The sequence below is a fragment of the Paenibacillus sp. FSL L8-0708 genome (assembly GCF_038009325.1).
GTDB classification, from domain to species: Bacteria; Bacillota; Bacilli; order Paenibacillales; family Paenibacillaceae; genus Paenibacillus_AQ; species Paenibacillus_AQ odorifer.
On record NZ_JBBPBC010000001.1, the window covers coordinates 3285284 to 3400626 of the forward strand.

A 115343-nucleotide genomic window follows, 5' to 3' on the forward strand; every position below is an offset into this window, starting at 1 on the left:
GCTGTACGGGCTCCATTGCTGCTGCTCGGCCGATATACGCCTACTGTGCTGGCTCCAGCCCCAAATGCGGCTGTAACCCGTGAGGCGAGGCCGTAGCCTGTGGATGCGCCAATGACAAGCACCTTCCGGGGTCCTTTGATCGCGGGTTGTGCCTTAATATACTCAATTTGCCGCTCGACTTGACGAGCGCAGCCTTGCGGATGTGCGGTTGTACATATAAAGCCACGTGTTCTAGGTTTTATGATCATAATAATAGTTTCCTCTCTTTCATGAAAAGCAGCTAATGATACGTGTTATTTCTAATTTTAACAATTTTCATTCCAATGGAGAAGGATTGTTTATCTTTCTTGGATCAAATACAATGAATCCCGGGCTTTTATGAGGTTGGATTTTTGCATTTTTACTTAACTCTGTATGGTGGTGAAGTCTTGGAAAGTCAGACTAAAACAAAATTGACGGTTGAGCAGCAGGACATCCTGGTGGGTGCTGCTTTTGGAAGCCATGTGAAAATCATTCAAAGTACGGAATTGACGGGAGGTTATTTCAACGCAGCTTATGACCTCCTATTGTCAGATGGCAGAGCTACGATCCTTAAAATATCGCCATCCGATGAGACAGACACGCTAAGTTACGAGCACGATATCATGGCTACAGAGGTTGCGGCAATGCAGCTAATGAAGTCTAAAGGAACGGTACCTGTGCCTGAGGTATACGCTTATGATAACAGCAGAAATTTAATATCTAGTGACTTTTTTTTCATGGAGAAAATAATCGGCCAGCCCTATAATGAAATTAAGGAAGAGCTTAGTCCGCAGCAAAGAAGTTGTATTGAGGAAGAATTAGGTCGTTATAGCCGGATTATCAATGAGATTCAAGGGGATCATTTCGGATTATTTAATGTATCCTCGAAGATAAAGGGGACTTCTTGGCGGGTAACCTTTCAAAATTTGATTGGCAACCTCCTTGATGATGCTCGGCGCTTAGAGGCAAAGATGCCCATTCCTATAGAAAAGATTGAGGCGGAGATCAACAGCCGTATACATGTGATGGATGTGGTCACTGAGCCACGTTTAGTTCACTGGGATCTATGGGATGGGAATGTGTTTGTGAGAGAGGGAAGCATTGTTGCCTTAATCGATTGGGAACGGGCGTTATGGGGCGATCACCTTATGGAATATTATTTTCGCTATATTGAGGATTCTGAGCATTTCTGTAGAGGTTATGGGGACAGCTTTGATAGCCCTAATGAATGTGCACGCAAAAAGCTCTACGACTTATATATCGATTTAATTTATTTCATTGAGTGTTATTCGCGTAAATACGATAGCCAAGGCCATTTCCAGTGGGCACAGGATAATCTGCTGGAAGGTTGGGAACGTTTCATGGGTTAGGACATTTTCAGCAAGATTACAACATAAGAAGGTAAGGAGGCTGAGCAGGAGAAGGGAGAGGATTCTCATGTTTGAGTGGCTAAGTGTACATATAGATATCGTAAGTTTGCTGTGGCTGTTGCCGATCCTATTTATGTTTCATGATTTTGAAGAAATATTAACGATTGAAGCATGGGGGGCAAAGTATAGAACCAGGTTAGAGGACGCAATTCCTTCGTTTATGCGCAAGACGTATCATTCGATGTTACAAATGACTACACGTAATTTTGCAATGGACGTATTATTCGTGTATATTTTTATAGTGACGGTAACTTGTATTGCAGTATTCTTTTCTAATTACTTATTGTACTTGGCAGTGCTTGCGGTATTTTTCTTACATGTATTTACTCATCTAGGACAGACGATATATTTAAAGATATATACACCAGGGGTAGTTACAGCAGTACTAGTAGTTCTTCCCTATTCTCTTTATGCGTATTATCGACTATTGAATGACAACTTGGTATCTCTTGGAGATATCGGATGGTCTCTGCTATTAGTTCTTTTGCTGCTTCCGCCAATATTGTGGTTGTTAGTGAAGAATAGAACTCGCATTAAACAGAACTAGTACATAAGGCTGCTGCTGGCCATATCTTTTTCAGAAAAATCTTGACTAGAACCCTTAGAACTAGATAAAATAATACTTATTGCTTACAACTTGGTGAGAATCATTATCATAATTGACGAGGAAATGAGAGGGTGACAAGATGGAGCGCCTTTTAGAGGTAAAAGATCTAGCGATATCATTCAAAACACACGGTGGAGAAGTACAAGCGATCCGTGGTGTTAGCTTCCATGTAGATAAAGGTGAAACTCTAGCGATAGTTGGGGAATCCGGTTCCGGTAAAAGTGTAACTTCACAAGCGGTAATGAAGTTAGTTCCAACGCCGCCAGGAGAATATAAACGTGGACAAATTTTATTTGATGGACAAGATTTGATCGGTAAGTCTGAGAAGCAAATGCAGAAGATTCGTGGTAAAGAGATCGGTATGATTTTTCAGGATCCGATGACTTCCTTGAACCCGATGATGAAGGTCGGCAGACAAATTACTGAAGTACTGCACAAACATGAGAAAATCTCCAAAGAAGCTGCCAATAAACGTGGGGTTGAACTGCTTACGCTAGTAGGTATTCCTTCACCAGAGCGCCGCTTCAATCAATATCCGCATGAGTTCAGTGGCGGTATGCGTCAACGTGTCGTTATCGCAATGGCACTTGCAGCAAACCCTAAGCTTCTGATTGCGGATGAGCCAACTACAGCGCTCGACGTTACCATTCAGGCACAGATTCTTGACCTGATGAAGGAATTGCAGAAGAAGATTGATACGGCGATTATTTTTATCACCCATGATCTTGGTGTTGTAGCAAGAATGGCGGATCGAGTAGCGGTAATGTATGCCGGACAAATTGTTGAAATGGGAACTGCAGAAGAGATCTTCTACGATCCAAGACATCCTTACACTTGGGGATTGCTTGCATCCATGCCAAGTTTAGAGAGCAAAGGTTCTTTGCTTACCGCTATTCCTGGTACCCCTCCAGATTTGATCAAACCGCCTAAGGGTGATGCCTTCGCACTTCGCAGCACCTATGCTATGCAAATCGATATGGAGAAAGAGCCTCCAATGTATAAGGTTTCGGATACCCATATGGTGAAGTCTTGGTTAATGCATCCGATGGCACCTAAGGTGGAACCGCCAACAGTCGTTAAGAATAGACAACGTATACTTAAGAACGCTTATCCAGAGCCAGTTTTAGTGCAAGAAGGCGCTAAGTAAGCAACTTGTTTTAACTAAATAATAAGAGGAAACGCTAGGCCATTTAGTTGGCTTAGCGTTTTTTTTATTTTCTACAATGTTCACTATTATTTAAATAAATATGAATTAATACGAACTTAATTAAATAAAAGGGTTGACTATTTATCGTTTTCATCTCAAAATGAAAAGGCATACATAGGGGGTATAACGATGAAGAAGATAATTATTACTACTTTACTTAGTGTTTCATTATTAGCTGTAACCGCATGTAACAACGACACGGCTAATTCTGGCAACACAAACAGCGGACCTGAGCCTGTTCAGCCTGTCTTCAAGAATGTTTCTGTACATGATCCTTCCATTATTTTGGCTGATAATAAGTACTATGTGTTTGGCTCGCATTTGGCTTCTGCTAAATCCGACGACCTGATGTCCTGGACTCAATTGTCCTCTGGAGTTGTTGATGGAAACGTACTCATCCCGAATGTCAAAGAGGAATTAAAAGAGGCCTTAACCTGGGGAAAGACGGACACTTTATGGGCACCGGATGTCATTCAATTGGCGGATGGTAAATATTATATGTATTACAACGCGTGTAAAGGTGATTCCCCATTATCAGCACTTGGTATAGCCGTGTCAGACCATATTGAAGGACCTTATAAGAACAAAGGGATCTTCTTAAAGTCAGGTATGGTGGGTGTAGGCGATGACGGAGAAACTTATGATGCCACACAAAAGCCGAATGTTGTAGATCCGGATGTGTTCTTTGATAAAGAAGGCAGATTGTGGATGGTGTATGGTTCTTATTCCGGTGGTATTTTTATTATGGAACTGGATACAAGCACAGGATTCCCACTGCCAGATCAAGGTTATGGCAAAAAGCTTCTAGGCGCAAATCATGCGCGGATAGAAGCTCCCTATATGCTGTACAGTCCTGAGACGGATTACTACTACCTGTTCCTATCCTACGGGGGGCTGGCTGCTGATGGCGGATATAACATCCGTGTAGCTCGCTCGAAGACACCTGATGGACCTTTTGAAGATTCTGAGGGCCAGGATATGATCGATTCACAGGGCACAGCTGGCGTATTGTTTGATGATCCTGCTTATGCTCCTTACGGAGTTAAACTCATGGGGAATTTCGAATTCCTGAATAATGACGATGAGCTCCCAGTAAGTGGGGAAGGATATGTATCACCAGGACATAACTCCGCATTTTACGATGAAGAGACTGGCAAGTATTATTTGATCTTCCATACAAGGTTCCCGAATCGTGGTGAAAAACATGAGGTTAGAGTACACCAGATGTTCATGAACGCTGATGGCTGGCCGGTGGTCGCACCACACCGTTATGGTGGCGAGAGCATTGATAAATATACGAAAGAGCAAATCGCAGGCGAATACAAATATGTGAATCATAATAAAGAAATTACGGCAGATATCGTGCAATCGGAGCTAATTCAATTGACGAAGAGTGGTAAAATCAAAGGCGCAGTAAAGGGCAAGTGGAAGCTTATCGACGATCATACTGCAGAGTTAACGATAGGTGGTTCTACTTATAAGGGTGTGTTCCTGAAAGAGTGGAATGAAGCTACAGCCAGTAATGTTATGACGTTCACCGCGGTTTCTAATGAAGGGATCTCTATCTGGGGAAGTCATGTATCACCTTCGGAATAAGATAGTTTAAAAGGATTAACAGCAGAAGGGGTTTCAACTAGTCATGTGTAATGGCTAAGTTGAAACCCCTTTTATAATGTAGGATTAGTCTACGAACTTTCGGATCACAATAACAGCATTATGGCCGCCGAAGCCAAATGAATTGGAGATGCCTATTTCGAGATTAGCTTTTCGTGCATTGTTAGGTACGTAATCTAAATCACAGATGGAATCAGGCGTGTCCTGATTGATGGTAGGAGGAATGATTCCTTCTTGGATACTCTTAACTAAGGCAATGGCTTCTAAGCCGCCAGCGGCCCCTAAAGCATGTCCAGTCATGGACTTATTAGCGGTTACGGGGATGTGGTAGGCATGCTCGTCAAATAATTTTTTAATCGCTAGGGTTTCAGAATGGTCTCCTACTACTGTACTTGTCGCATGCGCACTGATTACATCTACGTTGTGGGGCTGGAGATTAGCTTCATTTAGCGCTAACTTCATAGCTTGATAGGCACCACTCCCCTCTGGATGAGTGGCAACCATATGATAAGCATCAGAGCTAGCACCATACCCGATCACTTCGCCGTGAATCTTGGCGTTTCTACGTTGAGCGTGGGAGAGTGACTCAAGAATGACTATGCCGCCACCTTCACCGATTACAAAGCCATCCCGTCCTCCATCGAAAGGGCGGCTCGCTTTAGTAGGCTCTTCATTTCGTGTAGATAAAGAGGTGGCATTCCCGAAGCTGGCCAACGAGATTTCAGTAATAGCAGCTTCAGAACCCCCGGCTATAACAATGTCCGCACCGCCATAACGAATTAAACGGAAGGCCTCACCAATCGCAGTATTTCCAATAGAACAAGCTGTTACTGGAGACATGGTCGGGCCGAGAGCTCCAAATTTAATGCTGATCATCGCCGCAGCCATATTGGAGATCATCATGGGAATTAAGGTAGGGCTGACTCGATCAGGTCCACGCTCTTTCAGGACCGTACCTTGATCCATCAAGGTCTGAATTCCTCCAACACCAGATCCTACATAAACGCCAAGTCTCTCCTTGTCAATCTTATCAAGCTGGAGGCCAGAATGTTTCCAAGCCTCTTCAGTAGCTGCGAGGGCAAACTGACTGAATCTGTCCATTCGCCGTGCCTCTTTACGCCCAAATCTGCCTTCTGCATCGAAATCACGTACTTCGCCGGCAATTCTCGTCTTAAAACCTGTTGTATCAAATGAAGTGATCGGGGATATACCCGATTCACCAGAAATTAGCCGATCCCAAAATTGCCCGATTGTATTTCCAAGTGGTGAGATTAAGCCCATGCCTGTAATCACTACGCGTTCCATAATGAACCTCCTCAGCTAGTGTATACTAGTATTTTTCCACTTTATTTATCCTATTACAAGTTATCGTTTATCCTAGTATAATTTGTACTATACTAAAGGAACAGAAATCCCAAAGTGGAGGTAGCTTATGGCTAATCAAACAAGATTACAAGCATTATCTGATTTTTTGAAAGCACGTCGTGCGGCAATTTCACCAAGCTCTGTAGGCTTGCCAGAAGGCACACGCAGAAGAACGCCAGGACTCCGCAGGGAAGAGGTTGCACAGCTTGCAGGGGTAAGCAGTACCTGGTATACGTGGCTTGAACAAGGCAGAGATATAAAAGTCTCGTCCTCTGTTTTGGACTGTATTGCCACTGCACTTAGGCTGACTAAAGATGAGCGGAAGTATCTCTTTGCACTGGCTTTAGAAACTGGAACCGGAACCACACCCTATCCGCAAGATGAATCTTCCGTAATTAGTCCTTCGCTGCAGAAAATTTTACAGGAACTTAAATATTGTCCTACGATAATTTCTGATAGACGTTGCGGAATCGTCGGTTGGAATGAAGCTGCCGCCCATGTTTTTCTTGATTTCTCAAAGCTGCCCATCGAAGAGCGGAATATGATCCGATTGTTATTTGTTCGTAAGGAGTTTAGGCGCTTAGCAGTGAATTGGGAACAATTCGTCAGCGGTTATCTTTCTATCTTCAGAGCGTATTACGGACAGTATGTAGAGGATCATTGGTATGATGAATTTATAGAGGAATTGAAAGAATTGCATCCGGCTTTTAATGAGATGTGGGAGCAAAGTCGGGTTAGTTCGGCCCCGGATGTGTTACTAGAATTCAGACATGCCAAGGCGGGAAAAATGTTATTTCATCTAACCTCTTTGCAGGTTCATGGCAGTGCAGATTTACGCTGCAGCATCTATACTCCTGCGGGAGATTCGAATACTGAAACCAAGCTGAAGCAGCTTATGGAGCAGCACACAATAGAAGGATTAAGCTAGATGCACATAGAGAAGCATCCCTAGCTGAACTTCCAGCTAGAGATGCTTAATGTTACACTATTAGAAATCTGATGTTGAAATTTCAATAGTTCCGAATGTGGTGCCAGCAGGAGTGCTTAAGAGTGCAGCTACCAAAAGGGCATGAACTGCAAGCGTAAGGCTATTGAATGCTGGAATCGTGTATGTGATAACTGGAGCATTTACACGAGTGATTACTAAATCTACTGGGAAGTTGGAGTTATTGTTCACAGTAACAGCAGCGTTAATTCCACCTGCAAGGTTTTCATAATAAGATTTACCAATGACAGGGGCTAAATTGAAATATTGAAGCGGTAATACGATGGCCATAGTAACGACCTCCTTTTCGTTTGATAGAATATTCTATGTTGAAAATCTATTAATGCTAGAGCGAATGCCATGGTGAATTAGCACTTTTTAATAGAAAAAACCGGGGATGTCCAATAGCCACTTAGAAAGCGGCTGGGACATCCCCGGTTTGTTTTCGTACGCTTATTCCGTTTTATTACGATAAATCAGATACAGTATCAATCCGAATAGCATGCCGACAAACGACATTGCGGATATCGTTAAGTAAAGAGCTTTACCCCCAAAGGCATCATATAATGCCCCACCAGCATAAGAAGCCAGGATACCTGATACACCGAAGAACAATAGTGCAAGGACGGTTTGCCCTGTAGCACGCCATTCCTCGGGTACAATGCTGTAGAGGTATTGAATAGCAGCCGAGTAGAACACAGGGAAGGTAAGAATTTGCAGAATCTGCAAATACGCTAACAAGTGTGGATCAATGATCCAAGCTGAAATCAAGAAACGAAGGAAATAGAAGGCTCCGGAAATCGATATGATAATCAGTTCTTTTCCTTTTCGCAACCACCAGAAGCTTAATGCAAAGACAATGATTTCACTTATTGCCGCGAGGAAAAATGATTGGCCTACCAGTTGAGGACTGCCACCAAGCTCACGAATATAAACTCCAATAAATGTATCGTTCATTCGTGCGGGTACAGAGCTAATAAATATGAGCACCAGAAACATCAATGTCTTTTTGTTGCCAAAAAAGTGCTTGAGGCTATCCAGCGTGACCGGCTTACCTGTGACGGGGGCATCTGGCATGTTCCAGCTTACTATAAAGCTTATAAGGCAAATGGCAACAAACAGAAGAGCTATTCCATGAGAGCCGAAAAAACCAAGCACATAGCCAGTAATCAGAGCCATTACACCATAACCTAGCGCACCATATGTACGGATAGAACCATAGCTAATTCCAGCCGCCTCAGAGACTCGGAAATTCAAGCTTTCTGTCAGCGGATCAATGGGCATCAAGAAGAAATACAGCAGCATAGCAAAAAGAATGAGAACAACGTAACTGCTGGAATCGAACAAAAAGTATCCGGTTACCGCTGAGCATAACAGCAGAGCTAACAGCACTTTGCGGATGGTCTTTGTTTTATCACTGATCATCCCCCATAAAGGCTGGGCAACGATGGTAACAAAACCACCAGTTCCAATAATGAAGCCGATTTGCGATGGGCTTAGCCCTTGTTCACTTAGATAGACTGGCAGAAAGGGAATAAACATGGCTAGCAGAGCAAAATACAAAAAGTTAAACCCTCGTAAAAGATTTGGTGCATTCATAAGTTTTTTTACCTCACGTGTTAGAAAATTTGTATAGAGTCAATTTTGCTATTGTATCATGGATAATAAATGATTAGGATATAAATCTATTCGCGGAACTGCTCAAGATGACCCTAACCCTCTATAAATTTCTGGCCGTAATATGATAAACTGGTTACTATCAAAGCAAAATGCAAGGAGAAACGTTAATGATAAAGTTGGTATCATGGAATGTGAATGGTCTTCGGGCCTGTGTTAAAAAAGGGTTTGATGATTATTTTAAGGAAGTAGAAGCAGATATTTTCTGTGTACAGGAGACGAAGCTGCAAGAAGGGCAGATTGTTCTGGAACAGGGTGAAGAATACTATCAATATTGGAATTATGCAGTGAAAAAAGGGTATTCAGGCACAGCTATATTCACCAAAATCAAGCCGATCTCTGTGAGATACGGAATGGAAGAGGATGATGAAGCGGAAGGCCGGATTATTACGCTGGAGTTCGAACATTTTTATCTAGTGAATGTGTATACACCAAATGCCAAACGAGATCTGGCTAGATTGGATTACAGAATGGAATGGGAGGACCGCTTCCGCAATTACCTTCTGGAACTGGACAAGCTAAAACCAGTCGTTGTATGCGGCGATATGAACGTAGCCCATCAGGATATTGATATCAAAAATGCTAAAGCTAACCGCGGAAACTCTGGCTTTACCGATGAAGAAAGAGGAAAAATGAGTACGCTGCTGGAGTCCGGCTTCATAGATACCTTTAGATATTTTCATCCAGAGCTTGAAGGCGTTTATTCATGGTGGTCTTATATGCCGAAGGTGAGAGAACGGAATGTAGGCTGGCGGATTGATTATTTCCTAGCTTCTTCTAGACTTGCACCTAATCTGCTGGATGCCCAAATCGATTGCCACATTATGGGGAGCGATCATTGCCCGGTCATCCTCAAGCTTGCTGATTTCACAGATTAGAATCGAATATTTAAAAGGCCGCTAAGTCTATTTAAAGGACGAAGCGGTCTTTTGTATTCATTAAGAATTATAGTCTGCCAATGATCTCAGGGAATTCAGTCGGTCCCATATTCACATTAAACTTTTGTTTAAGAATTAGCTGATTCTCTAGTAAGATTATTTCAAGAGTTATGCAGAAAGGCATTTCAATAAACAATAAAGTAAGCTGTAGCTGATCATCAGCAACCCAAGTAAAGCTGGACATGATTCGGTTCAAGGAAGCATCAATGACCTGTGCGAAGCTTTCGAGCCATTCCCCTCGACCAAGACAGATCACAGAATCCTCTCCAGTCTTAAATTGTAAAGTAACTGCAGCTTCGTTGTTATTGAAAGAGATAGAGAAGGTGTCCAAGGCAAATTGGTTGTCATCGAGCTTATAGGTTAAGCCGTTTATTCGTTCTTCTTGTGATGAAGAGGGCTGCAGTTGTGGCGGATGGATAGATAAATTCTTTAATTGTTCAACCAAGTGGGCAGAAGCAGCCGGCTCTAATGGCAAGGGAGCTGGCTTCATCGCGGGAAGCAGATGTTCCCACACAGCATTCAACATTCCTTGTATACTGTCTGATGCAGCAGTAGTAATAATTACGGCATCTTGCTCCGGAAGCACAACACAGAGTTGACCGAAGGCGCCATCTGCCCGGTAGCCACCGTGCTGGCATTGCCAGAACTGATACCCATATCCCATTGCCCAGTCATGATCACCTTCGCCATTGGAAATATGTTTGGAAGTAGCCTCATTAATCCACTTTTCAGGCAGTACCCGTTGATTATTCCAGATTCCTTTTTGTAAGTATAGCTGGCCGAATTTAGCGATATCCTCGGTTGCAATGTTTAAGCCAAAACCCCCTGTGTTAATTCCACGTGGACAAGACTCCCACGTAGCACCGTGAATGCCCAGAGGAACGAAGAGGCGCGGTTCTAAATATTCTAGCAGTGTTTGGCCAGTAACCCGTTGAAGGATCGCGGCCAGCATGTAAGTAGCACCGGTATTATATAGGAAATGTGTACCCGGTTGTTTCTCGACGGGGACGGAGAAGAAAGCTTTCACCCAATTCCCGTCGCTACTTTTGCGAAGGGTGTCCATAGTATCCACGACATGCCCGGTACCCATCATCAATAGATGTCTGATTGTCATATTGGATAGATTCTCCGTGATAGTCGAAGGAGCCTCTTCAGGGAAAAAGGAGAGGACAGAATCATCGAGGGTGACAAGTTTCTCAGTAACAGCAAACCCGATTGCGGTTGAGGTGAAGCTTTTGCTAAGGGAAAATAACATATGCGGAAGAACGGACCTGTAAGGAGCCCACCAGCCTTCAGAGACCACATAACCATGTCGTAATAGCATAAAGCTGTGCAGGCCTAAATTTTGTTCTTCTACTGCACTAATAAAGCAGGATATTGCGGTTGATGAAATCCCCTGTTCTTCTGGAAGACTTCTAGATAACTGCAAGCTGCTTGTAGTTTCCATACGCTCATCTCCTAAATTTTGAGAATGCTCACCTCCTAATTCTATAATAATTTCCAATGTAAAAATACCATTTAAATAATAACTAGTTTAGCTTTCTACAGGGCTGTTGCTGGATACATCAGATTGGAGCCGTTTCTCTGGCCAAGAAATAACATGAGAAGTTCGACTTAGTTTCTCATACATTAGCTGAGTTTCTTTTTTGAATATACTAATGACTAAATGAATAAAGAAAGCCAAGTCTAGCAATAGAACAAACAGATGAATAAGCATATTCCATACGGAGGAAAGATGCCCTAGAAGGGCGGAATCAAGCAAAAGAGCGTGAATCCCAAGCAGTACCCAATATAGCAGGCCATATCTGATCATCAGAGCCCAGAAAAAAGCAAGATTCCCGCTGCTCTTCACCCGAATCCGCACCATCCATTTCCCTAAGGTCCGTCCGCCCGTGAGAGCCGGAACAAGCATGAAGTAAATACCAGTTACAATCCAGAAGGCAGCTTTTATATCGAATCCGAAGAGTACCCCAAACCCGATGCTCCACACCATACTATCGATTAGAAAAGCTATTCCTCTGCGGGTATAGGAGACTCTTTTGGCAGCGCGGTCAATGTTTGTATCCAGTTGTTCTATACGTGGCAATAGCCCGGAGATCCAAATGGAAATTCGAAATCCAAAAATCCCTCCGATTGTGTTGGTAATGAGATCATCGACATCAAAAAGACGGTAAGGATGATCGAAGAAACCATAAATTCCTGTAATCTGCGTGATCTCAAAGGACAAGGAAAAGGCAAAGGATAGTAGAATGCACACGACCCAGCGTGTACGAAAATAATAGCCCAAAAACATTCCAAACGGTACGGTCAATGCAACGTTAAAAATGACCTGTAAAAATGCAGGCTCACGCAGTAATGACCAGTAGGTCGAGATTTGTTCAGGGATGATTGACGATCCATCCACAATATCCTGAATAAACTGAAGGGGAATGAATTGGACGATACTCCCAGAAGGTGCAGCATTGTGCCGGGAGGATGGAAAAGGAAGCAAGACAAGAAAATAAGCGTTCATCAGATAGAGCAGCAGCAGATATAGGATTAAAGCTCTAAGCTTATGTATATAGCCATGTCTGCGGTATTGTACGATAAGAAAAGGTAGTGTGAAGACCAGCGCTGCTATTGGAAACATCATGAACGCATACGAAATTGGAAAAAAGTACGAATGAAACATAAGTCACCTGCCGTGGAATTGTTTTTATAAGAAATTTGACTCTACTTGGAAATTAGCTATCCCCGGCTCATTATAAGTTTTTATGATAGGGAACTCAACTAATTTATCCAACGTTTCCGGCATACATATGTCTATGAAGGAGCGTGAAGTGGATGGAGAAAAAGGTTCAGCAGTATTATCGGCTCAAGCAAAAGCAAAAGGATATTGAAAAAGAATTGGCCGAGCTTCGTCAGGATATTTTAAATTATTGTAGTGAGCAGGAAACTAACGAGACTGAAATTGGCCGCTATAAAGTGAAGCTGGTCGTGCAAAACCGCAAAGAATATGATGATGCAAAGTTATATGAGACCTTATCAGACCCCGAAGTGTGGCGTTTGCTCTCCAAATCAGATCCGGCAAAGGTGGCAAGCTTGACCAAGTTGAATGTAATTTCAGAGGATAAAATCATGCATACTTATGCTTTGAAGACAGTGACACTGTTACAGGTGGATAAAAAATAGGGATTGAAGTGAGCGGTTCCTCGCGGGAGCCGCTTAATTTGGCTCATAACTGTCCAAATTAAGGAAATATGTTACAGTATTAGGATGGAAGGGAGGTTGAATAGTGAAAAAAATAATCATCGGAGGCGTCATGGGCTTAACGATTTTACTTTTTTTCTTCTTTATTTTGCGGCATAATAATCAATCACTTGAGGTAAAACCGGATGTTATGTTCCCAACAGCGGAATACAGGGTGACTGATAGTAGTGCTCCAGGATTACCTATGCTTATAACTGCTGAAGGGGCGGATGTTATTAAGATACAGGCTACATCCGGCAATTTATTGTTATGGACTCCCCCTGACTACAAGGTGCATAACAAAGGTCTTGAGCTGAAAATCAAATCTGGAGATCAAATTTATTGGAGTCCAATGGATGGGGGGAATAAGCAAATAGATGAACCTCAGGATACCAAGATCACAGTGATTGCTTACCATAATGATAAGCAGATCGGAACGTCCAATGTAGAGATTCATAAGAATGATCTAGGTGTCTATACAGGTGAAATACCTGAAGTGAAGTAGCTGAGAATCTAAATCGAATCGCAACTATCCTCGTTTTGCGTTAAAATAAGAAGTGAAGCTGACCGAGTCCTTATAGCAACCCTAGAGATGGAGGAAGAGAATTCATGAAAGATTTTGAAGTAATGCTGGAGAAATATGCGAACCTAGTTGTAAAAGTAGGAGTAAATGTACAGCCTGGACAAGTCCTTATGGTACATGCACCGATCGAAACCGCAGAACTTACTCGCTTGATTGTAGCGAAAGCCTATGAAGCGGGAGCTAAATATGTAATTGTTGACTGGGACGATGAAGCAACTACACGGATCCGTTATGAAAAAGCCCCAGAGGATTCTTTCGATTACTATCCACAGTGGCAGGCTGAGATGATGGAGAAATTCGCGGAAGAGAATGGTGCCATCTTACATATTAAAGTACCTGATCCTGAACTGTTTAATGGCATTGATTCTTCTAAGGTATCTAGAGCAGTCAAAGCAGCGGCTGTTGCTCGCAAGAACTACTCCAAATATACTCGGAACAGCAAAATCAGCTGGTCTCTGGTCAAAGCGCCAACACGTGCTTGGGCGAACAAGGTTTTTGCCGATCTTCCTGAAGAAGAGCGGGTAGAGGCGATGTGGGAAGCTGTATTCCAGATGAATCGTGTGGGCAGCAATGATCCGGTAGCTGCTTGGAGAGAGCATATTGGTCAGTTGAAAGAAAGTCAGGACAGAATGAACGCTAAACGTTATAAAAGCTTGCATTACCGTGCTCCGGGAACGGATCTGCATGTAGAGCTTCCGGAAGGCCATTTATGGCGCGGGGGTGGCGGTGAGAATGATAAAGGCGTATATTTTGTAGCTAATATGCCAACGGAAGAGATTTATTCCATGCCCCATCGGACTGGCGTTAATGGCACAGTTAGAAGCACGCTCCCTCTTAATTTGAATGGACGGTTAGTTGAAGGACTTTCATTCACTTTTGAAAAAGGGAAAGTCGTAGCTTATGAAGCTGAATCCGGACGCGAACATTTAACCTCACTGCTGGCAACGGATGAAGGTGCATCTTATCTAGGAGAAGTAGCCTTAGTGCAGCATGATTCTCCAATCTCTCGCTTGAACCGCATTTTTTACAATACAGGGATTGATGAGAATGCCTCCTGCCATTTCGCGCTAGGAAGTGCTTATCCTGTAAATATTGAAGGCGGAACAAAGCTTACGAACGAAGAGCTTGTGGCTAGAGGAGCTAATGTCAGCTTAACTCATGTCGATTTTATGATCGGTTCAGCAGAGCTGGATATTGACGGAGAGCTGGCGGACGGCACGATTGAACCCGTATTCCGTAAGGGAAATTGGGTGTTGTAAGGAGAAGAAAAAAGCCGGATCTCTTCCAATGAGCTTCCGGCTTTTTTTGAGTGCCTATACTGGTCATTTTTAGATTGAAAAATAGTTAAGACTCATAGCCTCACGTACTTCGGCCATTGTTTCTTGAGCAATGCTGCGGGCATGCTGTGTTCCAGAGATTAAGATTTCCTGCACAAGCTTGGGCTTAGTAGCATAATAGGAACGAAGCTCTCGCATCGGTTCTATAAGCTGATCTAGAGCTGTCGAAATCAACTGTTTGCAAGCAGAACAACCCATGGTACCCCGCTCACAGCCTTCACGAATTTCGGTTACCCCCGCTGAGCGAAAAGCACCATGATAAGCAAAAATAGGACAGATATCTGGATGTCCAGGATCATTTTTATGCACACGCGCTGGATCGGTTGTGGCTTTTCGTATCTTAAAGATAATCTCTTCCTTAGTGGAGTCCAGCTCGATGGCATTGCCAAGGCTTTTACTCATTTTAGCGTTGCCATCCGTACCCACAAGCCTCGGCGTCTCACTGATCAGCGCTTTGGGTTCCACCAGTATCGGGCTGTAAAGCTCGTTGAATCTGCGGACGATTTTGCGGGTTAATTCCAGATGAGGGAGTTGGTCTTCCCCTACAGGAATGATCGTTGCTTTACAAAATGTTATGTCAGCAGTCTGACTAACTGGATAACCAAGAAAACCGTAATACAATTCATCTAAGCTCGAATTTTTCGATTCGGCTTTAATCGTGGGATTATGCCGTAAAGAATTCACAGTAACAAACATAGAGAACAAGAGGGTCAGCTCTGCGATTTCAGGGATCATCGATTGAATAAATATAGTTGTTTTCTCCGGATTTATACCCGCAGATAAATAGTCCAGTGTGATCTCATGCAGATGTTGACCCAGCAGCTGTGAACGATCAAAATGGGTCGTTAGGGCTTGAATATCCGCTAAAAACACAAAAGTTTCATATTGCTCCTGAAGGGCTACACGGGTCTGCAAGCTGCCGGCGTAATGGCCAAGGTGAAGCTTTCCAGTCACTCGATCTCCAGTTAAGACACGTTCGTTCATCATATAAATTCCTCCTGTTATTTAGCACTTGGTTACACTCGAGTCGCCACCACCAGCCATCATCCATGGCCATCACCTCCTTTAAATAACAAAAAAACCTCATCCAATAAGGACGAAGTTGTCGTGGTACCACCTTAAATGATCGTGTCACCTTACGATTCTTGGCTTACGATCTTCTCTTACCTGTACGGAGAGGTTGAATTTATTCTCGATACAGGTCCCTTGATAACGGCGGGAACCCCGGTTTTCCCTACTGTATCCATTAAGATAGTTCGGAAAAACAACTATAAAGGCCATTCGAGCATACGCTGGTCACCGGTTCGCACCTACCACCGGCTCTCTGAAGACCATGTTCGTCTGTCTACTTACCCTTTGTCATCGTTGTTCATGATATGTGAATTATTGTAATGCTGAACAGGGGTGTTGTCAATGAGTGGAAATCGTATGGTGATTGACAAGGTATCTAGGTTTATATGATCTAGCAAAGTATACCTTAAATGTATATAATCATCAGGAATTAAGTCCAATCTATCATTGCGGATTCACAATATACTACTCTATAACCTTGAAATGGAGTGATGATAAATGGCGACAATAATAAGTTATGGGTCACAGGCAAAAATCCCGTTAGATCCGTTTACTACTGCTATAACGGTTGCAGGGATTCCTGGAGCTGGAGCGGGTCTAGCCACAGCACAAGTAAATATTAGTCCGGCTAATCCGGCTTCTTTCTCCAGTAGAGTCGAGTTAAATGGTAGTTTTAGTCTTACTGCACTTGCTAATAGCCAATTTCTTGTTATCATCCGACGAGCTGGAGTCGATATTTATAGATCCTTTTATCGTTTTACTACAATTACTGATATTCAATTAAGTGCTCAGTGGGTCGATGGTGCTTATATTGGAGTCCACAACTATGAATTGGTAATTCAGAATGATAGCAACTTGCCTATCAATCTATTTGGACCCATATCATTCACAGCAACTGCTATTGGAGGAGAGGGCGTAATTTAAGTTATGTCTCTGTGCGCCATTTAAGGGACGGGTGAATCAATGCTTTGGACAGTTGAATCGATCTGATTCAGCTGTCCTTTTTTCGTGGGTGTATAATTGAAGTACAACTCTCACAGCATAAATCTCCAACCATTTCCTTCATATAGCGGTTTATTTATTTAAGATGTTATCCTCTAAAACAGCGTATTTATCGCCGTATTGTTTAATGATATGTTGTTCTCCCCAATTACATAATGCAGTCAAAATATCGCTTAAACTATCCCCATATTCACTAAGCTCGTATTCTACTTTTGGTGGAACCTGATTATAAACAATTCGGTTGATGATTCCATCTGCCTCAAGCTCGCGTAGCTGCTGGGTTAACATTTTTTGAGTAATGCCGGGCATCAACTGTTTTAACTCGGAGGTGCGTTTTTTGCCATGAGTTAAATGACATAGAATTACGCATTTCCATTTCCCTCCGATGACCTCTAGTGTGGCTTCAACAGAAATATTGTATTTTTTCTTGACAGTTGTTGTAGATGTTGTTGTCATGATAACCTCCAAGGTATGGGTACTTTTTAGTACCTATGGCACTTTTGAGTGCGTACTATTGATTATGTCCAATATAACTCATCATAACATTTTTCGTTCAATTTTTATAGAATGCTATAATTTAGAGAGCTTTGGGCGAAAAAAAGTTAAGTGAAATAAAAACCGTTTCTATACCTCCCCCGTCTTAATCTATGAAAGGTTGAAGAGAGGAGGCTAAGGAAGGATATGACGATGACTAATGCAGAAATGAAAAAAGTAACGATTATTGATACTCGGAGCGAGACAGATTTTTACGATTCGATATTGGTACATAGAGAACAACTATACAGTATTGCTTATAGTTACTTGCGGAACCGAAACGATGCGCTGGAAGCGATGCAGGAAATGACTTGCCGGGCCTGGATTAAAAGAAAAACTTTAAAGGACCCCAAAGCATTCAAATCATGGATTATTCGCATTCTAATTTATGTCTGCATAGATGAACAAAGACGAAGAAAACGTTCCATGCCGCTGGTAGATGAAAGAATAGGAGAACAGGTCACACACATTGGCCATCATCGGATGGAAATGCTGTGGGCACTCGAGCAGGTTAAGCCCAAGTATCGCCATGTGCTGCTGCTAAAATACTACAATGATATGACCTTGACTGAGATCGCTAACATTATGAATAAACCCGAGGGGACGGTTAAGACTTGGCAGCATAAGGGGCTCAAGCAGTTGCGAACCATCATAAAGAATCGGGGTGAATGGAACAATGAGTAGTCAAGAGGAGCTTGCCATGTTAAGCGATGCCGGACGTATCCCACAAGAACAAAAAATAGAGAATGCAGCCGCTCAGATCTATGCGATCCAAGCAGGTTTGGAATTAGGCAAGAAACGTGGCAGAAGGTTAATATTCACAAAAAGTGCGATGTCTGTGCTGGCGGCTGCAGTGATGATAGCGGGCTTGCTGTTCTTCAATCCAACCCAGCTGTTGCCACAGCAAGGGACTTCGAGTGTTGAAACGTTTGATTGGGGCGTATTGGAGCCTTTTAAAACATTGGCTGCAGCTGATATTGATGCTCTTACACTAGAGTCTGCAATACGGAATGATTATGTACAAATCGTTAATAAGAGTGCTGAATCAAATGGATATAAAATTACTCTAAATGCTGTACTTGCTGATGAAAATAAAATCATGCTGCTGTATACAGGGACAACAAGTGATGGTCAGGAAGTGTACAGTGTAAATAGTGTGAAGCTGACAGATGCTGAAACTGGACGAGACGTAATGGAGGAGAATGGGAATAGAGGCGGAATGGGAGCACACGCAGAGGGAACCATATATACTTGGCTCGGCAAAACTGTATTTTCACTGGACCGAAATAAACCAAGGCCAACAGACGTAGTAGCGGATTTTCAGATTGCCTCTGTAGACCCGGGAATGTTAAGTAAACCGAAAACAGGAACGGTTTTATCCGACATGCGGTATTCTGATCGTTTAAAAGTGAACTTCTCTATTGATCCTAAGTTTTGGGAGCTGAAGACGGAGACATTAGTTGTTGACCACCCTTTCATAATTGATGGACAGGAAGTAAAACTAGCCGAAGTCGAGCTTTCTCCGTTAAGCATAGCCCTCAAATTTACGATAAATGAGGAATTGAAAACGGATTGGATCGTCCGAAATGAACTGTTTCAAAAGCTCCCCTATGAATTAACAGCGCAGGTTGGGAAGCACGACATTAAAATTAATCCGAATTCTGGTAGTGGATCTGATGATGGATTTATAAGTTACTTCAGCAGTAATGTGTTGGATCACCCGAAGTCACTGCGACTGAAACTTAATGCGGGGGCAGATCGAGAGAAAGAAGAGTATATTGATATTCTGAAAAAATGAGCGGTAAGCGATTTTAGTGAATATGTGTTGGGAGTTGTAATATAGAAAAAGGCCGCTGGTTGCGGCCTTTTTGTTATTGTTGGGACATTATACTAACTTTTCGAGTTACCTTTTAACACCAAACACGCCACTTGTTAAATGAGAACAAACTCCTGATGCTCCTATCGGGACTGTATGTGCTTAATGCTCCTCAGGGGGGCTATAGGCGCTTAATGTTCCTCAGGCACCTCATGTTTCTCACGCTTCTCACGCTTCACAGGCTTCTCATGTTTCTCAAGCGCTTAGCACTCCTAACGGACTGTATTGCAGCTATTTTGGCTTTTTTGACCATTTTGCTGAGTTTTCGGACTGTATAGCTCTTATTGGTCTAAATCCACACCAAAATTGAGCATATTGGGTTGAATAGCTGCATCTGAGTCCGATAGCACTGCGAAATGCCCGGATTCTTCGAAATAAGGGCTCCTGAGTCCGAACCATCTGGCCTCGTAAATATTGCACTGTAAACTGTAAAATCGTCGTCTGACCTCGCTAATACTGCACTGTAAACGGTAAAATCACCGCCTAAGCGTCTGAGCAATTTCGAAGGTACAAAAGTGGCGCTAATCTGGCGTAATATGGCGCTAGTAGCACTAATATGTCGCTAATTTGGAGCAAAGGTGGCGCTAATGTGGCAACTAAGTTAATAACGCTCCTCACGTTTCTCATGTTCCTCATGTTCCTCACGCTCTTAGCACTCCTAACGGACTGTATTGCAGCTATTTTGGCTTTTTGGACCATTTTGCTGAGTTTTCGGACTGTATAGCTCTTATTGGTCTAAATCCACACCCAAAATGAGCATATTGGGATGAATAGCTGCATCTGAGTCCGATAGCACTGCGAAATGCCCGGATTCTTCGAAATAAGGGCTGCTGAGTCCGAACCATCTGGCCTCGTAAATACTGCACTATAAACTGTAAAATCGTCGTCTGGCCTCGTAAATACTGCACTATAAACTGTAAAATCGTCGTCTGGCCTCGTAAATACTGCACTGTAAATTAAAATCGTCGTCTGACCTCGTAAATATTACACTCTAAACTGTAAAATCACTGTCTGAGCGTCTGAGCAATTTCGGCGGTACAAAAGTGGTGCTAATGTGGCGTTAATATGGCGCTAGTAGCACTAATATGTCGCTAATTTGGTGCAAAGGTGGCGCTAGTGTGACAACTAAGTTAGTAACTTTTCTCGTTGTTGTAATGGGATATGTGTTCAGTAATTAGTTAGTCGAGTTAGTTGCTATAATTTGTTTTCAACCATTCCTCGTTTGACCAGGACAATTTGCCTGCCCCTGAGCCGTCAACAGCGGTAAGTCTGGATTTTAGACTAGCTGGGTCATCTGAAGTGTAGCTGTAAGGTAGTGTTGTGAATCCGTTCCATGCAAATGCTTTAACGGCAGCGGGTGCAGGGGAGAGAGGGCTGTTCTTTGCTGTACTGTCTCCTCTGAATGTTGCTCCATCAAGTGAATAGATCGTATCTAAAGCTGCGATTGCACCCGTATATTTGCTATTATTTGCATCCGCTTGATTGTTGCGAAGAGGATAGACTACATCAATGATTACAGAACTTTCAAGTAATACAGCTCCTCCTTCTGTCGAGATGGCTCCGTTACTTGTAACCCCGAAATGATACCCCTTGCTTGAGATCGCTTTTTCCATAGCGGAGGTTAGACGTTTTTTAGCCAATCTGGTATCTTCGTTGTCCATTACAATGTTATAGGCATGCGCATTACCACTACGAAGGCGGGGCATGCGGTCTTGTATATCTTTATAGTAGTTGTGATGGAGCGTCACCGAAAGAAGCGCATTATCAGCTGCAAATTCTGTTGCGCCTATTAAATGGCCCTTTTTTTGACTAGCGGCAATCGCAATAATGTCGTCTTTACTTAGGCCAACTGAGCTGCTTCTTAAATAAGCGTACATGGGATAGGCAGCCTTGTCGGCTTCCATTGCATTAATTTGCTGAGTGACCCAGCTGTTTGCGTTTCTATCATCCCCTAAGAAGGATGACCATGAAATGGTGACGCCGTTGCTGCCTTTTTTAACATCGACAACTCCGTCATAAGATTTATTGAAGGTGCAGTGGTCGATCCATACGTTGTTGCTGTTTTCAATGGTGATGTAGTCCCAGTCGTTTTTATCGTAATTTCCTTTGGTTGCTTCATCCCATTCCCACAGCTCATCAAATTCAAGGTTGCGGATGATGACGTTAGAGCTTCTTTTAAAGGTAAAAGCGGCATGTTTAATGGTTGCACCCTTAGCAGAGAAAATGGTCAAACCGTCGAAGTTGTCTATAGTCACTTTGCTGACACCAGTCTCTATTAATACGGGATGTGTTAAAGCATTGTTATGAGCGCTAAATGGGGAGATCTTTGCTGCATCAGAAATTTCAATCCATCCCAGATCCAAGTCGTTCATAATTTCAATAACCTTTATTTTGGATCCTTTTCTCAGTGCAGTGGCAAGATCTTCTGCGGTATATACCTTTTTATAGAGTGGACTGGTTTCTTGGATATTTCCACCACCTGTTGTTCCTGTGGCAAACCCAGCCAAATCATATTCACTAACCTGAACCGGTGTCGACGTTGGTGAAGCAGTCGGTGTCGGTATAGCAGTAGACGTTGGTGAAGCAGTCGGTAATGGCGTAGCAGTAGGCGTTGGTGTAACAGTCGGAGTCGGTGAAGCAGTAGGTGTTGGTGAAGCAGTCGGTATCGGCGTAGCAGTCGGTATCGGCGTAGCAGTAGGTGTCGGTGAAGCAGTAGGCGTTGGTGAAGAAGTCGGTATCGGTGTAACAGTCGGAGTCGGTGAAGCAGTCGGTGTCGGTGTAACCGTCGGTGTCGGCGTAGCAGTTGGCGTTGGTGAAGCAGTCGGAGTCGGTATTGCAGTAGGTGTTGGTGTCGGTGTAGTGCCAATGGTGTCAGAAACGGTCACATTGTCGAACATCGTAATTGTCTTAAAGGTAACGAGCCCTGCTGCACCTTTTTTTAATTTGGAATCGGAAGCTGAGAGCTCCAGCGTATCATTTACATACATGTTGATGGTATTTCCGCTCATTTCGAGTTTTACATTATACCAAACTCCTGTTTGCAGAGCGTAAGGTTTGCTGGTCAAAGTTGTAGTAGATCCAGAAACCTTCTTTCTAATTTCCAGCATGCCATCATTATTATTATTATACAAAGAAGCTGCATAAAAATTATTTCCATCTATGTATCTGCCCGCAACATAAGTTCTGTTTGAGCCATTAAAATCAACTGCTTTTACATCCGCTTCCACAGTGTAATCGCTCCAGGCTGGATCACCTGCAGAAGTACGTCCTTCTTTTGTGGCAGACTGGTAATATACGCTGTTACCTTCGTCCTCAACAATAGTCCAATTCCCACTAGTGGATGTCCATAGATTATCGCCCTCTTCAAAGCGGTCTTGGAAGAAGGTAGAAGCACTTGCCGGATACACAATAAAAAGAGAAAAGAGCAGGGTAATGCACATAATAACACTAGCATTTTTCTTGAATGATTTTAGCAAACTCATTGTAATCCTCCTTATGTATTTATAAATTTATATTAATATAAATACATATATCGGAAATAAATATAAGTAATAATATGATTATAAAGTCCTTTTTTTAATTAGTGCTATAATAGCTTTTTGGGTATTCAACGATGAATTCTGATCTATACGAACTAGGAGTGATAGACTTGAGCGTAATCCGAATGGAGAACGTAACTAAGAAATATGAGAATACATTGATCTTTCGAGATATTTATTTTCGTGTGAGCAAGGGTGAACGTATTGGCTTAATCGGACGAAATGGAGCAGGTAAATCTACTGTTTTTAAGCTAATCATGGGAAAAGAGGAGCCAACGGCAGGAAAAGTAGAGTTAGATCCCAATGTGAATATCAGCTACTTCTCTCAATTTTCGGAGCTTTCCGGGTCTTTGTCTGTACAACAAGAGTTAGAACTTTGCTTCGAAGAGGTAGCACGCATTGAACAGGAGCTTAACCAAATAGGAGAACAGCTTGGGCAGGTGTCGGATGATGTCCAGATGAATGCACTTTTAGAGCGCCAAGCTGAGCTTTTTGAACAAATGGAGCATTTGGATGGCTGGAATGTATCTGTGGAAATCAATACGGTGCTGACTAAATTAGGATTCGATGAGAGATCGCGGCATCAACCTGTAGAGGAGTTATCCGGAGGCTGGAGGAACCGCGCGGCACTGGCTAAGTCTTAATTGAAGCGCCCGATGTTGTATTGCTCGATGAGCCTACTAATTTTTTGGATATGGAAGGGATCGTATGGTTGGAGCAGTGGCTGCACCGTTTCAATGGGGCGATGCTTCTGGTTTCTCATGATCGGCAATTTATTGACAGAGTGGTCACGCGGACGATAGAAATCGAGAACTATCATTTTCAGGAATATGAAGGCAATTATACGGATTACGTTCGTAAAAAGAAGATGCGTAAAAAAGTGCTCGATCGGCAATTTGAGTGGGAAGAAGAACTTCTCATTATGGAGTCCGAGGCCATTGAAAACCGTGGTAGTAAGAAGTCTTCTAAGGACCGTCTATCCCGTAAGCTAACGGATATGAAAAAACGAGTGGAACCTCATCCAGTTAACGTATTAATCACTGATATTTATAGTAATTTACGTTTTCCTGACAAGCTGGGGGAAGTGAGGCGGATTGGACAAATTTATGATGGCCGCTCCATTTTCCAGAACATTAGCTTCGATATTCAAAAGGAAGACCGGATAGCTATCGTGGGTCCGAACGGCAGCGGAAAATCGACACTAATCAAAGTACTGACTGGACAAGAAGCACCGGAATCGGGGGAAGTGACTTGGGAACGCGGGGTCGGTTATGCGCACTTTAATCAGATGTGGGATGAGCTGGATCATAAAGATACCGTCAGCCATGCCGTAAATGTTTATGGACTGGGACTGGACGCACCGCGGAAAAAGGTGAATAAATTTCTAGCGATGCTGCAATTCTCGGAAATGGATCTGAGTAAAACGATTGGCAGCCTTTCAGGCGGACAGCAGGCCAGAGTGGCTTTAGCGAAATGCCTTCTCTCCGGAGCTGCTGTCATTATTTTAGATGAGCCCACTAACCATTTGGATTTAACCAGTATTCAGGTGATGGAGCAGGCGTTGATTCATTTTCCTGGCGCTGTAGTAACAGTTAGTCATGATCGGTTTTTTATTGATAAAATAGCGACGAAAATGCTTACCTTTGATCCTGAATTAGGCATTACTGAGCAAAATGTCTAGGATTACGCGGGAAGTCGGATGATCACTGTCGTTCCTTCACCTACGTGACTGGAAATTTCAATTCCATATTTTTCGCCAAAATGAAATTGAATGCGATCATGAACATTTTTAATGCCAATATGTTCTTCATCTAAGGTATCTGAGGGTTGAGAGAGACGGAAACGCAGCTGCTTAAGTTTCTCTTCCTCGATGCCAATGCCGTTATCTTTAACGATAATCAGCATATCCTCCCCCGATATCACCGAGGATACCTCAAGCAGACCTGGTTCACTGCGGCTTTCTAGGCCGTGTACGATAGCATTCTCTACGATGGGCTGCAAGGAGAAGTGCATGACCTTAACGATTTCGCATTGCGGATCTAGCTGCTCCATGTACTGTAATTTATCCCCAAAACGCAACTGCTGAATCTTCACATATAGCCGGACATGCTCAAGTTCTTCGCGCAGGGTAACGGTGATTTTCCCAGTCTGGATATGAATCCGAAACAATCTGCCCACGATCCCCACCATCTCGCCAATCTCTCTTTGTCCATTGATGATGGCTTTCATTTGAATAGATTCAAGGACATTTGCCAGGAAATGCGGATTGATTTGGCTTTTGAGCGCACCATACTGGGCTACTTTTTGTTGAGCCTTGGCCATCGAAGATCGCTCAATATAGTTTTGCAAATCTTTAACCATCTTACGAATTCCATTATATAGAACCCCAAATTCATCTTGACGATTACTGTACAAATCCACATCGAAATTCCCCATCCCCACCAGCTTCACCTTCCGACTTAACAGAATAATAGGTTTGGTTACGCGTTCCGAGAGGATATACATAAATAAGAGTGCAGTGACAAGCGATAAGAGCGCCAAGGTTAAAATGATTTTGCCAAGAAAAGAAGCCTGCTTAGTCATCTCTTTTTCATCAATATATTGAATGACCTTCCAGTTGGAGTAAGGAGAAGTAACAAAATTAATGTACGAATCCTTGTCATCAAAAGTACCATATAAGCTCCCGGCGTCATTGTTCATAAAAGTGTTAAGCGCCTGTTTGTCGATAGGGACTGGCTCTAAAGGACTCGTCTCCAATGAATCTGAGCTGTAAACGTTGCCCCCCTTATCGTCTAAAATAATAAATTTCCGCTTGCTATTCTCGGACAGCTTTAAGATTTCCCGTAATGAATCCAGCCGGATATCGATTAACATGACACCTAAGGGCTGCTTGCTTCCTTTTTTATTAATGACTCTGGCGATGGAGATGACGGATTGTTTGGAATTGGTGCGATAGAAGGGGAGATGACTTCCAAACAGGATTACGCCCCCCTTTTTTTGCTGCGTCTGTAAATACCAATCCTCTTGGGTGTAGTCCTTCACATCATAATCCGCACGATTGAAATTGGCGGAGTAGAATACACGTGACCCCGCGAAAATCTGCACACTGTCGACATTTTTAATCGTCATTTCAATCCCGCTGATGAACTGTTCAATCGTGTTTCCATACTGAATACTTAGATCATTCCCGATATTATCTTTGTTGATAGTCCAATGCTCGAGAGCGGTTTGTAATTGACTATCTACTTGGGCATTAAGGGTCCCTTTTTCAATACTTTGCAGATACTGGTCGATGTTGAAAGAAAGATTATTAAGGATGAGATTAGAGCTGCTTTGATATTCATTTTTGACGGCTTGATTTGAAAAAATATAGATAATCGCGGATATAATCAGCAAAGGAATGGTAATGGTCAGGATCATCAGCACAAAAATCTGCCGATTAACATGCCGCATCCGATAGCGTTTTTTTGGCTGGTTTATTTGCATCATTTTACTTACCACCCCGATTGTTTTCTATAGTCTGATGGGGTCATGTTGGTGAAGAGCCGGAACGTTTTAACGAAATGCTTATAGCTCTTGTAACCACACATTGTGCAGACATCGGTCACTAGAATTTCCGGTTTTTTTAAGCATTCCTGCGCGTATTCCATACGGATTTCGGTTACAAATCGCATATAGTTCTTATCGAGTTTTCTTTTGAACAGACGGCTTAAATAAGAAGGGTTATAGAAGAAGCGATCCGCTACCATTTGTAGAGTAATATCTTGATCAATATTAGCTCTAATGAAGGATTTAATATGTTCAAAGATAATCACATCCTGCTGATGGTTATCCGTCAGACCTTCGGTATATATGTTCCCCAGATGAACCATCCAATTCCCCAGCCACTCGAACATGACCTCAAGGGAGTGAAAATCCTCAACAAAAGTAAGGTTTAATAGTTTATCGCTGTACACACCATCCCTATGAATGTGGTTTTTATTAGCGAAGCGGATAATGACACTTATGATTTCTTGTACATATGCAAGCCATAGATCAGGTGAAGGGCCATCTGCTTTATGCAAAATATCTTGTGCCAATCGTTGCATTAATTGTAGAATCTCTTGTTTATTGGCATTTTCGATGCAGGAGATTATTCGTTTCTTATCGTTGTCATCTAGTTGAATAAGTGTTGGTTTAGTAGCTGTGGCGCCTGCCTTTATAGAAGAGATATGGAATATATTCCGTTCATTCTGATAGAAACGTTGATATAACAGCTTTTCAGACTCGTGAAGTAATGAAGTGATTTGAGACAGTTCGTTCGTCACTGTACCTATGGCAAGATAAAGGGCAAGATGATGTTCTAACGTAAGCTTGTTCAAATACTGATCGAGTTCAGTAAGTACTTGGGTCTCAAAAGGGACAATGCTCGTTGCAGTCTGTGATCCCATGACTATTAGCCCGTATAGTTTGGATTTAGCAGCATATGTAAAAATAGATCGTGGCAGACTTGCCGGGAGATAGGCCTCCGTTGCAAGATGTATGAACTTAGTCGCCTGTTCTCGCATCCACCTTGTGGATGGTGAAGGTGTATCTCTGATAGGGAAACCTGCCAAAACAAAAGGGAGATACAGATAATGTTTACTTTTGAAACCACATAATTCAGCGATTAAATTAGTGTCAATTGCAGGTTGTTCTTCTTCGAGTAGTAGCTTTATAAGCTGTGAGCCTTCCAGAGTAGAACGTTTCCTTTGTTCTTGTTGTTTAAGTTGCAGCTTGTTCATGCATTCTTGAATCACGGTTAGGCTTTCTTCATATTCCAGGGGTTTGAGTAAAAAAGCATGCACACTCCCAAGTTTGATGGCTCGTTGAGCGTATTCGAAATCATTAAATCCTGTCAAAATAATAAACAAAGTATCAGGAAGGAATTGGCGAAGCTCTTCTATCATCTGAAGACCATCCATTTCGGGCATGCGAATATCAGTGATCACTAAATCTGGCTGCTCACGTAGTGCGGTAGCGACGCCTTCTTTTCCATTCTCCGCTTCAACAATACTCTGAACACCAAGCTCCTGCCACGAAAAGTAATGTTTTAATCCCGTCCGTATTAACGGTTCATCCTCTACAATCATAAGCTTGTACATGAAATCCCTCCGGAAGACTAGATTTATAGTGGATTTTTCAACAACGATATCATCAAATGTAAGTTATAAGCTAAAAATTAAAATAATTATAGGTGAAATATGTAATGTATTATAACATTGAAGAGGGGCTGAAAGAAGGTATAGGTCAGAATACGACCCTAAATGTAAAAGGAGTGGGATTCTCCTGAATTTATAATTGATTTATGATTAGCGCAAGGAATGAGAAAGCATTCTATTCCACAAAAATAATAGGGGGTAGCACATGAGAGCAATGAAAAAAGGGCTAATGAGCATTGTTGGTGTCGCACTTTTAGGTACACAGTTAGTTGCATGCGGAAATACGAATACAGCGAATTCCGCCAATGAACCAAGTAATAATACTGATAAGAGTGAGCCCGCGGCCACTGAGACTGCTGCTAAACCAGTAGAAATAACATGGTGGAATTTTCCGAGCTTTCAAGCTTTAGATGGTGAAGTTGGCAAATATGAGAAGGAAATCATTGCAGCTTTTAATGAGAAGAATCCGGAAATTAAAGTCAACCTTGAGATGATCACCTTTGAAGGCGGCCCTGAAAAACTGAATGTGGCAATTGCTTCGAATACCGCACCTGATGTAATTTATGATGCTCCTGGACGGATTATTGACTGGGGTAAAAAGGACTTATTAGCACCTCTTAATGATATGGTGACCGATGAAGTGAAAAATGATATTTCGGAAGCCTTTTGGAAACAGTCTAGTGTTGGCGAAGAGATCTTTATGTATCCGATCAATACAGCTCCTTTTATGATGGCGGTAAACAAGACCGTTTTTGAGAAGATTGGCGCGCTAGATTTGCTTCCTCTGGATAAGGAAGACCGAACTTGGACGTTTGAAGAATATAAGAAAGCGCTGGAAGCTGTTAAAGAAAAAGCACCTGATGTTATTCCTACCGGATTCTTCGCGAAGAGCCAGGCTGGAGATCAAGGAACTCGTGCATATCTTGCTAACTTAGGTGTATCCAGATTTCTAAATGAAGATAATTCCGCAGTCGCTATCAATACTGATAATGCTGCGAAAGCGTTGGATTGGATCGTTCAAGCTACAAAAGATAAACTTAGCGTTTCTGGTGCGGCTTCCCTTGCGGCTGCTGACGTGAACGACTTATTTTTACAAGGGAAATTAGCCTTTACACTCAACTATTCTGCAGTACTTAAAGCTCAGAACGTATCTAAAAAAATGGTTGAATTCGAAGATGTTCTGCTTCCATTCCCAACTTTAGATGGATCGGAACCTAAGCTTGAACCTTACCTCGGCGGTATGGCTGTATTCAATAATGGTGATGAAGCTAAGATTGCAGCTTCTAAGAAGCTGATTGATTTTATTGCTAATGATCCTGTATGGGGGAAGAAAAACTTGATTCAAACAGGTGGTTTGTCTGTTCGTAATTCGATTACAGGCCTCTATGATGATGCAGAGTACAAATACGCTGAGTATGCTCGTAAATTCACAACAGATGCACCTACCATTGCCGATGGATATGCTGATATTCGTACTTTCTGGTTCCCTGAATTACAACGTGCTTTAACTGGAGGAGCAACCGGTAAAGAAGCTTTGGACAGCTTTGCTGCAAAAGCAAACGAAGCGATTACGAAAGCAAAGGCTGCAATGAAATAAAAAAAGTGAATGGTGTCCAAAAGAATAGAGTGCGGGAAGCACTCTTTTCTTTTTAAATCATCGAAGAAATGGGGAAGGACTGTGGGGACAACGGTTCGCAAAATAAAAGGTTATGTGATTCGCGACTGGATGATGAGTTATCTCTTTTTAGTGCCGGCATTTGGGTTTTTCCTGCTTTTTGTAGCTTATCCGATGGTGAAAGGGGTCTATATTAGTTTCTTTGATTACTCCTTGAGAGATTTCAGCTTTATTGGCCTCGATAATTATATCTCTTTAATAAAAGATGATAACTTCAGGAAGTCGATGGGAAATACATTATTGCTTGTACTCATCACCGTACCCATCGTTATTATTTTCTCGTTATTTATCTCTATGAATATTTATAAGAAAAAAGAGTTTGCCAGATCGTTTTTCCGCGGAGTGTTCTATTTGCCGGCTGTATCCTCGGTCGTAAGCATCACAGTCGTTTGGGGCTGGATCTATCATCCGAACTATGGGATTCTAAATTATTTGACCAGCTTTTTGGGAATGGAGCCTATATCCTGGTTAGGAGATACGAGGACTGCACTGCTTGCTATTATCGTGGTTCTGATAACGACCTCTGTAGGGCAGCCGATCATTTTATATGTGGCATCTATTGGGAACATTCCTACTTCTTACATAGAAGCAGCTGAGATTGATCGAGCGACGCCTTGGCAGATTTTCAGGAAAATATTATGGCCAATGCTAATGCCAACGAACTTATATATTATCGTGATTACCACGATCAACACCTTTCAATGTTTTGCACTAATTCAGTTGCTCACCTCGGGTGGACCTGTGTATAGCACATCGACTGTTATGTATGGCGTTTACGAACAAGCCTTTATGCTCGGTCATTTTGGATATGCCTCGGCGATGGGTGTCATCCTTGCGATTGTGATCGGGATCATTTCTATCATTCAATTCAAATACTTTGGCAGTGATGTTGAGTATTAAGGAGGGGACATCATGAATTCTACGAATCCGTTAGAACTGAGAGCACCTATTGGCCAATCTAAGAAAGTAAGCAAATGGAAAAAAGAATTGACGATTCCAAAAATATTAGCGACCATCCTGTTGATTCTAGCAACGTTGTTTTTTATCTTCCCTTTTTATTGGGTGGTTTCAGGGGCATTTAAGCTTCAGACTGTGGCAACAACGATCCCCCCGGAATGGTTTCCGGCTAAGCCGACTCTGCAAAACTGGACCGAGTTATTTAAGAATCCCGTTGAGCGCTGGATGTTTAACAGTTTCATCATTGCTTTTTGTGAAATGGCAGCGATTTGTATCGTTTCTTCCTGTGCTGGATATGTGCTTGCCAAAAAGTCTTTTCCTGGCCGAGGGATTATCTTTACGTTGTTTGTTGCCGCTATGGCATTGCCTAAGCAAGTTATTCTTGTCCCGCTGTTTACGATGCTTGCAGATTTTGGGTGGGTCAACACGTATAAAGGGCTTATTTTACCGGCGATTGGCTGGCCATTTGGAGTCTTCCTAATGAAGCAGTTCGCGCAGACGATTCCAGGAGAATTAATTGAAGCAGCCAAAATAGATGGCAGCTCTGAGATTCGTTTGTTCGGAACCATCATTTTACCTTTGTTAAAGCCTGCAATAGGGGCACTGGCAATCTTTACTTTCATCACTTCTTGGAATGATTATTTCAGTCAGCTGATCATGACCAGATCGACTTCAATGATGACATTACCACTTGGGGTAGCGACTCTTCGGGGTGAATTCACAACAAACTATGGATTGCTTATGGCGGGTGCTGCGTTAGCCTCTATTCCTATGATTGCAATTTTTCTAATGTTCCAAAAAGCCTTTACCCAAGGGATTACTATGGGGGCTGTAAAAGGATAACTGTTCCTATAACAACGAAAATTAATAGTAATGAATTAAACGATGGAGGCTGTAATTTATGAAATCATATGATCTTGAATCCTTTAAAGGCATTATTATTGCTATGTACTCCAGTTATGATGCTGAGAGGGAAATCGATAAAGAAGCAGCCCGAAAATTAGCTCGTCATTATGCTTCTACGGGAGTAAAAGGTCTTTATGTTGGCGGAAGCTCTGGCGAAGGTATGCTGCAATCTGTAGAAGAACGCAAACAAATGCTCGAGGCAGTTATAGCAGAGGTTGGAAAAGAGCTTACAATCATTGCTCACGTGGGTGCCCCATCTACAAGAGACAGTGTTGAACTAGCTATCCATGCTGAGAAAGTTGGCGCACATGCCGTATCGGCTGTTCCAGCGATCTATTATCGTCTGTCACCGGACAGTGTTGAAAGTCATTGGCAGGCGATTATTGATAGTACGGCGCTTCCATTTATTATCTATCACATCCCGCAAACTACAGGCTTTCAATTATCGAAAAGCTTGCTGATTAAGATGGCAGCTCAGGATAAAGTAATCGGGGTGAAAATTTCGGCGGAGAGCACGTTTGAGCTTCAGCAATTTAAAGCCGCAGGCGGGAAGAACTTTCTAGTCTTAAATGGACCAGATGAGCAGTATTTGGCGGGCCGCAGTATTGGGGCAGATGGCGGGATTGGTGGAACTTATGGGGTGATGCCCGAGTTATTCCTAAAAGTGGAACAATGTTATGTGCAAGGAGAGATGGCTGAGGCGCAGAAATGGCAGTTTATCGTCAATGATCTCATTGTTGAATTGCTATCCTTTCCTTCATTATATGGTGCGTGTAAAGCGATCCTTAGTGTGCGCGGATTTGAAACAGGTCAGCCAAGAATGCCGCTTTTACCGATTAAGGATTCCGATCAGGAGCGGGTGGAAGCTCTGAACAATAGAATATTAGATTATATTCTTGAAGCGAAGGGATAGGGTTAATAATGACTCGAATAAGTGATATCTTTCCGGTGAAAGGTCTGATTGTTTCCTGTCAGGCACTTGAGCATGAGCCGCTTCATGGTGGGGATACAATGGCTAAAATGGCAAGAGCAGCGGTTCAATCAGGAGCTATAGGAATCCGGACAAATGGTGTTCCAGATATTGTAGCTATCAAAAAAGAAGTAAATGTACCGGTCATTGGACTTATTAAACGGGATATTCCCGGATCAGCCATATTTATAACACCAACCTTAGATGAAGTGAAGGCGATTGTTTCTGCAAAAGCAGAGATTGTTGCGCTTGATGTAACGAATCGGGAAGAACGCTTAGAGTCAGTAAAGCCATTAATAGAATATGCACATCTGAGAGGTGTGCTGGTTATGGCGGATATTTCGACATTTGAGGAAGGGCTTGCCGCTGAGAAATTAGGTGTGGATTTCATCGGTACCACGCTTTCAGGCTACACCCCATACAGTACACAGCAGGAAGGACCGGACCTTGTCTTAATTCAACAATTAAGCAAATTAGTGAACATTCCTGTTGTTGCGGAAGGACGGATATGGACACCGGAAGACGCAGCAAAAGCTAAGAATGCGGGGGCATCCTATGTTGTTGTAGGAAGTGCAATTACTAGGCCACAATTGATCACTTCGAGATATGTTAAGGCCGTGAGCAATTTCAATGACTGACGGAGGTGAGTCCGCGATGGAAGGGTATGATCCTCATATAGAATATGCGATCGGAGTAGATATTGGCGGCACGAAAATTAATGCCGGACTCGTCTCTTCACAAGGGGACGTTTTACATACTGTAAGCCTAAGCACATTGACTGGACAGACGAAAACAATGGATCGTATTATACTAGCTATTCAGACATTAATGGATGAAATAACAGCACAACAAGCGGGAATTCAGCTCCAAGGAATTGGCGTAGGATCGGCAGGGCAAATGGATTGGGAGGCGGGGCGTATCCGCTCCGCTTCGGAGCTTATTCCTGGCTATGCTGGCACAGCTTTGAAGGATTTGCTTCAAACACAGTTTCAACTTCCGGTAATCGTTGATAATGACGTGAATGTATTAGCAATAACAGAGAAATATTTAGGTTCAGGCAAAGAGGTAAAAGATTTTATCTGTCTTGCCCTTGGTACGGGCGTGGGTGGAGCGATAGTCGTAGACGGCCATCTTGTCCACGGTTCTTGGGGTGGGGCTGGAGAGTTAGGCCATATGTCCGTAGATTTCAAAGGCCCTGCATGCGTTTGTGGTGGAACAGGCTGCTTGGAGCAGTATGCTTCAGGCACAAGTATCGCACGTCGCATGCGCGACAAGCTTTTATTACATAACCAGTCCCCAGAGAATGTAGACTCACGGGAAGTGATAGCGAGATGGCGGGCAGGTGACTCTCTGGCTACAGAGTTAATGGAAGACACGATTGCTGCGCTCGGATCCGCGATTGCTTCATTAATCCATATTTTTAACCCTAAAGTCATCGTCATTGGCGGTGGAGTTGCTGAAGCAGGCGAACTTTTGTTTGAAGACATTAGAAGGGAAGTAAAGGGCAGAGTAATGCCATCGATGCTGGAAAATGTTCGTATTGAAGCAGCCTATTATGGTAATTTATGTGGAATGATCGGTGCGGGGCTGCAGATGTGGGAGTATAGTCCCGATAAAGTAAAGAGAGCAGAGCTATAAGGGGCTATTCACCATCTATCTGTATAGAAAGCCATGGAGCAATACGTAGAAGCGAGTTTAATTGTACATCGTACAACTATATTTCTCGAATCCCTCCAGCCGATGGGTATAAGTGTATTTTGTACAGCTATATTCTTGATTTACAGCCTTAGTGGTGGCTTCTCGTGTTTTTAGTTGTATAAAATGCAGCTAAAGTCAAAATGATTGCATTTGCCTACGAAATAACTGTATAGAATACATTTATTCCATTCCTCAGATTCTCCTGAGATCCGGTGTAATTGAGCTATTGAAGATTGATTAGTGTGATTTTGGGATTGATTAATTTTTAAAATAATTTAGTTAGAACCACATGTGAATAATACTCATGTGGTTTCTTTTATTAGTTATAGCCCACCCCAGTACCCAATGCCGAATGAACCCTTCGTTCAACCATCAACACATCTAACCGATGTTATGGGAAGCAGTTTTTCGCTTTTTACGTTGAATTTTTGATGATGATTCATTAATGTGAGCATATCACACGATATCGCTACGACGAATTCAATGTGTCCAAAGACTCGGGGAAATTCGACCTTAACTGGTCCGGCTCGGATAACTTGTTTGACCAAACCAGCCTAGCTAAGATTTTAATTAGGCTTAAGGGATACAAATTTTCTAGTTTGTATCCCTTAACTTATATAACAAAGGATGGGAAAAATATGGTCGATTATAAAAACAACGAAGGAATAGGCAGTTTTCAACAAGGCAGCTATCGTCCATTAGCCATTCATCCCATTGAGGCTAATTGGACCAGACAATCCCGATTCAGAGCTCCAACATCGCTTTCAGTTTTGAAGCGAGTTGTTGACTCGGGGCGGCCGGATTTTTCATATGGATTAAGCTCGTTTACAGTGGATGAACAAGGGAGAGCCATTTTAGCTGTGGGGCAGGGTGATTTCGAGCTTAATCATCAATACGGCAAACTGTTTCGGGTTTGCTTTGAATCTGACACTGTGGAGCTGCTATTGGAGACTAAGGCATCCCTTATGTCTCCCCTGCTGATCAGCCCAGCCTCCATTTTGGTTGCGACCAATAGCATTCGAGATAATCAGCTCATTTCGGTTGACGAAAACGGCCGGATAAATTGGAAGACCGCAGTGGATGGTGTGCCGTATGGCAGGCCGGTGGTAAACAGCAAAGGGCATATTTACCTGTGTACATATGAAGATGAGTCACAAATTATTGGGAGACTCTATGCTTTTGATGCGGATGGAACCATAAGATGGGTTTACAAGTGCTCGTCCATATTTTGGTGCGATCCGGTTATTTCCCGTGAAGGAATCATATATATTGGTCAAAATGTGAATTCCAAACTTTATGCTTTTAGTCCTGATGGAGAGTTGTTGTGGGAGAAACGGATGGGTCAAGGAGAAGGGCACCGTCCCCCTGTCATAGATCAGGATGGGGTTATGTATGGGTGTCTTTCTAGCCAGTTATATGCCATTGCTCCGGATGGCGAAGTGAAATGGATATACCAACCGGAGGAAAGTTACGTTGACACCAGCCCTTCCCTGGGCGCAGACGGTAATTTATACGTAAATTTGACCGGTGGGGAATTCATTTGTTTAACGCGAGACGGTGAACAGCTATGGAAAGCGGAAACTAAAGGTTTTGCAATAACTCAGCCAATTCTCGGCCGATGCGGCAACGTTATTCAAAGTCGCTTAATGGATAACTCGATTGAAAGCTACTCCGTTGTTGATATTTTTTCCCGAAAAGGAGTGCATTTAGCGGAGACCGCAATCAAAGGTTCCATTCATTCGGTGATTTTGGCAAATGATGAAGTGATTTACGTCCTGTCCTCCTATTGGACGGCTAAGATGGAGCCTAAATGGGAACTTCATTTGCAAAGCTCCATCGGGCAGTCCCAAGGTTGGACAACAGTACTGGGGGAGAAATTCAACTGGGAAACGATTGGTGAAAGCGCCAGATCTTTGTTTAACTTGAAGGAGCTGAAGCAAAGCGGACTCAATCCGATATTATTGAGCAAAAGAAATATTCTTACTGAAAGATCAGATGAGGAATTGTTGACTTCACTTCAGCACGCAGATACTAGTGAAGTGGATATAAGGTGGTACTTGACGGAGAATACGCTGGGGATAAGTGTGCAGATTTCTCATGCTATCGGAGATCATGCTGAGTTTGAAATCAAGTATGACAAACTGAAGTTTAAGCTGAACACTTTTCTTTTTTCAGAAATAATAGAGCCTATCAAATTTCCTTGATTTAATAGAATAATTTACCGATAATGTTAATGGGGGAACCCAAAATCAAATCCGTCATGAAGCAGGAGGCACTATCGGACAATGATGACTTTAATGAACATGGTGCGGGGAACGGAGAACGATCTTCCTGCTAAAGAGATGATTAAGTATTGGAATCATGAGCCTGGAACCTTAAAGATGGTAAGGGCCAGCAGCAATTTTATTTATACCTTTCAGTGGAATGGTAAACGCTTTTATTTAAGGTTTACTCATGAAGAGGATAATTCTGCAGACAATATCCAGGCAGAGCTGGATTTTATGATGTATTTATTAGAACAAGGTTATGAGACCGTCGCTCCTGTGCGTTCTAAGTCTGGTAATTGGATTGAGACGTTGTTAACGGATCACGGGCGATATCACGGGGTAGTTTTTGAACAGGCCCAGGGTGAATATGTTTCACTTGATGAGATGAAGGAACCTCATTTTTATCAATGGGGCCAATCGCTTGCACGTCTGCATAATTTTTCGGAAACCTATGCACCGAGCACACCTTATCGCAAAAGCTGGGTCGATTCATTGAATTTTATTTATTCCGTATTGAGCAGGCATCCTGAGGAGCATAAGGCGCTTAAGGAATATGAGCGGATTGAAGCTTGGCTATCAGAGCTTCCTTTTGGAGTGGGGCATACTGGGCTCGTACATTATGATTTTGAGATGGATAATATCTTTTATATGCAAGAAGAATCCCGCTACAGTGCCATCGATTTTGATGACTCTATGTATCACTGGTTTGCGATGGATATTACATCGGCGTTAAGAGACCTGACGGAATCGGATGATAATGAGAGTAGAAGAAACATTGACCATTTTATTAATGGATATAGATCGGTTAAGCAGCTAGATGATGAGTATATGAAGTTGATACCTGAATTTCAAAGATTTGCAGACTTATACAGTTTTGCTAGATTACTTCGGTGTATGGAGAATACGGATGATTCTATTTTCCCGGATTGGGCGAAACAACTTAAACTGAAATTAGAAAGAGTTTGTGACCGATTACGAACCGGCTTTCAACCACATATAGTGCTGAAGGATATTACTGAAAAAAACTGGTACGCTTGTACTCAATTAGAAGTATCGGATGAGCAAAAGTCTATTTTTCCTGTACCGGTGGTCTATTGGTTAGCAGAAGCAGCTTATTGTGGTATGACCCCGCTCGCTTTATACGCAGATGAAGAATTGGTAGGTTTCTCTGTGTATAGCGTAGATCCTGAGGATGGAAGTTATTGGATTATGGCTTTTATGATTGACCAGAAATATCAGAACAGGGGTTTAGGCAGAACGGGTATGGATACCTTAATTCGTTATATTAAAGCAGAACATCCTTGCGACAAAATCGTTATTGGCCATCGGATCGAGAACGAACGTGCTACGAATTTATATACATCACTCGGGTTCGTTGAAGTCAGTAGGGACGAGTTTGAAGTTATACGAGGGTTGGTAGTGTGAAAAGGGAAAAGCCGCCAAGGGTTTGGCGGCTCTTTTTTATATAAGGAAATAAATTAATCTACAGAACCGGTAGCCAGCAGCTGATCAAAAGAGACAGGGAATAGTGGCTCAATCAGCGATAAAATTGCTTTTGCATACTCCTGAATTTCTTTCTGAGCGTCATGCTCCAGTCTTTGATTTAAAAAATGAGCTACAGATTGAACTGAAGCTGTCCAGTACCAACGAACGAATAATCCATAAGCGGGTAGAAACAGTCTTGCTTGTTCAGCACATATGCCATCTGCTAAAGCTGCTTCATACTTAGATAATCCTAACTCGGTGTATTCTTGAAGCTCACGGGTGTATTTTTCACCAAGCTCCCATGCAATGATGTCACCACTGCCTTGTTTGGAATTCTCTGGTTTGGATCTCCATTCTCCCGCAGCAGGTTGATAAAAAACGGGTTCTTCTGTTATGTATCTTCGGCTGGATTCGTTCCAGGCTTCCAAGCTATCTCCAGTACCTTCGTAATGAGCAGAACCGACTACGTATTTCCACCACTGTCTCGCAACCATTAATGGGGCATAAACCTCAAATTGAGTGATGGCATGGCGGAAAGGAGAGGTATGTCCTTCACGGGCAAGGAATTTTATTAGTTTAATATCCCGATCACTAAGCTCAAAAGATTGTTTTGCATAAGAAACACGCGCAGCGTTAGCAACCGTTAAATCTGAGCCCATATGATCTACTAATCTTACATAACCTTCATTTAAAACTTTGATTGTTGTCAATTTAATGTAGCCTCCTTTTCCAAAGCAGAGTAAATGAGTTCGTCACACCATTGTTGATTGCAAAATCTAGTCTCTCTGAGGATTCCATCCCTAATCATTCCTGCTCTAATCATAACTTTTTCAGATTGAAGATTCTCTGCATTGGCATAGGCAACGACTCTATGGGCATTAAGAGAGCTAAAGGCGTAGCCTATCAGTGTTTTGACGGCTTCTGTCGCATAGCCCATTTTCCAGTATTCCGGCAGTAAGACCCAGCCAATCTCCCACTCTCTGATCTCTTCCCAATTTAACTTTATACTTACGTTGCCTATGGGGGTTCTATTTTGCTTTGTACATACTGCTAGATCATAATGCTCACGCGGATCGCTGGTAGTCTGAGTCAGAATCGAAAGGAAGTTCTCTTTAATTTGTTTTGCATCTGGTGCGGTGTTTTCATATTTGTGAGACAAAGGATTAAGTTCCAGTTCTTCATAAAAAGAAAAATCATTGCTTGTATAATCTCTTAATATCAATCTGTCGGCTATTATTTCCATGAGTTAATACCTCCTAATCCATGATTATAATGGAAGACTCTATAATTATCACGGAGTAAATTCACTAGAAATACAAAAAAATATTTCTGTAAATTTTTCTCTAGTAAAATTGTGGAATTGTGATACAGTAATTAAGGTTTATATATTTAGAGGGGGATGTAAGGAAAATGAAAGCTATTAAATGGAGCATCACTGCAGCATTAGCAGTATCTATGTTGGGTCCAATACATACAGTGAAGGCGGCAGATTCGCGTAACGTCGATTACGATCAAGGTAGTATTTTACGGAGTGCCAGTTCAGTTTCGTCATCATACAATGAAGGCAATCCGCAGGTTGAAGATTTGATTTTTCAGATGGATGCTACCGAAATCACTGTTGGGGACAATGTTCCGGTACAAATCTATGCTAAAGATGCCGATGGCATATCCGAACGCGTTCCATTAGCTCAAGCAAATGTCGTAATTGAAAAACCTTATTTGCTGCAAAAGCAAGCCGATGGCACAATGAAAGCCTTAGCGGTAGGAGAAACGAACGTAACGGTCATTTCAGGATCAGATACCAAAACAATAAAAGTTTCGATCAGTGCGGACCATGATATTGATCAAGGTGCATTTGTTAATGGAACAATGTATTTGCCGGTTCAATCGGTTTTTCAAACGTTGGGAGCAACAGTCCAAGTTAATACAGCAACTAAAATCTTTAGCATTCGCCTAGGAGATTTGCCAATACAGCTTCAACTCGGAAGCGATATTGCAATGGTGAATGGTGCGAAGGTCAAAATGAGTGGTAAAGTGCAAAAGATCGACGGATCTACAGTTTTTCCTGCCACGCTTTTAAAGACTGCACTGTCAGCAGAGTTAATTTGGGATGGAAATTATCAGACGATGGAGATCTACTTCGGCAAAGCAGAGTTGTTCGCCTATACGAAACAAACTGCGCAGATTTTTAAGAAGGAAGAACAAGGAAACCTCGTTAAGTTCATTGGAAAAACATATTGGCTCAATCAATTCGACTCCGATCATAAGTTCCAAAAAGTCACTATTGTAGATATTCTACCTGATTATGAAGGTGAATTCGCCATTTCATTTAAGGTTTTATCAACGGGGCAAATTCTTAACTCTTATACAATGTCGGGGGATGAGTTGATCCGTACATTAGGAAATAAAGAATATTTCTTAACAACGGATCCATTTAAGACCTATAAGTGGTCGGATGCGATTTGGAGTAAGATTAAAAAGAGCATAGTTGCTACTGGGATGACCAAGCAACAAGTGGAGTTTAGTTGGGGTAAGCCTATAAGTAAATCCACATTATCAGGTAGTGGCATTCAAGTGGAGACCTGGCAGTATGGTAATTATAACTATGTTACCTTTACGAACGGTGTTGTCTCCATGATTTATACGAATTAATTCTTCCTAACTTCTGCGTTACTTTAGTCATAGAGCCTGTCTTTGCGACATATCATTTTGGAGAAGCACTTTCAGAATTAAAGTGTTGACTATTGTTGGCCGAAATGAGGGGTTTATTCATGGCAAAGTCAAAACGTGGACATGCACTTTGGAATTTACCATCAAGGGGCAGGGGGACTTGTCCAATCTGTCAGAACACCCGTATTAAGCTGCTTTATCCCAAGAAAAAAACGGATGGAGCAGTCGTTAAGGTCTGTAAACGCTGTGATAAGGCTCCACAGACGAAAGTGGATGCCGTGTTGATTTAAAAAGAGTACACAAAAAGAGGCTGTCTCAAAAGTGGAATTTTCTACGTATGAGGCAGCCCTTCTCATGAATAAAACAAAGAAGCACTTCTCTAATAAGAGAGGCGCTTCTTTTAAATTTTACAGAGATTTAGTACGTATATGATTATTTCGTTATCCGATTAATGACCTGTTCGCGTCTAGGACCCACGGAAATCGTAGTAATACGCGTGCCAATAGAGGTTTCAATAAAATCAATGTAAAGCTTAGCTTGTTCTGGCAGATCTTCGAAGTCGGTGATCTGAGAGATATCGCAGTTCCAGCCAGATAAATGCGTGAATATCGGTTTTGCAGAGTTCAGTTTATTCGTAGCCGGGAACTTGTCGGTGATCTCTCCATTTTCAAGCTCATAAGCCACACAAACTGGAATCTCATCCAAATAACCAAGCACGTCAAGATTAGTCAACACGACTTCAGTGGCACCCTGCATTTGGCAACCGTAACGAGTAGCTACAGCATCAAACCAGCCCATACGTCTAGGACGGCCAGTCGTAGCCCCGAATTCCCCGGCATCGCCACCTCTTGTACGAAGTTCATCCGCAACGGGCCCTTCTAATTCCGTAACAAAAGGTCCAGCGCCGACACAACTGGAATAGGCCTTGGTCACAGCGATGACATTCGTGATAGCTGCTGCAGGAAGACCGGCACCGACAGGTGCAAACCCGGCAAGTGTTGAAGAGGAGGTGGAGTAAGGATAAATACCGTGATCAGGATCACGCAGAGCCCCAAGCTGACCTTCAAGTAAGATAGTCTCCCCCTTAGCATAAGCCTCTTGCAGCAAGTCTGTTGTATTGGCTACATAAGGCGCTAGCTGTGCAGCTTCTTCTTGCAGCTGAATCATTAATTCCGAGATTTGGATCGGCGCTTTCTTATATAAATGCTCAAGTAAAATATTTTTGGAAGCGAGTAATTGTTCAAGACGTTTCTCAAGTCGGGCGGTATCAAATAAATCCGCTGCCTGTATGCCTAGCTTTGCATATTTATCTGCGTAAAATGGTGCGATTCCCCGTTTTGTTGAACCGAATCCTTGAGATCCCAGACGTTCCTCTTCTAGTTCATCAAACAAACGATGGATTGGAAGCACGATTTGCGCCCGTTCGGATACGAATAATCTAGGCTTTGGCACACCTCTATCCGTTAAAGCTTTCAATTCTTTTATTAATACTTCTGTATCAAGTGCTGTTCCGGGTCCAATAATGTTTGTAACGGAAGGATAAAATACCCCAGATGGCAGCATATGCAATGAAAATTTTCCATATTGGTTTATGATGGTATGCCCAGCATTACTACCACCTTGAAAACGAACGACAAAGGAAGATTGTGCAGCTAGCACATCCGTCATTTTTCCTTTTCCTTCGTCGCCCCAGTTTGCTCCTACAATTGCAATTACGGTCACGCGTTTTCGCCTCCCAAGCTTGTTTTTGGCTACAGGACTAAGTATAATGCTAGTTAAATCATTAGAAAAATTGATATAAGTTATATCTATTATAAGGTGGAGTAATGACGTGGGGATGGACATTAATTTGGAGTGGTATCGCTCTTTTTATTGGGTAGCGAATACTGGGAGTTTAACTGCTGCGGCAGAACGACTCAATATTACACAACCGGCAGTAAGTCACACGATTAAACAATTGGAAGAAAAAATGGGCGGCCCGTTATTTTTTCGCACTTCTCGCGGGGTCGATCTAACAACAGAAGGAAAAGTACTGCTAAGCTTTATTGAGCAAGCCTTTCATCATGTAGACATGGGCGAAAGAGCGATCGCAGATATGAACAATCTGAACAGCGGCGAGATTCATATCGGAGCAAGTGACACCTTATGCAAATATTATCTGTTACCTTTTTTGGAGCAATTTCATGAACAATTTCCCAATATCCGCATTCATATTACGAATCGTACGACACCAGAAACACTTACGCTTTTAAAAGAAGGGAAAATTGATTTTGGTATCGTCAGCTTGCCGACATCTGATAAACAGATTGATTTTCGCAAAAGTACTCAGCTTCAAGATTGCCTGGTAGGGGGCAAAGGTTTTCGTCATTTGGCGGACAAGACCATGCCGCTTGCAGACATTCAGCAGTATCCGTTGTTATGCTTAGAAGCGGGTGGCAGCACCAGAAAGTATATGGATCAGTTTTTAGCTTCTAATCATCTGACGATTACACCTGAATTTGAACTGGGAAGTGTGGATTTGCTTGTTCAGTTTGCGAAACGTGGTTTTGGCCTTGCTTTTGTTATTCGTGATTACGTAACCGAAGAATTGAAGAAAGGTGAGCTTGTCGAGATTCCTCTGGACCCACCTTTGCCAGAACGTAACATAGGAATTGCTACCCTGCGTGGAGTTCCTCTTACAGCTGCTTCAAAGTCTTTTCTAACATTATTAGAGTAGAATCAGGAAAGAGCTACTAGAGCATAAATAGTGAAGAGGAGGAAAGGTAATGAATCCTTTACTGGCTCGGCTGCGAAAGGGATACGGGAAAAAGCTTCGGGCGCTTCATACCTGGAATGGCTGGCTGGTTGTGTTGCTCACACTCACAGGACTTGTGCTTGTAGGTGGCTTCTGGCGTGGCTTCTTAGGGGAAGGCAGAGTATGGATCAAAGGGCTTCATATCGTGGTCGGTGTCGCTTCGATTATTCCGGTTATTTATTATTTGCTGCTGGCAGGGAAACATTGGAAACAACTGAAGGAGCGGCCTTGGCAACGTTTTAATGTAATCGTTGTACTTTCATTGCTGCTCGGCTGGTTCGTTTCAGGAGTGCTACTCTGGCAATTCCGCGTGGTGGGTCCACATGTATCGAACGTTGCTCTGATCGTCCATGACTTATTGACCTGGATAGGCCTTCCTTATATTATTTATCATTCTTTGACTCGGGTAAAATGGCTTAAAGAACCGAGCCGGCGGATAGTGAAAAGCGGCATTGAGACAGGCAGCCCTTCGAATCATCGGGAACCCCCGCAGCCGGTTTATACACGTAGAGCTTTCATACGCGGATCGATTGGTGTTGGGCTTGCGGTCACTATAGGTCCATCGTTTATAAAATGGCTCGGCAGTTCAATTGGAAATATTGGGGGCAGCGAAACAATTGATAAGCTGATCGAAAGTGATCGTAATCAGTTGTTGCCTGCACCCCAGCCACTGGCGGCATCCTCACCCCCTCTCGGAGGAGGGGCGCAAGGACAATTCCGTGTTTACACAGTCACTCCGATTCCAGAGTTTACGAACAACAATTGGTCTTTTACGATAGATGGGCTTGTGGAGCAGAATTTCAAGTGGAACTGGGAACAGTTCGTAAAACTTAAGCGGACCGTTCAGGTGAGTGATTTTCACTGCGTGACGGGCTGGTCAGTCTATAAGAATACCTGGGAAGGAATCAAGCTAAAAGATCTTTTGAGTCAGGCCGGTGTGAAGCCCACAGCTAAGACTGTGAAATTCTATTCGGGTGATGGTGTATACACGGATACGCTCACATTGGAACAAGCCGACATGGATGATGTGCTGGTCGCGGTAATGCATGATGGAAAGCCGATTCCTAGCGATCTCGGCGGTCCTGTACGGTTAATCGTTCCGAAGATGTTCGCATACAAGTCTGTGAAGTGGCTGAACCGGATTGAGCTGATCGAAGGCGATCATACGGGATATTGGGAGCAACGCGGGTATTCAAATGATGCGTGGGTATAAAATAGGGATCGTTAACCTTAATGGGCTTATTGCCTGTTAAGGTTTTTTTGTTGATTAATTCCTTATTTTTTTAGCATATAGCAAATGAAGAGACGTAATAACAGAAATTGCTCCATACAATAGAAGTGACTGGATGCAGGAGGTGGTTGTGATGAACGGGGTTAGAGCCATAAAGCTGTTGGGACTTATTCTCGGTGTGGTACTACTGAACATTATCGTGTTGTCACCAGGTTTATTAGGGGTGGAAATCGGAGGAACCAGTGTATTTGAAATAGCTTTAGGTGTGACATTGTTGTTTGTTAGTCTACTTGTTGTTCTTTATGGAAGTTATATTTTATTGTTTAAACCTTCATCTATCCCTGCTGTGAAAACACTGAAATCTTATGAGGATTATATAGCCGCGCTTACTCAATACAAAAATGTCAAAGTGCTGAAAAAAGACATTGCGCTTGCTCTAGATCAGATATCCCGGATGGAAAAGAAGAGAAGTACCTTGTTAGATGTTTTAGGTCAGAGATTCGAATCCACTGAACTTAGCTTCAAAAAATTTAATGCTGTCAGTTATGAAGTAGCAAAGCTTTTTTACCTGAACATTCGAGGGATTCTGAATAAACTCAGTGTATTTGATGCCTCAGAGTTCACCCTTTTCTCCAGCCAGCATAGACCCTCGCAGTTCTCAGATAAACTGGTGCAAAAAAAGACAGCTTTGTACAATGAATATTTAGCCTACGTAACAGGGTATCTTGGGGCAAATGAAGAGATTCTGCTGAAGCTGGATAAGCTGCTGCTGGAAATATCGCTACTTGACAGTACAGATTATACAGATGTTGAAGAGATGCCTTGTATGAAGGAAATCGATGAGCTGATCAAGCAGACGAAATTCTATAAGCAATGAAGGGGAGATGTGTATGGCTAATAAAGGAAAAACAGTAGCAGTTTTAGGGACCATTACGGTGGTAGTTTTTGCTCTCGTGTATTTTGGAATCACCTTGACTTCTAATATAGGAAAAACCAAAACCCAGATTTCTTCCGAAGATGCGGGGAAGCAGCTTGAGAAGCTATATAAGAACATAAACGTGACCACTGCTGAGCAAATCAAAGGCCAGATTGATCTGGACCCTGTCGCGATTGGGGATTCACTACCAGATATCTCAAAGTTTCCTGTATCCGTAGACAATACAACAGATAGCTTTGTAGAGATATTTTCTTCTACAGAGAAATCAGGAACGGGTAATGATGGTTGGCTAAATGAAGTTGCTACAGATTTTAACAACTCTAATATTGAGGTGAACGGGAGTCATGTTTCTGTGAAAATCCGTAATATTGCTTCAGGTACAGCGACAGATTACATAAGATCTGGGAAGTATGTGCCAGATGCCTTTACCCCTTCAAATGAGCTGTGGGGCGAAATGGTAAAAGCAAACGGGATGAACACTCAGCTAATCACTAAACGTCTTGTAGGTAATGTAGCTGGTATTGTTACCAGTAAGGCGAAATATGATGAACTAATAGAGAAATACGGTTCTTTAAACGTCAAGACGGTTACAGATGCCATAGCAAATAATGAATTATCAATGGGCTATACCGACCCTTTTGCCAGTTCTACGGGTTTAAACTTTCTGGTAACAGCGCTTGGGACGTTTGGCGGTTCAGACTTACTTGGAGAGCAAGCGGTGCAGGGCTTTGAGAAATTCCAAGCAAATGTTCCCTTTATTGCCTCAACCACTTTACAGATGCGAGAGGCTGCAAAAACCGGTAAGCTTGATGCTTTTGTCTTAGAATACCAGATCTTTATGAATGCAACAGATTTGAAAGGGGGGTATGTATTCACTCCTTTTGGTGTAAGACATGACAGCCCGCTTTATGCTTTGGGTGATCTTCCTCAGGAAAAACTCGATATTATTAAGAAGTTTGCTGAGTTTGTTGAACAGGATAAATACCAGGAGCTGGGTGAGAAAAAAGGCTTCAATGGTCTTAATGATTACCAATCAGAGCTTAGTACAGTGGATGGCAGTCTCATATCCTCAGCTCAGAAGCTGTGGAAAGAGAAGAAAAATGGCAATAAACCTATCGCCGCAGTATTTGTGGCAGATGTCTCAGGAAGTATGAACGGGGAACCCTTGAACCGCTTAAAGCAATCTTTATTAACAGGCCAGAAGTACTTGGGCAAGGATAACAGCATTGGTTTTGTCTCTTACTCTGATAACGTTACAATCAATCTTCCAATTGGAAAATATGACACGAACCAGCAGTCCATGTTTGTTGGTGCGATTGATAGTCTTCAAGCAAATGGGGGGACGGCTACTTTTGACGGGATCGCGGTAGCCATCCATATGCTTCAAACGGAATTACAGCTAAATCCGGATTTGAAGCCGTTGATCTTTGTATTAAGTGATGGAGAGACCAATGAAGGGCATTCCTTGAATGATATCAGAGGTCTTATTGAGACCTACAAAATCCCGATTTACACGATTGGCTACAATGCGAATATCAAGGCGCTTGAGAGTATTTCGAGTATAAATGAAGCGGCCAACATCAATGCAGATACAGATGATGTAGTCTATAAAATCGGCAACCTGCTCAATGTTCAAATGTAAGCTATTTTTTATAGGAGGGGTTCTATGTCGTTTACTATGGAAGTCGTAAGTCAGGAAAAGCTGAAATCAGTAATTGAAGAGCAGGTCAAACCTGAGCCTGAGGAAGTATCACAACTGAAAGCACTGGCAGTAAACAATGTCTCCGCCATTCTGGATCTGAATTTAGAGTCACTGGATAAGCGGAAAGCGGTGCTGCAATCCATTGATAGCTTCGGTATGGAAACGATGAGATCCTCTTCGGACAAAAACTCCCTGTTGCAGGTTTCAGTGGGGAATTTATCAAAGACAGGGGATGAAGGCGGCCAAGTAGCAAAAGGTTTGACGGAGCTTAATCTCCAGCTGAAGGATTTGGATCCCAGTGCAGTAGATTTTGCCAAGACGGGTTTTCTTGGGAAGTTCTTTAATCCATTACGTAGTTATTTTGCTAAATATCAAAAGGCGGATGCTGTCATTTCAGATATTATAATTTCTTTAGACAAGGGTAAGACCGTTTTGAAGAACGATAATACTACGCTGGAATTTGAGCAACAGGCACTTCGGGAACTTACAAAAAAGCTGCAAAAAGAAATTCAGCTCGGCATGCTGATGGATCAGGAAATAGAGACGCAACTGGAAGCGGCTAAGCTGCGTGATGAGGATGAGGAGAAAGTTCGGTTCATTACAGAAGAAGTGCTTTTTCCGTTGCGGCAGCGTGTCATGGATTTGCAACAGATGCTTGTAGTGAATCAACAAGGAATTATGGCCATAGAGGTGGTTATTCGAAATAATAAAGAGCTGATCAGAGGGGTGGACAGAGCTAGAAATGTTACCGTGTCTGCCTTGAAAATATCGGTTACGGTAGCTAGTGCGCTGTATAATCAACGAATTGTTTTGAAAAAGATCGAACTTTTAAATCAAACCACCGATAGCCTGATCAGCGGTACCTCAAAAATGTTGAAAAACCAAGGGGCGGAAATCCATAAACAGTCGTTAGAATCAAGTATTTCAGTGGATACATTAAAGCAAGCTTTTACAGATGTGCTATCCGCTCTCGATTCCATCAGTACTTATAAGCAGGAAGCTCTCCCCAAAATGCGTGAAACCATTAATCAGTTCAGAGAGCTGGCAGATAATGGAGAACAGCAGATTGTGCGGCTGGAAAAGGGAAATAAGTTGGGGTTGTAGCCTAGCAAAATCATAAATCTGGTTAATTATGCGCTTTGAAGCAACAAATCCTAGCCTTTAGTCTGGTATGACTCCAGCCCCAAGACTGTTTTGAGCCTTCTTTTTCCCACGTATAATGAGATTAATTGAATAACGTGAGAGAAAGGACAATAGAAATGAATGATAAGTTATACACTATGCCGATGGGAGCTCTTGATTCCATGCATATTCCAGCAGAATCACAACCCCAATCCAAAACGCGCAAACGTGGAGCAAGTCCAAAGACATATCGGAGTATTTTATACTTCTTAATCTCTTTGCCGCTTACGATTGTATATTTCGTGTTTATGGTGACAGGGCTGACGTTATCCATTGCGTTAACCCCAATATTTATCGGAATTCCTTTGTTTTTTGCAGTAGCTAAGGGATTGGATTACATCGTACAATTTGAGCAAGAGCTGGTCAGATCATTGTTAGATATTCCTAGACCTAGTGAAGAGGCCAGATCGGATATGCAGCTAGAGGGAGCGGGCTTCCTGCAACGAATGAAGTTAGGTTTTCATGGAGCGAAGTTTGCCCGTAACGTCATGCTGATTATGGGTCGATTCGTATCCAGCATTATTTTCTTTTCAATAACAGTAACTGTAGTAGCGGCTGCACTGGGCCTGATTACACTACCTGTGCTGCACCAGATTTTCTTGCAAACCATGGATTTGAACATTTTAGAGAATAGTGTGTTTGCTTTGTTCCAGATCGACTGGACATTATCCCAACAATATATCTCCTATGTAGTAGCTGGATTTGTTGTTGCCTTGTTAGCAAGTTGGGTAATTCGTATGCTTATGGATGTGCAACGTAGAATGCTGTTCGTATCCTACGAGGAAAGACAACAGTACTAATTGGAAAGAAGAGATTGTCTCCAAACAACCCTTACTGAATCTGAATAAAACACCAGACAATGATCCTTCAGTTCGTGGAGAATCACTGTCTGGTGTTTTTGGTCTGCGGGGAGGTTTGCTTTTGCAAATGATGAGCTAGTGGAGGCTGCCTGATTGCTTCATTGATTTTTTTTAGTGTCGGTTACTGGTGATGGATGTTGATGGAATGTGCGAAATAGCTGTACTTTGTGCAGTTATTTCGAGTGCCAAAAGAATAATCATGACTTTAACTGCACTTTATACAACTAAAAACTAGAGAATCCACTTATAAGGGAGTAATTTCAGAAAATAGCTGCATGAAATACACTTATATCCAGTGATCGAGCGATCTATTGGATTATAGTTGTATGAAATACAATTAAACTTGAGCGCTTTATAACGCTCCCCCAACTTGTGAAAAAATGTTCATAATCCCATATAAATCCTGTATAATGAGAGTTGTGAAAACGTTTGAACAAAAAATCAGGAGGGGTTCTATGCATTCAAATGGATTATTTAGATGGAGCTTTTTGGGGTTTGCAGTATTAGTTTTGTTAGCGCTTTCGGGATGTTCCAGTAACGAAAATGTAAATGAAAAAGTTGCTACATCACCAACCCCCAATCCAACGATAAGCAATACTTCTAATGCATCGGAGAACCCAACCAATGTGGGGGCGGCAAAAGGTACTGTGCACATAGAAAATATAGGTGAGCGGAGAATATTTGTTTATTTACCTGCAGGGTATGAAGCTGACAGTGAGCGTTATCCTGTTGTGTATATGCACGATGGGCAGAATATTTTCAATACAAATACCAGCTCTTTAGGCAAAGAATGGAGAGTTGAGGAGATTATTGATCAGCTCGTTGCTGATGGAACCATGGAGAAGGTTATCGTGATAGGAGTCGCTTCAAGTGATGGATCAGAACGGGGAATGGAGTATGTTCCATTTCCGGACGAGTCTATTCCTTCGGATGGAGCGAGTGCAGCCGAATTTACCCAATATTTTATCAATACAGTTATTCCCTATGTGGATGGCGCTTACCGGACCATTCCCGATCGGGATCACCGGATGATAATGGGATCGTCATTCGGTGCTATTCAGGCTTTATGGATGGGGTATCAGCACCCGGAGACCTTCTCAGCGATAGGGGCTTTATCCCCTGCCACTTGGGTAAGCAATGGGAGTATATTGGATGAGTTGGCGAAAGAGTCCGGGAAGCCTGCATTGAAGATTTGGCTCGACATGGGTGTAACCGAAGGAATGCCAATTGATCCGCTTGTGAATGTGTTAAAGTCGAAGGGATTTGTATCAGGTAAGGACCTATTCTTTCAGATGGACCCTTTGGGTACACATGAAGAGAAGTCATGGAATAGACGTGTACATAGTCCATTGATAATGTTTGCCGGGAAAGAGGCTGGACAAACGATCAAGCATGAAGTAAGTGACTATCTGACATTAATCGGACCAGAAGCTATCGATATACGTCTTAATTTACTAGTCACTATGGATAATGAGATGGATTTTACAATCCTTGACGGAGTTGAATATCAAGTGTTGAATCCTGAAGTAGGGCAGGTAGACAAGGCAGGTAAGGTGAGCTTCCTGAAGCCGGAATCCTTGAAAGTAAATGTTTCATTTCAAGGTGTTACTGAAGAACATTTGGTTAACTATGAGCATTATGTAAAGGTATTTAAAGTTTATGTGAAATCTCTTGATGTTGACGAGAACGGTGATGAGTTCTCCATTAATCTGAAGGCCTCTGCTCGAAAAATAAATTCAACTCCTGAGTATATCTCAGCGTTAGTGAGCGCTGCTGAAAAAATCGGTATATATAAAATTAAGGAGACTCAGGAGGATGTAATTCGTATAATCTTTACTACGAAGTAGTCATGGAAATTCATATTCCCTGGCTGATAATCAGGGAATTCCACCCTGATTCTTTCAACTAAAAGAAGCTGAGTCAATAAGTAGCGGTTCCAACTTATTGACTCAGCTGTTTTTTATCGCAAAATATATCCCCCATCCGGAAATAAAGTACTTCCTGTTGTATAGCTATTGGTCATCAAATAAATGGTTGTATGTGCTGCTTCGCCGGCATGACCCACCCTGCCAAGGATATTGATATTCGTATATTCGTCGTAAGCCTTGTCTCTAGTTTCCTGTTCTGCGCCTTCCCAATTAAAGTTGGTATGAATGGTTCCAGGGGAGATGACATTTACCCGAATCGGAGCCAATTCTACTGCTAATGCTTTTCCCAGACTTTCAATCGCGCCGTTACAAGCTGCATAGGAGGCACCGTCTGCAAGTGGACGTTGGCTGAATGCGCCGGACATAAGAACAATGGAGCCTGTAGGGTTGATAAAAGGGATGGCATGCTTTACAGCATGATATTGCGGCCAGAACTTTGCATTAAAGCAACTGTGTGCAATCTCCAAGCTAGAAGTAATCGGTCCTCTAACATAGGAGGCTCCCGGAGTGAACAAATGGTCAAAAACGCCGATTTTTTCAAAGAAATCCTTCAAGTCCTGTTCATTTTGATTATCTAGTGAATGAATTTCAACAGAATCGAATCCCAGAAGGTGTTGAGCTTTCTCTAATTTATCTTGTGAACGCCCAGCGATTATGACAGCTGCACCTTGTTCAACCGCTTGTTTGGCAGTTGCAAGCCCTATTCCGGAGCTTCCTCCGATAATGACGATGCGCTGGTTTTTTAATGAAATAGTGGACATATTTATCTTCTCCGTTCATAGTTAATTGGACTTATTAAGTTCTGTTTTTTATTATTAGCTATAAAATATAACCTGCACAGTACGCACTTTTTTCGTACTAGGTACGATTTTTCGTACTAGCTGGTTCGAACATATAGTTATATAACTATCGAAAGAGGGGATCGCATGGATTTGCTGGAGCCGAGATTAACCGGGGTTCTTACAACACTTGAAAAGATCGGTGGAAAGTGGAAGCCGCTCATTTTATTTATTTTATTGATAGATGGCACAAAACGATTTGGTGAACTTAGACGGATTATCCCAGATGTCTCCCAAGGTACGTTAGCTAAACAATTACGGGAGCTTGAAGAGGATCAGCTTATCGACCGGGTGAGTTATCATGAGCTTCCACTCAGGGTGGAATATAGTATTTCAGAACATGGCAAATCCCTAATTACAGTTTTGGATAGCATGTGTGGCTGGGGTAGGATGCATAAAGAATATTTGAATAATACAAGTAAGTAGAGGGGGTACATTATTATTCATACTATTTTGCAGGAACCAACGGGTCAGACCTACAAGACGCTGGTACAGGTAGCTATGGAAGTATGTGATGAATTTATTCTAGTAAAACGTGATCAGATGGAGTTGGAGCCAGAAGGATATGAACTGCTTGAACAGCTGCAACCTTTTCTCAAAAAGGTCATAAAAGATGACTATTGGCCGGGGACTCGGCTTATGGGGCATTATGCAGATGTTTATTTTTTTGATTGTTCGCCTGAAGCCGTCAATATTCTTTTATCCTATTCCACCAGCTTGTACTCGTGGGTACAGACCAGGCTGCCTGATGATCTTTGTTTTCTAAAACAGGGACAACCGTGGCTAATCAATACAGCCCATGAGAGAGAAAGCAATTTGATCACTGATGTGGATGAGGAACTTAATAGACTAGAGGCGTGCGGATTGTTGTTCCGTGACTTATCTGAGTTTTATAACGCTGATTAAAAAAATGGACTCATATTTATAGTGCAGAAGAACCCGCAGTTGGTGCGGGTTCTTCTGCATGTTCACTAATCATTCAACGCATCTGTTAAATTACAAGATTTCATATAATCAAAGAAAAGTATTGATAATTATTCTCATATGATTTAATATGATAACGATTCTCATTATCATTACTTTAGTTTGAAGAATGATAAATAAAATATAGATGGGGAGATTGATTATGAATCAGAAAAAATATTTATTAGCTGGGGTATCAGCAGTTTTAGCTTTGAGTTTGGCAGCTTGCGGTAACAATGAAAAGGATAAGACAGCTTCAGAAAAAAGCACAAATAATGCTGCAGTAGCAGCAGAAGGAACTGCAAATAACAAAGGAAATGCGGCTCAGGAGGCTGTTGCCACTGAACAAACCGTTACATATTTGGGCAAGGATTATGTCGTGCCTGCAAAGATTAATAATATTGTAGCAGCAAGTCTCGAATCTATGGAAGATGCTGCCATACTGGGAGTGAAACCTGTAGGTGTACTTGCAATAGCTGATGCTATTCCAGGTTATCTGTCAACTGACCTAGCGGGTGCATCCTTAGTGGGGGATAAATTTGCTCCAAGTAATGAAGCGATTCTGCAACTGGATCCAGATGTTATCTTAGGGTCTTCCAAGTTTGGGGAAGATGTGGCCGGCGCACTTAATAAAATTCAAACGATGATTCCTTATTCACATATTTCAACAAACTGGAAAGATAACTTGCTCTTATTAGGCCAATTATCCGGTAAGACCACAGATGCAGAAAAAATTATTAGTGATTATGAATCTAAAGCTGCGGGTGCAAAGGCTGAAATTGGAGAAAAGCTGAAAGATCAATCCATTCTAGTCATTCGTATTCGTCAGGGCAGTATGTGTGTGTATCCTGCTGGCGTTTATTTGAATCCGGTTATTTATGAAGATCTGGGTGCTGCCATTCCTGAGGTGATTTCCTCTACAGAAGCACAAGCAGAGCTTTCATTAGAAGCTTTGGCGGATATTAATCCGGACTATATTTTCTTGCAGTTTGAGACTAGTGAGAATACTGATAATGCAACAGCTCTTGATGATTTGCTCAAGAATCCGATCTTCAAAAGCGTAACTGCTGTCAAAAATAATCATGTGTTTGTAAATGCAATTGATCCGTTGGCACAAGGTGGAACGGCTTGGTCTAAAGTAAGATTCCTGGATGCGGCAATTGAAAACCTGTTGAAGTAAAACCGAAGGTGCGATGAATAAGATGAATACAAAAAATTGGAAAGTTATATTGATCCTATCAACTTCTCCATTATTCATCGTATTAGCAATGGTTGTATCCGTCTTATATGGTGTTAAAGATATTGGAATATTGACAATATGGCAGGCGATTACACACTTCGATGCTAATAATGTGGACCACAACATTATTATGACATCTAGATTTCCGCGTGTAATCGCCGCTTTATTAGTTGGAGCGGCTCTGGCTGTTTCAGGGGCGTTAATGCAGGGGGTTACACGTAACTATCTTGCATCACCATCGATTATGGGAGTAAATGACGGATCGGCATTTGTTATTACGTTGGCTATGGTGTTTTATCCGGGATTATCGAATGTTCAGATGATTATTTTATCCATGGTGGGTTCAGCCATCGGAGCGGGTTTGGTTTTCGGATTTGGTTCATTGGTCAAAAACGGCTTATCTCCAGTCAGGTTAGCCATTATTGGAACTGTAATTGGTACTTTTTTAAGTAGTATCGCCTCAGCAGTAGCGATGTTTTTTCAAGTTTCACAAAATGTTAGCGTCTGGTATAGCTCGAAAATACATACCGTTAATCCAGATATGCTAATATTATCAGTTCCTTTTATAATCGTTGGACTGCTCTTGGCGGTTAGTATTTCTAAGTCAGTAATGGTTGCTTCCCTGGGGGATGAAACCGCGATTAGCTTGGGTCAACGAACAAAATGGGTGAAAATTGTCAGTATTATATCTGTTATATGTCTGACCGGGACAGCAGTAGCTTTAGTCGGCAAGATAGCCTTTGTGGGTCTAATCATTCCTCATATTACACGTTTTATCGTAGGTATAGACTATCGCTTTATCATTCCTTGCTCAGCGGTGATTGGAGCTGTTTTTTTAGCGTTTTGCGATGTCTTAAGCCGTTATATTAACTTTCCGTTTGAGACGCCAATTGGTGTTGTAACAGCCTTTATTGGCATCCCTTTCTTCCTTTATTTAATTCGGGTTAAAGGGGGAGAGCAGCGTGGATAGAAGTAAAGTACAGTTTAGCCGCTATATGCTTACACTATTAGTTTTTATCCTGTTAACCCTTGTGGCCGGATATTTTCATCTTACGAATGGCGTGTTTGATATGTCTGTAATGGATGTGATAAAAACACTGCTGCGAATAGATCCTAATGCTAAATTTGACCTGGTTATTTTTCAGTTTCGGTTACCACGGATCATTATTGCCTCATTAGTAGGAATAGGTCTGGGGATAGCGGGAACTGTCATTCAAGGGATTACCCGTAACGGGCTGGCTGATCCAGGTATCCTTGGGATTAATGCAGGCGCAGGAGCTGCCATCGTTGCGTTTATGTTTTTCTTTCAGATGTCGGGAGTTACTTTTTTCAAAGAAAGCTGGTTCTCGATACTAGCCATGCCGCTGTTTGGTTTTGTAGGTGGGCTTGCCGCAGTTGTCATTATCTTTATTTTTTCATGGCGGAATGGTGCACTCGATATGCAACGCTTGATTTTGACAGGGATCGCGATTAGCAGTGGTTTTGGTGCGTTGTCGTTGTATATCTCTCTGAAAATGAATGCAAGTGATTATGAGATGGCTGCGGTTTGGAGTGTCGGAAGTATTTACAGCGCGAACTGGACTTATATCATTATGATCGCACCTTGGGTGCTTATTTTAGGATTTATAATGTATCGAAAAAGCTATTTACTCAATTATTTTCAATTGGAGGATTCCAGTACAAAGAGCTTAGGGATCTCTGTAGAAAAAGAAAAGCTGATCTTTCTGTTATGCAGTGTGGGGATCGTAAGTGTTTGTGTATCTGTATCCGGTTCTATAAGTTTTATAGGCTTGATGGCTCCTCATATCGCCAGAAGATTAGTAGGGATTAATCACCGCTATATTATGTTATCCAGTGCAGTGGTAGGGATGTTTTTGCTGGTGATCTCGGATTATTTTGCCAAAACAATATTTCAGCCGGCAGAGTTACCCGTGGGTATAGTCGTTTCGATTATTGGAATTCCTTATTTCTTATATTTATTAGCAAAGTCAAGAGTGTAGGGGAGAGTGTACAGAAAAAATGACAACACAAGTAGAGCTCGAACACACAGAATCATGGAAACTTGAATCTCAGTATACGGGTTACACGTACGATATAAAGGTTTCTCTTCCCAGAGAAGCAGCACCAGAAAAGGGCTTCCCCGTGTATTACATGCTCGATGGTAATTCATATTTTCAATTGGGTCGGGATGTTGTGAAATTGCAGTCAAGAAATGCCCCGAAAACTTTTATTGCACCAGCAATTGTGATTGGCATTGGACATTATGGTTCAGATGAAGAGGTCTCCAAAAGAAGATTTTATGATTTCACACCTCCGGCGAAGCAGTATGTATATCCGGACCGATTGAAAAATGCTGACATAGGACCACATGGTGGAGCTGAGAAGTTTTTGGCTTTTTTAGAATTAGAGTTAATGCCAGCAATCATCAAGAAATATAATGTGGATCAGTATAAACAAGCCTTGTTTGGTCACTCTCTCAGCGGTCTATTTATCCTCTGGACGTTATTCACTCGTACGAAGCTATTCCAGTATTATTTGGCCTCTAGTCCATCCATTTGGTGGAATGATCATGAAATCCTGACGTATGCGGAGCAGTTCTATCACAAGGGTCAAGAGTTGACGGCCGATAAACAAAAGTTATTGATTACCGTAGGGAGTGAAGAGTCGTTTATGGTCGATGACGCAGCAATATTATTTTCAAAATTGAATGAGTATGCTTTGCCTAATTTAGAGGTTAAGCACTATGTCGCACCCAATGAAAATCACGCTTCTGTAGTACCAACGATTATGAGTAGAGCGTTTCGAGTGCTGAACTGTTAAGGAGTGGGGATATGACGCAAATGAGGGCAGGCGAGCTTGTGCTTTTTGAACATATGGATCGTCAGATTACCGTGTATTTACCGAAAGAATATCATCTATTTCCGGAGCGGATGTTTCCAGCGGTTTTCTTACAGGATGGAGATTTTTTGTTCAAAGAGGGGATTACAGCAATAGAGAAAGATGTAGAAGAGGGAGTAACAGAGCCGGTTATTTTTATCGGGATTGATTCTCAGTTGCGGAATGATGAATATACACCTTGGGAAATGCCTGCTCTTTTTAAGGATTGGTCCTTTGGGGGCAAGGGCGATGATTATTTGAATTATGTCTATCAGGATCTTGTACCCTATATCAAAAGCTCCTATCGCATCTCCAACGAGCCGGAGAAATTGGCTTTGGGTGGTGTTTCACTAGGTGGATTAATAAGTCTGTACGCGATGTACAAGACTGAAGCTTCTGTTGGGAATTTTATATTGATATCTGCGTCTGTATGGTTTAAAGATTTCATTCATTTCATGGAGACATCAAGACTAGATAGGGAATGCAGAATTTATATGTATGTTGGTGAGCAGGAAGGGATCCACAAGACAAATGCCCAGAAGGACATGGTGCCTAACAGCAAACGTGCTTATGATATTTTAAAAGAGAAGATTGTTGGAGCGGATCAGCGAGTGAAGTTTGAGACGGATCCGCTGGGCACGCATAATGACACGTTTTTCCTGCAATATTTTCCGAATAGTATCAGGTTCTTATTTCCTGCAAAATAAACATAATAGGACGAGCAGGAGAGAGAGTATCCTTGCATCGTCCTACTTATCGTGTGATAGCTGCTCTAGTTATTCTTCTGTAAATTCTCAAGATGGGCGTCCAAATTATCGAAGGTTTGGGAAATCCCCTCTAACATCCCCATATCAATCACTTGTTGCAAGGCTTCCGGAGAAGTGTATTTACCGGTATTCACCAGCTTCGTTTGACCCTCCAGGTCGATAAAATCTAGCTGGACAAGCGTTTCAGGCAAATCTTTTGAAATATTACCCTCTGCATCTGAGAATCCATCTGTATAAATGACTTGTTCTGGGACTGTAATTTCCTTATACAACGCCTTGCCCCAAGACTCCATACCGTAGAAATCCCCTTGATTCTTATCCACGCACTTCATGCAATAATGCCAAGTACCCCCTGGACGGAAATCGACATTACATACGGGAAGCGTCCACCCTTTTGGACCCCACCAATGCTTCAAATGCTCAGCCTCAGAAAAAGCCTTGAATACTAGCTCACGTGGAGCTTGGAATACGCGCTCTAATACTAATGTGTTGCCATCAACAACTTTGGATACCACTTGGTTGGACGGGTTAGAATTTGTCATGGGATAGATCCTCCTCAAATTTGTTTGCTTCCTGCCAATTTCGACCTGAGGCTATGATTTATTATTGTTTTCATTTCTCTGTAGCTTTTGTAAATAATCATCCAGTCGATCGTATCGTTCTTCCCATATATGGCGGTAGGAGTCTAACCAATCGTCTATTTCCTTAAATGGATCAGGACGGAGCTTGCAAATGCGCTTGTTAGCAACAGCTTGAACTTCAATTAAGCCCGCTTCACTAAGGACGCGCAAATGCTTGGACGCTTGAGGTTGCCGTAGCTGAAGACTTTCTGCAATCTCCCCAACGGTTAGAGGATTCTCGCGTAATAGTTCAACGATCTGCATGCGGTGGGGCTCAGCTAAGGCACTCATAACGTTAGTATTCATAAACAAGGATCACTTCGATTCATTAAATTCATTCGTATCTCTATTATGACATACTGTGGTTAAGCGGCTCTATAGCGCCTCCTTTTTGGTATTTCCTGTTTGTGATGATAATATACCACGGAGGGAATATTCCTGTAAAGGAATATATAATAACCATTGTATGACAACTGCTAGAGAAGGGCATGATACAAGCATTAAAAAGAAATATGTTCCATGATAACCAACAAACTTTACAAAAAACATAGGAATAGATATAATTAAGTATAACTTATCGGGTTTTAGAATTACGCAAGGGGCCTAACGCCAGTGGGCTCCTTTTGTATTTCTTGGCCATGTTACAGGAGGGTGAAGGTCATACACAATGAAAAGATTATGGTTTGTGTTCATTATGGTCCGCATGGGGAGCGTTTAATCCGGCGTGGTGTCCAACTATCTGAAATTATAGGGGCGCCATTGTTTGTATTAAATGTCGATAGTTCGGATATTGATGAATATAATCAGAGCAAAGAAATGTATATGACGGTCTGGAAACGTCTTGCCGATGAAGCTGGCGCAGAGTTTATCATTCGGAAACGTGAAGGCCGAAAAACAACAGATATTATTGTAGAAGTTGCTGAAGAGAATGAGGTCACACAGATCGTCATTGGACAATCTGCTCAAACTCGGTGGCAGGAGCTTACCAAACGTAATTTCATCAATGAACTCATTGGTAAAATGAAAATGATGGATCTGCATGTCGTGGCTGTGCAGCGGATGCGTGCAGGGCTGGAAGAAACCCATGAGGAAGGCGTTATCGCTTACCTGGTCAAAAACGGGGCTGAGTACCAGCTCAGTGATGAACCTCAGGGAGAGTATTCGCTTAAGGGAAAGTTCTTTCACGAACTACACACAGAATTTGAGAACGGTTTATTCAGAATTGAGCAAGAAGATGGAAAGGCTAGATATCTGCATATTTGTGATGGCACATTGACCGATTCTTTATAATCGGGCTTGCCCTTATCAACATTGGGGCCTTGTATAAAAGGCCCTACCAATCATATGATCTTTGGCTTTTGGTAAAAAAGTAAGTACTAAAGTTCACAACTTGATAAGCTCAAGTGGAAAAGGAGGACTGCCTTTGCTGCATGTAATCATACTTGTTCCGTTTCTAATGGCCTTAGTAATCGCACTTTTGTCCAAGAGAGCACCCAACCTTCATAGAGGATGGCTTGTTTTCCCTGGTTCACTCGTTTTGTTTGTTTATTTCTTAACCCGGATTCCCGTTATTAAAGGTGGGGATTTGGGATATGAAACCATTTCATGGATTCCTTCACTAGGAATTGATTTGGTTTTCCATCTGGATGGATTAAGTTTGTTGTTTGCTTTGCTAATCACTGGGATGGGTAGTCTTGTAATTATCTATTCAATTTATTATCTGGACCGGCGAAAAGAAGCGTTAACCCCTTTTTATATTTATCTAATGTTGTTTATGGGGGCGATGCTTGGCGTTGTGCTCTCGGATAACTTGATGGTGTTATACGGCTTTTGGGAATTAACAAGTGTTTCGTCATTTCTGTTAATTGCCTTTTGGCATCGGCGGCAAAAATCGCGGTATGGTGCTCTCAAATCTATGTTGATTACCGTATTTGGTGGTTTAGCGATGTTTGCCGGCTTTTTAATGCTTTATGTAATGACAGGCACCTTTAGTATCCGGGAAATTTGGAGTGAGGTTGGCGATATTAGCGGGCATGCTTTATTTATTCCGGCGATGCTACTAATTCTCTTAGGCGCCTTCACCAAATCAGCTCAGTTCCCGTTTCATATCTGGCTGCCGGATGCCATGGAGGCACCGACACCCGTCAGCGCCTATCTGCACTCGGCAACGATGGTTAAAGCTGGATTGTATCTTGTCGCCCGTTTCAGCCCTGTTTTTGCGGGGCAATATGAGTGGTTCTGGGTTGTGTCAGGCGTCGGTTTGATCACCTTGATTTATGGCTCCATCCAGGCGATGAAGCAGACGGACCTGAAGGCTCTATTAGCCTATTCAACGATTAGTCAACTTGGACTGATTATGGGATTGCTGGGAATGGGATCGGCAGCGGCATTTTATGTAGGGGAAGATTCAGTCTTTTACACTGCTGCAACAACAGCGGCTATCTTTCACCTTATTAACCATGCCATCTTTAAAGGCTCTTTGTTTATGATGGTCGGTATAGTTGACCATGAGACGGGTACCCGCGACCTGCGAAAGCTGGGCGGACTGATTTCCATTATGCCGGTTACCTTTACGGTAGCGATGATCGGCAGTTTCTCGATGGCTGGTTTGCCGCCATTTTCCGGGTTTTTAAGTAAAGAGATGTTTTTTACGGCTGTTCTGAATATCCGAAACCTGGATATATTGTCTATTCCCTCGTTGTTTACGCTCTTCCCGGTTTTGGCCTGGATTGCCAGCGTGTTTACTTTTGCATACAGTATGATTTTGGTTTTCCACACCTTTTTCGGAAAATATCAGCCTGAGAAGCTGGACAAAAAACCGCATGAAGCCCCATTTGGACTTCTGCTTGCCCCGTGCCTGCTAGCAGTGCTGTCTATATTTATCGGTTTTTTCCCGAATATATTATCCAAAACACTTATTATCCCTGCAATGAATGCTATTCACCCTATCTTGCAGACCGGAGAACCCTTTGTTGTGAATATTCATTTCTGGCACGGCTTTACACCAGAAATATGGATGACACTTGGTGTTGTGATTCTTGGTATTATTGTATACCGAATCTACGGCCGCTGGAGTCTGGTCGATAAAGAATGGGGCAGTGGCTACACTTTAAATCAAGTCTATGACGGAGTAATCCGGCTGGTCGAGAAATCGTCTAGGGCGTTGACTGGCACCTATATGACAGGTTCCATGCGCCATTACTTGATGTATATCTTCGCTTTCCTGATCGTAGCCATTGGTGGAGCCGTGTGGTATACCGATGGAATAACGCTTGGGACAACTGAATATGCTCCGTTTTCTTTGTTTGAAGTTATTGTTGTTATGGTTATGCTTGTGGGCGCTTTGGCTATCCCCTTTGTTCGTTCCAGAATCACAGCCATTTTGTTAACAGGAATGGTTGGTTATATGGTTACTTTACTCTTTGTTCTGTTCCGGGCACCTGATCTGGCGCTTACCCAGATGATTGTCGAAGTAGTATCCGTTACATTGTTCCTGCTATGTTTTCGGCATTTGCCTAAGCTGGAGAAAGAGCCGCTCAAACTTCGGTCCCGCTTGCCTAAGCTAATTATTTCCATCGGGATGGGAATAACTATGACATTGGTTGCACTTGCTGCTTTAGGCAGTAGTCCGTTCGAATCCATCTCGAAATATTATGTGGAGAATAGCTATACCTTGGGTGGCGGTAAAAATATTGTTAATGTTCTGCTCGTTGATTTCCGCGGCTTTGATACCATGTTTGAAATTACAGTGCTTGGCCTTGCCTCACTTGCTATTTATTCCATGATCAAACTGCAGTTGGATACGGATGGAACTATTGCCCCACTGAAGCGGGCTGTGAAGGATAATAAACCACGTTCTTCTGTAAGTGATGATGTGTTACTACAAGCGGTAGCTAAAGTAGCCTTCGTTATGATACTAATATTTTCGCTTTATCTGTTTTTCGCCGGACATAATAATCCGGGAGGCGGATTTATTGGAGCATTGATGGCATCAGCCGCATTGGTACTGCTCGCCATTACTTTTGGGATTGATATGGTTGAGAAGGTATTGCCTATCGACTATCGTAAGTTAATCGCGGTTGGGGTATCTGTAGCTTTTCTTACAGGAATAGGTTCGTTTTTATTCGATGTACCTTTTCTGAGCCAAGCGTTTGGCTATTTCCAACTGCCACTTATGGGCAAAACAGAACTGACCACAGCAATGTTCTTTGATCTCGGTGTTTTCTTAGCTGTTATTGGTGTCACTATGAATATCATATTTACGATCGGGAGGGATAGCTAATGGAGCTTATTATTGCCCTGGCGATCGGTGTACTGTTTTCCGTAGGTGTTTATCTAGTTCTTTCCAAAAGCTTGCTGCGCATCCTTCTGGGAACCACTTTAATAACGCACGGCGTTCATTTGTTGTTACTGACAATGTCTGGCCTCAAGACAGGTGCTGCACCATTGCTGGGTGAGGAAGCGGAAGCTTATGTCGATCCTTTGCCGCAGGCGCTCATTTTGACCTCTATTGTAATTAGCTTTGGAGTAACAGCATTTTTTATTGTTTTGGCATACCGGACTTACCGCTCGACGGGTACCGATGATGTGGAAGGAACCAAGGAGGAGAGACGATGAACAACTTGTTAGTGCTGCCTCTGCTGATTCCGGCCATTACGGCAGTTATACTCATTTTTTTGAAAGAACGAGTACGTCTGCAACGAATCATAAGTGCCGTCAGTGTGTTTGTAAATATCTTTGTTGCAGGATTCATTGTGTATCAGGTAAATACAAACGGTATCCAGACCTTATATATGGGGGGATGGCGTCCACCTTATGGCATTGTGTTTGTTGCCGATATGTTTTCGGCATTGCTCGTTTTGACTGCGGCCATTGTTGGCGCGGCTTGTCTGTTTTTTTCCTTCGCTAGCATTGGGGAAGACAGGGAACGGTTTTATTACTATCCGTTTTTCCATTTTTTATTAACCGGGGTATTTGGCTCTTTCCTCACCGGGGACCTGTTTAACTTGTTTGTCTGCTTTGAGGTGCTGTTAGTTGCCTCTTACGCTTTGATCGTACTTGGTGGGTCCAAGGGTCAACTGCGAGAGACATTAAAGTATGTATTAATTAATGTGATTTCCTCTTCCTTGTTTGTGGCGACGATTGCTTATTTATATGCCGCGACAGGAACACTGAATATGGCGCATCTATCTATGCGTGTAGCAGAGGCGGGACAAGGCGGTGTAATGAACGTCATTGCGGTCCTGCTGCTAATTGTATTTTCGATTAAGGCAGGTTTACTGCTCTTTTTCTGGCTTCCCGATTCTTATAGTGCACCACCATTGGCTGTTAGAGCCCTGTTTGGGGCTTTGCTAACCAAGGTCGGATTGTATGCAATTACTCGTACCTTTACTTTGATTTTTATTCAAGAACCGGGACTCACCCATACATTGATTGCCTGGATGGCGGGGGCGACGATGATACTTGGGGCAATCGGGGCATTGGCATACAACGATTTGGGCCGAATATTTAATTATAATATCATCATCAGTGTAGGATTTATTGCTTTTGGGATCTCTGTCGCGACTCAGGATTCGTTAAATGGTGTAGTGTTTTATTTAATGCATGACATGGTTGCCAAAGCATTATTATTCTTTCTGGGTGGGATGATTATCTCAGCTTCAGGCACTGACCGCTTAAAAGAAATGGGTGGTTTAATCCGACGTTATCCGTGGACCGGCTGGATGTTTTTTGTACTGACTTTGGCATTGGTTGGTGTTCCGCCCCTTAGTGGTTTCGCTGGAAAAGTGATGATGGTGCGGAGTGGATTTGGCGAGAATCACGTGGCTCTGGCGCTGATTGCACTTGCATCCAGCTTCGTAGTGTTATATTCCTTGATCAAGGTATTCCAGCAAGTGTTCTGGGGTGGGGAGAAAAGGGAAGAACAGGTCAAACCGCTTCATTATAAAGCTATGATGGCACCGGCAGCTGTTCTGTTCGCGATTGTAATTCTGATGGGTGTGGGTGCGGAGACGGTAAACGGACTTGTCAGCCAAGCCGGAGCTGTACTGGCTGATCCAGCACTATACATTAACGCTGTCATGAAGGAGTGATACTATGGCTTTTCAACTATTATTGAATTTCATGATAGCATTCCTGTGGATGTTCCTGCACAATGACTGGACTGGGCCACGTTTCGTCATTGGTTTCTTGATCGGTATCCTCATTCTGCTCGGAATGCGACGTTTTTGGCCCAGATTATATCTAGGAAAAGTGTGGGCAATTATTAAGCTAATCCTGTTGCTGCTGCGGGAGCTGGTCGTTTCAAGTTATGTAGTTGTAAAAGCTGTTCTGAGACCGGAACTTAATATACGTCCAGCAATCTTGAAATATACTACAGAGCTGAAATCGGATTGGGAAGTGGCTACTTTGATCACACTGCTCTGCCTTACTCCTGGATCTGTGGTACTTGAAGTATCAGATGATAACCGGACTTTGTATATTCATGCCATGGATGTTGAGGATCCCGCACAGTTCAGAGCGAATATCCGTGACACCTTTGAGCGTGCGATATTGGAGGTGACCCGTTAATGATCCATTTTATTCTTATGCTCTCGCTTACGATTATGGCGCTGGCGATTGGTGTATGTGCCTGGCGGTTGTTGAAGGGACCTTCTTTGCCCGACCGGGTAGCGGCACTGGATACGATTGGAATTAATCTGTTAGCCATGGTAGCCGTTCTTTCTGTTTTACTCCGAACGCAGGCTTTTATCGAAATTATTTTGTTAATAGGCATTCTTTCCTTTATCGGCACGACGGCATTTGCCAGATACATCGAAAGGGGAGTGGTGCTTGAACATGGAAACGATCAAGACAGTCGGTGAATTGCTGTTTGCCTTATTAATACTGATGGGGGCATTGCTTAGTGCTGTAAGTGCTTATGGTCTGATTCGGCTGCCTGATGTTTATCTAAGATCACATGCCGCTGCCAAAAGTGCCACCCTTGGTGTTTTATGTGTTCTGAGCGGGGCCTTTCTATATTTTGCATTTTTTCTAGATCATATAAGTGCTAAGCTGCTACTGGGGATTGTCTTTGTATTTATGACCTCACCTTTATCTGCGCATTTGACGGGCAGAGCTGCTTATCGCTCAGGGGTTCCCTTATGGAATCGCAGAATTCAAGATGATTTAAGAGAGGTACTGGAGAAAGAAAAAGCTGTAGCAGCATCCCCTGAACGGGATGTGCCTCAAGAATAAAATCCATGAAATGGTGATCTGCGATTTCGGATTACAACAATAAGTTTGGATCGCAATAGCTAAAAAGCAACAACCCTGCATGAAAACGCGGGGTTGTTGCTTTTTTAGATTAAAACTACTCTTTTTTGTTATCTTAACGAACTAATATTTTGCCTTCTCCAGCAAGGATGCGAAGTACCCTTGGGAGTCGATCACCATCATTCTCAGGGATGTCCAATTGAATGCCGTAGTGGAAACTGCCTTGTTGTTCTTTGTTCCATTTCAATATTCCTTCTATGTACATAGATTCATCCGTAAGATTCATTTCCATGCCAATGCGTACTAGGTTATTTTCTGGGTTGATATTGAGGGGTAACGATAAGTGGCAACCCGATCGACTGATGTCGAACAATACAGCCCTTACAGGCTTGGAAGGAACCTGGATTCCGTTAATAGTAAGAATATGAAGATCAAATGTTACAGGTTCTTTAAGGGTATATCGAAAAGGTTCGGTTCTGCGATTAGTATTCATATGCTCCTCCATACTTTTCCATGTAATATAAATTATCGACATAAAAGTAGGATTAGTGAAGAGCTGATTCTATTTTTGATTATTTCACTACTTGAGTAGTCTCATAGGTAAGGCAGCGCAGACTTTGATCAGGATAACGCATTTCTGCCGTGTAGCTGCTGCCATCTTCCAGCATCATCTGAACAGCGACCATGCCGCGTTTATCATTGGTTTCAGTGTTACTCAGTGTTGCTGTAGCAATTTTCCGGCTTTCTTTTTGTTTATCTGTAAGGATAGTTATAGCCGCATTGATCCAACGGGCATCTTTATAGATAGTGCTGGCAGCAGAAGCGCTAATTGGTGTTCTTTTCAGAGCATTATTAATCGCGGTCGTATTCACTACCATACCGTTTATGGGATCAATTAGTACATCATATTCCCAGAATTCCTTACCTTGCCCTTCTAGGGTCTTGGCGTTATATGGACTGAAATGTACAGCCCATGTCCACGGCAGCGAGGTTCGGGTATCACTCAGAATAACCCGCATCTGCAGCTTGGCAATATCCACATCGAATAATTTGCGTACGCTTGAAGCAGCCAGAATTACGGCATCAGTCTGACTCAAATTCCCTGCAGCAGGTGGTGTGACAGTGGTCCGTTTGGATTCAGAATTCTCATGACCTTCCATGTCTATGAAATTGTTAATGGGTTGTATTTCTTTAGGACTCATCTGCGGTTGCAGATCGTCATTCACTGTGAACACCGGCGTTGGTGCTTCCAACTTCACCCCTGGGGTTTTGGTGCTGGTTAAAGCTAAATGGGTGGTGTTTTGAATGACTGCACTGACGATTAGCAGACTCCCCGAGAACAGGAGTATAGCTAAAGTAGTGGGGAATTTTTTGTTATTCACTTGAATAACCTCCATTTGCTTCGGATGATGCTGAATCTTCCTAACCTTAAACTATAGATGTTATAGAGTAGGTGAACAGATGTTATGGAGTTGTAAAAAGATGCGGATACTTGTTCCTTGACCTAAAGTGGAATTCAGTGAAATTCTAGTTTGATGCGCATCTGCGATTTGCTTGCATAAAGATAAACCAAGACCCGCACCCCCGTATTCGCGTGTGCGCGATTTTTCACCTCGATAAAAGGGTTCAAAAACACGCGCGCTCTGTTCCGGTGTCATCCCAAATCCCGAATCACATACTTCCAATATGGCTTCATTTTGCAATACATAGGCAAGCAAGCGGATGGTGCTCCCTTGCGGAGAGGCATGAATGGAATTTTCGACAAGGTTAACCAAGAAGGAAGTTAGCAGATCATGATCACCCCAAACCGCAGGGATGGAATAATCCATTTCTAGTTTGATGCCTGCTTCGTCCAACTTAAGCTGCTCAATCTGTTTAACCGATTTGAACAAATCTGATATGTCTACTTGTTTCAGAGTCAGAGGATGATGCCGTAGGACGGACAAATCCAGCAGTTTGAAGGCTAAATTCTTCAGGCGTAAGGTTTCACTAAGGATATATTGACCAGCCATCTGCTGTTCTTCCTGGCCTATATTTGCGGAAGTCAGAAATTCAGCAAATCCCTGCATACTGGTTAAAGGTGTGCGTAGTTCGTGGGCGAGGTTATCGACCATTCTCTGCTTTTCATCGGCCATATTAGACAGTTCGATCACGTGCTGCTCCACTGCGTTTGCCATTCGGTTAAAGTTCAGGGCTAACTCACCAAATTCATCTTTACTGCGCAACTGCACGCGCTCGGTATATTTGCCTTCAGCGATCGTTTTTGTAGTCTTTGAAAGCTGTTTAAGTGGTTTGGTCAACTGCCGGATCAGCAAGTAGAGTAATAGGAGCAGAATTGGACCGATAATCCAGTTAATCATTACAAAAAAACGGTTCAGCTCATGCTGCTTAGCATACAGGTCACTGATATCACGTTGATAAACGATCGACAAAGTTTGATAGGGAGCAGGGAGCTCAGTAGAGAGTTGAATAGAATGTGACTCCGGTGTTGAGACTGATGGGACTCCGGCATTCGGATAAACCAGCTGGTCATTCTCCCAGAGCTGTAGTCCGATTCCCTGCTTATGATAAAATTCACCATAGGATTGAGCCACACTTGAGATTAAAGTAGAGGTAAGTGTGGCCCCACGGGTCTGAATCGATTCAAGATTTTCATAAATGTTGTTTGCAATTAATAGCTGTTCGCTTGAAGCACGCTGCATTTCGCTGTCCATGTTCAGCTGCCAGCTTTTTTTCATAATCATGATTACACTCACATCTAGGGCGACGATGAAGAAAGCGAGGACTGACAGCAGAATTTTATGCCAGAATCTCATACTAGACCTGAACTTCCAAGCGGTAACCAAGCTTAAATACGGTTTTAATTCGTTCTTCCCAGCCTAGTTTTTTGCGCAGCTGTCTGATGTGAACATCTACGGTACGGGTATCTCCTTCAAAATCATAGCCCCAGGCTAATTCCAGCAACTTTTCCCTTGATAAAGCAATATTTCTGTTGCGGATAAGGACCTCAAGCAGCTCAAATTCCCTAGCGGTTAAATCTACGGGTATCTGATCCACCATCACAAGCCTCTCAAGATAACGTACCTCAACGTTTTCACAGAGAAAATTGGAAATGCCTTTTTCGCTCCTACGTAACACCACATTGATTCTTGCCAACAATTCAAGGATTTCAAAAGGTTTAATAATATAATCATCGGCGCCCAGCTCAAAGCCTTTGATGCGATCAGCCAGTGAATCTTTTGCGGTGATCAGAATCACCGGAATTTGTAAGTGAGCAATCCGCTGCATGATCTCAAAACCGTCCAGTTCGGGCAGCATTATATCGAGCAGAATTAAATCGGCCTTTTCACGTTCCAGCAGTTCAATAACCTCCAGCCCGCGATAAGCCTTGCTATAGGTATGTCCGACTAATTTTAGATTCATAGTAATTAAGTCACTGATTGCACGTTCATCTTCTACGACTATGATATGGCCCATAGTTCATTGTTCCCTCCTAAGCTAGCAAATCACTTCCTAATGCTAATAAACTATAAACAACTTATTACAGAATTGTCCAGTGCAGGTATGAAAAAGCATCTAGTTCTTCCTAATTTGGTTTGTTGATAAAGCTCAAAAAGGACTGAAAAAGAGAGCGGAAGCAGTCTCTTAATCAATCCTGAAAAACATCATTATAAACCTTCGGAACTCTTGATTAATTGGAAATTCCATCTGTTGTTGACTTAGACAAGTGGGCATCAGGGGCAATAAATTCGTGAACGATTTGACGAAAATACTCGTGATTATCATAGCTGTTGTACATACGCCAGGCCACTGTTTGGGAGTTGCCGAAAAATAACCGCTCAAACTGGGTTTGACGACCTCCGAATGCACCCGCTCCTAGTTCCCAAGCCAGCCGGAATAAGGCATTTCGATACCACGCATCCGAGATATTTCCCTTCAAATACTCATAAAGATACGAACCAGCGCTTGATGTAAAGTCGGCTTCAGAGGGGATCATGATGAGCCCGCTTGAACTGAGGTTTTGAACCATTTCAACCATCTCTGGATAAAACTCTGAAAAGTGAATGGTTGAAGCCAACAGTGGACCTTTATCTGGAACGAGATATCCAAATTTGTCGAGCGAAGCCCCTATTTCCGCTGCAAGTCTTAAGGCTTTGAAAGTTTCTAAATATGCTAATATTCTGGAAATAGGCAAAATCGTGTAGGACTCAAGGACAGCGTTTTGTTCTTCAGCCAAAGACTCTAGCAAACCAAGAAAAAACTCGGTTTTTGCAATATAGCGGGTGACAATTTGGTGGGCCATATGCGTATGAAAGTTACTCTCGCCGAATAATCGGGAACAGTACATCTCATCGCCATAATAAAATATACGAACATGAGGGATAAGTACACGGTCAAAGATAACAAGGGTATCCATTTCTTCATATCTTGAACTTAACGGATGGTCGTAAGTAGATGAGGCAGCGTAGCTTTCACGGCAAAAAAAAGTCATTCCAGGCAGATCATTAGGCACCGCAAAGGCAAACGCAAAGGGATTATCATCATCCACAAGTGTGGGTGAGGGAGTCGGGAATACAAGCATTTCATCGCAGGTAGCTCCCTGTGTTGCCATCATAAAAGCACCGGTAACAATCATCCCCTCATCATTGATTTCTACGACTTTAGCAGCGATAGAATCCTCTGTAGCATCAATCTGGCCGGATATTTTGCTGGCTTGAGGCTGGATGAAAGCATGGGATAAGGTAATATCATGATCTCGACAGTAGGCATAGTATTTTCTGAGGTTCTCAGCATATTTCGGATTATGATCCTCAAGGATATCAGCAGCTGTGAACAGAGACATGATGGCCGTATTCATATAATCGGGGGAACGTCCTAAAAATCCGTGATGTCTGTTGGACCAGAGTTCAATCATTTTTCTCCGGCGTTCTAAATCTTCAGCATTTTTGGGTGGAAGAAAAGATAAACCAACCGGATCTCCAGTATCAGGTGAAGGATAGGTCATCTGCGCCAAATAACGTTCATCACACTGCATGTTATACATTTCGGCTTGTGTTTGTATGAGACCTTGAAAGGCAGGGTGTTTGGATAAAGGACCTTCAACACGTGTTCCTTTGTACCAGATATTGATCTTTTGCCGGTCGATTCGTTCGATGTATTGATTACCTGTTTTTATAGGCATAGGTTCCACCTCTTTGAAGTCATCTTTGACTAATAAAGCCGTATTATTGCTATTAATGTACGTAATCATGAATCTCCGTGTACATTGTCCATAAACCGTGGTGAGCTGGGAGTTTAGGGTTGACATAAACGATGCTGACTTGTATATTTTGGATATTGGATTACAAGTGTAGTCATACAGAGGAAAGAAAGGCGGATAGAATGATGTCTACGGAAACTCCAAAGATCTCGGATGCCGAGTGGGAAGTGATGAAGGTGCTGTGGGCAAGTGCCCCACGCACTGCAGGTGAGATTGTTGAAGCACTAGAAGGCAGCAGGGACTGGAACCCAAAGACGGTACGGACGTTGATTAAGCGTCTGACAGAGAAACGGGCTATTGGTTATAACCAGACAGGTAGGGTGTATTCCTATTATCCGCTGGTGCGGGAAGAGGAATGTGTCCAATCGGAGACAAGATCCTTTCTGAAGCGGATCTACGGTGGAACTCTGCGCCCGATGTTGGTCAATTTTTTGCAGGATGAAAAGTTGTCCCGGGAAGATATTGAAGAACTGAAGAGAATTTTGGATGAACGAAAGGACTGAGCCGCTTGCTGGAAGCTGCATACAATCTGTTCGTCAAGGTATTGTCGCTGTCTGCCATGGCGAGCGTGCTGGCTCTGCTGATCTTATTGACCCGCTTCCTGTTCAAGGATCGTCTGAATCCTACTTGGACGTATCTTCTGTGGATACCATTGATCGTGAGGCTGGCTATACCTTGGGCACCTGAAAGCACATTTAGTATTTTTAATCTGTTGCCGCTGGAGAAAGAAACGGCGCAGAGTTCCTTTATTTCGTCAGCGCAATCGGAAGTTGGCTTTACTTATGTCCCAGAGTTGACCGGAGGGGAAAAGGAACCGCCGTCAGTTACTGGAATTGCAAAAAGTGGACCTTTGCCGGGAGAATCGACATCGGATGTTATGGTACAAGTCAATCCGCAAACCGATTCAGGATGGCAGCCGATACATGTACTGGTTTTGGTGTGGTTTGGCGGAGCGGCGGTGGTGCTGGGCATGTCGGTTCGAGCGCAACTGCGATTTACCGCACGGGTTCGACAGGAAACGGAGATTCATTCCTCAGAAGTCCAACGGTTGTTCGAATCCTGTAAGCAGGAAATGCAGGTGCGTCGCCCAGTCAAGCTGATCGGGACGAAGCAGATTGCCGTACCGACACTACTTGGCGTTATGCGGCCCAAGTTGCTGCTGCCCACCTCTACTTTACACACTCTGGAGACGAACGGACTCCGTCATATATTCCTTCATGAGCTGGCACATGTGAAGCGCCATGACATTTTGCTAAATCTGCTGACAGGTCTGCTGCTGGCCATGCATTGGTTTAATCCGCTGTTGTGGTATGCCGTACGCCAAATGAAAGAGGATCAAGAGGTTGCCTGTGATGCTCTGGCCTTGAAGCATCTTGAACCAGCTTGCCACAGAAGTTATGCCTTGACACTTCTCAAATTGTTAGAAACCTTACCCGATCCGATCCGGTTGGCAGGTACAGCTGGCATTTCAAGCAGTAAAAAGGAAATGGAAAGAAGGATTATTATGATCACCAGGCACAAAAAATTTACGGCAAAAAGCTCAATGCTGGGCCTCGCTGTAATTATGATCTTAAGTGGCTGTACCCTTACAGGAGCAAAGCTAAATTCTGCATCAGCTCCGGCAATGAGCGCTCCTGCTACTTTTCAGGCAGAAGTGCAGGATAAAAATACAACGGCTTCCGGGGTTAAAGGCACTCTTTTGGCGGAAAAAAACGGAATCACGTTATCTGCTAATCCCACTGGTGAGAATACACTTTTGCATAAAGTCACGGTAGATGTGCGTGGTGAAGTAAGCCGTACATTCTTGTGGAATGCAGGAGAAGATAAAACTCGGCCTCCATTGATTGAAGAAGCAGATGTGAACGGAGATGGAACTAAAGAAATTTTCATACGCATTACGACCGGCACGGGTACTGGACTTTCTATGAGTGAGATTCATGTGCTCCAGCCTGCTAGCTTGGAAGAGCTTGTGGTCGAAGATCCGATCGAAACGTTGAATCAGAAGCTGAAATCATCCATTACACATCGAAATAACCACACTTATGTATCTGCTGAACTGGACGGAAAGCATTTGACCAAAGTGTATGATTACACGGAGGGAGCTTGGGGAGAGAAGGTCGGATTTGGATCTATAGTTTCATACGAACTGATAGATGACCAAATTGTAGCCCATATGTCCGGTGCGGCGTCTATGTCTGAGTTTCCGCTCGAAGTTATTGCCGTTTACGGGAAGAATCTGACCATTGAGAGCGCACAGATGTACTATGGATCGTTTATATCTCCACCACTCAGTGAACAGGATATCAAGTCCATGATGGAAAAACAGCTTCCGGCAAGTGGTTGGACCTTTAGCAAAGACGGAGATCAGTATAGGGTGGATATAGATCCACTGAATGGCGTAGGGGAAGGCAATAGCTATAAAATAAATCCGCTTACCGGAACGGTTCATGACGTAACTTCTGGCAGTCCACTGAGAAGTCTTGTAAACCGAGAAGCGATAGATCTGTGGAACATCTCTAACGGTACAGAATACCAGAAGGAACTGTATAAGTTACTCCAACCTATCTTTGATACAGAGGGTTTCAAGCCAACAGATACGGACTGGATTTCAGGCTTTATCGGGGATGGTTATTTGTTCAGTGATGTTAGGCAAGGAAGCAGGGAATTCACGATTAAAGTAGATGTCTTTACTGGTCAGTGGGAGGAAATTCCTGACCCGTATCAATAGTTAAGTTTCAAGGTCTGTACCGTATTATTGAAGAGACCATTACTAGCGAATTGAAACTAAAAGCAGCCAGTACGCGCCGATAGATTATCGGCATGCACTGGCTGCTTAATTTTTCTAGAAGGGAGGACAGTCTTACGACTGTGTAAATTACGGATGACTAAAGGACTATTCAACCTGGAACTGGTTTAATTCGTCCTGAAGCTTTTTAGACAACTGATTGAGCTGCAGGGATAGCTCGGCAACCTGTTCAATGCTGTCCAATTGTTCCTGCGTACTTGCGCTAACTTCTTCCGTTGAAGTGGAATTCTCTTCTGTAGTTGAAGAAATGATTTCGAGTGCCTGTAGGATTTCATCTTTGTGTTTATGGACTTTGGAGGTGTTGCTGCTGATTTGAATCATACGTAATCTCAAAGCCTCCAAATCGCTGTTGATGCTAAAGAATACCTGTTTCGTAGCCTGCACGGATTTTGCATTTTCTTCGGCAATTTCAAGTCCTTGGGCTGTGTATTCCACAGATGCTCTAGTTTTCTCTTCGATTTCATGAACCTTTCTGCCAATCTCCTGTGTAGCCTGTGCAGTCTGCTCCGCCAACTTGCGAACCTCTCCGGCAACAACGGCAAATCCGCGTCCCTGTTCTCCCGCACGTGCTGCTTCTATGGAAGCATTTAGTGCCAGCAGATTGGTTTGCGTAGCGATTTGATGTACCGTGTCCACGATGCTCGAAATTTCATGACGGCTTTGATCAATATCATGGATGGCAGACGATATCGAATGAGTGGAGTTATGATTTTCTTCTGCCCATTTTGATAACTGATCTAATACACCCAACCCCAGTTCGCTCTGGTCGGCAGAAGCCTGCACCATCGTCTCTATGGCTATGGCATCATTAGCGATTTCGTCAATTTGACCAGATAATGATCCGGTTTTTTGCAAAATCGTATCCGTTTCGATCGACTGATAGTTGGTTGCATTCGCAATCTCATTAATGGCTGTAGCTGTATCGTTCATCGTTATAGCTGTACGGGAAGAAATAGATTGCAGATCCTTTGAGGACTGGTTTAATACCTGAGCGGAGGTACCCACTATTTGGAGCATCCCTTGAATTTTCTGGACCATGTTGAATATTCCGTTGGAGATTTGTCCAATTTCGTTGTTGGAATAGGCATCAAATTGAACCGTCAAATCCCCATTTTCCACCCGTTTGATTTTGGTAAGCAGCTTCGGTATGGATCTGAGCAGATAACGGAGTGTGATATACGAAAATAAAACGAGCAGAATCGCCGCTGCAACAAACCCGCCAATCGTAATCCAGGTGAACTTTTTTAATTCGGAAAGCACTTCCCGCTCTGAAATAGTTAAACCTACGGACCAGCCGGTATCTTTACTTGTAGCATAGCCGATGTAACGGCGTTCTCCGTTGTCATTAATCAGATGTACGCCGGATTCACCAGCGATCATTTTCTTGCCGATTTCCCCAAGATCACCTGGCAGCTCATTAATCTTTTCCTTTGTGACCTTAGACTGGTCTGGGTGATACAGAATATCACCTGTTTTGGAGGCGAGAATGGAATAACCTGTGCTGCCTAGCTTATAGCTTTCCATTAACTCCGGGATATTTTTAGACGCTATATCAACCGCGACAAAACCGATTAATGTATTGTTGTCATTTTTTATCGGATAGAAAATACCCATCAGCATATCGCCTGTAGTGATGTCAATATAAGGATCGGAGTAGTACAGGCCGTCTGCTTCGACTGCTGGCTTATAATACGGCCGTTCTTTAATGTTAAAAGCAGCATCTGATGTCGTACCATTGTTGAGGATATAAAAACCTTTGCCGGCAGTACTAGCAATCCATGCATCTGCAAAAGTGGGTTCCACCTTTACAATGGCAGCTAGTGTCTTTGCTACCTCAGCGGCATGCGGAGAAGTTGTGGCCATTTCAGGAGCTTCGGTGGTTTCGATGTATTGTTTGAATAAGTTATTCGTTGACATTTGCTTGACCAGTGAACCCTTTTCCTTAAATAGTGCATCAAATTGACTGACAAGTGCCTGTGTTTTGGTCTGAAGCATAGATTCTTGTTGTTTCACAAGTATGCTGCGAGTGCTGGAAAACATAAAGGTTCCCAAGATTGAGAAGACGACAACAATAATAACTAAAAGTACAATGGACAAAGTATTTGCTATGCTTGATGAACCAAACCGCCTTTTTTTTAGTTGTTGTAACATGCTACCATCTCCCCCAAGTTGTCTCTGAGCAAATAGCTCATAAGAACATATCGGAAGATAGTGAGATTTTCGAAATAGTAATTTTGAGAATGAAAAAATTAAATTAAAATGGATGATGCACAGGATAAATCCTTGACTGGTGCGGGATTTCAAGATGGTGGGGGGAGAGGGAGATCTTAACAATTAGCCTGTAGCTTGGCACATTGCAGCTACTGATTAGAGGCGAATTGTTGTTTTTTTAGGTGATGCTTAACTGCCTTTATCAGACTTCTTGTTTGTAGATTGCTTCCAGCTCTTGCGGTTGATAATGATTATCAATTATACTTCCGATAGGAAGGAGGCGAGTAAAGATTTTAAATGCTGATGATAATTTGATGCTCTGGGATTATGCACATATCCGGCTGATTGATATTCGCCATATGTTGTTCAAGGCAGGAGACAAGCTGACCTCCTATAGGTTCCCGGCTGCAGGTTTTTTATATATGGTTCGCGGCAACGCGGTTTTTCGGCTCAATGGAAATAAACATGCTGCAGAACGTTTTCATATCCTACACAGCGGAAAGGGAGGGCAACTGGATATTGATTGGGTCAGGGAGGAAATGGAGTTTTATTTTATTTTCTATAAAGCCTCGCTTTCGCTAACGTCCGGATCAGGTGTACGCAGACTTTTTGAAAGAAACAGTCCTTTTCAAAAACAATATGAATTTGCTCCGAATGCTCCAGTGGCTTTGCTGTCTCAAGTAAAGGAGATGCACCGGAAATGGCTGGACTCAAGTTCACTTGAACGGATTCAGATCAAAGCAATGCTTTATCAATTTGTCTACGAAGTTGAGCGGCAGAGACAGGCATATGGAGTCTATCCCGTCAAGCCGGATCTGGTGGAGCAAGCAGTTCGATACATACGAGAATATTACAGTCAGCCTATTACCTTATCCTCTATTGCAGAGCAGCTTAATTATAGTGTGGCCTATGTGGCGAAGCAGTTCAAAAGCAAGACGGGTACCAGTCTGATTGATTTTCTTATTCGGACGCGAATAGATAAGGCGCAGGAACTGCTGCTAAATACCGATGCATCATTGCAGGAGGTTGCCGCCGGAGTGGGGTACACGGACCTGTCCTATTTCATCCGTATTTTCAAGAAAACAACCGGTGTGACTCCGGGTAATTTTAAGTCATTGGCCCTAGGCTCTGCCAAAGGATCAGATCGTCCTAAAATCAGGCTAAGATTGTCTAATGCAGGATGGGCTGAGCCAAGTTATATTGTTAATGATCATGATAATCATTATCAATATAGAAGAAAAGGGGATTTACCGATGGTTAGAAATACAAAAATGTCAATGGGAGCAGCGATGCTGTTATGTCTGGTTTTAATGCTTAGTGCTTGTTCTTCAGGGAACAGTCCTGTTAATTCTGTGAATGCTGGCCCTAGTCCGGTATCCTCTGTGCAAACAGAGACAAGTCCACCGGACTCAGCCGCCAATTCAAAATCTACAAGAGTATATAAAGACAGTCAGGGGCATGAGGTTGATATTCCAGAGCGTCCACAGCGGATTGTGCTGCAAGGTAATTCGATCGGAGACCTGCTGGCACTCGGGATTCAGCCGGTCGGTGTCGACCGCCGGTTTATTGAAGAATCAGTCTATTTGGATAAGGAGACAACCCCGGCACAGGATATTGGATTTCCTACAAATCTGGAACTTGTTTTGGATCTGGAACCGGATTTGACAATGCTGGGTTATGTGATGGACAAACAATATGAAGAAGTGTCCAAAATATCACCTACTGTTGTATTTGACCAGAGTAAACCCTTGTCTGAGCGTCTGCCTGTCATTGGTGAGATAGTGGGTAAAAAGGCTGAAGCAGAGCAACTGTTGTCCGAATATAATCGCAAGGCCGAGAATATGTGGAGCGGATTGCGTCAGGAAGGCAAACTTGCCGAAGGAGAAACAGCGGTAGTGCTGATTTATTATTGGAACAAGACAATGTATTTGATGAAAACTGGTGGTATTCCTGCACTGCTGTATCAGCCGCAGGGCTACAAAATGTCCGAGGCAGTGAAGGAAATCGAGCCGGCAGAAGGTGCACCCTATATTGAGGTCTCCCCTGAGCTAATGCATAAGATGCTTATTGGTGACCATTTGTTTGTCATCTATCCGGCCAATGCTGATGCGGAAAATTCCTTTAATGAGTTAATGAAAACTGCGTTGTGGAGCTCGCTCCCTGCTGTAAAGAGCGGAAAAGTTACTTTTGTGGAGACTAAATGGAATTATGACGATATGTTGACCAGCAGCATGCTGCTGGATGAGTTCCCTAAACTGCTGGCTAAATAAATGAGATCTCAGGTTAATCCGCAACAAAGAAGCAGAGGAGGAACTCGCTGCTTCTTTATTTTGTTTATAAAGTAAAGAGGGTTGAATATAGAATAGTAATCGGTCATTGTTTTTTGTTGATTAGCTAGACTCCAAGAGTAGCATCGATTAATCTGAAGAAGTGGAATGCGTGTTATGATTGAATCGTCGACATAGATAAACGGAGGCTGACTATGACTTACTCACAGATCTGGAACAACTCAGGAAATGAAGCCGATATTCTTTATTTGGAGCAGCAGATTAAGGCAGTTAAAAAAGAAATAAAACGAGCAGAAGCTGCAGAGCTTCAAGAAATATTGGATCAAGCGAATCGTAAGCTGGCTGAATTGGAAGCGAAGCTGGACGAGCTTGAGGATTAGGAGCTCACCGCCCTTTTGTACCGTTTGAACTTTATGTTTCTGAATTTGCACCGGTGTCTATATAGTTTTATAATTGTAGTTTACTTAATCGTATTACTGGGAGGAATGGGCAAATGGATAAAAATAGAAAATATATGCTTGTCGGTGCGCTTCTGACAGGGGTAGGTGTCTCTTTGATGGCCTATACAGCAAGCCGCTATACTTCGTTTAAACGAATCGTAGCCAATACCATCCGTTTGGAAGAAATCGCCTCTCTAGAAATCTCGCGATTGTCTTCAGTTCCCGGTGAAAAGAAAGACATCATTATTACTGATCCTGCTGTTATTGAGCGGATTTTTGCTGATTTCTCTCATGTTCAATTAATGAAATCGGCCCGAAATGTCAGTTCTGACAAAAACTTCAGTTATTATATTACGATAGTTCAGGCTGACTGCAAGCAACGATTTGATATTATTTTAAAAAGCAGACAGCATATGATCATTTATGATAATGATTTAAGCAATCCTCACTTGAATGCCTATAAAATTATCAGCCCTTATTATCCGCAAGCACTGGAACAGGTTTTCGACTGATTATATAGAGGTGCGCAATGAAGTAATATCATAGCCCATTTCCTGCATAGCATCCAATCCATTTATGATCTCTATTGTCCGGGTGCCGTCCCAGCCTTTAGCCGTTCCATATTCGATCCATTCGCGGATACGCTGTGGATGATTTAGATTATAGACATCTTCAAAACCCTTTTTATGGTTTTGCAGCAGATAGCCTGTATTTAGCGGACAACCGGCAATAGGATCATCCCATGTTAGGAGTTGGATGCGGAGGGGGTGGAGCTTTACATTTTTATGATAAATCTTTAATTCAAGCAGACTCCGTTCGTCATGGATTCTCATGCCCAATATATAGCTGTATTCCAGTTCCCTGAGCGTGATAGAACGCAGCTTTTTTTTCATGAAAATCGCCTCTCATCCTAATAATTTTGTTATCATAGCAAGCATAGGGATATTTTTCAAGCAATCAACAGGAAGGATGTTTATATGAAGTATGAATTTGGGGTCATGGCATCCATTACAGAATTGGTGGAGTACCCGGATGAGCAGAGTGATACCTATATTCCGCACCCGAATTTTCAGATCATCATGGATCAATTGGGTATTACAGTACCCGTTGCTGAGATTTATGAACATTTTTTTGCCAACCCTGTTCACACCGGACATGTGCTCGTTTACAGCAATCCAGAGCAACCAAACGCTTGTATTGTCCTCGACACTTACCGTGATCCGCTGGACCAGCTAGACATGATTTATTTCGGATGGCGCTGTTCGTCCGAGAAAGACAATATCCGTGAGCTGTCCCGGCGTTTTTATGATGAATGTGAATTTGCGGTCCGTTATGAAGAAGGTCAATCCGTGCTTTACAAGGTGTTGAAGGAGGATACCTATCCGCGAAAATTTTACTATAATACCGTGTTTGAGCAGCAGTTGAAACGATACCCGGCAAAATAGGCGCTAGAAATACATAACCGAATCACTTAGCACAAAAACGCGAGTTCAGGGCAATGCCGCCCAGACTCGCGTTTTCTATATACCTGTTTTTGAAATGCTCTGCATCATTCAGGCAATTACTGTGCCGTCAGCAGCTGCTCCAGAATTTCGGCGCGAATCTTCAGCAGGCTCAGCTCTTTCAGCGAACGGCTGCGCTGTGGAGTATCAATTTCAATTATTTTTACAATCCTGCCCGGATGTCGGGACAAGATCATAATTTCATCACCCAACAGCAGGGCTTCATCAATATCATGCGTAACAAAAACGATGGCACATTTCTTGCGCTCCCACAATACGATTAATTTCTGAACTAAATCAAACCGCAGATGATAGTCCAGGGAGTGAAAAGGCTCGTCCATCAGCAGCATATTTCCGCCGTGATAAAAAGCGCGGGCAATGGAGCAGCGCTGCCGCATGCCTCCTGACAGCTGATGAGGATAATGATTCTTGTAGGCAGCAAGCCCGACCTCTTCCAAAAATGCTTCGATTTCCGACGCAGAGGTCGGAGAAGCCTCCTTAACAAAGCTGATATTCTCACCAACTGTAGACCACGGCAGCAAACAATCCTCTTGAAAGACATAGGACAGCTTTAGCTCTGGATGCACAGTGACCCTGCCGGAATCGGCGCTTTCGGACTGTGACAGGATATTCAGCAACGTTGTCTTTCCCGCACCTGAAGGGCCTAGAATGCAAATTATTTTTGGCATCTGGATTTTAAGACTGATTTTTTCCAGGACAGGAACTCCCGAATAGTGCTTGGAAACTTCTTGTAGTGTAATAAGCATAAGCCCCACCCTTATTTATTCAAATGCGTCGGCAGGCTTACCCTGCTGCGGAACAGAAATGTAATGCAAGATTTGATCACATTCCAGAAAATAGCCATAAACAATGCCAGGGCAAACACGCGATCGGTCTCCAGATTTGTTCTGGCATCGGACAGCAGGCTGCCGATCCCGTCGACGGAGGTCAACAGCTCCGCCATTACGGCCAGCTTCCAGCCCAGTCCGCTGAGGTGATCATGCCCGATTTCAGATAGCTTTTGAGCGAAGGCAATATAATATGCCGGAGAATCTTATTGCCGGGCACATGATAGACCTTGGCCATCCGCATCAATTTGCCATCGATCGCCGCAAATCCCTCGTACAGATTGACCACCAAAACCGGTGTAGTGGACAACACGATAATAAAAATTGCAGGCAGATCCGTAAGCCCAAACCAAATGATCGCGATGCCCAGCCAGGCGATCGGCGGCACGGATTGCATTATATCGATGACAGGTTCCAGATAAGGCTTCCAACGCGGATAAAGTCCAAGCAGCAGCCCCAGACAGCCGCCCAGCAGCAGAACGCAGACCATGCCGATCAGCAGCTTGAGCAGCGTGCGATAAACTGCATAATAAAATTCCGGATCACCGAAATAGCTCAGGACCGTGCGCATCGTCTCCAGCGGGCCAGGCAGGACAAAAGGGTCCATCTGCATAGCTCCAAGCTGCCACAGCAAGGCAATGCCCAACAGGGATATGGCTTTTTTACTTAGGCTGATAATAGAACTTTTCATCGGGAAGCTTGCCTCCAATGCTGTCCTTGCTGTAATTCATCAGCGTCTGGTAATACGTTGACAGAACCTCTTTGCTCTCGGAAGCGGAGGCGAAATCCAGCGCCATATGCGGAATCGCTTTCTCAACCACACCGGCATCCAGCTTGAAATACTTGTTGGCCAACTGAGCCGCCTCTTTGGGGTTGTCCAGCGTCCATTGCAGCGCTTTTTGATATTCTTCCTGGAAGCGGGCGACCAGTTCCGGCTGGCTGGCAATTACTGACTGCTTGGTTGCGAGTCCGGCGTTGGGCAGATCGGTGTTTAATTTGGTAACCTGCTGCCATTCCTTTTTGTAATCCACGATCGAGCGCACCTGATCATTTTTCATTTGAATCGCGGTAATTTGCGGCTGAATGCTCACAATTGTGGAGGCCTTGCCGGATAACAACAGCTGAGCTCCTTCAGCCAGCTGGGTGTAATGCAATGTGATGTCTTTCCCTGGCTCCAGTCCGTTATGCTTCAAAAAGGTCTGCGTAATATAATCGACAGGCGAGGATTTCATAGGCACATACAGCGTTTTTCCTTTAAGATCCGCCCAGCTCTGGATGGACGGATCTGTTGTAATCATGCTCATCACTGACCAGGTATTCACATTCATCAAGGAAAGATCCATTCCCTTGTTATACATCACGACGGCATTGTTCAGCGGCAGAGCTAAGAAGCTTACTTGATTGTCCTTAGCCAGCGCGGTCAGCGTGTCGATGGACTCCCAGGTTTTGAACTCGATGTTGACCGATTCTCCCAACGCCTTGGATTCAATTAGCCTCAGAATAGGCAGAGAAGGCGGAGAAGGAGGGCCGCCGACCGTGATATTCAGTATTTCTGCCGGGCCAGCGGAGGGAGCGGCGGATTTGGGCGAATTTTCATTTTTTTGTTGCGAACAGGCACTTAACATAAAAAATAAACTTAACAGTAAACTGAGGCACAAGGCATAAACAGATTTAGCTTTCATCGTGAGTCCCTTTCAAGCGGTTATTTTGACAGCTAGATGGTAATGTTGATGAATTTTATTGATAATTATTCTCAATTACAGTGAAAATAAAAACCTATCATAAGACATGATAGGCCTGCGCCCAACTATTTTTTGCTGCTGCAAACGGCAATATAATTCAGATCTTTACCCGTCGTATTAAAAAAGGTATACATCTTTTTGAACTGTTCCCGGTTCTCTTTCTTGAGCCCGTTTTTCACAATACGCAGCGCCCCGATAACCCCTTCATCGCGAATGAGTCCATTGATACTCATTAAGGACATGGGACCGGTAGCATTGTCTACTTGCTTAAAGCCTGCGGAGTGGAACAATCCCGCCCAATGCCCAACAGACAGCGGCTCGACATTGATGTGAATGGTGCGGCGAAGCTCGGCTAGATGTTCTTCCATATTTTCCTTGGCAAAGGTAATATCATGTGTTAGCAGAATGCCGCCAGGCTTTAGTACCCGATAGTATTCGGCGACTGCCTTTTCCTTCGCAGGCTGGTTAAGCATCGTGAGCATGGCTTCATTAATGATAACGTCAAAGCTCTCATTCTCAAAAGGGAGCTTCATCGCATTGCCTTGCCGGACATGGATATAGTTTTCCAGATTGGCATTTTTAATATTTCGGTTTGCTTTTTCCAGCGCCCGCGGGTCCATATCAATGCCGGTAATTTGACAGTGGTATTTCCCGGCCAGTTGAATGGAGGTGGTGCACATATTGCAGGCTACCTCCAAAACCTGGCTGTCCGTACTCAGATTGGCTTGCTGGATCAGCCAGTTGGTTGCTGCAACGCCGCCGGGCCGCAAACGTTTTTTTCCCAGCCGCGCCAAAAAATTATGGCCTACTTCCTTTTTCATCGCATTCACCCCATTACTTATCCGGCTTGACTACAACCAGAAGCATCTGAAACGCCTCTGTTGCGTATAGGGCATGCGGAATATTGGCCGGCATAACTAGGGTCTCCCCGGCATGAACTGTGTAGTTGTCTTCTCCAATTGTAATTTCCGCTTGCCCGGACAAAATGTTGACCATGGCATCGCCCGGGGAAGAATGGCCCCCAATCGACGAGCCTTTATCCAGCGAAAGCAAGGTCATTGCCAGATTTGGCCGCTGTACAAGGGTCAGACTGGAAACCTGCTGTTCCTCTATTGTGATGATGTCTTTCAAATCTATGACTGCGGATTGCGGCAGTTTTTTAATAAATAAACCTGTTTCCATTTTGAATACCTCCGTTTTATATACTGATTTGCAAAAATTTGCAGCTGCTGTGGGCGGAATAATCATGCCAAGTGCCCGCTGGGACGATAACGGATGCGCCGGATGTCAATTGATACGGCTCTTCCGCCACCAGCAGATGAAGCTCGCCTTCCAGCACATGGATGATTTTAGATTTGGGGGAGGTCTCCGAACTGATAGTCTCCTCCTGATCCATGGCATACAATACCCATTCCGGTTGTGCCGCTGTTTCGGCTGCAGCTATGGGCAATGACAGCGTTCGGCTCGCAATCCGGTGCGGCTTGACGCTGATCATATCTGTTAAGAAAAATACCTTGCCTGCTGTAATTCCACTCATACGATCCCCCTGTTCAAAGTACAGTATTTTGATTATTTCCAAATTGCTTGATTGAATGATTCCTGCAATTTGATATAATGAGAATGACTAATGAGAATTATTCTCATTTATTTTATTGTAGCAGAGTATTCATCATGACTCTGTTGCCATGGCAACAGGAGGCTGAGAAAATTGCAGAAATATCTGAGCAGGATACAGAGCACCACTTTGTTTAAGGGATTCGCGGACCGGGAGGTGCAGCAAGCACTGAGCTGCCTGCAGGGCACAATCAAGGATTTTGCGCGGAAGGAGGTTGTTTTTAGAAAAGACGATATTCTGGATTCGGTGGGCATTATTATCCATGGCAATGTTTTGCTGTGCAAAGATAATATCTCAGGCATGAGATTTATTTTCTCGGAACTCGGGGATGGAGAAATTTTTGGCGAAACGGCGCTTCGCCTTGTTCAAGAGCACAGCGGCTATGAAGCGGTGGCGGGATCGGAATGCCGGATTTTGTTTATCAAAATAAATAAAATCGTCCGGCCCGGCCAGGACACTTGCCATTTAAGGGGACGGATCATTGAGAATATGTTGGCCCTGCTGCTTGAGAACAACCGGTCTATCTATCAAAAGCTGGATCTGGTCTCCCACAAATCGCTGCGGGACCGTATCCTGCATTATTTGGCCCTCCAGACCAAAAAAAACAATTCCGCCTGTTTTGAAATTCCGTTTACCCGCAGCGACCTGGCTGATTATTTGACTGTTGACCGCAGCGCCTTGTCCAGAGAGCTGCAGCGAATGGCACAGGACGGGCTGATCCGGTTTAATCGAAATCAATTCGAGCTGTTGGACGCGGAGAATCAGCTGCGGATCAGCGATTTTTAGAATAATTTCTCCAAACATTGAAAAGGAGTAAACAGAGGGAATAATCAGCTAGAAAGCGCATTGGGAAAGGATTTGACCGATCTAAACAGCATAAAAGACGTAGTTAAAGTTAGCTAACTGTTGACTTGAGTTTTGATTTGTTGATTTTAGCTATCTATCGGAGTTACTCATAAATACAAGAGCCCGCGTCGGACGCGGGCTCTTGTATTTTACTCTCCTCCAGTAGCCACCGGATTCTCCTCATATGAAATCCAATCACTCCAGCTTCCCGCATACAGCTTAACATTCTTGTACCCGGCTTTGCCTAGCGCGAGCACATTAGGGCAAGCACTTACACCTGAACCGCAGTACACAATAACCTCTTGCTCAGGATCAATTCCTTCATAATGCTCTTTCAGCACCTCAGTTGATTTCCAGCGCCCTTGCTCATCGAGAACATCCTTCCAGAACTTATTGATCGCCCCAGGAATATGACCTGCCTTCGGATCAATCGGTTCTTCCAAACCTTCATAGCGACGGGACTCGCGGGAATCAATCAATAGTGCGCCACCGGCGTTAACTACATTTTGCACATCTTCCATGCTAGTAAGCATCTTCTTCTGAACATCTGCTTCATACTGGCTAGGAATCCGAACCGCTTGATGATCACTGACGGGGAAGGATGCTTTTTTCCAAGCAGAGTAGCCTTCATCCATTACAAACACACGTTCATGCCCCAAATATTTAAGCATCCACCACAGACGGGAAGCGTAGGCACCACCTTGATCATCATAAGCAACGACAATACTATCTCTGTTAATGCCAACCTTACTAAGTGCGGCAGTTAGCTTTGAAATTTCTGGCAGTGGGTGGCGCCCCCCGTGTTCCCCGATAGGTTCAGGGTTCTAATATTGATCTAAACATCGCAAACGTTCTACACTATCGCGCATGTTGTCTGCAATCATTCTACTTGCTCGATCAAGTATATCTTTTATTTCCGTTTGATCCTTAGGGTAAGTTTGTTCGAACAACTGGTCATTATCATGAGTGATATAGACAAATAGCTCATCTTTGTCAGCTAAAGCAATCGACTTACTGGAATCCACATTTGTTAAATTGTTATCCAAAGCGACTAGCTCGATTATTTCAACCAAATTACGGTCTTTTCTTTCAATGGTTCGGACGATGAAATCGTCCCAGTTCTCTCCCTCTTTTAATTTAAAATCCATAACGACCAATCTCCTTTCTGAATTTGGAAAATTTTATTCTATCAGGTTGAAAATTTCTGGTCAATCAGCTTTTTAAGTTTTGGTTGAACCCTCATGTACTATTAAGTACGAAATGCTGTTGAGCACTGCAAGCTCTATTGTTTGCAGCTTGTTGAATTATGCTAACAATATAATGTTAGCCTAATGGGCAATAATACCATGGAAATACTAGATAGAAGAGAAAGTCTGAAATAGTGAGCAAATAGGGTGTTATTCAGACGGAACAACGATTTATGCGGAAATTAAATTTGGAAACTCCTTCGAAAAGCTACCCCGATTTTGTCAATACCCTTCTGAACTCCCCTGTGAGCAGTGACGGTAGAACACTAGATTTAATTGGGAAAATAAGAAAGGAAATGGATTGTGATCCCATCATCAGCGAGTTCTATTGATATGCGTTATTCTAATGCTAACAGTTCGCACGGGCCCTGCGAACTGGAATAAGTTTGCGGCAATCGAGATTCCGCAAGAGGGATTACAAGCCAAGATCACGTAAGCAATATCCTGGTATATATGAATTCGATGTCAATGTTTGTGAGAAATGGTGGGCAGCACACCGATTGACTGCAAAGAAGCAAGAAATTCCTTCAAATGCCCTCCAACAGACCAAGCTTGCAAAGAAACTAATCGTTAGCACTCGACTAATCTCAGTTTGGAGGAATCGTGGGCTACCATCGGAGAAGATGCCTGATGGAACCGTATGGATTGATCTAGATAGAGTGAAGGAATGGTTACTTGAGCAGAAAGATGAACGAACCAAAGAACATGCCAATAAGTTATAAAATGCTTTTTCAAGAGAACATGGGTTGGGCTAAAGAATCATTTAATGTTATGTAAACTTGACAATCGAAGGGGTTATAGCAGGTAATGCAGACATCAAGAAGAAAGGAAGGTACCGGAACCGGCATTAGCAGGGTTACCCGAAGTTGAGTAAGCAAGATGCTTACGACTTTCAATAGAGATTAGTGTTAAATAAAACTATATCAGGAGGAAATTACATGTTAATAACAATTAATCAGGCTTGTAAGAAGTATCGAATACCCTTGGCAGTTCTAGAAGATTGGGCTGCGGTATTTCTTCCCTATTGAGCAGGTAGCTGGAGTTATGACGGATATTTACGATTATATACCACGAAATTGGAAAGTTAATTCAGATGAAGCAGATGAATGGGTTGATGAACGAGTACAGAGTGTTATTGAAGGGAGTGTATTTGCTCTTATCTTTGCCACTGGAGAAGACACTAGCCGTCAGTCACAAATCATCATTGATCAGGCACAACCGGAATTTCTTCGGAATTATTTATACCCAAGTATGCCCGAGCAGGTTAAAGTAGCTGTTGAGAAAGCTGAATTCGATGACTTGCGAGGTGGCTTTTTCAATGGTCATAAAAAGAGTAGATGGATAGAAGCCGTAGCCGGAATATTGGGGCATAACGCTTTAGAAACATTAAAGCATGAAGGCGATAGCTTGAATAATCTTGTTGGTTTTGAAGCACGATTGTACGCGCTTTATCTCAGAAGTATAGCTAGCGCACGTAGTAAGCGGCACCCAGAATTCAAAATCTATGTTTCAGGACTTCTCGGTGCTGGGACATTTGATCATTTGAATCCTATAATCATAGAACAAGCGATTCAGAAGTATGGAACAACTTTCATTAAGGGGTTGGAGAAAGGAGCAAGTTACTGGAACTCTAAAGTTAAATAGTTGAAATCCAGTCGTAATGAAGTTTTAGTTTTTCTGCATTACGACCGGGACTTACCTTAATCATTATCATAAAATCCACCCTCCTATATCTTGTCCATGGGAGACTCCCAGTTATAGAATCGAGTATTAACTACTGGGAGTGTGTATTCCCTATGTGGAGGGTGATATTTTGGGAATCGTATATGGGGTTAAATCTCTAAGTAAAGAGCTAGGTTACAGTCATGCTTCTCTTGTGAGAATTATAGCTAAGCACCCAGATTTCCCTAAGGAGAAGACAACGCCACGAGGTCCGTATAGATTTGTTGTTCATGAGGCCAATGCGTGGTTGGATAACAACCAAAATGAAACGTATCCCTTAAGAAAGAAGCCAGTCCTACTGAATGATGCTATTAATCAGAATGAAGTGGTTCAACTACTTGGAATTAGTAGAAGACTTGTATTAATTTGGCGGCAACAAGGATTAGATTTCACAAAACTTCCAGATGGGGGAGTTTGGTTTGAGAAGCATAAATTGAAAGTTTGGCTTCAAAATCGTTCGAACAGGCAAACGAGAGCATACGCAGAGAAGCTTTAAATTCTTGGACATAAACGCTTGATGAAGTATCAAACGGAATTTGCAGTCAGCGAACTATAATTTATGAGGAGGGTTTCTATGAGTATTTATGATTTGGCGATGAGCTTAGACTTAGAAACAATTGATAAAGCAACTGTTGATACTCCAGAACTTTTTAAAAAATTTATTATATCTAAATCAGCAACAGATGGAGGAATTAGAAAACGAATTTATCATACGCACGATTCTGAAAAGATTCGAGAATTTTCTACAATATATACTGATTGGTTAGTCGAATGCGGAGAACTCGAAGAAGATGAGAAAGATGAGTTCGTTCAAAATATCATTAATGGGTATGATCTAGTATACAGTCAGGCATTATATCCTGGGAAGACATACGCTCAAATGAAGCGAATCTACGAAAAGGTAAAGAAAGAACTTAGTCGACCAGTAAAGAATAAACTTAATAGCACTCAATCACCTATTTTTGAGAAATCGGATGGAATGTATGTAATTAGAGATAAAGGGAGCAAACGGATTACTAATTTTACGATCCGCCCTAAGTACATCGTAACATATGAGACAGAGTCACTTGAAGAACGCTTAACAACTGAAGGATATGGCGTGTTTGAAATCAATTGTACTCATCGTAAAACAGGACGTACTATTAACTCAGAGGTTACACTCCGAAGTTATCAATTTAATACAGTTATGACTTTACGAGAGGCACTTCGTGATTTAAAGATTCATGGAACATTTTTATATGGAAGTGATTCTGAAATTTCACTTTTGGGTGAATATCTGTTCTTCGAAGTTGCTTCAATTGAACGTGTTGGAATTAACTATATTGGAATTAAGCGTATGGAGTCAGGTGATGTGGTGGTCACTCCACGGGGGGTCTATGACAAGTCTGGTCAAGAAGTGCTCGATCTGGTATATGTTCGTGATGAGGTTATAAGTGTAAACGAAGTTATGAAATTAGCTGGTATGTTGTACAAAAAGGATTTATGGAAGAACAAGACGTTGCCATTGCTTGTGGAAAATGTATTGAATTTGCACAAACGATCTACGATGTTAACAATTTTAGGATGGATGATGTCAATACCATTCGAGACGGTGGTTAGAGTCGATGCTCATGTTAGTGGATTCCCACATTTAATGATAAGTGGTGTAAATGGGGGTGGTAAAACAGGGGTTATAAGTACACTGTTACCTTATCTTGGATATGGTACTCAGCCGGAAATAGCAAACTTCGGAACGCAGTTCGCAAATAATCAGGCTGTAGGGACAAGCTATCATATTCCAGTTGCTTTTGATGAATTTCGTCCACATGAATGGCATCTTTCGCAACGAAATTCAGTAGGGAACTTTTTAAGGGAGTCATACAATCGTGGGTATTATGCGAAAGGTAGAAAAGATTATAGTACAAGACGTTTTGATTATAGAAATCCAATAATTATTCTTGGTCAAATGGCAACATCTGATCAAGCCATTGCTGAACGAGTAATTCCTGTTTATGTCGATGTGAATTACCTCAAATCCAAAGAATCTAAAATAGCTAAAGATACTTACCATCTACTTAATAGTGCAGAAGATAAAATGTTTTGGGCGGGTTATCTTATTTGGTGCACTAACCAAAATAAAGAGCAGATCTTGGAGATTTATGAAACTTCAAAGGTTAAAATTGCTGAGAAATATCCGCAGCTCAAGGAACGAGAAATTGTAAACTATGCAGTTGTTTCTTTAGGGTTATATTACTTCAAGAAGTTAGCTGATGAACATAGTTTGGATTGTCATTATTCGAATGACGAGATCTATAATGTCGTAGATACAATCACTGAACACGCTGAAGTCACTTTGGGAGATAAATCTGACGACCTTTGGCGTTTCTTAGAAGATTTAGCTTGGTATGGTAGTACTCATGGAAATGATAAAGGTAAAGTTTTTGGGATCAGCAAAACAATCATGGTATACCAACCATCTGAGGATAAGAAAGATGTGTATGGAAAAGATGGTGAAAAGAAAGCAGAGGTACGTGGTAGAAAGGTATTGTTGGTTAAAATACCAAATGCAATTAAAACATTAGACAATATAGGTGTGAAAAATAAGTACGAAGAGAAGATGTTAGCTCCAATAATGAAGGGTCGTTTCGAGAGTACACAAACGAATAATGGTCAGGGAATTGTGCTAGCTCCGTATGGATATCGTGCCGCGGATGGGCGATATACAGCATTCAATTGGGAAGAAGTAAAGGACATGTTTGGATTCGTAGAGGACCTTCAAAGCGATGCTAACATAAAACAAGCAGCAGAAGAGTTAATCAGAGAATTAAAACAAGAAGAAGATCCTCCTGTTGAGCTAGGAGAGATTTAGCCTTAGATTTTTGTCACTGTGGTGAATACTTAAATAACAATAAACAAAACGGCGGCAGTCACTTGGGCGTACCTTGCTCTTGTTGATTGTCGCCTTTTGTTACTGAGGTGACAGCGAATAGGTAACTTTGCGAGGGAGTGATAGGGCGAGTTTGGTCATACTGTCACCTGACAGAAACAAAGTGAAACTATGAATGACAGGGCAACGCAATAAATAGTACTAAAAGAGAGAGGTGGAGAGGTGACAGCGTGACAAAAAGAAAGCTTAGAGCCGTAGAGAAGGAGGGAGCCGGACTGCCACAATTGTGACGTGAGGTGACAGAGGAAGAAATAAAGGTGACAAAGATAAAATAATTAAAATCTTTTATTCCTCCATCTCCCCTGGTTAAGGGCATACTATTGCCCCTTTAGTGGAAGGGGTGAACTGTACTAGGCATAGTATTGCTAACTAGTGTTGCTAGTACTAGGTTAACTTGCCAGTTCTTACTTTTCGCTTTTTGTAAAGACCGCTACCTTTTGAGGCCAAAAGTATATCTCCGGACTACGAGAAGTCCACCTTGAATGATTAACATGTCTAGTGAAAAGTGCGAAGGTTCAACCTTGGATACACAATTTCCGCTAAATGCACGATACAATCTTTAACAATTAAACGGTGATAAGATCCTTGGTTGAAGGGAGTTCTACCCCATACTTTGGATTCGTAGAACAACTCTAACCATAGATGAGTATGATTACAGGAATACTTGTGCTGATAAAATCTGTTGAGTTATGATGCGGTATAACATTAACAGGGGGTAACCAATGGAGCAATTATTTGAACTTGGAAAAATAGTAGTAACACCAGGAGCTATGGAAATGGTTGGTGATTTCGGTGTCGTGTATGTCATCAGCCTGCATAGTCATGGTAATTACGGGAATGTATCAGAGATGGATGAGAGACTTAATCAATGGGCTATTGCAAATGGTGAACGAATCGTCAGCACGTACTCTGGAATTTGGGAGAAGAGTGTCTTCGTTGTTACAGAAAGGGATCGCAGTGTAACAACAGTTTTACTGGCTGAGGAATACTGATCCTCAGCCAATACCTTGATATGTGTTAAAAATCACAAAAATTCTGTGTGCTAGTATACAGAAATTAATACCATTAATTGATATTATATCTATATGAGGGATGCCATTCTCTACCTTTACAATCTTGTTCGTCATTTGCCAATTGTTTTAGTGCAACGAGGTCATTTATCGTTATGTATTTGTCATGTACTGAAATGATTTGTTTGCTTTGTAATTCATTTAGAGCTATTGTTACAGATTCTCTACCTACACCAATCATATAGGCCATGTGCTGATGGGTAGTCTTCCAGTTGATCAGATATCCTTCATTTACCTCTACTCCAAAGTTTGAGTGGAGGTCTAGTAGTAAGTTTGCGATCCTGATTTTACTTGAGAGGAATGCTAAGTATGCGATCTTACGGTCTGCCTGGTCTAATCTTTCGCTCACGACGTAGAAGAGCCTACGAAGGATTTGTGGATAGTGATCCATCAAATCTTCCAGATCGAATTTGTGGATTGCCCATAAAACTGTCTTCTCAAGGGTTGCTACAGATGCTAAGCGGGAGTTATTACTATGTACTACCTCGAGTTCGCCAATAGTTTCTCCGGGGAATTGATGGCCAAGAATGAGTTCTTTTCCTTCCACTTCACGGAAGATCTTTAGTGAACCGGATTTTATTACATACATCTCGATTCCTGGGTCTCCTTGGTGAAATATTACACAATTCTTAGCGAATCTTCGTTCATTAAACTTGGATAATACAAATTGGATATCTGTTACATTAATATCTTTAAATAGTGGAATATCAAGGATAGACTGACTCAAACGTACAACCTACTTTCGTATCATGATACTGGCTATGATGATTTTTGTTAGGAATATCTATACATAATATCGGATAAATGGAATTAATAGTTTACTTGAAGTGAAGAACGGGGTAAATCGAGTGGAAGGCAGAAGGGTTTTACAAAGAATAGATTGATATATATTGTGTACAAATTATTGCTAACATTATATTAATTCTAAATTCAAGAAAGAGAAGGTGAATTAAATGAGAAATTACAAAAAAGCACTCATTGGTCTCTCAATCGCCGCTACCCTGATGGGAACAGCGTCCGCATATGCAGCATCCTTCAAAGACGTTAAGGAGACGCATTGGGCTTACTCCGCAGTGGAGTGGGGCGTATCAAAAGGTATTGCTACTGGTTACGGAGATGGAAATTTCAAACCTGGTAGCTCGGTTACAGCAGAAGAATTTCTCTCGATGCTGATCCGTTCTTATAACGGAAAATTGGAAGCAAATGGTGGACGTTGGTCCGACCCGTACTACGCAATTGCTGGACAAAATAACTACCCAGTTGGAACAAACCGGAACGCCAAAATCACTCGCCAAGCAGTAGCTGAAATCATCGCTGGAACCCAAGGTAAGAACTTTACTGGAGACAACGCGATCAAGTACATGCTGGTAAATGGTTTGGCCGGAGGTAAAACATCCAACACAGTGGATGGCTACAAGGGTAAAGACACCCTTACTCGTGCTGAAGCACTGGTATTCATCAAAAACGTTCTAGACAAGACAGGTAACACTGACTTGCAGACTAGACCAACTACTCCAAGTGACACCGTTGAATTAGGAGAAGACAAAGTTCCTCTCGGAGGCATCGAAGTAGTAGATGGCTATAACGCCTCCCTAGAAGCTGTTGCAAAGAAACTAAATGCTGCCGTTAGCGGTTTGGGCTTCTCGGCTGGTTATAATACTGGTCAAAAAGCAGCTTTCATCCAAACACCCTCTGGTAGTGTGATCATGTCTTATAGCGACACTACTACTGGTGGCAGCACTCAAGTCGTTTCAATGAGCGCAATGCTTGACGCTAAGACTCAAAAGGCCAATCCTGATCGTCTTGCAGCTGTCCTTGCGGCTATGGGCGCAGTAGGCCTCCCAAATGGTGCTGACGTAAAAGCAGCAATTGTAGACATGCTCTCGCCTACAGGTGTTGATACTACAGTTAAATCCGGAGGAGTAACCCTTGAATTCATGGGCGTTTCTTATGGAAGAGTCGTAATCTACGTTGACTAAGGCCTTAAAATTCATCCACACAACCTAGAGCCTCAGCTCCTTCAACAGGACTGAGGTTTCTTTGTGTCGAAGTCTTGGATATGTTGTGGAGTTCATATTGTTTATTGTAAAATCGGTAGAAATTATGCGAACTATTTATTCATCATAAGGGAGGAAAACAGGCATGAATGTGGGTATCACAACTGATATGGTAGGTGCTGCGGCAGATATGGGAGATGAAGGGTGGTTTATGTTTATTAATGATGATTTCGGAGGGTTCTTGCCGGAGGAGGATACTCTAGCCCCTGATTCAGTTTATCTCGCTACGATTGGCCACGAAGACTCCGCCTTTACAGGTGATCTAGAGTATCACACATTTCGGGAAATAGAGATCTCGGTGATAAGATTTGGATTATCAACGGAACCTACATACTTTCCTGAACATAGGACTCTGGTTATTAATGAAGACTCAGTTCCTATTTTCTATTGGGGAGGAGGAGGGGGTGTCCCTATCTTCCTTGATGTGGTCACCGATTTCTCCCACATGAACGCTAGTGACGTGATACCTCGTATTAACTCATATAAAATTACAGAGAGTGGATTAATTGGAAAGAATCCGCGCGTTCCTCGGTGGGTAAAGGATATTAAAGATCGAGGAGATATGTATCCAAATCCACTTAATAAAATGCGAAGAGATGTAATGCTGCACTTGCAGCCCAACAAAATATACGACGGCTTAAACCTCTATGTTATTAACTGGAAGTATATGTTTATACGCTCTGAGGAAGGTTTGTGGACGAAAATGAACTATGAAGATCTTACCGCTAGTTCTTTAAATGACCCTAGAATTGAGCATGAAAAGCAACTATACCTTTCAATGGTAGAACTCGAACGAATGGAAGGGAGGTGATTTTTCAATGAGTCAAGAATCAAATACTTCGACTAGTAATCAAGAGGAGCTGCAAGCGCATCTCGCGCAATTAAGGGACAAGGCAAAACCAGGTATGGCTAGCCATGAAGAAATATTTGTTGAGCCAATGGGAGAAGAAATAATTTAGTCTAACTGAAACAAATAGGGCTTTCTATCTCTAAGGTAGGAAGCTCTATTTATATGTCTTAGTAAAAGGGCGTCGGATATAATCACTCCGGACAAACGGAAGATATCTTTCCTTGGCCTGGAAAGTTTTGGGTCATTACAATACTCCCCAGGGCATAAAAGACCAAGGGAGACCAGCTTTTTGGCCCCCAAATCAAATCAGACGCCCCTACCCATTGGAGGAATAGAGGCGCTGTGTCTCTGAATAATCTTTAATTTGTAAAGCACAGCTAACACCGCCCTTGACGAGTCCTATGGAAATTCTAGGATACCAGTTTAAAAACGCTAAGCTAGCGGTGCTTGCCGACCTCGCTTATTTTGGAGAATTGGCGATATATACCTCTTTCATATTATCTTTATAAGTCATGAGAATACGCAGACTCTCAAACTTGCCATCATATTCAAAAGCTTGGTAAGTATCGAGTTTCTCCCCTGGCTTAAGGATAAATGCCCAAACAGCTTCCTTACTATTAAATTCACTAAATTTGGCCATCGGGATAACTGGCTCGAATTCTTTTCCCTCACCCAGCATCAGTCTCCACTTTTTGTTTAGATCCTTAGAATAAACGCCAGTAGTGCTTTTACTGTTGTTTACGATAGAGATTTTAGTCCAGATGAAGTATTTGGCGTTAGGATAATAGTCCACTGTGGCTGGATACTTATACTTTTTCATAAGAGCTTGTGCATCTGCTGATTTGATATCATAGATCATCATCTTGTGAATCGTGTAAGAAAGGCCATTTACTGTTGTGGTTAGTGGAAACGTCACTTCTTTTTCCAAACCATATTTACTAAGGTTATCCGTCATAACTACCGGTGCTTTAGTAGTTGTAGGCGCAGCTGCTGCAGTTGCAACCTTTCCTTCTTGCAAAGATCCCGATTCTAAGAGTAGACCTACTAAACTAACCGCCAATGATGTTCTAAGAATTTTCTTTAACATTAACTAATCTCCCTTAAATAAATATATGTACTGTCTTGAACTATTTTCAAATTACTTTTAGTTTATCCTAAATAGGTAATAATTTCTGTGTTCCACTATACAAAATCAATCGATATTAATTGTATACTTTGACTCTAGTTTAGTTTGAAAGAATATGATTACTAGATGAAGTAATCTATTTCAAAGAAAGACATGATGGTCTTGAATAATTTCTCTTTCTTTAAGTGTGAATCTAAGGTGGTTTAGAGTAGGTTTTGGTATTAATGCTCTAACAGGACTAAACGGATTTAAAGTGATAGGTGAGAATAAGATTATCCAACATGATATACACAGTAGCGAAAGTAGGAGAGTTTGTCACGATTCTAGGTTATTGGAAGCACGCTGGAACTTTGCTAATTTGAAGGGGAATGTCGAGATGATACGATTACCATAATAAAGTGTAGTCAATAAATATTTTTATGATCAATTGAAGTAAGCTGGTTAGCGAATGCGTGGATACTCACATCTGCGAAGCTTATTATTATGAGTGTTTGCTCTTACAAAGATATCTGAGCAGTTGTTTTGTGTTCAATTATGGAGTGTTAAGGGGATGTCGTTGGAATGGGATGTCGTTGGAATGGGATTCCTTGGCATAGTTTACTCCATGGACTGTTTGAAGTTGGTGTAGACATGGATATAAAGTGTTGTTGGAGAAGTTATTAGAGTTTCGGAGCAGGTTTGAGTTTTGTTGATCGGCTATTGGCGGTTGTTTGTGTTTGTTGTGAGATGAAGACTTGAGAGGGATTAGAGATTTAGAGAGGTTGGGGATCGGTGAGTAAAGGTTGAATTTGAAGAGGGTGGTAAGTGCTGTTGAGGGAGCGGAGAGTAGGGGGATAGATTAGTTGTTGGATATAGTTTGGTTGTTGTTTGTGTGGATTGTTTAGGATAGGTGTAGGTGTAGGTGTAGGTGTAGGTGTAGGTGTAGGTGTAGGTGTAGGTGTAGGTGTAGGTGTAGGGAACTAGTTAGAAACGTTCCGGCTAATGCCGGAAGTAACCCGTGGGAACTACGTAGTAGGAGGTGTCATCCCCTTCATAAAGGAGTCTCTCATACTAATTGTTGAGTTGCCAATAACCCTGTTACGATTATCATACCTTTGACAGCTGGATTATTTCGATTGTTAAAGGTTGTAGGAAGAACCAATCAAGCATCAATAAGCAAGACAATTGGAACGCGTCTGTTCGCTTTTAAGTGGACGGGCGTTTTTTTACGGCAAAAATAAGAAAGTCAGGAGGGTATGCGATGAGAGGTTGTGTAAGTAAGCGCGGAAATAAATGGTGTTACGTAGTTGAATATGGTCGCCATCCAGAAACGGGAAAAAGAAGACAAAAGAGCAAGAGTGGCTTTGAGACAATGGTTGAAGCAGAGAAAGCTTTGACGAAGGCTTTGCATGAGTTGAATACGGATACTTTCATAGAGCCGACGAAGGATGATGTCGCAACTTTCTTTACATCTTGGTTAGCGCAGAAACAAATGAATGTTCGTCCTGGTACGTACAAGACCTATCGTTGGTTGGTGAACTACCACATCATTCCTCAACTAGGGCAATATAAAATGGTTAACTTATCACCGCAACATTTGGTTAGCATGTATGAACGCTTGCAAAATGGTGAAAGAAAGCTTTCCCCGCAAACGATTAATCACGTGCATAAGGTACTGCATGATGCTTTAAAGACGGCGGTGCAGTGGGGGCAGTTAACGAGAAATGTTTCTGAGTTGGTTAAACCTCCTAAGATTCCTAAAACAGAGACAAAGGTATGGACGGAAGATGAGTTGGTAAAATTCTTAGAGTTTACGAAGAATAGCCGATACTACATTATCTTTTTACTAGCGGCGACTACTGGTATGCGACGTGGAGAAGTCCTTGGGTTGAAGTGGGATGATATAGACCTCAAATCAGGAAAGCTGACTGTTCGAAGATCTTACACTCGTGGTCTTGTGGGACATATCTTTCAAGAACCCAAGACAAGAGCTGGAATTCGATCAATCGTGCTTCCGCAACAAACAATAGATGCACTTAAGCAACATCGGTTTCTTTTAGATGAGGATATTAGGAAATCAGAAAAGAAGGGATCGGAGTACAACGATCACGGATTGGTTGTACAGACAAAGAACGGCTTTCCAGTTAATCCATATTACTTAGAATCTCGTTGGCTGGACCTGTTGAGGAAATCTGGATTACCAAAGATCAGGTTACACGACCTTAGGCACACTCACGCAAGTTTGTTGTTGAAGGCAGGTGTACATCCAAAAGTAGTTAGTGAAAGGTTAGGCCACTCAAGTATAACCATCACGCTTGATAGGTACTCACACTTGTTTCCGACGATGCAACAAGAGGCTGCTGAGAAACTAGATGATCTTCTAAAGAGTGCGGCTGAAGCTTCCTTTCCAGATCAGCCTTACCCCGTTGTCACCTTGTATAACCCAGTAGAAATATTTCACTAAATCAGTGGCAGTCACTTGGGTGCTCTTAACCTGGGTTGACTGTCACTGTTTGTTACTAAGGTGACATCACTTCTCCCCCGCAGACTAGGGGCAGCGCATTGAGTTTTGTTACGTTGCGACTCAGGGTACCAGACGACAACCCAAGGACAAGGAATAACAAAACAACAAGATGGTTGGAACAGACTAAGAGGGTGACGGGGTGACAAAGGATGAGGTGAGGAACGTAGATACGGGGGATTGGGTACTGTCACCGGGGTGACTGTGGGTAGCAGAAGGTGACAGCAAAGCAACAATGAAATAAATATATAAATATTATTTTATCTTAAAGAAAGATCCTCTAGCTTTGCTTGCTAAGCTAGGCTTGCTAAGCTAGGCTTGCTCCAGGCCCTTCCAGGGAGGTGGAGGATTAGTTGTTTATTTCTGTTAGTTCATTTGATATGTCTGGTAATAATTTGAATCACTTCTTGTTTCAAACCAGGGGAACCCAAGTTTTCAATAGTGCGACAATTACTTTTGATCGGTACTCGCACTTGTTTCCGAGATGCAGCAAGAGGCTGCTGAGAAACTAGATGATCTTCTGAAAGCTGCGAACAAATTTTCAATTCCTATTCACCAGATGATTATCAGAGAGAAGAATTTCTTTTGCAATAAAATACCCCCTGAATTCTTTGACGGCAGGGGGTATATTAAACTTAGAATTGGGGGATAGCATACTCTAATCAATAGTTAGTTATTAGTAGCCCTACTAAACATTTCAACGTTTAAGAAATCCCCTGTTTCGCTTGATCTTTTTCTAGTAAGGTAAGAAGAAACTCTAACTTCTCTGCTGTTTTGAGTTCATTATTAAACTCATCAAACTCAACATCCATTTCCAACAAAATATTATGAGCTTTTTCAATGGTTTCTGGATAAAACTTTCCATTTTCCATTACAGTTTTTATTCTTCCGATTAAGGAATTTAAAGAATTTTGGTTTATTGGAAGAGTGATATTAGGACGTGAATTTGAAAGGTCGTCTTGAATAATCTCGCTTACATTAGGCTTGAATTGAGAGAAAAAGTCTTTAGGTGAAACTAAAACAAAAGAGTGTCCACCTGAAGATTCATAAAATTCTTCAATTAATTCTCTTCTTGCACATATGACATTATCATCGGGATCTTTTATTGTCCAATCTAGCTTTTTATCTGCAGTAATAAAAATAACATCTGCATTAATTGTCAAAATATTTGCCCATATAATATAGTCTCCTGAATTGTTCTCTTCCTTATTAGAATCTTTATAGCCAGGAGGAAGTTTATTCTTAAAACGCTCTTGAGCGGCCTTTTCCAAGTCAGCATTTGACAATATTTCAGAGGGTTCATAATATGATTTTGACAGTATGTTTTCAAGCTTTTCTAGGATAGGATCTTGTTGATAAAGCCCAATTAGATTCTTTTTAAGAGATTTCAGACCTGCTTTATATTTATTTAAGGCTTCTATGTAGTCCTTCTCAAGTTGCAAAATCTCATCATAATTTTCTGTGACATATAATGCAGGAATTGTTTGATCAAGTTTCTTTTGAGGTTGTAATGATTGCGATATTTGTTGAAGATACCTAACCATTTCGATAATTCTACCAGGTCTGTTCTTAGCAAACTCAGTCACTACCTGATTAGGAATTAGCAAACGCCCTTCTTGCGCAAGCTGATTTAAGGCATCTAGCACTTCGTTTACAGTAACTTCCTTCCATTGGTATGCAGCCAATAGAACATTCGTGTCAATTACTATGTTTGCAGAAGTTATTAATTCTTCAAGTGATTTCGGTTGAAAAATTGCTTTTTTCCATGACCCCATCAGCTCACCACATTTACTTGAATTTTTGTGAAATAAGTAACTTAAGTATAACGTATTGGTTGAATTTTATATGGAATATTTATAAAACAACATAAAGATTAAAGATTTGTCTCTGGAGCTTGAAAAAGTATCCAACCCGATTATCGGCTCGGATGGTATGAAAAAAGATACTACAATATGTATTGTTGCAGTCTTTATTCATGATGTAATACTATTAGCCAGATAAGTTCGGATCGAATATGTTACTTGAGCATTATTCATACCGAAAATTTTTATAATATCTATTAAACATTTTCCACTAGTCTGGTTAAGTGATTGGATTAATTTGGAACGAACTAGCATTTGTGCTGATACAACTCCGCCATTCTTGAATTTATCGCAGTTCCCTGCTCGTTTAAAAATTCTAAATGTATCATTGATGGAATCGTTATCTAATGGTTCAGCGTTGAAAAGAAATAAGTTATCATATTTAGAGTTCAATTTTGATCTATGATCGAGATATTGGGTTATCTTTGACTTTGTAACATTATCTAGTGTGATCCATTCTGCCATAAGCTCATCAGAACCTTTATAAAGATTTCGTACTCGAAAATGATTGTGCGATACGTCCAAGTCTCCAAGCTTTAACTCCATAAGTTCTTGTTGTTCAAATCCCGTTAAGGCGAGTGACCAAATAGCTGGGCCCACAATAGAGATTTCATCATCTGGACGATCTGTATCGTTGAGAAATCGATAATGAACATTATCACTAAGTATAAATGCAATTTCCTTATCTGATAAAATCCCTATTTCTTGCATAATCTCAGGTGGCCTTTTTAATTCAATTATCCTATCTTTTATAATGAGGAGTTCTTGCTTATTGATTTCTCCCTCTCTCAGTAAAAAATCTGCGAATGCACTTAGAACGGCACTGGATATACTGCCTGATTTAGTGTTATAGTAAGCTTCAATATTTGAGGTTTCGAAGAACTGATGCGCATCAATATGAGAACTAATGGAGTCTGCTATATCTAAAAAGCGTCTGATGTATCTCAAATAGTTAGATATAGAGGATTGCGCCATTTCTTTTTCAGAGTTCAGATACTCTTTGAAATCTAATAACCAATTTTGTTTCAATTACTAATCCCCCTAGCGTATGAAATTTACTAATAGGATGAAATTTAAAAGTAACCAATTTTGTCCTTGGATTCAATCTACCAATAAGTTCTATTAAATGCAATTAGAACAAATCATACATTATTCTAATCTTACAATACTAAGCATTCAACACCAGTTTATTTCAGTTGCTATTGGGTGGATACTTTTAGGTACTCTGTAACTATTTTCTTCGAGTTCTTGTTTGCAGATTGTTTGCTAAATAACCCAAAAAGGACTGAATTGGGCATCTTACTCATCACCCAGTTCAGTCTACATAACTACTTATCTAAATTCCTCTTAATTCTTATTTCTCCCCAGTAGCCACCGGATTCTCCTCATATGAAATCCAATCACTCCAACTACCCGCATACAATTTCACATTCCTATACCCAGCTTTTCCGAGCGCGAGCACATTCGGGCAGGCACTTACACCTGAACCACAGTACACGATAATTTCTTGCTCAGGATTAATTCCTTCATAATGCTCTTTCAGCACCTCAGTTGATTTCCAGCGCCCTTGCTCATCCAGTACATCCTTCCAGAACTTATTGATCGCTCCGGGAATATGACCTGCCTTCGGATCAATGGGTTCTTCAAGTCCTTCATAGCGGCGGGACTCGCGGGAATCCATCAATAGTGCGCCACCGTCGTTAACTACATTTTGCACATCTTCCATGCTAACAAGCATGTCTTTCTGAACATCAGCTTCATACTGGCTTGGGATCCGAACCGCTTGATGATCACTGACGGGGAAGGAGGCATTTTTCCAAGCGGAGTAGCCTTCATCCATTACATGAACACGTTCATGACCCAAATAACGGAGCATCCACCACAGGCGGGAAGCATAAGCTCCACCTTGATCATCATAAGCAACGACAATGCTATTTCTGTTAATGCCAACCTTACTAAGTGCGGCGGTTAGCTTTGAGATTTCCGGTAGTGGGTGGCGTCCGCCATGTGCGCTTACTGGAGCGGAGAGCTGTTCTTCCAGATGTAGATAAACTGCTCCGGGAATATGATCTTCTGTATAGGCTTTACGCCCAGCTTCCGGATCCGTGAGTAAAAAACGGCAATCGACTATAACAAGTTCAGGCTCGTATAACCGAGCAAGCAGCCATCGAGTAGAAACGATCGGTTCCATAAAGTAGCCTTCTTTCCTGTTTAATATGTATGGAGTCATTATAGCGGAAAATAAAAGAGGGCGCACCTTAAGCTTATGGCTTAAACTGCGTCCTCATTGAATTAGATCAAACGATATCCTGATGGCAAGCTGCCGGTACGTTGAATGGTGCGAACCTGCGCCGGGGTCAGCCGTTGATTGCTTGAAATGAGCGATTCGACATCTCCTCTTCGCAGAAAGTCGTCCAGTTCGCGGATGCTGCGGTTGCCACGCAAAATGACGAAATTATCGCGGAAGGCAGAACGATCGAATAACACAAGCGTAGCGTTCGGATTTGTGGAGAAGAAGCGCAAGCTTTCTATTCCTGTAAGGACTGAATCTATATCTGCAATGCCCAGGTTGCCGCGAAGAGTTCTGCGAAGCCCCCGAAAGTTCTCCTCACTAAACACTCTTAGCCTAGGATATATTACAGATGTTACTTTTTTTGTAATCATGGTTAATCCCTCCAAGTTCGATTGACGAACTGTCGTTTTCGACAACTCGCCGCCAGATTTACTATAAAAGAATGCGGTATTTTCGACTGGAAAAAGGAGTGACCTGGGCGTTAGGCTCCGGATTACTCCTTTTTGTTGTAAGCAGTTGTTAGATCAAACGATATCCCGAAGGCAAGTTACCGCTGCTGCGGATATTACGGATTTGTTCGAGGGTTAGGCGTTGGTTAGTAGAAATAATGGATTCCACGTCATTGCCTGAAATGAAATCATCCAGATCCCTAATGTTGCGGTTCCCGCGAAGAACACGGAAATTTCCTCTAAACCTTGTTCTTGTAAAAAGTACCAGTGTAGCATTGCTGCTAGTAGAGAAGAACCGAAGGCTCTCAATACCATCGAGGATGTTGTCCGTATTACGAATACCCAGGTTGCCAGTATATACTCTACGGCGTCCATTGAAGTTTTCTTCATCGTACACGGTCAAGCGAGGGAAAGTCTGAGAAATGTGAACTTCTTTTTTCATTTGTAATTCCTCCTTTGTTATCTAATCTATGTTCATATAAATTTTTGGCTTGGCTGATAGTCTAATAGAAAGCCCTTATTTGCATGAATTTATTATTTTGGGCTTTACTCCAACAATATATTAGTGTACTATTTAACTATGACACTGACACAATATACAGAATGATCAAAACATTAGTTGGCAGGGAGGATTCGCATGAAACAGGGGAGTGGTGTAGAAATGCAAGATTCAATCGTTCTGCAAATGAATGAGGTAAGTAAGATCATCAAAGGAAGACCGATTGTGGATAAGCTGACATTTGATATCCGTAAGGGTGAAATTGTTGGATTGTTAGGTCCAAACGGTGCAGGAAAGACCACAACGATTCGAATGATGACGGGTCTAATACGGATGAGCGAAGGCGATGTGATTATCCAAGGCCACAGTGTGAAAAAGGATTTTAAGCAGGCGATTGGCCATATCGGTGCGATAATTGAAAATCCAGAGTTTTATCCCTATATGACTGGACTTGATAATCTGAAGCAGTACCAAAGAATGACGGATAACATTGAGGCTGGCAGAATAGATGAGGTTGTTGAACTGGTAGGACTTCAAGAAGCGATGAATAAAAAAGTAAAGGCTTATTCGCTGGGGATGCGCCAACGTCTTGGGATTGCTCAGGCGCTTCTCAATCGGCCGAAGTTATTGATTTTAGATGAGCCTACGAACGGACTTGATCCGGCCGGAATACGGGAAATGCGTGATTATATGCGTACCATCGCCGAAGTGGAAGGCATTTCTATTCTGATTTCCAGCCATTTACTTACTGAAATTGAACAAATATGCCATCGGGCTATTGTGATCCAGAATGGTAAGCTGGTGACCGTAACTACGATTGGTGAGGAGCAGGAAGCAACCGCACAAGTGAAGCTCACCATCCGTGTAGGATCAATCGAATCCGCTATAAATATCTTGGAGCGCTTGGATTATGCAGAATTGATCTCTATGGATAGCGCGCGATCTGAAGTGACAGTAAGTCTGCTTGATAGCAGAGTACCGGAGCTTGTATCTACTTTTAGTGATGAAGGTGTGGGGATTTTTCGGATTACGGAGAATAAACAAAGTCTTGAGGAAGATTTCTTGAAATGGACAGGAGGAAACCGCATTGCGTAACTTTAATAATCTGATTGTGAATGAATGGCTCAAGCTCTCAAAAAAACGCACATTTTTTATGCCATATCTGATATTAATTCTATTATCCCTGCTGTTAGGTTATATAGTTCATTCTGTCTCACCTGGCCTGTTTGAATCAGCTTATGATTTTTCAGCAATGATGCTGCTTTCCCAAGGGATTGGGCAAGTGATTACAATTCTTGCGATTATCGGAACAGCAGGTATTGTCTCAAAAGAGTATAGTCAAGGAACCATCAAGTTCCTGCTTATCCGCGCCAGAAGCCGTACAGCAATCCTCGCATCCAAATATGTGGTTGTACTGTTGTATGCTTTGACTTTGACTGTCATCGGAGGTATAGCCGTTTTTGGAACAGGAGCTTTGTGGTTTGGACTAAGTGGTGGAGAAGCGGGTATGAGTGAGATGCTTACAAACCTATTGTATAATCTCGTTAGTACGGTTGTGTATGGAACACTTGCTTTTATGCTGGGGATATTGACCACTTCAACGGGAGTAACGATAGGGGCTACTATGTTTGCGTTAATGATAGACAAATTGATTATTTCTCGTGATTTTTACAAATATGTTCTGTTTCCAAACTTAAATTTATCTGCTTATGAAGGTGGAGGAGCACCTATGCCTGGAATGACACTGACCTTTTCTATCGTGATGCTTGTCTTATACACAGCTGTCTTTCTTCTCGTAGGTTTCTCCGTCTTTAGACGAAGGGATGTTGCTTAATCATGACAATCGAATTCGATAACAACCTGCCGATTTATATACAGATCATGAATTACATCAAAGGTGAAATCGTCACAGGCAAGCTGAAACCGGGAGATAAAATACTCTCAGTACGAGAACTTGCCAGTGAACTGCAGATTAATCCGAATACGGTGCAAAGAACTTTTCAGGAACTGGAGCGTGAAGAAATCGTGGAAACCCGGCGTGGAATGGGAAGATACGTCACAAGTAATGAAGGTACTATCCTGACCATCAAAAAAGAAATGGCCAAAGATGTGCTAGATCGGTTCATTCGTGGTATGCAGGATCTTGGCTTTCAAGGCGAAGATATTTTAGAGGCGGTTGCGGAGAATATCCGTAACAAGAATAAAGAATAGGGGGATAAACAAGTTGGGAAATATACTTGAGGTTCATGAAGTTACAAAAAAATATAGATCCAAGCATGCCCTCCACAAGGTATCATTTAATTTGAGTGCGGGTAAGATCACAGGACTGCTGGGCAGTAACGGCAGCGGCAAAAGTACACTTATGAAAATCATCGCTGGACTGACACAACCTACCTCTGGTCGTGTATCCGTCATTGGGGGTTCTGTAGGAACAGAAAGTAAAGCGGTGGTGTCGTTTATGCCTGATAAGCCGCTTACAGAATCCTGGATGAGTGTTTCTGATGCTCTGAAATTCCAAACTGACTTCTATCCGGATTTTGATCAGTCTAAAGCCTCGCGAATGTTGGAGTTTATGAAACTAAGAGCGCAAGATAAGGTAAAGGACCTGTCCAAAGGGATGAACGAACGTTTACAGCTTACACTTGCCCTATCACGCCGAGCTAGCCTTTATTTGCTGGATGAACCCATTGGTGGTGTGGATCCGGTAGCTAGAACAAAAATTCTTAACGCGTTAGTAGAGTTTTATGAAGAGGACAGTACCATTCTCTTATCAACCCATTTAGTATCGGATATTGAGCGGATCTTTGATGATGTGATTTTTATAAAAGAAGGAGAAATTCTGATGCATACTGCGGTAGAGGATATTCGGCTACGCCATGGCAAAAGTATTGACGAACTGTTCAGAGAGGTGTACGCAGAATGCTAAAGCTAGTGAAGTATGATTTTAGACGGGATAGGGATAAGTTTCTTGCAGTTTTTGTAATCATAATTCTGGCGCAGATTGGGTTAGGATTTACCAAACTGCATGACTATGAACGTTTTACTTTGAACGGAATAGCTTATGTTATTGCAGGACTGATCTTTCTTGTCATGGCAGCAAAAACCTTTTTTAACAATATAAATTCCTATAATCGTCGCCTAGTGCCCGTAAGAACCCTGAACACAGTCCTTTCTCCGTTAGTGCTCTATTTAGCCCTAATGCTGGGTATTATTTTAATAGCTTTGATCCATTTTGGCGTGTATCTTTCAATGTATCCCTCCTCATTTCTTCCGGAGAATTTCTGGACAGTGGGATTGTTAGTTCTCTTGCAGGCGTATTGGTTTGCCGGTTATATCATGCTTACCTTGATTGTCTCCATTACGGTTGCACGAAGTGTGAAATTTAAGGGGCGAGTATGGATTGGGCTGGCCACTGCGTATTTGTTACAGAATGGAATATTCTATTTGGAGTATTTTATTTTCAAAAGTAACTTCACTGCTTGGGAAAGTGTATTCCAGTTCGAGGTCATAGATGAGATGGATACCGCAAATGGGATACAGCTTATACAGGGTCATTTGAATCTAGCTCCTCTTCTGTTTGAAGCGGTGATAGCAGTTCTTCTTATAGCGGTCATCATCAAGCTCGTTAATAAAAGAGTGGATATCTAGCCACAACTTGGCGGAATAGTTTTTAGAACGGAGACAGGGCGATTTAGCTTTGTCTTCGTTTTTGTGCAAAAAAAAGACGTCCTTCTAAGTGAAGGGCATCTGTTAGGGTAAGTTCTATAGACCTTCAACCCGAAGGGTGGCGGTCCATGTTTCAAGCTCTCTTATTAGGCGTTCTTCCTCATTTTCGTCCAAGCGGAATTTAACTCCATATTGATATTGGCCAAGCCCAAACATCCAACCCCACCGGACGCTGCATAAGAGCTGAAGCTTCTCTTCATTTAATTGAAGATGAATAATAAGCCTAGTATCTCTTGCAGTGAATCGAAGATTCAAAGGAGTACGTACCTTACAACCCGAACGGCTAAGATCGAGTAATACAGCCTCTGTTAACTTTCCAGCACCTGGACCGGAATTGTTAAGCGGAACTTCAATCCAGCATTCAAGCGGATGGTTCATAACATAACGGAATGGTTCTTTCCTGCTGGACACATCCATAATTTTCCTCCCCATTGTTTATTTGCTATTATATCGAAAGGGAATGTTGAGAACAATCTACTAAAGTGCTATTTTTAATTAAGAATTAATTTTTTTAATACTAACGAAGGTGATGAGATTTATATGTACCAATACCTTAATGAAACGTTCCGTAATCACAATTTTGATCAAGGAAGCTTGCAGGATGGTGAGTTAAATAACTGCACATTCGAGCAATGCTCCTTCAAAGGCACTTCTATGGAAGAGATGAACTCTATTGGCTGCCGATTTATTGATTGTGATTTTACTGGAGCCATGCTTAATGCGTCTCACCATAAAGGTTCAGCGTTTACCAATTGTAAATTTACGGGAGCGAACCTGTTTGTATCTAAATTTGAAGATTGCAAGATGGTAGGATCGGATTTCTCAAATGCATATTTGGACGGGATCTCCCTACTCGGAGGGGACTGGTCGTACACGAACCTAAGACATACTAATCTAAGCAGACAGGATCTGCGAGGGATTCGATTTACAGAAGCGGATTTAATGGGCTGTAATTTGCAAAAAAGTGACTTGCGCGGAGCGGATTTGAGCCGTGTACAATTGTCTCAATGCAAACTTAAGGGAGCGGATATGCGGGAAGCGATTGTTGAAGGAATTGATTTAAAGAGTCTGGATCTGCAGGGAGTGCGGATGGATATTGAACAGGCGGTACTCTTGGCACGTTCATTTGGGGCAAAAGTAGGGAATTAGTAAACGGACGCATCAGTTGCTAGCGTGGATCATAAAGACCTCCGCTAGCAAATCAATGCTTGAAGCGGAGGGGGGGGGCAGTGCAGATTATTATGAGTATTCTAACTGCTGAACCTATGTATTATGGCATATGTAATAGTATGCGTTAACGTAACCGTTTTCTGGGTTTTGCCCACCGTTTAATCCATAAGAATCCATCATCATCACGAAAAAACTTTATACCTACCCAGCGTAAGGGTGTCCATACTTCTTTAAAATAATATGAAGGCATAGTCTGTTAGACCCTCCTATATAGTAAATTATTACTATATATTACGCTAATTCTACGGGATTCACAAGCTAGATTTACTAATAATTACATATTGTCCGGGTGAAAGGAGTTGAGGATGCATTATGCAGGACCTAAGGCACCGCTTGAGCTACCGAGAAGTGCACCCCTCCATTTTACATAGACGCTCCACGTCATAGTGGATAGCAGTGGTCGATGTCATGAAAGACAAAGGAGTAGTAGTTCTCTAATATTAGGAGAACTACTACTCCTTTTTTTTGGATCGTTGTTTGGCTGTTTTTACACCGCCGAGTCATATTCAGTCCACTGAAGCTTAAGGACCCGGATGACGTTATTAGCATGTTTTTAACCTTTTGAGCGTGCTTTCGGACCTCAGAGACATTATTCTATATGAAGAGCCTGTTATTGAGTGTTTTTGGTGCCAATTGCGGCTGTGGTGTCCGTTAATATCCAAAAAGTGAGCTAACGCTGCGTATAAGGTCAGCTGAGTCCGATAGATGATTCGTAAGCGAATGAGATGTAATTAGGAAGTTAGATGTTCAGATCATTGAGGCTACTCCAGCAGTCATTTCATGGGTAATGGGATGGCTTTTTTTTGTTGCCGAGTTGGATTCGAATCTAGTAAAAACACAATGTTAGAAGGGGATAAGCACAGTCATTTTATGATGCCTCGCATTTAATAAACGGAGAGGATGTGATGAGATGACAGAAGGCGAGTTTATAGCGAAGATTGCGAATTTTGCTGTAAAGGACATGCAGCTCACTAAGGTTCCTGCTTCGTTAACCATTGCTCAAGCGGCTCTGGAGTCAGGCTGGGGCAGCAGTGGATTGACTGTGAAAGCGAATAATTTGTTTGGGATCAAAGGAAGTGGACCTGCTGGCAGCATTACTGTACAAACTACCGAATATATTAACGGTAAAGCTGTTAAAGTGAATTCCCCTTTTCGAGCCTATAACAACTGGGGAGAATCTATCGCGGATCATTCCGACTTGATTGTGAATGGAGTCTCATGGAATCGCAACCTTTACAGCAAGGTTCTCGGTGCGAGTGGCAAGGTGGCCGCACAAGAGATTGCCGCAGCTGGTTACGCTACTGATCCGAACTATGCAGCTAAGCTGATTCAAATTATGAATACCTATAATCTGTATCAATATGACGACAAATCCATGGGAGGAGATGATGAGATGTCAGCAGAGGATAAGCAAAAGCTTGTTAGTCTAGAATCGGAAGTAAAGGAACTGCGTGCTCTTATAGCAGCTCTTACAGATAGCAGGGATACGCTGAAAACAGGTGTGCAAGAACAGGGGCAGTCGATTAATAAGCTTACGGATCGGGTGACATTCATTGAAAATCGGGCAGTCATGAATGTCCCTGCATGGGCTGAGGCGGCTGTGAAAGCAGCGACTGCGGCAGGACTTCTCGATACTCCATCGGGTGGCAGTTACGATTTCTATCGCATATTAACGGTGCTGAACCGTGCAGGTTTACTTGTAACAGGAAGTAAAAAATGAAATAAGGAGGATTAAAAAACATGTATAACGATGCTCTCAACAGTGTGCTTGCCTTTGCTTCAGTCCTAGCTGTTTTTGTAATGGCACTTGTACAACTTGTGAAGAATAGCATTGAACTTCCGCGGAACATTGTGCCAGTAGTGGGGTTGGCTATTGGCTTGCTGGTTGGAGCAGTTGCCTACCCGTTCACTGATATGAATCTGATTCTGAGACTCTGGGCGGGGGGGCTTGCGGGACTATCAGCGACCGGTTTGTTTGAACTAGCTTTTAATAAAAGGGAGGGGACGAAAAAAGATGATAAATAGATCTTGCCTATGAGTTTTATAAAACAATCGTTTTACACTGGTAATGTGGCTATGCATGCTATCGAGAACACTAATATATTATGGTATGCCAATTTATAAAGGGGGTGCAACGATGGGAACTTACCTTGATGCTAGAACATCTCAAAATGCCAGCCTCGCCAACTCTATATCTATTCCTATTACGGTACTTAACACGCCGCAGCTTTTTGGACAGATTGGGTTGTTAACGGCTGGAGTGACTACCAATCCACGTGTTCTCCTTAAAGGAACGATATCAGTGACGCTTCCGCTAGCGTTAGTGGGCATCACAATTACGATTGTAAGAGGAACCTTGGCTACTGATCCAAAAGTGTATTCTGCTACTTCAACTTTTGCTCTTAGTATATTGGCTCCGCAAGTAATAACCTTTTCAGCAGCGGATTTCTTACCAGCCATCACACCTCAGCTCACTTATACAGCATTTGTTTCTTCTAATCTTCTCGGTACAGTACGTGTGGGCCCAGAAAGCTTTGATGGTATTTTAGTTTCTGATTAATTGTAGAGCCTTTAACCTCGCTGGTAGCCCAGTAGAGGTCTTTTTTTTTAACTGAACGCCCAATCTTCTAAGGGGATCATTACATATCTTATGATGTATTCTAAATACGGAGGAGGTCTTCTCATGGGTGCTGAATATGGTCATGTTGGTGGTGCTTTTACTTCTACAGGCGCAATCTTAGTTTTGTTCATCTTATTAGTAATTATTACAAGCGCATGCATATTCTAAATCACTAAAATAGCAGAGCTCCATGTTGGCATTTTGCCGACTTGGGGCTTTTTTTTTGTAGATATTTTGTCCATTAAGGTAATATGAAATAATAAGTTAAAAGAATACTAATCACGTAGTGAATAACATGAGTTTACAATACTTTGATTTTGAATATTCAAATATACATGTTATCTTAATCTGATAACATAGATTAATACTGTTAAATTTTATTTAGGAGAGAGCTAGTTTAAAGAAAAAAATGATGATCGGAATTTCTTCTGTTATTGTACTTTTAATCATTGTTGTAACTGTGGGAAGCTTTTATTTCTATCATGTTGCTATTGCACGTGCTTCAAAGGACTTCTTAAATGAAAGCCCTGACCTGCAGTCCAGTCCAGAGGTAGAACAATCTAAAGATACCTCGAAGGCAGACCAAGAGTGGTGGGATACCCAGAGCTTTGATAGATGGGAAATGAATTCTGATGACGGAATACAGCTTAAAGCGTACTATTTAGCTGCTCCTGAACATTCCGATAAGACAGTGATTATTGCTCATGGCTATGCTGGAAATGCAACTCAAATGAGCGGTTATGCCAGAATGTATTATGAGAGACTTGGATATAATATTTTGCTGCCGGATGCCAGAGGACATGGAGAAAGTGAGGGTGACTATATCGGATTTGGATGGCCAGAACGTAAGGATTACCTGAAGTGGATACAGAACGTTCTGAAAGCAAACGGTGAGGATACACAGATCATACTGCACGGTGTTTCCATGGGGGGAGCTACCGTAATGATGACAAGCGGTGAGGATTTACCAGCTAATGTTAAAGCAATTGTGGAAGATTGCGGCTATACCTCAGTAAGGGACGAGCTTACCTTTCAATTAAAAAGAATGTACCATCTCCCCGCCTTTCCAATTGTAAATACGACCAGTATGCTAACAAAGATCCGGGCAGGTTATTCCTTTGGTGAAGCCTCGGCCTTAGAACAGGTGAAGAAATCTAAAACGCCAACTCTGTTTATTCATGGCGATAATGATACTTTTGTTCCTACGGAAATGGTTCATACGGTATATGAAAATAGTCCGGTCGAGAAGGAGCTTTACATCGTTCCTAATGCGGGTCACGGAGAAGCTTTCCGCATGGATCCGGTTAAGTATGAGAGCGTAGTTTCTGAGTTTATCGGAAGATTTGTGAAATAGTTGTTGCTGAAAAGGCTGCCGAAAGGTAGTCTTTTCGTGCTTATAATACCGTTAAACATAAATTCGGGGCCCTCTTTCGAGGGCCCCTTTCATGGGAGATGATAGAATCAAAGTATTATATTTTATTGTTATTTCCGTTTCAACTGATACAATAGGCTGTATTTGTTTAATTAATCGCTACATCAAGTTGTAAATGTTAGTTTTAAGTAGAGTTCGTCAACAAGTTGTCAACAACGCGACAACAACTACGCCTTTGTTTTCCTTGCTCGTTTAACAATCTTTGGAGGTTGGAGGAAGGTATTGAAAACGTCAGCTGCTGATTGATCTGCAGCTTCAATAATATGACCATAGATATTCATTGTAGTTGATATCTTAGTGTGCCCTAGTCTACTAGAGATGATTTTAGCATGAACACCACTGCTAATTAAAAGAGTGGCAGAAGTATGACGTAGATCATGAAATCTAATGTATCTTAACTGTGGATTTCTAGCGTGGAATTCGCGCCAGTAATCTCCCCAATTTTTTGGGAATTTAGGACGTCCATTGTCGTGAGCGAATAAAAATGAATATTCTCCACCTTCCCATGGAACTTTAAGCTCAGTGCGAACCCGCATCATATGCTTTTGATAATCTACAAGTTCTTTTACTACGGAAGAAGGCAACGTTATCGTTCTTCCTGTACCACGTTTAGGACCCTTGATTACAGGCATACCATCTTTAAACATTGGAATAGTTTGATGTACAAGGATACTACCTTTTTCTAAATTAATATGTCTCCATTCAAGACCCAAAAGTTCTCCACGGCGCATTCCTGTAGTGAGAGCTAAAGTAACAAATATTTTGAATTTAATAGTTTCTTTTTGGAGGGACTTTAGAAGTTCAGCCACTTCTTGTTCGTTATAAAAACTCATCTCCTTTGGGGTCTCTTTGGGTTTATCGATCCCATCCATTGGATTTACTTTGATAACTTTCCAAGACACCGCTTTGCTGAATATACTTCGAAGTACTCTGAAGCAATAAACCACTGAGGCTTCACCAGTTTTTTTTGATAGCTCGTCCAACAGGGTGACAATATCTAAAGTCTTAATTTTATCCATTTGTATATCACCTAAAATAGGAGTGAGTTTTGTCGTAGAGTGGTATTTGTAATTGAAAGCACTTGTTTCAGCTAAATTTTTATCTACAAATTTATCGCTCCATAAACCAGTGAATTCTCTAAATGTCATTTTTTCAGGTCTGAAATAATTTCCGGATTCAACTTCTATTTTGAATTTATTCCATTCTGATTCTAAGTGATCTTTGAGTTTTTTTGTTGTTTTTAGTAATGCAGTATCTTCAACTCGATAAGTCATCGTTTCTCGACCGCGCTTTGTTCCCGACCCTGTTTCAACTGTAAATAACCAAGAACTTTTACCTCTCTTTTGAATACTCGCCATTCAGATCACCTCGAAAATTTACTATAGTTATGTATTTTCAAATATCAGAAATTTTGAAATGACCCATGTATATTCCACAAATCTGTATTTGATTCGGGACATAAAATTTCGCTTCATAATCATCATTTTCTGGGGATAACTTGATTTGGGAATCATTTTCAGACCAATGTATGCGTTTCAGGAATCCTTCCTCACTGTCATTTACAAGTGCGGCAACTAATTGACCATTATGTTCTGCCCATTGAGCATGACGCATATAAACAATATCTCCATCCGTAATTCCGATATTTATCATTGAGTCACCTTTGACGCGTAGTGCATAATCCGGTTGTTTTTTGTTGGGAAAAGGATAGTGGATGTACTCCTCAATATTTTGATCAGCAAGAAGACCATTTCCAGCACAGATTGTTCCGAGTAATGGTATTTCTCTAAATCGCGGATGTTGCTCAAATAGGTCGGGAAAAATATCTGACTTTGCAATTTTCAAGGTATCTGAGATTATTTGTAGATTTCCCATAGACATTAGTGTTCTACCATTAACATAATCAGAAATAGTGCTCGAGGCTACTCCTGTTCGTTCACTTAATTCTAGTTGAGTAATTCCTTTTAGCATTAAGACTTTTTTTAAGTTAATAGATATTTCTTTCATAAGATTAACCTCGTAATCAGTGAACTTTTTCCGCGCCACTTTGAAAACCTCCGTTTTTTTCCGGTTATATAGAAATAATATTTATTATATCCGATTTAATCAGATATTAAAAGTTAAATTTGGAGTTTTGATGTTGACAATCCGATTTAATCG

The 115343-nt window shown here is 42.2% G+C and carries 114 protein-coding genes, 1 pseudogene and 1 other annotated feature (1 of these 116 cut by a window edge); of the genes and pseudogenes, 72 read left to right on the plus strand and 43 right to left on the minus strand.

Annotated features, from left to right (window positions below; translation table 11 throughout):
- Positions 1-248, minus strand: the 5' portion of a protein-coding gene (gene fabV / locus NYE58_RS15490; protein WP_341002253.1) for an enoyl-ACP reductase FabV. It extends 943 nt beyond the left edge of the window; only the first 248 of its 1191 coding nucleotides appear in the window; the start codon lies at positions 246-248; its stop codon lies beyond the left edge, outside the window.
- Between the two features lie 144 nt (positions 249-392).
- Between fabV and NYE58_RS15495 the strand changes: the two genes are divergently transcribed.
- The 4 genes from NYE58_RS15495 to NYE58_RS15510 all read left to right on the plus strand — a co-directional run bounded on the left by NYE58_RS15495 (position 393) and on the right by NYE58_RS15510 (position 4861).
- Positions 393-1391, plus strand: coding sequence for a phosphotransferase family protein (locus NYE58_RS15495; RefSeq protein ID WP_341002254.1), 999 nt, complete (start codon positions 393-395; stop codon positions 1389-1391).
- Positions 1392-1458: 67 nt separating this feature from the next.
- Positions 1459-1998: an HXXEE domain-containing protein gene (locus tag NYE58_RS15500; protein ID WP_076125975.1), complete on the plus strand. Its 540-nt coding sequence runs from the start codon at positions 1459-1461 to the stop codon at positions 1996-1998.
- A gap of 139 nt (positions 1999-2137) precedes the next feature.
- Positions 2138-3205 (plus strand): ABC transporter ATP-binding protein, encoded by a 1068-nt coding sequence (locus tag NYE58_RS15505; RefSeq protein ID WP_076125977.1) that lies wholly within the window; start codon positions 2138-2140, stop codon positions 3203-3205.
- 183 nt (positions 3206-3388) lie between these two features.
- Positions 3389-4861 carry a family 43 glycosylhydrolase gene (locus NYE58_RS15510; RefSeq protein ID WP_445252434.1) on the plus strand — a complete coding sequence of 491 codons (1473 nt, stop codon included), beginning with the start codon at positions 3389-3391 and terminating at the stop codon, positions 4859-4861.
- Positions 4862-4945: 84 nt separating this feature from the next.
- Here NYE58_RS15510 and fabF read toward each other — a convergent pair whose 3' ends face one another.
- A complete protein-coding gene (gene fabF / locus NYE58_RS15515) occupies positions 4946-6184 on the minus strand; it encodes a beta-ketoacyl-ACP synthase II (RefSeq protein WP_341002255.1) in 1239 nt (412 codons plus the stop codon).
- Between the two features lie 127 nt (positions 6185-6311).
- Between fabF and NYE58_RS15520 the strand changes: the two genes are divergently transcribed.
- Positions 6312-7172, plus strand: coding sequence for a helix-turn-helix transcriptional regulator (locus NYE58_RS15520; protein WP_076125982.1), 861 nt, complete (start codon positions 6312-6314; stop codon positions 7170-7172).
- Positions 7173-7232: 60 nt separating this feature from the next.
- On the opposite strand, the gene NYE58_RS15525 is transcribed toward NYE58_RS15520, so the two are convergent.
- Positions 7233-7520, minus strand: coding sequence for a hypothetical protein (locus NYE58_RS15525; protein WP_076125983.1), 288 nt, complete (start codon positions 7518-7520; stop codon positions 7233-7235).
- Between the two features lie 162 nt (positions 7521-7682).
- Positions 7683-8828, minus strand: a complete 1146-nt coding sequence (locus tag NYE58_RS15530; protein WP_076219161.1) for an MFS transporter — start codon at positions 8826-8828, stop codon at positions 7683-7685.
- A 191-nt stretch (positions 8829-9019) separates the two neighbouring features.
- Between NYE58_RS15530 and NYE58_RS15535 the strand changes: the two genes are divergently transcribed.
- On the plus strand, positions 9020-9784 hold the full coding sequence (locus NYE58_RS15535; RefSeq protein ID WP_076219164.1) for an exodeoxyribonuclease III: 765 nt from the start codon (positions 9020-9022) through the stop codon (positions 9782-9784).
- 67 nt (positions 9785-9851) lie between these two features.
- On the opposite strand, the gene NYE58_RS15540 is transcribed toward NYE58_RS15535, so the two are convergent.
- Together NYE58_RS15540 and NYE58_RS15545 are read right to left on the minus strand one after the other, a co-directional pair.
- Complete coding sequence (locus NYE58_RS15540) at positions 9852-11291, minus strand: serine hydrolase domain-containing protein (protein ID WP_339248430.1); 1440 nt, start codon at positions 11289-11291, stop codon at positions 9852-9854.
- A gap of 87 nt (positions 11292-11378) precedes the next feature.
- Positions 11379-12476 carry a VanZ family protein gene (locus NYE58_RS15545; RefSeq protein WP_341002257.1) on the minus strand — a complete coding sequence of 366 codons (1098 nt, stop codon included), beginning with the start codon at positions 12474-12476 and terminating at the stop codon, positions 11379-11381.
- 191 nt (positions 12477-12667) lie between these two features.
- Between NYE58_RS15545 and NYE58_RS15550 the strand changes: the two genes are divergently transcribed.
- The 3 genes from NYE58_RS15550 (at position 12668) to NYE58_RS15560 (ending at position 14914) form a co-directional block, all read left to right on the plus strand.
- Entirely contained in the window at positions 12668-13015 is a 348-nt protein-coding gene (locus NYE58_RS15550) for a hypothetical protein (RefSeq protein ID WP_076219158.1), read from the plus strand.
- Positions 13016-13118: 103 nt separating this feature from the next.
- Positions 13119-13577 carry a hypothetical protein gene (locus NYE58_RS15555; RefSeq protein WP_076219157.1) on the plus strand — a complete coding sequence of 153 codons (459 nt, stop codon included), beginning with the start codon at positions 13119-13121 and terminating at the stop codon, positions 13575-13577.
- Between the two features lie 104 nt (positions 13578-13681).
- Entirely contained in the window at positions 13682-14914 is a 1233-nt protein-coding gene (locus tag NYE58_RS15560; RefSeq protein WP_076189916.1) for an aminopeptidase, read from the plus strand.
- Between the two features lie 69 nt (positions 14915-14983).
- Here the strand turns inward: NYE58_RS15560 and trpS are convergent, their stop codons facing one another.
- Positions 14984-15979: a tryptophan--tRNA ligase gene (trpS, locus tag NYE58_RS15565; RefSeq protein ID WP_341002258.1), complete on the minus strand. Its 996-nt coding sequence runs from the start codon at positions 15977-15979 to the stop codon at positions 14984-14986.
- A gap of 102 nt (positions 15980-16081) precedes the next feature.
- Positions 16082-16364: a binding site (T-box leader), on the minus strand.
- A 197-nt stretch (positions 16365-16561) separates the two neighbouring features.
- On the opposite strand from trpS, the gene NYE58_RS15570 reads away from it, so the two are divergent.
- The gene (locus NYE58_RS15570) at positions 16562-16987 is read left to right on the plus strand and encodes a hypothetical protein (protein ID WP_036686349.1); all 426 of its coding nucleotides are present in this window, start codon (positions 16562-16564) and stop codon (positions 16985-16987) included.
- 150 nt (positions 16988-17137) lie between these two features.
- Here the strand turns inward: NYE58_RS15570 and NYE58_RS15575 are convergent, their stop codons facing one another.
- Entirely contained in the window at positions 17138-17521 is a 384-nt protein-coding gene (locus NYE58_RS15575) for a winged helix-turn-helix transcriptional regulator (protein ID WP_076125996.1), read from the minus strand.
- A gap of 225 nt (positions 17522-17746) precedes the next feature.
- Between NYE58_RS15575 and NYE58_RS15580 the strand changes: the two genes are divergently transcribed.
- Both NYE58_RS15580 and NYE58_RS15585 read left to right on the plus strand, forming a co-directional pair.
- Positions 17747-18283 carry a sigma-70 family RNA polymerase sigma factor gene (locus NYE58_RS15580; protein WP_076219154.1) on the plus strand — a complete coding sequence of 179 codons (537 nt, stop codon included), beginning with the start codon at positions 17747-17749 and terminating at the stop codon, positions 18281-18283.
- Entirely contained in the window at positions 18276-19397 is a 1122-nt protein-coding gene (locus NYE58_RS15585) for a DUF4179 domain-containing protein (RefSeq protein WP_076219153.1), read from the plus strand. The genes NYE58_RS15580 and NYE58_RS15585 overlap by 8 nt, the downstream gene beginning before the upstream one ends.
- 1265 nt (positions 19398-20662) lie before the next feature.
- Here the strand turns inward: NYE58_RS15585 and NYE58_RS15590 are convergent.
- On the minus strand, positions 20663-22957 hold the full coding sequence (locus tag NYE58_RS15590) for a pectate lyase family protein (RefSeq protein ID WP_341002259.1): 2295 nt from the start codon (positions 22955-22957) through the stop codon (positions 20663-20665).
- A gap of 167 nt (positions 22958-23124) precedes the next feature.
- Here NYE58_RS15590 and NYE58_RS15595 point away from each other — a divergent pair, with 167 nt between their 5' ends.
- Both NYE58_RS15595 and NYE58_RS15600 read left to right on the plus strand, forming a co-directional pair.
- Positions 23125-23658, plus strand: a complete 534-nt coding sequence (locus NYE58_RS15595) for an ATP-binding cassette domain-containing protein (RefSeq protein ID WP_341002260.1) — start codon at positions 23125-23127, stop codon at positions 23656-23658.
- Between the two features lie 50 nt (positions 23659-23708).
- A complete protein-coding gene (locus tag NYE58_RS15600; protein WP_341002261.1) occupies positions 23709-24695 on the plus strand; it encodes an ATP-binding cassette domain-containing protein in 987 nt (328 codons plus the stop codon).
- Positions 24696-24697: 2 nt separating this feature from the next.
- Here the strand turns inward: NYE58_RS15600 and NYE58_RS15605 are convergent, their stop codons facing one another.
- Together NYE58_RS15605 and NYE58_RS15610 are read right to left on the minus strand one after the other, a co-directional pair.
- Positions 24698-26503 carry a cache domain-containing sensor histidine kinase gene (locus tag NYE58_RS15605; protein ID WP_076275825.1) on the minus strand — a complete coding sequence of 602 codons (1806 nt, stop codon included), beginning with the start codon at positions 26501-26503 and terminating at the stop codon, positions 24698-24700.
- Between the two features lie 5 nt (positions 26504-26508).
- The gene (locus NYE58_RS15610; RefSeq protein WP_341002262.1) at positions 26509-28137 is read right to left on the minus strand and encodes a response regulator transcription factor; all 1629 of its coding nucleotides are present in this window, start codon (positions 28135-28137) and stop codon (positions 26509-26511) included.
- A 262-nt stretch (positions 28138-28399) separates the two neighbouring features.
- On the opposite strand from NYE58_RS15610, the gene NYE58_RS15615 reads away from it, so the two are divergent.
- The 8 genes from NYE58_RS15615 to NYE58_RS15650 all read left to right on the plus strand — a co-directional run bounded on the left by NYE58_RS15615 (position 28400) and on the right by NYE58_RS15650 (position 38092).
- Positions 28400-29791, plus strand: a complete 1392-nt coding sequence (locus NYE58_RS15615) for an ABC transporter substrate-binding protein (RefSeq protein ID WP_076183515.1) — start codon at positions 28400-28402, stop codon at positions 29789-29791.
- Between the two features lie 81 nt (positions 29792-29872).
- A complete protein-coding gene (locus tag NYE58_RS15620; RefSeq protein WP_428323518.1) occupies positions 29873-30769 on the plus strand; it encodes a carbohydrate ABC transporter permease in 897 nt (298 codons plus the stop codon).
- Between the two features lie 12 nt (positions 30770-30781).
- Positions 30782-31669: a carbohydrate ABC transporter permease gene (locus NYE58_RS15625; protein ID WP_341002263.1), complete on the plus strand. Its 888-nt coding sequence runs from the start codon at positions 30782-30784 to the stop codon at positions 31667-31669.
- A gap of 58 nt (positions 31670-31727) precedes the next feature.
- Entirely contained in the window at positions 31728-32645 is a 918-nt protein-coding gene (locus tag NYE58_RS15630; RefSeq protein WP_341002264.1) for a dihydrodipicolinate synthase family protein, read from the plus strand.
- A gap of 8 nt (positions 32646-32653) precedes the next feature.
- A complete protein-coding gene (locus tag NYE58_RS15635) occupies positions 32654-33340 on the plus strand; it encodes an N-acetylmannosamine-6-phosphate 2-epimerase (protein ID WP_038570497.1) in 687 nt (228 codons plus the stop codon).
- Between the two features lie 16 nt (positions 33341-33356).
- Complete coding sequence (locus tag NYE58_RS15640) at positions 33357-34340, plus strand: ROK family protein (RefSeq protein ID WP_341002265.1); 984 nt, start codon at positions 33357-33359, stop codon at positions 34338-34340.
- A 698-nt stretch (positions 34341-35038) separates the two neighbouring features.
- Complete coding sequence (locus NYE58_RS15645; RefSeq protein ID WP_341002267.1) at positions 35039-36604, plus strand: outer membrane protein assembly factor BamB family protein; 1566 nt, start codon at positions 35039-35041, stop codon at positions 36602-36604.
- Positions 36605-36685: 81 nt separating this feature from the next.
- Positions 36686-38092, plus strand: coding sequence for a GNAT family N-acetyltransferase (locus NYE58_RS15650; protein ID WP_341002268.1), 1407 nt, complete (start codon positions 36686-36688; stop codon positions 38090-38092).
- A gap of 53 nt (positions 38093-38145) precedes the next feature.
- On the opposite strand, the gene thyX is transcribed toward NYE58_RS15650, so the two are convergent.
- Together thyX and NYE58_RS15660 are read right to left on the minus strand one after the other, a co-directional pair.
- The gene (gene thyX / locus NYE58_RS15655; protein WP_438357163.1) at positions 38146-38811 is read right to left on the minus strand and encodes an FAD-dependent thymidylate synthase; all 666 of its coding nucleotides are present in this window, start codon (positions 38809-38811) and stop codon (positions 38146-38148) included.
- 47 nt (positions 38812-38858) lie between these two features.
- Positions 38859-39395, minus strand: a complete 537-nt coding sequence (locus tag NYE58_RS15660; RefSeq protein ID WP_341002270.1) for a GNAT family N-acetyltransferase — start codon at positions 39393-39395, stop codon at positions 38859-38861.
- A 167-nt stretch (positions 39396-39562) separates the two neighbouring features.
- Here NYE58_RS15660 and NYE58_RS15665 point away from each other — a divergent pair, with 167 nt between their 5' ends.
- Together NYE58_RS15665 and NYE58_RS15670 are read left to right on the plus strand one after the other, a co-directional pair.
- Entirely contained in the window at positions 39563-40804 is a 1242-nt protein-coding gene (locus tag NYE58_RS15665; protein WP_341002273.1) for a stalk domain-containing protein, read from the plus strand.
- Between the two features lie 119 nt (positions 40805-40923).
- Positions 40924-41112: a hypothetical protein gene (locus tag NYE58_RS15670; RefSeq protein ID WP_036686376.1), complete on the plus strand. Its 189-nt coding sequence runs from the start codon at positions 40924-40926 to the stop codon at positions 41110-41112.
- Between the two features lie 142 nt (positions 41113-41254).
- Here NYE58_RS15670 and NYE58_RS15675 read toward each other — a convergent pair whose 3' ends face one another.
- Positions 41255-42544: an adenylosuccinate synthase gene (locus NYE58_RS15675; RefSeq protein ID WP_076217796.1), complete on the minus strand. Its 1290-nt coding sequence runs from the start codon at positions 42542-42544 to the stop codon at positions 41255-41257.
- A 115-nt stretch (positions 42545-42659) separates the two neighbouring features.
- Between NYE58_RS15675 and NYE58_RS15680 the strand changes: the two genes are divergently transcribed.
- From NYE58_RS15680 to NYE58_RS15710, 7 genes are all read left to right on the plus strand, one after another.
- Positions 42660-43538: a LysR family transcriptional regulator gene (locus tag NYE58_RS15680; RefSeq protein WP_036686616.1), complete on the plus strand. Its 879-nt coding sequence runs from the start codon at positions 42660-42662 to the stop codon at positions 43536-43538.
- Between the two features lie 49 nt (positions 43539-43587).
- Entirely contained in the window at positions 43588-44829 is a 1242-nt protein-coding gene (locus NYE58_RS15685; RefSeq protein WP_076217795.1) for a molybdopterin-dependent oxidoreductase, read from the plus strand.
- Between the two features lie 151 nt (positions 44830-44980).
- Complete coding sequence (locus tag NYE58_RS15690; protein ID WP_076217794.1) at positions 44981-45724, plus strand: hypothetical protein; 744 nt, start codon at positions 44981-44983, stop codon at positions 45722-45724.
- Between the two features lie 13 nt (positions 45725-45737).
- A complete protein-coding gene (locus tag NYE58_RS15695; RefSeq protein ID WP_076275815.1) occupies positions 45738-47426 on the plus strand; it encodes a VWA domain-containing protein in 1689 nt (562 codons plus the stop codon).
- Positions 47427-47450: 24 nt separating this feature from the next.
- Positions 47451-48590: a toxic anion resistance protein gene (locus NYE58_RS15700; RefSeq protein WP_076126025.1), complete on the plus strand. Its 1140-nt coding sequence runs from the start codon at positions 47451-47453 to the stop codon at positions 48588-48590.
- A gap of 155 nt (positions 48591-48745) precedes the next feature.
- Positions 48746-49468, plus strand: a complete 723-nt coding sequence (locus NYE58_RS15705) for a sensor domain-containing protein (RefSeq protein WP_076217792.1) — start codon at positions 48746-48748, stop codon at positions 49466-49468.
- 515 nt (positions 49469-49983) lie between these two features.
- Complete coding sequence (locus tag NYE58_RS15710) at positions 49984-51375, plus strand: alpha/beta hydrolase (protein WP_076275813.1); 1392 nt, start codon at positions 49984-49986, stop codon at positions 51373-51375.
- Between the two features lie 113 nt (positions 51376-51488).
- On the opposite strand, the gene NYE58_RS15715 is transcribed toward NYE58_RS15710, so the two are convergent.
- Positions 51489-52217 (minus strand): SDR family oxidoreductase, encoded by a 729-nt coding sequence (locus NYE58_RS15715; RefSeq protein ID WP_341002276.1) that lies wholly within the window; start codon positions 52215-52217, stop codon positions 51489-51491.
- Positions 52218-52382: 165 nt separating this feature from the next.
- On the opposite strand from NYE58_RS15715, the gene NYE58_RS15720 reads away from it, so the two are divergent.
- The 7 genes from NYE58_RS15720 to NYE58_RS15750 all read left to right on the plus strand — a co-directional run bounded on the left by NYE58_RS15720 (position 52383) and on the right by NYE58_RS15750 (position 58082).
- Complete coding sequence (locus NYE58_RS15720; RefSeq protein WP_076126032.1) at positions 52383-52721, plus strand: winged helix-turn-helix transcriptional regulator; 339 nt, start codon at positions 52383-52385, stop codon at positions 52719-52721.
- Positions 52722-52748: 27 nt separating this feature from the next.
- A complete protein-coding gene (locus NYE58_RS15725) occupies positions 52749-53201 on the plus strand; it encodes a hypothetical protein (RefSeq protein ID WP_081386290.1) in 453 nt (150 codons plus the stop codon).
- Between the two features lie 220 nt (positions 53202-53421).
- On the plus strand, positions 53422-54438 hold the full coding sequence (locus NYE58_RS15730) for an ABC transporter substrate-binding protein (protein WP_076126035.1): 1017 nt from the start codon (positions 53422-53424) through the stop codon (positions 54436-54438).
- Between the two features lie 22 nt (positions 54439-54460).
- Positions 54461-55468: a FecCD family ABC transporter permease gene (locus NYE58_RS15735; RefSeq protein WP_370510681.1), complete on the plus strand. Its 1008-nt coding sequence runs from the start codon at positions 54461-54463 to the stop codon at positions 55466-55468.
- A 25-nt stretch (positions 55469-55493) separates the two neighbouring features.
- Entirely contained in the window at positions 55494-56498 is a 1005-nt protein-coding gene (locus NYE58_RS15740) for a FecCD family ABC transporter permease (RefSeq protein ID WP_076126226.1), read from the plus strand.
- Positions 56499-56517: 19 nt separating this feature from the next.
- On the plus strand, positions 56518-57318 hold the full coding sequence (locus tag NYE58_RS15745; protein WP_341002279.1) for an alpha/beta hydrolase: 801 nt from the start codon (positions 56518-56520) through the stop codon (positions 57316-57318).
- Positions 57319-57329: 11 nt separating this feature from the next.
- Positions 57330-58082, plus strand: a complete 753-nt coding sequence (locus NYE58_RS15750; RefSeq protein WP_081387359.1) for an alpha/beta hydrolase — start codon at positions 57330-57332, stop codon at positions 58080-58082.
- 65 nt (positions 58083-58147) lie between these two features.
- Here NYE58_RS15750 and NYE58_RS15755 read toward each other — a convergent pair whose 3' ends face one another.
- On the minus strand, positions 58148-58684 hold the full coding sequence (locus tag NYE58_RS15755) for an SRPBCC domain-containing protein (protein WP_076183573.1): 537 nt from the start codon (positions 58682-58684) through the stop codon (positions 58148-58150).
- Positions 58685-58735: 51 nt separating this feature from the next.
- Positions 58736-59068: an ArsR/SmtB family transcription factor gene (locus NYE58_RS15760; RefSeq protein WP_076280772.1), complete on the minus strand. Its 333-nt coding sequence runs from the start codon at positions 59066-59068 to the stop codon at positions 58736-58738.
- A gap of 345 nt (positions 59069-59413) precedes the next feature.
- Here NYE58_RS15760 and NYE58_RS15765 point away from each other — a divergent pair, with 345 nt between their 5' ends.
- The 7 genes from NYE58_RS15765 (at position 59414) to mnhG (ending at position 65998) form a co-directional block, all read left to right on the plus strand.
- A complete protein-coding gene (locus NYE58_RS15765) occupies positions 59414-60052 on the plus strand; it encodes a universal stress protein (RefSeq protein WP_232061321.1) in 639 nt (212 codons plus the stop codon).
- Between the two features lie 127 nt (positions 60053-60179).
- Positions 60180-63044: a Na+/H+ antiporter subunit A gene (locus NYE58_RS15770; protein WP_076126230.1), complete on the plus strand. Its 2865-nt coding sequence runs from the start codon at positions 60180-60182 to the stop codon at positions 63042-63044.
- Positions 63044-63379: a Na(+)/H(+) antiporter subunit C gene (locus NYE58_RS15775; RefSeq protein ID WP_036686402.1), complete on the plus strand. Its 336-nt coding sequence runs from the start codon at positions 63044-63046 to the stop codon at positions 63377-63379. The genes NYE58_RS15770 and NYE58_RS15775 overlap by 1 nt, the downstream gene beginning before the upstream one ends.
- On the plus strand, positions 63376-64854 hold the full coding sequence (locus NYE58_RS15780) for a Na+/H+ antiporter subunit D (protein ID WP_076189930.1): 1479 nt from the start codon (positions 63376-63378) through the stop codon (positions 64852-64854). The genes NYE58_RS15775 and NYE58_RS15780 overlap by 4 nt, the downstream gene beginning before the upstream one ends.
- Before the next feature lie 4 nt (positions 64855-64858).
- Positions 64859-65332 (plus strand): Na+/H+ antiporter subunit E, encoded by a 474-nt coding sequence (locus tag NYE58_RS15785; protein WP_076126047.1) that lies wholly within the window; start codon positions 64859-64861, stop codon positions 65330-65332.
- Positions 65332-65625, plus strand: coding sequence for a Na(+)/H(+) antiporter subunit F1 (locus tag NYE58_RS15790; protein WP_036686407.1), 294 nt, complete (start codon positions 65332-65334; stop codon positions 65623-65625). The genes NYE58_RS15785 and NYE58_RS15790 overlap by 1 nt, the downstream gene beginning before the upstream one ends.
- Positions 65600-65998: a monovalent cation/H(+) antiporter subunit G gene (gene mnhG / locus NYE58_RS15795; RefSeq protein ID WP_036686408.1), complete on the plus strand. Its 399-nt coding sequence runs from the start codon at positions 65600-65602 to the stop codon at positions 65996-65998. Before NYE58_RS15790 ends, mnhG begins: the two co-directional genes overlap by 26 nt.
- Before the next feature lie 133 nt (positions 65999-66131).
- On the opposite strand, the gene NYE58_RS15800 is transcribed toward mnhG, so the two are convergent.
- The 5 genes from NYE58_RS15800 to NYE58_RS15820 all read right to left on the minus strand — a co-directional run bounded on the left by NYE58_RS15800 (position 66132) and on the right by NYE58_RS15820 (position 71198).
- Positions 66132-66509 (minus strand): PilZ domain-containing protein, encoded by a 378-nt coding sequence (locus tag NYE58_RS15800; protein WP_076126051.1) that lies wholly within the window; start codon positions 66507-66509, stop codon positions 66132-66134.
- A 79-nt stretch (positions 66510-66588) separates the two neighbouring features.
- Positions 66589-67398 carry a hypothetical protein gene (locus NYE58_RS15805; RefSeq protein WP_341002281.1) on the minus strand — a complete coding sequence of 270 codons (810 nt, stop codon included), beginning with the start codon at positions 67396-67398 and terminating at the stop codon, positions 66589-66591.
- Between the two features lie 60 nt (positions 67399-67458).
- Positions 67459-68832 carry a sensor histidine kinase gene (locus NYE58_RS15810; RefSeq protein ID WP_341002282.1) on the minus strand — a complete coding sequence of 458 codons (1374 nt, stop codon included), beginning with the start codon at positions 68830-68832 and terminating at the stop codon, positions 67459-67461.
- Position 68833: 1 nt separating this feature from the next.
- Positions 68834-69493: a response regulator transcription factor gene (locus NYE58_RS15815; protein WP_076135640.1), complete on the minus strand. Its 660-nt coding sequence runs from the start codon at positions 69491-69493 to the stop codon at positions 68834-68836.
- A 214-nt stretch (positions 69494-69707) separates the two neighbouring features.
- Positions 69708-71198: a 4-hydroxyphenylacetate 3-hydroxylase family protein gene (locus tag NYE58_RS15820; RefSeq protein WP_341002284.1), complete on the minus strand. Its 1491-nt coding sequence runs from the start codon at positions 71196-71198 to the stop codon at positions 69708-69710.
- 203 nt (positions 71199-71401) lie between these two features.
- On the opposite strand from NYE58_RS15820, the gene NYE58_RS15825 reads away from it, so the two are divergent.
- Both NYE58_RS15825 and NYE58_RS15830 read left to right on the plus strand, forming a co-directional pair.
- Positions 71402-71779 carry a BlaI/MecI/CopY family transcriptional regulator gene (locus tag NYE58_RS15825; RefSeq protein ID WP_076126059.1) on the plus strand — a complete coding sequence of 126 codons (378 nt, stop codon included), beginning with the start codon at positions 71402-71404 and terminating at the stop codon, positions 71777-71779.
- Positions 71780-71784: 5 nt separating this feature from the next.
- On the plus strand, positions 71785-74004 hold the full coding sequence (locus NYE58_RS15830; protein ID WP_341002285.1) for a M56 family metallopeptidase: 2220 nt from the start codon (positions 71785-71787) through the stop codon (positions 74002-74004).
- 165 nt (positions 74005-74169) lie between these two features.
- On the opposite strand, the gene NYE58_RS15835 is transcribed toward NYE58_RS15830, so the two are convergent.
- Positions 74170-76233 (minus strand): methyl-accepting chemotaxis protein, encoded by a 2064-nt coding sequence (locus tag NYE58_RS15835; protein WP_341002286.1) that lies wholly within the window; start codon positions 76231-76233, stop codon positions 74170-74172.
- A gap of 374 nt (positions 76234-76607) precedes the next feature.
- On the opposite strand from NYE58_RS15835, the gene NYE58_RS15840 reads away from it, so the two are divergent.
- From NYE58_RS15840 to NYE58_RS15850, 3 genes are all read left to right on the plus strand, one after another.
- Complete coding sequence (locus NYE58_RS15840; protein ID WP_341002287.1) at positions 76608-78563, plus strand: AraC family transcriptional regulator; 1956 nt, start codon at positions 76608-76610, stop codon at positions 78561-78563.
- 212 nt (positions 78564-78775) lie between these two features.
- Entirely contained in the window at positions 78776-78961 is a 186-nt protein-coding gene (locus tag NYE58_RS15845) for a hypothetical protein (protein WP_076126066.1), read from the plus strand.
- 113 nt (positions 78962-79074) lie between these two features.
- Entirely contained in the window at positions 79075-79533 is a 459-nt protein-coding gene (locus NYE58_RS15850; RefSeq protein WP_076126068.1) for a hypothetical protein, read from the plus strand.
- On the opposite strand, the gene NYE58_RS15855 is transcribed toward NYE58_RS15850, so the two are convergent.
- A complete protein-coding gene (locus tag NYE58_RS15855; protein WP_076126069.1) occupies positions 79534-79914 on the minus strand; it encodes a hypothetical protein in 381 nt (126 codons plus the stop codon).
- A gap of 84 nt (positions 79915-79998) precedes the next feature.
- On the opposite strand from NYE58_RS15855, the gene NYE58_RS15860 reads away from it, so the two are divergent.
- Positions 79999-80466 carry a hypothetical protein gene (locus NYE58_RS15860; RefSeq protein WP_076126071.1) on the plus strand — a complete coding sequence of 156 codons (468 nt, stop codon included), beginning with the start codon at positions 79999-80001 and terminating at the stop codon, positions 80464-80466.
- 116 nt (positions 80467-80582) lie between these two features.
- On the opposite strand, the gene NYE58_RS15865 is transcribed toward NYE58_RS15860, so the two are convergent.
- From NYE58_RS15865 to NYE58_RS15895, 7 genes are all read right to left on the minus strand, one after another.
- Complete coding sequence (locus NYE58_RS15865) at positions 80583-81290, minus strand: ABC transporter ATP-binding protein (protein ID WP_341002288.1); 708 nt, start codon at positions 81288-81290, stop codon at positions 80583-80585.
- A gap of 11 nt (positions 81291-81301) precedes the next feature.
- Entirely contained in the window at positions 81302-81487 is a 186-nt protein-coding gene (locus NYE58_RS15870; protein ID WP_341002289.1) for a hypothetical protein, read from the minus strand.
- The gene (locus tag NYE58_RS15875) at positions 81487-82062 is read right to left on the minus strand and encodes an ABC transporter permease (RefSeq protein WP_341002290.1); all 576 of its coding nucleotides are present in this window, start codon (positions 82060-82062) and stop codon (positions 81487-81489) included. The genes NYE58_RS15870 and NYE58_RS15875 overlap by 1 nt, the downstream gene beginning before the upstream one ends.
- Positions 82034-83053 carry an ABC transporter substrate-binding protein gene (locus tag NYE58_RS15880; protein ID WP_076275798.1) on the minus strand — a complete coding sequence of 340 codons (1020 nt, stop codon included), beginning with the start codon at positions 83051-83053 and terminating at the stop codon, positions 82034-82036. The genes NYE58_RS15875 and NYE58_RS15880 overlap by 29 nt, the downstream gene beginning before the upstream one ends.
- A gap of 125 nt (positions 83054-83178) precedes the next feature.
- The gene (locus NYE58_RS15885; protein ID WP_076275797.1) at positions 83179-83934 is read right to left on the minus strand and encodes a class I SAM-dependent methyltransferase; all 756 of its coding nucleotides are present in this window, start codon (positions 83932-83934) and stop codon (positions 83179-83181) included.
- Positions 83935-83947: 13 nt separating this feature from the next.
- Positions 83948-84295 carry a cupin domain-containing protein gene (locus NYE58_RS15890; RefSeq protein WP_076275796.1) on the minus strand — a complete coding sequence of 116 codons (348 nt, stop codon included), beginning with the start codon at positions 84293-84295 and terminating at the stop codon, positions 83948-83950.
- Positions 84296-84311: 16 nt separating this feature from the next.
- Positions 84312-84650, minus strand: a complete 339-nt coding sequence (locus NYE58_RS15895; RefSeq protein ID WP_341002292.1) for a cupin domain-containing protein — start codon at positions 84648-84650, stop codon at positions 84312-84314.
- A 171-nt stretch (positions 84651-84821) separates the two neighbouring features.
- Between NYE58_RS15895 and NYE58_RS15900 the strand changes: the two genes are divergently transcribed.
- Positions 84822-85514: a Crp/Fnr family transcriptional regulator gene (locus tag NYE58_RS15900; protein ID WP_076126085.1), complete on the plus strand. Its 693-nt coding sequence runs from the start codon at positions 84822-84824 to the stop codon at positions 85512-85514.
- A 209-nt stretch (positions 85515-85723) separates the two neighbouring features.
- On the opposite strand, the pseudogene NYE58_RS15905 reads toward NYE58_RS15900, so the two are convergent.
- Together NYE58_RS15905 and NYE58_RS15910 are read right to left on the minus strand one after the other, a co-directional pair.
- A pseudogene (locus NYE58_RS15905) lies at positions 85724-86389 on the minus strand (sulfurtransferase); the annotation flags it as partial.
- 9 nt (positions 86390-86398) lie between these two features.
- The gene (locus NYE58_RS15910; RefSeq protein ID WP_341002293.1) at positions 86399-86722 is read right to left on the minus strand and encodes a hypothetical protein; all 324 of its coding nucleotides are present in this window, start codon (positions 86720-86722) and stop codon (positions 86399-86401) included.
- 599 nt (positions 86723-87321) lie between these two features.
- Between NYE58_RS15910 and NYE58_RS15915 the strand changes: the two genes are divergently transcribed.
- From NYE58_RS15915 to NYE58_RS15935, 5 genes are all read left to right on the plus strand, one after another.
- Complete coding sequence (locus NYE58_RS15915) at positions 87322-87543, plus strand: hypothetical protein (protein WP_341002294.1); 222 nt, start codon at positions 87322-87324, stop codon at positions 87541-87543.
- A 322-nt stretch (positions 87544-87865) separates the two neighbouring features.
- On the plus strand, positions 87866-88465 hold the full coding sequence (locus NYE58_RS15920) for a hypothetical protein (protein ID WP_341002296.1): 600 nt from the start codon (positions 87866-87868) through the stop codon (positions 88463-88465).
- A gap of 169 nt (positions 88466-88634) precedes the next feature.
- Complete coding sequence (locus NYE58_RS15925) at positions 88635-89039, plus strand: hypothetical protein (RefSeq protein WP_341002297.1); 405 nt, start codon at positions 88635-88637, stop codon at positions 89037-89039.
- Positions 89040-89117: 78 nt separating this feature from the next.
- A complete protein-coding gene (locus NYE58_RS15930) occupies positions 89118-91391 on the plus strand; it encodes a hypothetical protein (protein ID WP_341002299.1) in 2274 nt (757 codons plus the stop codon).
- A gap of 800 nt (positions 91392-92191) precedes the next feature.
- Positions 92192-92461 (plus strand): hypothetical protein, encoded by a 270-nt coding sequence (locus tag NYE58_RS15935; RefSeq protein WP_341002300.1) that lies wholly within the window; start codon positions 92192-92194, stop codon positions 92459-92461.
- Between the two features lie 73 nt (positions 92462-92534).
- Here NYE58_RS15935 and NYE58_RS15940 read toward each other — a convergent pair whose 3' ends face one another.
- Positions 92535-93266 (minus strand): Crp/Fnr family transcriptional regulator, encoded by a 732-nt coding sequence (locus NYE58_RS15940; protein WP_341002302.1) that lies wholly within the window; start codon positions 93264-93266, stop codon positions 92535-92537.
- A gap of 226 nt (positions 93267-93492) precedes the next feature.
- On the opposite strand from NYE58_RS15940, the gene NYE58_RS15945 reads away from it, so the two are divergent.
- From NYE58_RS15945 to NYE58_RS15955, 3 genes are all read left to right on the plus strand, one after another.
- Positions 93493-94518, plus strand: coding sequence for an S-layer homology domain-containing protein (locus NYE58_RS15945; RefSeq protein ID WP_341002304.1), 1026 nt, complete (start codon positions 93493-93495; stop codon positions 94516-94518).
- A gap of 163 nt (positions 94519-94681) precedes the next feature.
- Positions 94682-95407 (plus strand): hypothetical protein, encoded by a 726-nt coding sequence (locus NYE58_RS15950; protein ID WP_341002306.1) that lies wholly within the window; start codon positions 94682-94684, stop codon positions 95405-95407.
- Between the two features lie 7 nt (positions 95408-95414).
- Positions 95415-95555: a hypothetical protein gene (locus tag NYE58_RS15955; protein ID WP_341002307.1), complete on the plus strand. Its 141-nt coding sequence runs from the start codon at positions 95415-95417 to the stop codon at positions 95553-95555.
- A gap of 351 nt (positions 95556-95906) precedes the next feature.
- On the opposite strand, the gene NYE58_RS15960 is transcribed toward NYE58_RS15955, so the two are convergent.
- Entirely contained in the window at positions 95907-96533 is a 627-nt protein-coding gene (locus NYE58_RS15960; protein WP_341002308.1) for a hypothetical protein, read from the minus strand.
- Positions 96534-97812: 1279 nt separating this feature from the next.
- Here NYE58_RS15960 and NYE58_RS15965 point away from each other — a divergent pair.
- A complete protein-coding gene (locus NYE58_RS15965; RefSeq protein ID WP_341002309.1) occupies positions 97813-99015 on the plus strand; it encodes a site-specific integrase in 1203 nt (400 codons plus the stop codon).
- Positions 99016-99776: 761 nt separating this feature from the next.
- Here the strand turns inward: NYE58_RS15965 and NYE58_RS15970 are convergent.
- The 5 genes from NYE58_RS15970 to NYE58_RS15990 all read right to left on the minus strand — a co-directional run bounded on the left by NYE58_RS15970 (position 99777) and on the right by NYE58_RS15990 (position 104118).
- Entirely contained in the window at positions 99777-100847 is a 1071-nt protein-coding gene (locus NYE58_RS15970) for a PIN-like domain-containing protein (protein WP_341002310.1), read from the minus strand.
- Between the two features lie 198 nt (positions 100848-101045).
- Positions 101046-101963 carry a site-specific integrase gene (locus NYE58_RS15975; protein ID WP_341002311.1) on the minus strand — a complete coding sequence of 306 codons (918 nt, stop codon included), beginning with the start codon at positions 101961-101963 and terminating at the stop codon, positions 101046-101048.
- Positions 101964-102288: 325 nt separating this feature from the next.
- Entirely contained in the window at positions 102289-103125 is an 837-nt protein-coding gene (locus tag NYE58_RS15980) for a sulfurtransferase (protein WP_341002313.1), read from the minus strand.
- Positions 103126-103226: 101 nt separating this feature from the next.
- Positions 103227-103598, minus strand: coding sequence for a hypothetical protein (locus tag NYE58_RS15985; RefSeq protein ID WP_076126088.1), 372 nt, complete (start codon positions 103596-103598; stop codon positions 103227-103229).
- Between the two features lie 148 nt (positions 103599-103746).
- A complete protein-coding gene (locus NYE58_RS15990; protein WP_076126089.1) occupies positions 103747-104118 on the minus strand; it encodes a hypothetical protein in 372 nt (123 codons plus the stop codon).
- A 195-nt stretch (positions 104119-104313) separates the two neighbouring features.
- On the opposite strand from NYE58_RS15990, the gene NYE58_RS15995 reads away from it, so the two are divergent.
- The 5 genes from NYE58_RS15995 to NYE58_RS16015 are packed head-to-tail and all read left to right on the plus strand — an operon-like array spanning position 104314 to position 107823.
- Complete coding sequence (locus tag NYE58_RS15995) at positions 104314-105270, plus strand: ABC transporter ATP-binding protein (RefSeq protein WP_081383247.1); 957 nt, start codon at positions 104314-104316, stop codon at positions 105268-105270.
- The gene (locus tag NYE58_RS16000; RefSeq protein ID WP_076126091.1) at positions 105263-106009 is read left to right on the plus strand and encodes an ABC transporter permease; all 747 of its coding nucleotides are present in this window, start codon (positions 105263-105265) and stop codon (positions 106007-106009) included. Before NYE58_RS15995 ends, NYE58_RS16000 begins: the two co-directional genes overlap by 8 nt.
- 2 nt (positions 106010-106011) lie before the next feature.
- A complete protein-coding gene (locus NYE58_RS16005) occupies positions 106012-106386 on the plus strand; it encodes a GntR family transcriptional regulator (RefSeq protein WP_341002314.1) in 375 nt (124 codons plus the stop codon).
- A gap of 13 nt (positions 106387-106399) precedes the next feature.
- On the plus strand, positions 106400-107101 hold the full coding sequence (locus tag NYE58_RS16010; RefSeq protein WP_076217772.1) for an ABC transporter ATP-binding protein: 702 nt from the start codon (positions 106400-106402) through the stop codon (positions 107099-107101).
- Positions 107095-107823 carry a hypothetical protein gene (locus NYE58_RS16015; RefSeq protein ID WP_341002315.1) on the plus strand — a complete coding sequence of 243 codons (729 nt, stop codon included), beginning with the start codon at positions 107095-107097 and terminating at the stop codon, positions 107821-107823. The genes NYE58_RS16010 and NYE58_RS16015 overlap by 7 nt, the downstream gene beginning before the upstream one ends.
- A 114-nt stretch (positions 107824-107937) precedes the next feature.
- Here the strand turns inward: NYE58_RS16015 and NYE58_RS16020 are convergent, their stop codons facing one another.
- The gene (locus tag NYE58_RS16020; protein ID WP_076126099.1) at positions 107938-108318 is read right to left on the minus strand and encodes a PilZ domain-containing protein; all 381 of its coding nucleotides are present in this window, start codon (positions 108316-108318) and stop codon (positions 107938-107940) included.
- 123 nt (positions 108319-108441) lie between these two features.
- Between NYE58_RS16020 and NYE58_RS16025 the strand changes: the two genes are divergently transcribed.
- The 6 genes from NYE58_RS16025 (at position 108442) to NYE58_RS16050 (ending at position 113105) form a co-directional block, all read left to right on the plus strand.
- Entirely contained in the window at positions 108442-109050 is a 609-nt protein-coding gene (locus NYE58_RS16025; protein ID WP_076126101.1) for a pentapeptide repeat-containing protein, read from the plus strand.
- A gap of 991 nt (positions 109051-110041) precedes the next feature.
- Positions 110042-110851 (plus strand): glycoside hydrolase family 73 protein, encoded by an 810-nt coding sequence (locus NYE58_RS16030; RefSeq protein ID WP_076275792.1) that lies wholly within the window; start codon positions 110042-110044, stop codon positions 110849-110851.
- Positions 110852-110871: 20 nt separating this feature from the next.
- The gene (locus NYE58_RS16035; RefSeq protein WP_076126104.1) at positions 110872-111156 is read left to right on the plus strand and encodes a holin; all 285 of its coding nucleotides are present in this window, start codon (positions 110872-110874) and stop codon (positions 111154-111156) included.
- 112 nt (positions 111157-111268) lie between these two features.
- Positions 111269-111691, plus strand: a complete 423-nt coding sequence (locus tag NYE58_RS16040; RefSeq protein ID WP_076126105.1) for a hypothetical protein — start codon at positions 111269-111271, stop codon at positions 111689-111691.
- A gap of 123 nt (positions 111692-111814) precedes the next feature.
- Positions 111815-111919 (plus strand): sporulation protein YjcZ, encoded by a 105-nt coding sequence (locus NYE58_RS16045; protein WP_111503812.1) that lies wholly within the window; start codon positions 111815-111817, stop codon positions 111917-111919.
- A 244-nt stretch (positions 111920-112163) separates the two neighbouring features.
- Positions 112164-113105 (plus strand): alpha/beta hydrolase, encoded by a 942-nt coding sequence (locus tag NYE58_RS16050; protein ID WP_144024586.1) that lies wholly within the window; start codon positions 112164-112166, stop codon positions 113103-113105.
- Between the two features lie 245 nt (positions 113106-113350).
- Here the strand turns inward: NYE58_RS16050 and NYE58_RS16055 are convergent, their stop codons facing one another.
- Together NYE58_RS16055 and NYE58_RS16060 are read right to left on the minus strand one after the other, a co-directional pair.
- Positions 113351-114541: a site-specific integrase gene (locus tag NYE58_RS16055; protein WP_341002318.1), complete on the minus strand. Its 1191-nt coding sequence runs from the start codon at positions 114539-114541 to the stop codon at positions 113351-113353.
- Between the two features lie 37 nt (positions 114542-114578).
- Positions 114579-115190, minus strand: coding sequence for a LexA family protein (locus tag NYE58_RS16060; protein WP_143766310.1), 612 nt, complete (start codon positions 115188-115190; stop codon positions 114579-114581).
- Positions 115191-115343: the final 153 nt, after the last annotated feature.

Excerpts from the sequence above, each read along its gene's own strand:
- NYE58_RS15870 (WP_341002289.1), bottom strand. The coding sequence starts at position 81,487 with ATGGCGGAGCTGTTGACCTCCGTCGACGGGATCGGCAGCCTGCTGTCC.
- NYE58_RS15860 (WP_076126071.1), top strand. The coding sequence starts at position 79,999 with ATGAAGTATGAATTTGGGGTCATGGCATCCATTACAGAATTGGTGGAG.
- NYE58_RS15720 (WP_076126032.1), top strand. The coding sequence starts at position 52,383 with ATGGATTTGCTGGAGCCGAGATTAACCGGGGTTCTTACAACACTTGAA.
- NYE58_RS15630 (WP_341002264.1), top strand. The coding sequence starts at position 31,728 with ATGAAATCATATGATCTTGAATCCTTTAAAGGCATTATTATTGCTATG.
- NYE58_RS15820 (WP_341002284.1), bottom strand. The coding sequence starts at position 71,198 with ATGCCTATAAAAACAGGTAATCAATACATCGAACGAATCGACCGGCAA.
- NYE58_RS15950 (WP_341002306.1), top strand. The coding sequence starts at position 94,682 with ATGAATGTGGGTATCACAACTGATATGGTAGGTGCTGCGGCAGATATG.
- NYE58_RS15560 (WP_076189916.1), top strand. The coding sequence starts at position 13,682 with ATGAAAGATTTTGAAGTAATGCTGGAGAAATATGCGAACCTAGTTGTA.
- NYE58_RS15530 (WP_076219161.1), bottom strand. The coding sequence starts at position 8,828 with ATGAATGCACCAAATCTTTTACGAGGGTTTAACTTTTTGTATTTTGCT.
- NYE58_RS15930 (WP_341002299.1), top strand. The coding sequence starts at position 89,118 with ATGAGTATTTATGATTTGGCGATGAGCTTAGACTTAGAAACAATTGAT.
- NYE58_RS15550 (WP_076219158.1), top strand. The coding sequence starts at position 12,668 with ATGGAGAAAAAGGTTCAGCAGTATTATCGGCTCAAGCAAAAGCAAAAG.
- NYE58_RS15640 (WP_341002265.1), top strand. The coding sequence starts at position 33,357 with ATGGAAGGGTATGATCCTCATATAGAATATGCGATCGGAGTAGATATT.
- NYE58_RS15945 (WP_341002304.1), top strand. The coding sequence starts at position 93,493 with ATGAGAAATTACAAAAAAGCACTCATTGGTCTCTCAATCGCCGCTACC.
- NYE58_RS15520 (WP_076125982.1), top strand. The coding sequence starts at position 6,312 with ATGGCTAATCAAACAAGATTACAAGCATTATCTGATTTTTTGAAAGCA.
- NYE58_RS16060 (WP_143766310.1), bottom strand. The coding sequence starts at position 115,190 with ATGAAAGAAATATCTATTAACTTAAAAAAAGTCTTAATGCTAAAAGGA.
- NYE58_RS15580 (WP_076219154.1), top strand. The coding sequence starts at position 17,747 with ATGACGATGACTAATGCAGAAATGAAAAAAGTAACGATTATTGATACT.
- NYE58_RS16005 (WP_341002314.1), top strand. The coding sequence starts at position 106,012 with ATGACAATCGAATTCGATAACAACCTGCCGATTTATATACAGATCATG.
- thyX (WP_438357163.1), bottom strand. The coding sequence starts at position 38,811 with ATGGGCTCAGATTTAACGGTTGCTAACGCTGCGCGTGTTTCTTATGCA.
- NYE58_RS15750 (WP_081387359.1), top strand. The coding sequence starts at position 57,330 with ATGACGCAAATGAGGGCAGGCGAGCTTGTGCTTTTTGAACATATGGAT.
- NYE58_RS15825 (WP_076126059.1), top strand. The coding sequence starts at position 71,402 with ATGTCTACGGAAACTCCAAAGATCTCGGATGCCGAGTGGGAAGTGATG.
- NYE58_RS15665 (WP_341002273.1), top strand. The coding sequence starts at position 39,563 with ATGAAAGCTATTAAATGGAGCATCACTGCAGCATTAGCAGTATCTATG.
- NYE58_RS15645 (WP_341002267.1), top strand. The coding sequence starts at position 35,039 with ATGGTCGATTATAAAAACAACGAAGGAATAGGCAGTTTTCAACAAGGC.
- NYE58_RS15615 (WP_076183515.1), top strand. The coding sequence starts at position 28,400 with ATGAGAGCAATGAAAAAAGGGCTAATGAGCATTGTTGGTGTCGCACTT.
- NYE58_RS15670 (WP_036686376.1), top strand. The coding sequence starts at position 40,924 with ATGGCAAAGTCAAAACGTGGACATGCACTTTGGAATTTACCATCAAGG.
- NYE58_RS15845 (WP_076126066.1), top strand. The coding sequence starts at position 78,776 with ATGACTTACTCACAGATCTGGAACAACTCAGGAAATGAAGCCGATATT.
- NYE58_RS15910 (WP_341002293.1), bottom strand. The coding sequence starts at position 86,722 with ATGGATTTTAAATTAAAAGAGGGAGAGAACTGGGACGATTTCATCGTC.
- NYE58_RS15685 (WP_076217795.1), top strand. The coding sequence starts at position 43,588 with ATGAATCCTTTACTGGCTCGGCTGCGAAAGGGATACGGGAAAAAGCTT.
- NYE58_RS16030 (WP_076275792.1), top strand. The coding sequence starts at position 110,042 with ATGACAGAAGGCGAGTTTATAGCGAAGATTGCGAATTTTGCTGTAAAG.
- NYE58_RS15545 (WP_341002257.1), bottom strand. The coding sequence starts at position 12,476 with ATGATGTTTCCAATAGCAGCGCTGGTCTTCACACTACCTTTTCTTATC.
- NYE58_RS15780 (WP_076189930.1), top strand. The coding sequence starts at position 63,376 with ATGAACAACTTGTTAGTGCTGCCTCTGCTGATTCCGGCCATTACGGCA.
- NYE58_RS15970 (WP_341002310.1), bottom strand. The coding sequence starts at position 100,847 with ATGGGGTCATGGAAAAAAGCAATTTTTCAACCGAAATCACTTGAAGAA.
- NYE58_RS15815 (WP_076135640.1), bottom strand. The coding sequence starts at position 69,493 with ATGGGCCATATCATAGTCGTAGAAGATGAACGTGCAATCAGTGACTTA.
- NYE58_RS15865 (WP_341002288.1), bottom strand. The coding sequence starts at position 81,290 with ATGCTTATTACACTACAAGAAGTTTCCAAGCACTATTCGGGAGTTCCT.
- NYE58_RS15985 (WP_076126088.1), bottom strand. The coding sequence starts at position 103,598 with ATGATTACAAAAAAAGTAACATCTGTAATATATCCTAGGCTAAGAGTG.
- NYE58_RS15800 (WP_076126051.1), bottom strand. The coding sequence starts at position 66,509 with ATGAATACTAATCGCAGAACCGAACCTTTTCGATATACCCTTAAAGAA.
- NYE58_RS15760 (WP_076280772.1), bottom strand. The coding sequence starts at position 59,068 with ATGAATACTAACGTTATGAGTGCCTTAGCTGAGCCCCACCGCATGCAG.
- NYE58_RS16045 (WP_111503812.1), top strand. The coding sequence starts at position 111,815 with ATGGGTGCTGAATATGGTCATGTTGGTGGTGCTTTTACTTCTACAGGC.
- NYE58_RS16025 (WP_076126101.1), top strand. The coding sequence starts at position 108,442 with ATGTACCAATACCTTAATGAAACGTTCCGTAATCACAATTTTGATCAA.
- NYE58_RS15935 (WP_341002300.1), top strand. The coding sequence starts at position 92,192 with ATGGAGCAATTATTTGAACTTGGAAAAATAGTAGTAACACCAGGAGCT.
- NYE58_RS15625 (WP_341002263.1), top strand. The coding sequence starts at position 30,782 with ATGAATTCTACGAATCCGTTAGAACTGAGAGCACCTATTGGCCAATCT.
- NYE58_RS15735 (WP_370510681.1), top strand. The coding sequence starts at position 54,461 with ATGAATACAAAAAATTGGAAAGTTATATTGATCCTATCAACTTCTCCA.
- NYE58_RS15990 (WP_076126089.1), bottom strand. The coding sequence starts at position 104,118 with ATGAAAAAAGAAGTTCACATTTCTCAGACTTTCCCTCGCTTGACCGTG.
- NYE58_RS16050 (WP_144024586.1), top strand. The coding sequence starts at position 112,164 with ATGATCGGAATTTCTTCTGTTATTGTACTTTTAATCATTGTTGTAACT.
- fabF (WP_341002255.1), bottom strand. The coding sequence starts at position 6,184 with ATGGAACGCGTAGTGATTACAGGCATGGGCTTAATCTCACCACTTGGA.
- NYE58_RS15590 (WP_341002259.1), bottom strand. The coding sequence starts at position 22,957 with ATGAGTTTGCTAAAATCATTCAAGAAAAATGCTAGTGTTATTATGTGC.
- NYE58_RS15835 (WP_341002286.1), bottom strand. The coding sequence starts at position 76,233 with ATGTTACAACAACTAAAAAAAAGGCGGTTTGGTTCATCAAGCATAGCA.
- NYE58_RS15635 (WP_038570497.1), top strand. The coding sequence starts at position 32,654 with ATGACTCGAATAAGTGATATCTTTCCGGTGAAAGGTCTGATTGTTTCC.
- NYE58_RS15610 (WP_341002262.1), bottom strand. The coding sequence starts at position 28,137 with ATGTACAAGCTTATGATTGTAGAGGATGAACCGTTAATACGGACGGGA.
- NYE58_RS15980 (WP_341002313.1), bottom strand. The coding sequence starts at position 103,125 with ATGGAACCGATCGTTTCTACTCGATGGCTGCTTGCTCGGTTATACGAG.
- NYE58_RS15965 (WP_341002309.1), top strand. The coding sequence starts at position 97,813 with ATGAGAGGTTGTGTAAGTAAGCGCGGAAATAAATGGTGTTACGTAGTT.
- NYE58_RS15730 (WP_076126035.1), top strand. The coding sequence starts at position 53,422 with ATGAATCAGAAAAAATATTTATTAGCTGGGGTATCAGCAGTTTTAGCT.
- NYE58_RS15895 (WP_341002292.1), bottom strand. The coding sequence starts at position 84,650 with ATGAGTGGAATTACAGCAGGCAAGGTATTTTTCTTAACAGATATGATC.
- NYE58_RS15585 (WP_076219153.1), top strand. The coding sequence starts at position 18,276 with ATGAGTAGTCAAGAGGAGCTTGCCATGTTAAGCGATGCCGGACGTATC.
- NYE58_RS16015 (WP_341002315.1), top strand. The coding sequence starts at position 107,095 with ATGCTAAAGCTAGTGAAGTATGATTTTAGACGGGATAGGGATAAGTTT.
- NYE58_RS15605 (WP_076275825.1), bottom strand. The coding sequence starts at position 26,503 with ATGATGCAAATAAACCAGCCAAAAAAACGCTATCGGATGCGGCATGTT.
- NYE58_RS15920 (WP_341002296.1), top strand. The coding sequence starts at position 87,866 with ATGACGGATATTTACGATTATATACCACGAAATTGGAAAGTTAATTCA.
- NYE58_RS15875 (WP_341002290.1), bottom strand. The coding sequence starts at position 82,062 with ATGAAAAGTTCTATTATCAGCCTAAGTAAAAAAGCCATATCCCTGTTG.
- NYE58_RS15840 (WP_341002287.1), top strand. The coding sequence starts at position 76,608 with ATGCTCTGGGATTATGCACATATCCGGCTGATTGATATTCGCCATATG.
- NYE58_RS15575 (WP_076125996.1), bottom strand. The coding sequence starts at position 17,521 with ATGACAACAACATCTACAACAACTGTCAAGAAAAAATACAATATTTCT.
- NYE58_RS15705 (WP_076217792.1), top strand. The coding sequence starts at position 48,746 with ATGAATGATAAGTTATACACTATGCCGATGGGAGCTCTTGATTCCATG.
- NYE58_RS15885 (WP_076275797.1), bottom strand. The coding sequence starts at position 83,934 with ATGAAAAAGGAAGTAGGCCATAATTTTTTGGCGCGGCTGGGAAAAAAA.
- NYE58_RS15600 (WP_341002261.1), top strand. The coding sequence starts at position 23,709 with ATGGAAGGGATCGTATGGTTGGAGCAGTGGCTGCACCGTTTCAATGGG.
- NYE58_RS15855 (WP_076126069.1), bottom strand. The coding sequence starts at position 79,914 with ATGAAAAAAAAGCTGCGTTCTATCACGCTCAGGGAACTGGAATACAGC.
- NYE58_RS15695 (WP_076275815.1), top strand. The coding sequence starts at position 45,738 with ATGGCTAATAAAGGAAAAACAGTAGCAGTTTTAGGGACCATTACGGTG.
- NYE58_RS15680 (WP_036686616.1), top strand. The coding sequence starts at position 42,660 with ATGGACATTAATTTGGAGTGGTATCGCTCTTTTTATTGGGTAGCGAAT.
- NYE58_RS15500 (WP_076125975.1), top strand. The coding sequence starts at position 1,459 with ATGTTTGAGTGGCTAAGTGTACATATAGATATCGTAAGTTTGCTGTGG.
- NYE58_RS15690 (WP_076217794.1), top strand. The coding sequence starts at position 44,981 with ATGAACGGGGTTAGAGCCATAAAGCTGTTGGGACTTATTCTCGGTGTG.
- NYE58_RS15890 (WP_076275796.1), bottom strand. The coding sequence starts at position 84,295 with ATGGAAACAGGTTTATTTATTAAAAAACTGCCGCAATCCGCAGTCATA.
- NYE58_RS15810 (WP_341002282.1), bottom strand. The coding sequence starts at position 68,832 with ATGAGATTCTGGCATAAAATTCTGCTGTCAGTCCTCGCTTTCTTCATC.
- NYE58_RS15700 (WP_076126025.1), top strand. The coding sequence starts at position 47,451 with ATGTCGTTTACTATGGAAGTCGTAAGTCAGGAAAAGCTGAAATCAGTA.
- NYE58_RS15715 (WP_341002276.1), bottom strand. The coding sequence starts at position 52,217 with ATGTCCACTATTTCATTAAAAAACCAGCGCATCGTCATTATCGGAGGA.
- NYE58_RS15540 (WP_339248430.1), bottom strand. The coding sequence starts at position 11,291 with ATGGAAACTACAAGCAGCTTGCAGTTATCTAGAAGTCTTCCAGAAGAA.
- NYE58_RS15955 (WP_341002307.1), top strand. The coding sequence starts at position 95,415 with ATGAGTCAAGAATCAAATACTTCGACTAGTAATCAAGAGGAGCTGCAA.
- NYE58_RS16020 (WP_076126099.1), bottom strand. The coding sequence starts at position 108,318 with ATGGATGTGTCCAGCAGGAAAGAACCATTCCGTTATGTTATGAACCAT.
- NYE58_RS15505 (WP_076125977.1), top strand. The coding sequence starts at position 2,138 with ATGGAGCGCCTTTTAGAGGTAAAAGATCTAGCGATATCATTCAAAACA.
- NYE58_RS15740 (WP_076126226.1), top strand. The coding sequence starts at position 55,494 with ATGCTTACACTATTAGTTTTTATCCTGTTAACCCTTGTGGCCGGATAT.
- NYE58_RS15660 (WP_341002270.1), bottom strand. The coding sequence starts at position 39,395 with ATGGAAATAATAGCCGACAGATTGATATTAAGAGATTATACAAGCAAT.
- NYE58_RS15755 (WP_076183573.1), bottom strand. The coding sequence starts at position 58,684 with ATGACAAATTCTAACCCGTCCAACCAAGTGGTATCCAAAGTTGTTGAT.
- NYE58_RS15850 (WP_076126068.1), top strand. The coding sequence starts at position 79,075 with ATGGATAAAAATAGAAAATATATGCTTGTCGGTGCGCTTCTGACAGGG.
- trpS (WP_341002258.1), bottom strand. The coding sequence starts at position 15,979 with ATGATGAACGAACGTGTCTTAACTGGAGATCGAGTGACTGGAAAGCTT.
- NYE58_RS15745 (WP_341002279.1), top strand. The coding sequence starts at position 56,518 with ATGACAACACAAGTAGAGCTCGAACACACAGAATCATGGAAACTTGAA.
- NYE58_RS16055 (WP_341002318.1), bottom strand. The coding sequence starts at position 114,541 with ATGGCGAGTATTCAAAAGAGAGGTAAAAGTTCTTGGTTATTTACAGTT.
- NYE58_RS15995 (WP_081383247.1), top strand. The coding sequence starts at position 104,314 with ATGAAACAGGGGAGTGGTGTAGAAATGCAAGATTCAATCGTTCTGCAA.
- mnhG (WP_036686408.1), top strand. The coding sequence starts at position 65,600 with ATGGAAACGATCAAGACAGTCGGTGAATTGCTGTTTGCCTTATTAATA.
- NYE58_RS15790 (WP_036686407.1), top strand. The coding sequence starts at position 65,332 with ATGATCCATTTTATTCTTATGCTCTCGCTTACGATTATGGCGCTGGCG.
- NYE58_RS15960 (WP_341002308.1), bottom strand. The coding sequence starts at position 96,533 with ATGTTAAAGAAAATTCTTAGAACATCATTGGCGGTTAGTTTAGTAGGT.
- NYE58_RS15785 (WP_076126047.1), top strand. The coding sequence starts at position 64,859 with ATGGCTTTTCAACTATTATTGAATTTCATGATAGCATTCCTGTGGATG.
- NYE58_RS15525 (WP_076125983.1), bottom strand. The coding sequence starts at position 7,520 with ATGGCCATCGTATTACCGCTTCAATATTTCAATTTAGCCCCTGTCATT.
- NYE58_RS15775 (WP_036686402.1), top strand. The coding sequence starts at position 63,044 with ATGGAGCTTATTATTGCCCTGGCGATCGGTGTACTGTTTTCCGTAGGT.
- NYE58_RS16040 (WP_076126105.1), top strand. The coding sequence starts at position 111,269 with ATGGGAACTTACCTTGATGCTAGAACATCTCAAAATGCCAGCCTCGCC.
- NYE58_RS15880 (WP_076275798.1), bottom strand. The coding sequence starts at position 83,053 with ATGAAAGCTAAATCTGTTTATGCCTTGTGCCTCAGTTTACTGTTAAGT.
- NYE58_RS16035 (WP_076126104.1), top strand. The coding sequence starts at position 110,872 with ATGTATAACGATGCTCTCAACAGTGTGCTTGCCTTTGCTTCAGTCCTA.
- NYE58_RS15710 (WP_076275813.1), top strand. The coding sequence starts at position 49,984 with ATGCATTCAAATGGATTATTTAGATGGAGCTTTTTGGGGTTTGCAGTA.
- NYE58_RS15650 (WP_341002268.1), top strand. The coding sequence starts at position 36,686 with ATGATGACTTTAATGAACATGGTGCGGGGAACGGAGAACGATCTTCCT.
- NYE58_RS15570 (WP_036686349.1), top strand. The coding sequence starts at position 16,562 with ATGGCGACAATAATAAGTTATGGGTCACAGGCAAAAATCCCGTTAGAT.